Raw genomic sequence first — 115,343 nt, forward strand, 5'->3', positions numbered from 1 at the left:
TTAGGATAAAGATAAAAATTTAATTGATAAAAATAGCTTTATCCTTTCTTGATAACGTATTGGAGAAACAAGTGCTACACATGTTCTGTGTATCTTGTCATTTTTCAAAAAATGCTTTAGTAATGGTGCCACAATTAGTAAATTGCGCAAAATCTACGTGTATTATGACATATTTTGAGAAGCTGTCCGCTATCCGTAAACAGATGTCGGAGCAGCAAATAGATGCTTATATCATTCCTTCATCAGACCCACATATTAGTGAATATCTTCCGGATCGCTTCAAATGCATCGCTTTTGTTTCCGGTTTTACAGGTTCGGCAGGGACATTGGTTATCACCCAGGATTTTGCCGGTTTATGGACCGATTCGCGCTATTTTGTACAAGCCGACGAACAGTTAAAAAGCAGTGGATTTGAGTTGGTAAAGCTGAAAACACAGGGTACTGCCGAATATATTGAGTGGCTTGCGGAACGTTTAGAACCGGGGAATACCGTTGCATTTGATGGAAAGCTTGCCTCGGTTTATATCGCTGAACAACTTATTAATCGACTGCAGCCACGCAAAATTTTGATCAATGGAACCGTTGACCTGTTAGATAAAATTTGGCAAGACCGACCCGAGCTGCCTAAAGAAAGAGCATACATTCTTGAAAAAGAGCTTGTTGGTGCAACTATTACGGAGAAAATATCGAAAGTAAGAGCGGCCATGCAAAAGTTTAATGCCAGTTACCACTTGGTTTCATCTTTAGATGATATAGCTTGGATTTTTAATTTGCGGGGAAGTGATGTCAAATGTAATCCGGTGGTTTTAGGTTTCGCCCTTTTGGAACCTATAAAAACAACTTTATTTATCGATCGTAGCAAGTTAGACCAAAGCGATAAGACAAGGCTCGAAGAACAAGGTGTGGCGGTTGCCGAATATGATACACTGGAAGAGGCGCTTAGTCAATTGCCTGCCGGTGAAACTGTTTTATTGGATCCCAAACGGACATGTTATGCCGTATATACGCAGATTCCGCAATATGAACGTATTATCGAAGCGCTAAATCCCAGCACAAAACTAAAGGCATCTAAGAATGATATTGAAGCTGAACATACAAGGCAGACGATGGTTAAAGATGGCATTGCCCTTACCAAATTTTTCAGGTGGCTTGAAGGGAGAATTGGGAAAGAAGAACTTACTGAGATTAATATTGCTGAGAAATTGCTGACATTTCGCAAAGAACAAGAAGGCTTTGTAAATGAGAGCTTTGACACCATCGCTGGTTACAAAGAACACGGTGCGCTCCCCCACTATAAAGCGACGGACGAGAGTAATGCTTCCTTAAAAGGAGAAGGACTGTTACTCATTGACTCGGGCGGACAATATACAACAGGAACGACCGATATTACACGGGTGATCTCGTTAGGAGCTACAACAGATGCTGAACGTATGGACTACACATTGGTGCTGAAAGCAATGATTGAAGGGAGTACTGCCATTTTTCCAAAAGGAAGCAAAGGGTATCAAATAGATGCTATTACTAGAAAGCCCCTTTGGGATAGACTGAGAAATTATGGCCATGGTACCGGACATGGCGTTGGTTTTTTCTAAACGTTCATGAAGGACCACATGTGTTCAATACGGCCAATATAGATATTGCCATTGAGGAAGGAATGATTACTTCCATAGAACCTGGTTTATACCGTGAGGGTCGTTATGGTATACGAATCGAAAATTTAGTCTTAAGTATCCGCGATCAGGAAACTGAATTTGGTGAATTTATGGCTTTTGAGACGTTGACATTGTGCTATATTGATACGGGTTTGGTTGATAAAACGCTGTTGGATCAAAAGCACGTCGATTGGTTAAACCAATATAATAACATGGTTTATGAACGCTTATCTCCCCATTTAGATGAAGAACATCGGCAATGGTTAGCCCATAAAACACAAATCATTTAAATATGCCACATACTGCGCCTGTTAAACAAGATACGCCCGCCAGAGCCTTTGAACGTTTACTGGAAGTTTTAAATACATTGCGTTTAGAGTGCCCTTGGGACAGAAAACAGACCATGGAATCGTTAAGGCACTTAACGATCGAAGAAACCTACGAATTAGCGGACGCTATTTTGGATAAAGACCTGCCGGAGATAAAGAAGGAATTGGGCGATCTGATGATGCACCTGGTGTTTTATGCCCGTATTGCTGAAGAAACGAATGATTTTGATATTGTAGATGTCCTTAACAGTGTATGCGACAAACTTATCAATAGACACCCACATATTTATGGAGATATTGAAGTAACAGATGAAGAAGATGTAAAACGTAATTGGGAACAGCTGAAGTTAAAAGAGGGAAACCGATCGGTTTTAGCAGGAGTTCCGAAAAGTCTGCCGGCTTTGGTGAAAGCCTATCGAATTCAAGATAAAGCCAGAGGCGTTGGCTTCGACTGGGAGGACAAAAGTCAGGTATGGGAAAAAGTGGAGGAAGAATTAGCGGAATTTAAAAGTGAACTGGATATCACGAAAAGTGAAGCGGTCGATTTAGAGAAGGCGGAACAGGAATTTGGTGATCTTTTGTTTTCGTTGATCAATTATGCTCGGTTTTTAGGTATTAATCCGGAAAATGCATTGGAAAAAACGAATAAAAAATTTATACAACGCTTTAGCCATCTCGAAAAAAGGGCACAGGAGGATGGAAAAAGTTTAAAAGATATGTCTTTGGCAGAAATGGATGTCTACTGGAACGAGGCAAAACAACAATAGGTGTCTATTTAAATCTAATGGCCTTAATAGGTGTGATTCGGCTTACTAAACCGGATGGAACTAAAAGGGCCAATAAACACAATAATGTTGTGCCGATATTGAGTAGCATAATTTCTTGAATACCAATGTCGATGGGGACATATGAAATATAGTAATCCTTTTCATCCAATTTAAACCAGTGCGTATAGTACTGTAAAACACATAGACCGATACCCAATATATTTCCAAGTAAAAGTCCCAGACCAATAAGACGAAGTGCATTATAGAGAAATACTTTTCGAATAGATAGGTTGGTAAGTCCTAGTGCTTTCAATATCCCGATCATATTTGTTCGTTCGAGAATGAGAATTAGCAAGGCAGATATCATATTAATACTGGCCACTAAAATCATCAGGATAAGGATAATTTGCGAATTAATATCAAGTAACGCAAGCCAATCAAAAATTTCAGGAAATTGAGAGACTACAGTGACCGATAGTAGCTGAATGGGTAAAGCATCCAATATTCGCTGATTTATTTCTTCTACTTTTCCGAAATGGCTTGTCATGATTTCATAACCGCCCACTTCGTTATCCGACCATTTATTTAGTCGTCTTATGAGTGATAGGTCGCCAATTACATAGGTTTTATCAATTTCCTCAACACCTAAGTTATAAATACCCACGATTGTGAACTTCCTTTTTCGCAACGGTTCTTGAACAAAGTACATGAGAAAGTCATCTCCGAGTTTAAGTTTAAGCCTATTAGCAGTATAACGCGAAATAAGTATTTGTTGTTGCGCAGGTATGCTATCCGTAAAATTGATTACGTTTCCTTCAACCAGTATCTTGCGCAACTTTTCCTGATTATAGGCGCTGTCAATCCCTTTCAGCACAACGCCTTCTATTTCGTCTTCAGCATTAATAATTCCCGGCTTAGTAGCAAACGCATTAAGCTCTTTAACACCGGCTATTTTTTTAATTAGTAGCAGGCTGTCGGTTCGTATGCTAAAGGGTGAGCTTTCGTATGAATTGTTCAAGTTGTGTTTATAAATAGTAATATCGCCATTAAAGCCTCTTTCTTTTTCGATTATACTTCCTTTGAAGCCCTTTAAAATGGCAATAGCTAGTATCATTACGGCTAGTCCCAGCATGATACCCGCTATTGCTACTCTCACGATTAGCCTAGAGTACTTGCGTGCACCGCTTTTGGAAATCCTATTTGCTAAGTATAAGGGAAAATTCAAGTCTGACTATATATTTTGTACCTTAGCAAAGGTAAAGATTGAAGTGTTTTTAAAGAAACGTAAACAGAAAAATAATGCGAATTATATTTATGGGCACTCCTGAATTTGCAGTTGCTTCTTTGTCAGCGCTGTTGGAGGCAGGAGAAAATGTGGTAGCTGTCGTTACGGTAGCGGATAAACCGGCAGGAAGGGGACAAAAGGTACAAGAATCAGCAGTTAAAAAATTTGCTTTATCAAGAGGTATTCCTGTTTTACAGCCCGATAAATTAAAAGACCCCGATTTTATCAATGCTTTAGCCGCTTATCAGGCGGACTTACAAGTGGTGGTAGCTTTTAGAATGTTACCGGAAGTTGTCTGGAATATGCCTCCTAAGGGAACGGTAAACCTGCATGCCTCTCTCCTTCCTCAATATCGGGGTGCGGCACCAATAAATCATGCAGTGATGAACGGAGAGCGAGAAACAGGCGTCACTACTTTTCTTTTACAACATGAGATAGATACAGGTAATATTTTATTGAGTGAACGCGTGTCCATTGAAGCGGATGACACTGCCGGCGACATACACGATAAATTAATGTATGTGGGAGCTGAATTATTGGTTAAAACGGTGCAACTTATTAAGGAGGACAAACATCACGAAATACCACAAGCAAGTATTGCCGATGAACAGAAATTAAAGCATGCTCCAAAGATTTTTAAAGATGACTGTAAAATACAATGGGAAAGGCCGGTTGAGGAGGTGTATAATTTTATTAGGGGACTGAGTCCCTACCCTGCTGCTTTTACGGTATTTCAGGGTAAAACTTTAAAGATTTTCGCTTGTCGTCCATTGAAGGGACCCGTACCACCGGAAAAGGAACCTGGCAGCATCGTGACCGACGGTAAGCATTACTTACGATTTACCACACGAGATGGTTACTTAGATGTACTCCAACTTCAATTAGAGGGAAAGAAAAAGATGTCCGTCGAAGAATTTTTAAGAGGCGCGCGATTTGAGTGATTATCTCGGAATTTTATAGAGAGCAGTAATGACTAAAATTACGCTGCTCTCTAAATTCATGACCGTTACTCTTCATTTAAATCGGAGGCAAGTTGCCATTTCCCCAATTTTTCTTGTAAACTTTTGGATAGATGGTTGAAGTACCTTTTCTTTTTGTATCCCATCACCCAATAAATACCATGTATTGCATTCGTTAAGAACATTTCGTCGGCCTCATGCAGTATCTCAGGGCTTATTTGTGCCTCAACCACTTCGATGCCGTACTCATTAGCCATTTCGATGACAACTTTACGCATAACACCTGCGATACAACCTTCGCTTAAAGCCGGTGTATATAATGTTTTGTTATACCAAACGAAGATGTTAGAACTCAGCGATTCGCAGAGAAACCCGTCATTATTTAGGATAAGAATATCATCACAACCTAAGCGTTTTCGCTCTATACCGGCCAATATATAAATAAGTGCATTATTGCTCTTCAGATGAGAGAGGCTGTTAATCGACTTTTTATGCTCTCGATAGACATCGATGATTACCCCTGTTTTATTTAGCCGATATCCATCATGATCAAGCGGATTTGCTTCCAAAAGATAATTTGCTTTGTTCGTTTCAGGGCTGTAGAGACCTGCTCCTGCCCGGTAGACGTTTAACCGAATTCTAGCATCTGCCCCCAGTTTATTTTTTCTAACCAGCTCTGCCGCCTTTTCACGGATAAAATAGGTGTCAAATTTTGCAAAACCTTCTAAATGGAGAAGTTCCATACTGGCTTGAAGTCGCTCAACATGGTACTGAAGAAAACGAATATCGCCATCTGTCCAACGCATGGTTTCAAAAATTCCGTCTCCATATCTTAAACTTCTATTGCTACTTTGTATAGCGGGCTGATTTTCCAGCATCAAACTTCCGTTATGATTTATATATCTATCGTTCATTGTTTAATTTAACGAAAAAAAGGGAAAAAATTCTGTAAAAAATTACTTGCTTCGTTCGTACTGCACGTAGGATTTCCATTTATCTAAGCATATGGCGAAGTCATCCGGTAAATCACTTTCAAAGTGCATGAGTTCTTTACTTTTAGGATGTGTAAACCCTAAGCTTTTTGCATGTAGGGCTTGACGGGGTAAGATGGAGAAGCAGTTGTCTACAAATTGTTTGTACTTAGTAAAAACAGTTCCTTTTAAAATTTTATCACCGCCATAAAGTGTATCATTAAATAAGGGGTGGCCAATGGACTGCATATGCGCCCGGATCTGATGTGTTCTGCCGGTTTCCAGTTGGCACTCGATGAGTGTGACATAGCCTAGACGCTCAAGAACCCTATAATGCGTGACGGACCACTTACCTTTATCTTCATTTTCGTAAACCGACATTACACGACGATCTTTAAGGCTTCGGCCAATATATCCGGAAACTGTACCGTTCTCTTGAAGGTCGCCCCAAACTAATGCTAAATACTTACGCTGAATGGTATGGTCAAAAAATTGCTTGGCGAGATTTGTGATCGTCCACTCGTTTTTAGCAATGACCAATAAACCGCTGGTGTCTTTGTCTATCCGGTGCACCAGCCCCGGTCGGCCATCGTTACCTGGTAGCTGAGGTAATTGATTAAAGTGATAAACCAACGCATTCACCAGTGTCCCTGTGTAATTATTGTAACCTGGATGAACCACCATCCCCGCTGGTTTATTTACGATTAGCAGATCATCATCTTCATATCGAATATCTAAGGGAATATTTTCCGGGTAAATTTCAGTATCTCTTGGCGGATGAGGTAATACAACTGTTATTAGATCGCCAGGTTTTACTTTGTAACTGGATTTAACCGGTCTATTATTAACCAAGACATTCTCTGCTTCAATGGCATTTTGCACCCTGTTTCTAGAAGCATTTTCAACACGGTGCATAAGGAACTTGTCTATGCGCAACAGCGTTTGGCCCTTATCGACCACTATCCGTAAATGTTCAAATAAATCCTGTTCGCCGTTATCTTCTATGTCGAATGCTTCTACTTCTTCTGCCATGGTGCAAAAGTAAATATTATTTAGTTTTCATAAGTAGTCTGATAAAAATAAGCTTTCCGTTCAGACTTTTTCTTTTACTTTAAGGAAATTTCTTTGCATTTTAGCGGTTGTATCCAACAGGCATTAAACGAATAGAACATTCATGTCATATCTTAATAGCAATATCCGGTTAGCCATCGTGGATGACCACCAGATCGTTATCGAGGGTCTTAAAACGCTCTTGACAAATCATAGCGAGATTGAAGTTGTCGACTGCTTTATAAGTGGCGCAGAGTTTATGGCGTTTTTAACCGGTCATGAAGTGGATGTTGTGCTGTTAGATGTCATGTTACCGGACGGTAGTGGTATCGATTGGTGTAAAGAGATCAAGATTAAAGCTCCAAATGTCTCTGTGTTAGCGCTGAGTAATCATGCCGAACGAAGTTTTGTTATGAAGATGCTGCAAAATGGAGCAAGTGGTTATTTGTTGAAAAATGTATCGGTTGACGACCTCGTTCATGCGATTAAGGCGGCCTATAAAGGTGAAATCGCTTTTAGCAGGGAAGTAAATGAAATTATTGCCAAACCCACTCTAAATGAACTTAAAGGCCCTCCGCAGCTTACGAAAAGGGAGAAACAGATTCTGTCTATGATCGCTGAAGGAAAGACAACGGCTAATATGGCTGAAACACTCTTTCTTAGCCCTTTAACCGTGGAAACACATAGGCGGAATTTGCTGCAAAAATTCGAAGTAAAAAATGTGGCAGAGTTGATCAAAGAGGCGCTTCAGCAAAGATTATTATAAAAAAATGTTCTTTTTTTTGAGAAAAAGTCTAACTTTGGGCTCCCAATAAGAAAAGTATAACGACTCCGTAGCTCAGTTGGTAGAGCAACTGACTCTTAATCAGTGGGTCGAGAGTTCGAATCTCTCCGGGGTCACCACAGGGGAAGCCATTTTTCTAGAAAAAATGGCTTTTTCTGTTTATAAGGGCAGATTAGATTGTAATGCTTCTAATTTGGACTGCAAAGCCACGGTATTAAGTAAATGCTTTTCCCCGTATTTATCGTTTAATGGAACGAAAGGCGCGGACGATGGTATCACTGATGTTTTGGGCAATCTGTCCGTTGGTGTCGAAGCGGGGGTTGAAGATGGTGATATCAAAACCTATGATTCTTCCGGTGCATAAAAGTTGGTTAATAAAATATTCTGACTGCTCAAAATCAAGTCCGCCGGGCAAATGATATTCTACTGCAGGGTTTAGCTCATCGGCTAGTACATCCGTATCAAAATGCATCCAATAGCCATCTAGGGAGGAGTCAAGGTTTGTTATTACAGCAGCTGCAACTTGTTCTATCCCCTCTTTTTCTATGTTTTCCAGATCATAGCGAGTGATGGTGGTATCGCGAATATCCTGCGAGCCATATTTTTTTGTCTCTTCCCAATCCCGCTGACCGATATGAATCACGTGGCCATCCTCTACATAGGGTTTTATGTTGTTAATGTTGGTGAGTATGTCCGGTCCGCGACCGGTAACAATTGCTAGATCCATATCGGCCACTTCGCCGGTCACCGACTTTTCGGGTTCGTAGAAGTCTGCATGCGCATCGATAAAGATCAGCCCATATTTACCGCGGACTTTGAGGCCAGACATGATACCTAGAAGAATGCTGCAATCACCGCCCAATATCAGCGGGAAGCGGCCTTTGTCAAGCAGTAAATCAACGGCTTTTCCGAGTTTGATAGAGAAATTGCGAATTGATACTGGATTAAGACAACGAGTGTCAGGATCTCTTTTGTCGCTGTACTGCGCATTGAGGGTAGCAAGGTGTAGTACAGGATGTTCTTGCTGTAGCTGCCAGCCGAGGCCAGCTTTCAACAGGGCGGCTGGCAAATCTTGCACGCCATTTGTACGGAGCCCTAATATAGAAGGTGCCGCTAGGATCTGTATGTCGAGGTTTTGTGTGCCCATATACGGGATATTATGTGCAAAATTTGTTCCAGATCATCTCACAGATCAAGGTCTATTTTTCAATGTCTTTTGGTGTGGTTTTTTAATAAAGAGAAGCTTTTGTGGAAATAACAAAAAATAAATGCCATAAATCTATACTAAAAGAAATAGCCCCTCTGGGAAAGGGGCTATTCTGCTAACCAATTATAAACCTATATTAAACTGAGGGGCAATATGACAAACAAAATGATATTTTTTTATTTTATATCGTTTTGTTGATGCAAATATAGTAAAAAAATCAATTATCAAAATATTTTTTTGTAATTTTTTTATTTTTTGTTGTGAATATTCGTTTGTTTTTTGTCTTTTATTTTTTCATAATAGATTTTTATCGTATTTTTTTTAGATGTTTTTTATTTAAAAATTGCTATAATATTATTTTATGATGTTTTAATGTTTTGATATTTTTTTATTGGCGTTTTTTTTATACCAATATTTAAAATATAACATTTTAAAATATTTTAAGTCATAAACTAATAAATAGGAAGTTTACTGTATTATATGCTTCCTTTTTTTTCTTTGTTTTTGTGTATTTATTTCAATTTTTATAAAATATTATGATATATTCATGTCTATATTGATATTTTTATGGTTTTTTGATTGATTTTTCTGTTAATTTTTGTGATTAATTCCTGTTTTTGTTTTGTTTTGTATGGTTTGGTTAAAAGGATCTTGTTTTAATGAGAAGAAATACAAAAAAGGCCCTCAGACAAATCTTTTTCATTCAAGGAGCGTTAGCGTGAATTTATAAACAATTTGATGGCACAAACGTTGAACTTAAGCTAGAAAGAAAAATAAACATGAAAGCAATTTCGATTACTGAATATGGTGCACCAAACGTTCTAAAACTACATGATAAGCCTGATCCATTAATAAAACCCGATGAAGTACTTATTAAGGTGGCGGCAGCCGGGGTAAATCGACCGGATATATTTCAGCGCAAGGGGAAGTACTCAGCTCCTGAAGGCGTTGCAAGTGATATACCGGGCTTAGAAATTGCAGGCGTTATTGAACAAATAGGTGCCGAGGTAGCTCAATGGCAGATTGGAGATCATGTATGTGCATTGATTGCCGGAGGTGGTTATGCGGAGAAAGCGGTTGCCAATGCAGGTCATTGTTTGCCCATCCCTACAGGTTTGAGTTTTGTTGAAGCTGCGAGCCTTCCGGAAACCATTTATACGGTGTGGGATAATGTTTTTCGCCGCGGAGCACTGAAAAAAAACGAACATTTTCTTGTGCATGGTGGTTCGAGTGGTATCGGTATTACGGCGATTCAACTTGCAAAAAGCATTGGGGCGAAAGTGTACGCCACCGCTGGTTCGGAGGAGAAATGTAAAGCCTGTCTTGACCTGGGGGCTGACGTTTGTATCAATTACCGGATTTACGAATTTGAAAAGGTTTTTGCAAAGGAAAAAATAGATGTTATATTAGATATGGTAGGTGGATCCTATTTCAGGAAGAATATCAGTATTTTGAACCATGATGGGCGCTTAGTATATATCAATGCCATGAATGGTTCCTTGGTTGAGCTGGATATCATGGAAATTATGCATAAAAGAATCAGCGTTACCGGTAGTACTTTACGTAGTAGAGATAAACATTTTAAGGCTATGTTGACGGCGGACATACTAAACAATGTTTGGCCGCTGATGCATTCCGGTTTTTTCAGACCGCTGATTCATGCTGTATTTCCATTGGCGGAAGCTTGGAGAGCTCATGATTTAATGGAAGAAGGAAGGCATATAGGAAAAATAGTATTGAGAATAGATTGATTTTTTTCTGATTGAAATACAGTATTTTGCAGATAAATATCGTTAAAAGATAGAATTTGTCTTGCATTATAATGGTAAAGATTATACCTTTGCAGCTCTTTCAAAGAAACCTGGTAGGTTTCGAATAAAGGAAGATTCCGTAGCTCAGCTGGTAGAGCAATACACTTTTAATGTATGGGTCCTGGGTTCGAGTCCCAGCGGGATCACAAAGCCTCAACAAAAGTTGGGGCTTTTGTCGTTAAGCGGGAGTTCGAACGCCGAAGGCCTCTTGAGCGAATTAATGTCCGGAATGTGGGCTAAACAAAAGCTTGACCGGCTTGGCTCCATTACACGTTTACATGATTAAAAAATAACAAACTGATACTTAGTGAATAATTGAAAAATGCTATTTTTTTGTTTTAAAATTTGGCGTGTATGGATAAAAAACATACCTTTGCACCCGTTAACAGTTCAGAAATAAAATAAAATTCTGAAAAATAAGAGTTAATGATATTTAATTTTAGTGAGAAATTAAATATGAATAGGATTCCGTAGCTCAGCTGGTAGAGCAATACACTTTTAATGTATGGGTCCTGGGTTCGAGTCCCAGCGGGATCACCAAGCCTCAACGAAAGTTGGGGCTTTTGTCATTAAGCTGGGGCTCGAACAGAGGGGTTGAGTGGGTTCGAAGGAAGCACCTATTCTAATAAACCCTTTTCCCCGCTACCCAGGTTTGCTGCACTTTGGTATTTCTTATTTCGTTTAAGGGAATCTGCATGATGTCTTTCTCTAGCTGGATAAAATCTGCTTGCTTTCCCTTCTCTATACTTCCTTTTTTCTCATCCTGAAAACAAGCATAGGCTGCCCATCGCGTTAAGCCTTTCAATGCTTCTTCTCTTGTCAGGGCATTTTCGATTTGGAATCCACCGACGGGTTTACCGTTTTTATCGGTCCGTGCTACTGCGGCATGGAATTGATACAGCGGATTGATGTCTTCTACGGGGAAATCACTTCCCAAAGCTAAACTACCTGCGGCTTGTAATAACTGTTTATACGCGTAAGCATATTGTATTCTATCGTTTCCTAATCGGTCTTTTGCCCAATGCATATCCGAGGTAGCGTGGCTTGGTTGCACGGAAGGGATAAGATTAGCAGTTGTAAACAGTCGATAATCATTGGGTTGAACAATTTGAGCGTGTTCAATGCGCCAACGCTTTTTATTATTCTCGCTTAAATATTTATTGAAAGTGTGAAGAATAAAGCGATTGGTCGAATCCCCTATAGCGTGCACATTAACTTGGAAATTACTTTGTGCCAATTCACGGATTATAGTATCCAACGTAGTAGGTTTTAGAAGTAAAAAACCTTGCTCTGTTGAAGCATCGCTATACGGTTGCAATAAGCAAGCCCCTCTAGACCCCAACGCGCCATCTGCCACAATTTTAAAGGAACGAACCGTCAACTGCCCTCGATCATACACACCTGCTTTTACTAGCTCTTTAAAGGTGCCTGTATTGAGCATTGCCATTGCGTACTCCCCTATCTTTAATTTGTTTTGTTTATACAGTTTTTTTAGTAAATCGATTTCTTCAATTGACAAGCCAGCGTCGGCCAGGCTTGTTAATCCAACGGAGAAACAGGCCCTCTCCGCTTCCAATAAGAATTCCGTTAATCGCAATTCAGAAGGTGGTGGTATTTTCTGTTGCACTAAATCCATTGCGTTGTCAATAAGAATACCTGTTGGGGTATTTCCCGCTTTTACAATTAAACCGCCTGTGGGTTGCCCATGAAGCGGAATATGCGCTAATTGGAGAGCTGCGTCATTGGCTAAGGCCGCATGACCGTCAATTCTGCTTAAATAAACCGGGATCTTCGGGAAAGCGGCATTCAACTCCTTATTATTAGGGAAACTTTTGTCGCTCCATAGATTTTGGTCCCAACCATGTCCTAAAATCCAAGCGTCATTTGGAAATTTTGCCTGAAAGTTCTTTACCCTTTCAATTACTTCTTTCATGGAACTTGCACCAACCAGGTTGACCTGATGTAGTCCGCGAGCCAAAGCAAAGAAATGGCAATGAGCATCGTAAAGTCCAGGATAAACAGGATGATTTTTCGCATCGACCATATGCTCGCTCTCGTATTTGTCCAAAATGGATTCATTTGAACCGATATCCAGAAATTTTCCATTTTTTACTGCAAAAGCTTGCTGGAGCGAAAAGGTGCTATCTACTGTATAAACAGTAGCATGGTGAAGAATGAGGTCAACCCGTTCTTTTTCCTTGCAACCTATAAAAAGAGATAAGCAAGATAAGCTTAATAGCAAAGAGATAAGCGTTTTCATAATCTGAAAAAAGTGTATATAAATATAAGACTTCCGGCGATTATCGCGCGGAAGTCTTATACAGCCTCCATAAAAGGAGCTTATGGTAGTTTTAAAGAATAAATAAACTAATGAAGGAGCTCTTTTACCGCTCTTTCCAACTGTGGATCCTCGCCTTTTAGAAAAGCCTCGTAAGGTAAGGGAACCCGAATGTCCGGTTCAACCTGAAGATTTTCGGTAGGGCGATTTTCCTTTCCGATCGTAGCAATCATAGGTATCCCAAATATCAATGTTGGATCAATTTGAGTTTCCCACCAGACGGCTGTTCCTGTACCCGGAACGGGCATGCCGATCAATTTACCTAAACCATTTTGTTTATAGATATAAGGAAAGATAAAAGCATCGCTATAATTTCCCTCGCTCATTACAACAGCACTCGGTTTGTTCCAGCGACTTCTCGGTTCGCCACCTTTTAAGGTATTCCCCTGTGGGGCAAATTTCAGGTATTCTTTGCCGCTTAAAAACGTATTGAGGTCGTCATGTAGCCATCCTCCACCATTAAAACGCGTATCAACTATAAGTGCATCCTTATCTAAGTTCTCTCCCATGACGCGGTCATAAACCTCCCTAAAGCTTGCGTCATTCATACCTTCAACATGTACATAACCAATCTTTCTGTTACTTATTTTGTTAACATACGCTTTTCGTCCGTTAACCCAGCGTTTATACATAAGTGGAATTTCATCAGCTGTGCTTATTGGTTTAATCGTTTCGTTGAATACACCACCTGCTCCATTCTTACCGCGAATGCTTACATATTGGCCAACTTTACGATTTAAGAACTTTGCCCAGTCGACGTTATCATCAATGGTGTTGCCATCTATTTCCAGTATAATCGTTCCTTTTTCAATTTTCGACTTGGCGTTGGCTACCGGACCACCCGGGATTACGTCTGCCACTTTCAACCCTTTACCGGTATAGGTTTCATCATAGAGTAAACCTAAAGATGCCGTAATATCCGGATTGGTATATCGAGGAGAAAAGCGCCCTCCCGTGTGGGATGCGTTAAGTTCTCCTAATAATTCGCTTAAAAGTTCCTGGAAATCAAAATTGTTATTTATATGCGGTAAAAATCTAGCATAGGTTTGATAATAGCCATCCCAATCGATTCCATGCAAATTAGGGTCATAAAACTTCTTTTTCACTTGCAGCCAAGCATGATTGAAGATGTACTCACGTTCGGCAGCGGCATTCAGTTCAAGCTCTCCTTTACTGTTGAGTGGTGTAATCTTGCCGCTTGCGGCATCAACTTTTACCAGTGCGCCACGATTTACTACGAATAAGGTTTTTTCATCCTTGCTCATTTCAATGCCGCTAGGGGAACCTGATAATTTAGCCAAAATTTTTGTTTGATTTGTCCTCGGTTCTGTTAACCACAAATCGTAGCCCTTTTCAAAAGATGCCAGATAGAATAATTTACTTCCATCTTTGGTTAATGCGTAATCACTGATGGATGAGCTGTTGATGGTTAACCTAACTTCTCGATCACGTAAATTATCAAAATTTATCTTTAGCGTTTTTTCCTCCTCTTTTTCACCCTTTTCATTTTTTTTCTTTTTGGACGTATTTTGATCATTGTTTTTTGTCGCCTCGTCTTTTTTTGCCTTTTCTTCCTTTTCTTTCAACAGGTCGAATTCATCTTTAGTTAACTTAAATCGATCGTAATCTTCTTGATTAAAGAAAACACCAAAAACGTCTAGTTCGCGACTGCCCTGTAGGGCTAAGGATTTTCTTCCATAGCGACTGCTTAGCCAGGTGAGCATTTTTCCTTCCATCTGCCAACGCGCCCCCTCTTCACCAAAACCAGTAAGAAGCGGATGTCTTATTTCAGCAGTTCCATCCGCTTTTATCAAGGCTACATTAGAATTAAAAAAGTATCCTCTTTGATCATCGACCAATAACCACTTGCTGTCCGGACTCCATTCGAAGCCCCAGTCGCCATCGGCATAAGAGTGGTTGTGTCCCTTCGGGAGCAACTCGACCGTTTTTTTAGTATTGATATTATATACCTTCAATACGTTTCTTTCTTCGATATAAGCCACAGACTTACCGTCAGGTGAGAACTTAGGAGCAAAATTGTCTGTTTTTCCGGTAATAAGAGGCTCTTCTTTCAAAACGGTTGCATTAAAGAAATAGGATTCTTCTTGATTGAGAATGGCGCTTTGATAAATACCCCAACCATTTCTGCCTCGTTCAGCGGCGTAGATTAACGTTTTTCCATCCGGCGACCATTTTACCATTCGTTCTTGATCGGCCGTATTAGTAATTCGTTTTGTAAAGTCGCCTTCAACACTTGTAACAAATAGCTCTCCTCTACTCACATAAGCGATTTGTTTACCGTCAGGACTTAACTCAAACTGACTAATTTGCCCGTTTAATGGCACATTGCTCGCTAAAGCATTTCCATTATCAACTGCGATGACTACGGTTAGCTTTTTTGGTTCACCCCCTTCCTTTAGTGTATAGATAGAGCCGTCCTGTGTAAAGGCTAGCGTATTGTCATTTGAAATACTCAAATGGCGAACCGGGTTTTTTGTGAAATGTGTTAGTTGTTGATCCGCAATACGTAATCGAATTCCCTTCTTATAGAGATTTAGGGTTCCATCCTTCTCATTTAGATAATAAACAAATTGTCCGTCATGGCTGAAAACCGGTTCGCGGTGTTCGATTTCCTCATTAGTTAAGGCCTCGTATGTATTGGTTTTTAAATTATATAGCCATATATCACGCGTTACGGAAGAATTGTGATGTTTTCTCCAAGGGTCTTCGTAACCCTTTCTGTCTTGGAAAACCAATAAGCTGCCATCTTGATTAAAGTGGGCATTTTCGATGCCGGCAGCACTCACAAGTAGCGGTCGGCCCCCATTGATAGCCACCCGGTATAGATTTTGAAACAGTCGCAAGCTTGGAAAACGCGTACTTTCGGCGGGTGCTTGCCTGGCACTTCCAAATATCACCTCCTTATTATCGATACTAAAGTCGTATGGGTAATCATTTGCGCTATTATAGGTAAGTCGTGTTGACTTTCCGCCGCTTGCCGGCATTACATAGATGTCGAAATTACCATTTCGGTCATTTGCGAAAGCTATAAACTGACCATCACGACTCCATACGGGCATCATACTGTGTGAGCTTCCGACTGTAAGGGCGGTGGCTGCTCCCCCACTGGCGCTTACACGGTATAAATTACCTTGATATCCAAAAACAATAGTTTTGCCGTCCGGTGATATGGCTGGATACCGGAGCCATAAAGCCTCTGATTGGGCCTGGCTTTGATATGAATAGCTCAGGAAAAAAAATACGGCTAATAGAAATTTTAGATTGATTAAACGTTTCTTCATGTGATTTTTTATTGATTAATAATATCACAAACTTAGAGAAAATTGTCAAAACATCGAACGGGAAAAACGCAACTTTGTAACGTTTTTGATGTAAAATTAAAGCATACCCATAAACAATTTAGTTTTGTACGAGAGGCTTATAATTTGATTGGTAGCATATTTGTCGAACAAGACCCGTAATCGAGTCTTCATTTCGGGTGTTCTTTTATGGCCTTCATTAGGCATATAGGAGTAAGAAAGTGTTCTGCCCAATAACTGTTCGAATGTCAGGTAAGTATCGTATATAAATAGATGTTCTTCCATGCTATTAGGCAGAAAGAAATTTTTAAGGTTATTTCCTCGTGTTTCTCTATTCTTAACCTCTTTATAATCTATTGAAAACTCCAAAATGAATTCTTCATATTCTTTTTCAAAAGTCGTTTCTGCGCTACGGATATTCCATATAATTGCTGCTTTTCCCTGATTTTTTAATATTCGCTCAAATTCTCTTTTTGCTTTCATCGCGTCGAACCAATGAAATGATTGCGCACAGATTATGAGATCAATACTATGGTCTGCCAGACCGGTTTCTTCGGCGGTTGCGTCCTTTATTACACAATTTTTTAACTCTTTGTAAAGTTTGGATCGCTTTTTCGCGCATTTCATCATTAGGTTCAATCGCAATGATGCTACAAGGCCATTTTACTAGTTCTTCTGTTAAGATGCCGGTTCCTGCCCCCAACTCAGCAATAACACTTTGTTCATTTAGGGAATTATGTTTATATATGAAATCCAGAAGACCTTGCGGATAACCTGGACGATATTTATCATAGTTATCGGCTCGAAAGTTAAAACGGTCAATATTCCGATGCGCTTGAGTCATATGATTTTGATCTAGGTTCCTAATATACTGAAAATAAAACAAAAATGGCTTCCCCACCACAGGGGGGAAGCCATTTTTGTTTTATTCGGTGTCGTCTATTAATATACTTTAATCATATAGATATATTCCTGTACCTTTTTGATCTGTTCCGTGCGGCTCAAATTGGCGAGGGTGTTCTTTTTATTTAATGTTAGCTTTTTCTCCAGACTATCCTCGGGAATTGACGCCAACGCTTCCAAAACATAGTTCGATTTGATGGCAAAAGCGGCTCCATCAGTCTCCGTTTGTTTACTGTTAATAACGCCGATTATATTGCCCCGATTATCCAATACAGGTCCCCCGCTGTTACCTGGGTTAACGGGAATGGAAACCTGATAAGCAATGGTATCGCCACTATATCCCGTATTACTGCTTAAATAACCCCTTCCGTATACTGCTTCTTCTCTCGGAAAACCAATCGTATAAACGTCCTCTCCTATATCAGCTGCGTTTTGTTTAAAAGTATAGGGTAAATTCCCTACTTCTTTAAAGTCTTTGTCTATAATTTCCAGCACTGCAATATCGTATGTGGGATCCGTATATATGACCTTTGCTTTGTATGAGTTGCCTGTATAATTCTGCAAGTAAACAGAATCAGCATCTTTAATTACGTGATACGTTGTCATAACGTAGCCATTGGAAGAAAGAGCAAAACCGGTGGCTCCATAATGACTGGGAGTACCGGCGTCGTTCTTGCCTTTGTTAATATCCTTAATCAGTGCATTTTGGGCTTTAACATTTTGTCGAATGCTATTCATATCGCGTCGCAAAGCAATATATTGGGATGTGTTGTCTTTTGAATAAAAGCCGGTAAGCCATAAGGTAGTGAAAACAGCAAGAAGTGCAACCGACGCGGCCACAAGGGAATTGATCTTATATTTATCCCATAAGCGTATAATGAGTGGCTTTTTTGGAACCACTTCTTCTATATTAATTGTTTCATGAATGGCCTCGAGCTTATGTCGTAAATCGGTCCTAGCTCCGTAACTCTTCATGTTTCCAATAAATATTTCGTGCTCGTCAAATTTTCTACGAGCTTCAGGATCATTCACAAGATGGTCTTCGAATACCTTTTTTCCAGGGCATTCATTTCACCTCTTAAGTAGGCTTCCGACTGGTCTAGAAAATCTCGTTCACTTTTCATTGTTGTAAAATGTTAACCAAAATAAAGTTTCTTTAAACGTTGCAGACATTTATATTTTTGATTCTTTGCATTATCCGTATTCGTGTAACCAAACTTTTCACAGATATCTTGCATTGTTAAATTTCGTATATAAAAATCTTCTATTATTGTTTTGCAGGGCTCGCCCAGCTTTTTCAAGGCATCTTCCATCATGGAAAATTGCCGGTCTCGTTCTTTATGTGTGTCGATGTCGTCTTCTACAAGAATCTTTTCTTCAAAATCGTCGATGCGGGTATAAATCCCTTTTTTTGTTAGCTTTTTAAGCCAAAGATTTCTGCAGACAGAATACAAAACGTTTTGAGTTTGCTATTAAGTGCAAAGTCGCCGCCACAGAGTTTATCATATAAAATAATAATGCTTTCTTGGAATATGTCCTTTGCGTCGTCAATATCACCACCGTTATTGATAATCAATCGAGCAATCATCGGGAAATTAGCCTTATATAAACTATCCAAAATGTTGGTGTCCCCTTCTAAAACCCCTGCAAGTATTTCGTTATCGTCAGATGGTGTATGTTTTCTTTCTTTACTCACTAGTTAATACGTTAAAATGCAAATAGTAACCCACCCATTCGTGTTTTTTTTAGCACGTTTTGAAATTAAAAACGGTGCTTAAATAAGGTCTGTCTTTTTTATAACTGTTCCCCCGACGATTTTATTATCGCCTGTTTGTTTCAGTTGCAAAGAGGCAAAAGTACAGAAACTAGGGAAATAAAAGTAAACAGTAAATGAAGTTTGATCAGTCAGCAAATTCTATTTGTATTTTTCTAAAATATCTCCATCTTTGCAGCCGCAAAAAAGAACGAAAATTTTTTTAAAAATTTTAATTGGTTGACCTTTCAACATATGCGGTATAAAGAGGTAAATAAACAATTTTTATTTAATCAGAAAAGAAAATTAACAATGAAAAATTTATTCAAATTCGGTTTTTTAGGTTTAGCTTTAACTTTAACTGTTGCTGCTTGTAACTCAAACTCTGGCGAAGGATCTGCTACTGAAGAAACAACTGATACTACTACTGTTGTTACTCCTAGCGAGCCAGATACAACTGTTATCACTACAGATACTACTGTAACTGCTGATACTACAGTTAAAGAAGCTCAGTAATTAAAACTGAAATAGTAAAAAGCGTTTCCGTTCATGAGCGGAAACGCTTTTTTTTTGTAAAATGGTACGGGTCCCCTCCGTGGCATTGTTTCTAAAATTGATCTCATTCTCTGATGGGAGAAAATGGACAAATGCAATATTTTTTTAACTTTGCGCTTTTAACCCGACATATTTCATTGACATGAGTTTATCTCCACTTACAGCAGTTTCACCGATAGATGGTCGTTATCACAGTGCAACAAAAGATTTAGCTTCTTTTTTTTCGGAGGCCGCTTTAATAAAATATCGTGTATTTGTAGAAATTGAATATTTTATCGCACTTGCTGAAACCGGTATATCCCAATTAAGTGCTTTACCGAATAAAGCGGCTCTGCGGACCATATATGAGGACTTTTCTGAGAACGACGCACAACGTATTAAGGATCTGGAGAAGACAACTAATCACGATGTGAAAGCCGTTGAGTATTTCATCAAAGAAAAGTTTGAGGCAATCGGGTTGACAGATTCGAAAGAATTTATTCATTTTGGATTGACGTCACAGGACATTAACAACACAGCCATTCCCTATTCCTGGAAGGAAGCCTTAAACAAAGTATATTATCCGGGTATTCACGTACTTATCAGCGAACTTGACGCTATGGCCAAGCAATGGAAAGCCATACCTATGCTGGCAAAGACACATGGGCAGCCCGCTTCGCCGACTCGTTTAGGTAAAGAGCTAGCCGTATTTGTTGAACGATTAGAGGGACAGCTAAATCAACTTAAGGCGATTCCCTTCTCAGCTAAATTTGGGGGGGCTACCGGAAATTTCAATGCACATCATATCGCTTATCCAGACATTGACTGGGTTGCCTTTGGTAATCACCTGGTAAACGATATTTTAGGTCTCCATAGGTCGCAAAAAACAACCCAAATTGAACATTATGATAACTTTGCGGCACATTGTGACGCTTTAAAGCGGGTAAACAATATTTTAATTGATTTGTGTAGAGATATCTGGACTTACATTTCCATGGATTACTTTAAACAGCAGATTATTGCCGGACAGATCGGATCTTCCGCTATGCCACATAAAGTCAATCCTATAGATTTCGAAAATGCAGAAGGTAACTTAGGTCTAGCCAACGCCTTGTTTGAGCATTTAGCTGCTAAGCTGCCTATTTCCAGGTTGCAGCGCGATTTAACAGATTCGACTGTGTTGAGAAACATAGGTGTTCCTTTTGGCCATACACTCATTGCCTTCAAGTCCATTATGCGAGGACTCAAAAAACTCATATTGAACGAAGACGCGCTTCGGGCCGATCTGGAAAAAAATTGGGCTGTTGTAGCGGAGGCTATACAAACAATATTGAGAAGAGAAGGATACCCCAAGCCCTATGAAGCATTGAAGGATTTAACGCGGACAAACGAAGCAATTAATCAGGAATCAATAGCCGCTTTTATCAATAATCTGAATATCGCTGATCCGCTTAAAGAGGAGCTCAAGGCCATTACACCCTGGAACTATACCGGGGTTTAGGGAGAGGTATCGCATCGCTATATTAACTATGACGTGCAGTTGACTTCTTGTCCGTTATATTTTTGTTAGCTTTGTGTAATTAATATAAATAAAAATGGCCACGATCAACGTATATACAGAGAGTACCCCCAATCCGGCAACTATGAAGTTTCTGGTAAATAAGTTGTTGTATAATGGGAGTTTAGATTTTCCTGATAAGGAGAAAGCCCAAAGTTCTCCCTTCGCACGGGAGCTCTTTAAATTTAATTTTGTTAATGGTGTTTTCTTTGCCAGTAATTTTGTCACTATTACAAAATCCGGAGATAGTGAATGGGAAGACATCCTGCCCATATTGAAAGATTTCGTAAAGGGCGCGGTAGAATCTGAATTGCTAATACATGAGGTAGAGCGTGATGAGAATGTGGCTTTCGAAGGCAGTGAAACTGAAAAGAAAATTCAGCAAGTATTACACGATTATGTCCGTCCTGCTGTTGAACAAGATGGTGGTGCTATTGCTTATAAATCTTTTGATGAAGGCGTGGTAACAGTTGAATTACGCGGTTCATGTAGCGGGTGCCCATCTTCAACAATTACGCTAAAAGCAGGTATAGAAGGGTTGTTAAAGCGAATGGTTCCTGAGGTTCAAGAGGTTGTGGCGGAAGCTATGTAATATAATAATAAATAGAAATTCAAGAGAAGAGCCCGGTAGAAACCGGGCTCTTCTTATTTAAAGTGCATTTTTACTGCGGATAGTACGAGGTTAGTAATATCAAAATTGCCTGCAATAACAGATCTTTTATCCAGCATCTCTTGACTTCCCTCAAAATCATAAGCGATACCACCCGCTTCTTTAACCAACAATACGCCGGCAGCCATATCGTAGTCATTCAGATTATATTCAAAGAAGCAATCGAATCTTCCTGCGGCAGCGTAAGCCAAGTCCAGGGCGGCTGAACCGATTCTCCTAATGCCACGGCATTGCTGCATTAAATGTTTAAGTAGATTGATGTATTGATTTTGATACTCAAATTTATAAAAAGGAAAACCGGTAGCGAGCAATGAGTCGGATAAAGTCGTCGATGCAGAGACTTTTATCCGGCGATCGTTCAAAAATGCGCCTCCTTGTTCAAAGGCATAATAACATTCTTTGCTGGTCACTTCATAAACAACCCCTATAATAGGTTGACGATTACGAGCAAGCGCAATGCTAACACAATAGGCGGGAATATCATGAATGAAATTGGTAGTTCCGTCAAGTGGGTCTATGATCCAATTATAGACGTCGCCCTTCTTCACGATCGTTTTTTCTTCAGAGATAAAGCCTGCTTCCGGTAATAAGTCTTTGAGCCGTTCTACAATAATAAATTCAGCGCCTTTATCTACATATGAAACCAAGTCGTGAAGGCCCTTTTGCTCTATTTTACTTTTATCAAAGCTTAACCGTTCCTGCCTGATAAAGTTAGCCGCTTCGATCGCTATGGATCGTACTTGTTGCGTGAGTTGAGATAAATTAAGCATATTTTTGCGTAATGGAATAAGCAGTTTTTTGTGCTCTTGACCGGGTGTAAAAAACGCCGATAAGTCCGACCAGGACCATGGCGAGGGAAATCAATTCAGCTTGCGTAAATGATATTCCTAAAAGGTGATATTTTGCATTTACCCTGATTAGTTCTATCGAAAAACGTTCGACACCATTTAACATAAGATAAATAGAAAAGAGCATTCCGGCAGTATGTATTTTTTGCCTTAAAAACCAAAGTAAGGCAAAAAGGATAAGACACATCAAAAATTCGTAAAAAGATGTGGGAAACACGGCAACCGGTAGCTCATGGCAAAATTTACCTTCACAGCCTACAATAGGCACACCTTCGTTAATCACGTTATGAGGAAATTTAAATGCCCAAGCCCAATCGGGAATCCATTGAAGGTTCGATGGTTTAGTAGCTAAATTCTCAATGCCCCAATCGCCATCCCCTGATAACTGACAACCTAAACGACCAACGGCGTAACCTAACATCATGCCGGGAGCACCCACATCAAGCATATGTAATGGATGTATGCCCTGTTTTTTGGTGTAATAAATAACTGCTGCACCACCGAACAGGATACCACCATAAAAAGTAAGTCCGCTAAAAGATAAGAGACTTTCTACCGGATTATGTATAAAATCGTCCCAATACTCTAAGTTATGGAAAAGCTTCGCCCCCAGTAGGCCCCAAATGGCTGCCCAAACTAAAATTTTGCTCATCAGTTCATAGGGATGTATCTGTTGTATTTCTATTTTATCTTCTGCAAGCTCTTGCTTCTTCTTATCTTTATAGAGCCAATAGCCAAATAGAATACCCAGCAGCACACCACCTGTTAAGGAACCTTTAGTGGATAGTAAGAAAGCTTGAGGGTTATCAACTAAATCGGCATAGTTGAAAATAGCATGTATTAGCTTATAACCAATGATGAACCCGACCAATGCGTTCATCAGTATCTCAACCGTATGTGCGGGTTCTCCTACCCTTACCTCCTGCTTAACAGGCATAATTAATCCCCGTTGTTCTTTACGTATAAGCTCAACCTTAAAAATGTAGTATGCAGACAGAAAGGCAAAGCCAACAAATAAGCCAAATGTCTGAATTGGCAATGGAATATATATCCCGAAAAGATATGCGATCAGATGAGATAAGGTAGGAAACATAAAGCTAAAGATAATTTTTTTATGCAAAAAACGAAAAAGATTTGCGAGCGCCTACCCTTCTTATAAACTATATGTCGATTGCTTTGTTGTTTACTATATCAAAACGAAGACGGATGAAGGTACTAGGTATTATACTTATAATTGTGGGAGCTGTGATGTTGATCTGGACAGGTTTCAGTTATACAAAAAAGGAAAAAGTAGTAGATGCAGGTCCCGTAGAAATCAATGCTGATAAGGAAAAGCAAGTTAACTGGCCACCTTACTTAGGTGCCATTCTAATTGGTGGGGGAATTATTGCGTTAGTTAGTCAAGCGAACAAGGGTACAAAATAAGAAAGGAGCACTCTAGTTAGCCCCTCTCTTGTTAAATGATTTATTAAACCCTGGTTATCTGTCTTTCATCGCAACGAAATTACGTTTTGGATGTCCTGTATATACTTGACGTGGGCGCCCAATTGGTTCTTTGTTTGTACGCATTTCTTTCCATTGCGCTATCCAACCGGGCAAGCGGCCAAGGGCAAATAACACCGTAAACATATCCGTAGGGAAGCCAAGTGCCCGGTAAATAATACCGGAATAAAAATCTACATTCGGATATAACTTACGATCCACAAAATAGGGGTCACTTAGCGCGGTTTCTTCCAGTTTTTTCGCAATATTTAATACGGGATCCTGTACTCCTAAACTGTCCAGAATATCATCACATGCCTTTTTTATTATTTTAGCGCGCGGGTCAAAGTTCTTATATACACGATGGCCAAATCCCATTAGGCGGAACGGATCGTTTTTATCTTTTGCTTTAGCCAGCCATTTTTCCGAATCACCGCCATCTTCTTTTATTCGCTCCAGCATTTCTATTACGGCCTGATTAGCCCCGCCATGAAGCGGCCCCCAAAGCGCGGAAATACCGGCAGAGATGGAAGTGAAAAGGTTGGCATTTGAAGATCCAACGATTCTAACGGTTGATGTTGAACAATTTTGTTCATGATCAGCGTGTAGAATGAGTAGTTTATTCATTGCTGAGGTAACAATTGGATCAATTTCGACTTCTTCCGTCAATTGACCAAAAGTCATGTTCAGGTAATTGCTTACATAGTCTAACTTATTTTTTGGGTATATGACCGGGTGTCCCAAGGACTTTTTATAAATCCATGAAACAATGGTTGGAAACTTAGCAAGTAGTTTAATGATGGTAAGATTGTCTTCCTCCTCGGAGGCATCCGGGTTTAGCGATTCCGGATAAAATGCTGAAAGAGCTCCTACCAAGGCCGACAGCTGTCCCATCGGATGGGATTTGGTAGGAAAACCTTCGAAAAATTTCTTCATATCTTCATGGATAAGCGTGTGTCGGCTTACTTTATTCTGAAAATCAGTAAACTCAGCTTGGGTTGGCAATTCTCCATATATCAACAGGTATGCCACTTCCAGAAAGGTTGATTTTTCAGCTAATTCCTCTATGGGATAGCCTCTATAACGAAGTATACCTTCTTCGCCATCTAAATATGTGATAGCACTTGTTGTTGCACCGGTGTTTTTAAAACCCGGATCAAGCGTTATAAATCCTGTCTCTGCTCTAATTTTCGAAATATCTATTGCTTTCTCGTTTTCTGTACCTGTAATGATTGGTAACTCTACCTGCTTATCTCCAATATTTAAAGAAACTTTTTCTGACATAATGATTCTATGGTTTGTAACAAAACTAAAAAAAAATGGCTTAAAACATAGGGAAACCTATAAATATTTCAATTTATTTACGATAAATTAATTTGCGATGACACGATTTTATTCCCGATTCTACTTAATTTCCTGTGTGACAGTTCCACAGGTTAACATTTCTTCACCAAAGTAAGGGTTTTTTATCTCCGGACTGGTAGAAAGCCAATCTCCGCCCGCTTTATTGTTGTACATCGGGCAATGAATTACATAAATTTTGCCCGCACTTAAAGAAGGACGTTGATACATGTCGATCAGATCTTTGCTTATTGCCGAAAATGCCGAACGCTGTAAGGCTAAATCTGTTGAATTGGCAAGCTCCTGTGCCAAGATGGCTGTATTTTCACAACCGTGAATTCCTTTAAGGCTTTCTGAAAGTCTGTTGGACGCTTCGCCTGCCAATTTAGGGTCTGAGGCAACCAGTGCATCCTTTACCTTTATATAAGCGGCAAAGACTTGCGACAAGGTGTCGTTTTCTATCACGATACCTTGTTCACTCACGCGTGTTGTATCGGCATCCTGCCTCTTATTGTTAGAGCCGCTATGACAACTAATAAACAATATGGCCAATGCCGTATAAAACAACGAACTTATTCCTTTTCTTCGTTTCATATGATCAATTTAAAGTCGAAACTTTCTTATGCTGTTAACATAATAGGCAAGTTTCGGTTTCACTAAAAACAATTTGTACCAATGAAGAAGTCAAATATAAACATTTTGTACCCGACTCGTAGATCCGTTATTTCAATAATGTTTTGTTTTTTACGAAATTTTCGTAGATTTACCAAATAAACATAGAGTTATGCAGAAACTAAGTGCACAAGAAGAGGAAGCCATGCTGTTGATTTGGAAAAACGGAGGCGGCTTTGTAAAAGAATTATTGGATAGTATGCCCGATCCTAAAATTCCCTATACAACATTGGCATCTACACTGAAGAACCTTGAACGAAAAAGCTTTGTTAGATCGGTAAAATATGCCAATGCCTATCGATATGAACCGACTGTTACGGAAGAGGAATACAAGCGTGGGTTTATGAACGGATTTGTAAGCGAGTATTTTCGAAATTCTTATAAAGAACTTGTATCCTTTTTCGCGAAAGAAGAGAAAATCAGTGCGCGGGAATTGAAAGAGATTATTAAAATGATTGATGAACAAGATAAGGATTAGCTATGCCTGAATGGATCGATTATTTATTAAAGGTTAATTTATCAATTGCCTTATTTTACGGAGGTTACTACCTGTTCTTACGGAAGCTAACTTTTTACCTTCTGAATAGATGTTATTTTATCATGGGACTCCTGTTTTCTGCCTTGTATCCGCTCGTTGATCTTTCTATGTTTTTTGCTAAAGAAAATTCTGCAGGAAGGAGTGAAATGCAAATAATGACTTGGGACGATCTCCTGTCTATCATACCGCCCAAAGTAGATTTATGGAATATTATTACCTTGTTATTTTCGTCTGTAGTTGCTTTGCTAACCTTGAGGTTCCTTCTCCGATTGTTTAGTTTATCGAAGATTCATCAAAAATCAACGGTCGCCATTTTTGAAAGCTGTCGGTATCGTCAAGTATGGATAGACATCCCTCCCTTTTCTTTTTGGAAATCCATTTATCTAAATAAATCGCTTCACACAGAACGTGATTTAAGAGAAATCCTGAAGCATGAAATAGAGCATGTAAAACAGTTGCATACCATTGATGTGCTACTTGTAGAGATCGCTAGCCTATGCTGCTGGTTTAATCCAATTATTTGGTTGACCCGTTCGGCCATAAAAGAAAATTTAGAATTTTTAACAGACCATAAAGTTCTCCAAAGCGGCGTAGACAAGAAAAAATACCAATATAGTCTTGTTAATCTTAACAGTCGAACTATTTCTCCGGAGCTTAGCAATCATTTCAATTTTAACGCCTTAAAACGAAGAATTGCGATGATGAACAAAAAGAAATCTTCACAACTGCATCTCAGCAAGTATGTGTTTATTGTACCTGCAATTACTATTTCAGCGATGGTGTTTACGATCAGCAAAGCTTATCAAGAAGATGGTAAGTTGATTAATGCCGGTTTATCACATGTCACACCGAACGCGGGCAATAAACATGAAAAAGAAGAAACGTTAGGTACGGCAATTCAAGAAAAAGATCGCCCCAAGGAGCTTCCCAAAGTAGCATTCCAAAATGGAAGGAAAAAAGCAAAAATGCTGACTATCAGATCAAAAAACCAAGTGCAACCTTTGTTGGTGCTTGATGGTGTCGTCTTGAAAGAAGGCGAAGATATTAATGCAATCAATCCAAATGACATAGCAAGTATTAACGTCCTAAAAGATCGCGCGGCGACAGCTATGTATGGTAGCATGGGCAAAAATGGAGTTATATTGATCACAACGAAATACAAGTAAGCTATATTGGATGCGATTACACGAAGAAAATATGTTAAAGGCCGTCTGTTGACCTTGGTGATTTCCTGAATTAAGGTTACTAGCAAAATATAAATATGAAATTATGAAGCACCTCAAATTATGGTATGTAGGAGTCGTATGTTTTTTCTTCATAGTGAAAGTGAACGCACAGGAAACAGAACCAGTGTTGGCACGGGCACGTTATCAGTTTATTCATGTGAACGATACTGCTAATAGGGATCATCCGAAAGAAGAAGAGATGGTACTTTATGCCGGCATTAACCGGTCTTTCTTTACGTCAAACGCAGAAGAGGAAATCAACAGACAAATGGAAGAGCAGGTTGCCAACCCCTCTTTTGACGGTAATATCAACTTGGTGAGCAAAGGGAGTTCTACCAATGAATCGTTCTATTTTGTGTCCAATACCCGGGCACTGAAAAGAATATATCGGCTGATGCAAAACCAGTATATTTTAGATGAACCTTATCCCCAATTAGATTGGAAAATTAATGACGATACCCTAACAATTGGAGGATATAATTGTCAGAAAGCTACCGTATCATTTAAAGGTCGAACCTATACCGCTTGGTTTTCGCCGGAATTACCTTTTTCTTTTGGTCCTTGGAAGTTGCATGGTTTACCTGGATTAATTCTTGATGTGGCTGATAGCAAAAAGGAAGTGGTATTCCATTTTGTTGGGTTTGAGAAATTGGACCATGTAAATTTACAGATAGGAACAACAACCGATTATATTGAAATAAATCAAGAGGCGTTAGATCGTTTATTAAAAGTATTTAAAGAAAACAGGCAGACGTTTATGGATGTGCAGGGACAAGGAGGGCGCTCCAATGCAGCGAATGTAATCAGCGGATTACCTAAAAAGAGGATGCATTTAGTTCAATAGATCCCGGTAAAATTAAATCCATCAATGTGAACAAAAATGCAGGAGGAGTTTCTAACACTGACAATAATCCGATCGAATTAACAAAATAAATGAGTGACTCGGGCTGTCCAGTTCTTTTTCATGGTTTCGAAGATATATCCATGGGAAGTAAGCTTAACTACCTTTCTTTTATTGATTTTTCCTTTTTTGTTATTTGCCCAGAAACAAGCGGTTCAGGGCCGGTTGCAAACAAAAGATGGGAAGGATGTCGCTTACGCCAATGTTGTTATTAAAAATAGGGATAACCGTGTTGTCAGTTTTAAAATAAGTGATGCTCAAGGGAATTTCATGATTGCCTTGCCTGATACCGCAAATAACAATCATTTGGTCTTAGAAATACGCCATCTTGGTTATAAGCAGGTTCGTTTATCGTTAAATGGGCAAGATTTTTATAAGATTATATTAGAAGAGCAAACAATCGATCTTTCTCAGGTAGAAGTAAAAAGCAAACCCTCGATTCGGCGTCGAGGCGATACCCTGAGCTATCAGGTGAGCAATTTTGCGAAAGGCGAGGATCGTTCTATCGGAGAAGTCTTAAAGCGCCTACCTGGTATAGAAGTCGCGGACAACGGCGAAATCAAGTACAACGGAAAAAGTATTTCCAGTCTGTACATCGACGGAGATGACCTTCTTGCCGACCGTTACGTTATCGGATCAAAAACGATCCCCCATGGTATGGTGAAGAATGTTGAAGTTATGCAGAATCATCAACCCATTAAAATACTCCAGAATAAAGTATCGAGTGATCAGGTAGCACTGAATTTGGTAATTAAAGAGGACGTTAAGCTCAAAATGACGGGACAGGCCAAGCTTGGTCTTGGTTTACCGCACCAATACGATAGTGAAATAAACGGCATCTTATTTAATAAGAAATATAAGATGCTTAATGTGATGAAAGGAAATAATATCGGAGAGGATCTATCATTGGATTTTACGGCTTTTAATCGATCTGTTATATTATCCACGATAGGAAATGAGCGTCCGGATGCCCTATTATCCACAGGTACAGTCGGAACTCCGAATTTACCAAAGCCGCGTTACTATTTAAATGAGTCAGTGGCCGTTAATGCCAATAACCTGCTGAATCTTAGAAATGGATTACAGCTTAAGTCAACTATTAATATATTGGTGGATCGGAATCAACTGAATTATAATGGTTTGAGCGATACTTATTTAGGTGAAGATACTATTCATTACAGTGAGCGACAAGCTTTGTTTCGACATCCTTTTCTGGCCGACTTTACTTTAAGTGCAGAAGCCAATAAAAAAAGCCATTATTTTAAGAATGAACTACGTTTTTCTTATTCGGGCGATCGCGCCGACGCGAATATGTTCAATAATGGTGCTGCCTTAAACCTACGTTTAACAAGCAAAGTCCGAGATCTTTCGAATCGTTTGGAATATATTCCTGAATTGCATAATAGAAACGTAATTCAGCTTACTTGGTACGTCAATTACTCCAATCTACCTCAACAGTTGTTCTTACAACCGGGTGTAAATGCGCCGATATTAAACGATAGTGTTGCTTATCAGTCGACCACTCAATCTGTACAAACACCAACCTGGTTTAACCGTCTATCATTAAGTTATGGTTTAGTAAAAAATAAAGTCAAGCAGCATTATAGGCTAGGTGTTTTGAATGAGTTACAGCATTTGGAATCGGTATTGCGGCTGAATCAGGATGACGGTCGAACACTCGCTTTTGCCGGGAGTAAAGACAATGACTTGCAATGGAGCCGACATAGGCTCTATGCGGAAGCTAACTACGAATATAAAGCACGAAGATGGGAAACTTCGCTCGCTCTTCCACTTGCCGGTCAACGGATTGGATACAAAGACCCCTACTTTATGCTTGTGCGTAATCAATATCAATTATTGTTTAACCCTGCTTTGCGATTAAAGTGGATGGTCAACCAGGAAGATTACCTTTCTACCAATTACACTTATTCGAATCACATGGGTAACATAGGCGGTATCTACCGTGGAGCGATTCTAACCAATTACCGAACTATACAGGTCAATAATGCCGGTCTGCAGGAGCGGAGTAGCCACAACGTGGGATTGCAATATAATTTCCAAAGGAGTATTGCGATGCTCTTTATGAATGCAGGCTTAAATTGGAACAAATCAATAGCCAATACGATTGCGTCTAATGTGGTAAATCAAAATATATCCCAAACCGTACTACTGCCGCTTGAAAACAATGTAAGTACACTGAATACGCATATAGAAATTAGTAAGTTTATCTTTGCTTTAGGGTCTGCGGCGAAAATTCGGGCTTCTTGGAGCACTACACGCTATAATCAAATAATAAACAATGAGCTATTTCCCTATAATAACCGAACTTTTTCCTTAAGTCCGAATTTTGAAGCTCGTTTATGGAGCTGGGTCTCTTTTAATTATCGGGCGACAAGAACGTGGTTGAGCAGCAAAGTAATAACGAATGGAATCACGTCTGTTTTGCCCGAACAATATATGCAATACGATGATCAGCACGTGCAATTCGTGTTCTATATTGGTAAAAATCTGTTTGTTAATATAGCAGGCCGTTATCAATCCATCAAGCAAAATAATAGGCTAACCTATTTTTTCATGGATGCCAATTTTCGTTTAAAGCTTGTTAAACTGAAGTCGGATCTTGAATTAAATCTGACAAATCTGGCTAATGTGAGGGGTTATGAAAGCTATCATATAAATGCCAATAATATCTGGTACAGTCTTTACGACTTAAGGGGGAGAATGGCAGTTTTCAAATATTCGTTTAATTTCTAGTAGTGTCCGACATCAGTCGATATTATAACCTGATTTCCAAGAAATAAGGACGGAATTGCTATGGGAGCCCATAACTACTTTTGGTTTCTACCGACCTATTTCTTTACTTTGTTATTCGGCTGTTGGAAACAGTAAACGCGTTTACTGTTAATAAATTAATAAAATCCATGTCATCGTAAATCTAAAGATATGAGCAAATTAAAAAGCGAGTCGGGAACGATTACAAGCGTTATAAATGGCAAGATCGCTACCATAAGCTTTTACCATCCTAATCATAACGCACTCCCCTCTTCCCTTCTTAACCAGTTGGCCCAATCGATTGATAAGTTCGGAAAAAACGAGTCCATTCATGTCATCGTGTTAAAAAGCGAAGGAGAAAAGACATTTTGTGCCGGCGCCAATTTCGATGAGCTATTGACCATTAAAAGCGAAGAAGAAGGAAAGCTTTTCTTTTCCGGTTTTGCCAAGGTAATTAATGCTATCCGTTTAGCTCGACAACCGGTTATTGGTCGGATTCAAGGAAAAGCGATAGGAGGAGCAGTTGGTTTAGCCGCTGCATGCGATTATTGTTTTGCTACGAAAGATGCTTCTGTAAAACTGAGTGAGCTATCGATCGGGATAGGCCCCTTTGTTATAGCGCCTGCAGTACAGCGGAAGGTCGGACTAAGTGCATTTACCGAATTAGCTTTTAATCCATTAAGCTTTAAGAGCGCGTACTGGGCCGCTGAACGAGGATTGTACCAATCCGTATTAGACGATATAGAAGCATTAGATAGCACAGTGGAAAATTTTTGCAAGCAATTAGCTGATTATTCATTCATAGCGCTTTGCGAAATAAAAAAATACCTTTGGAATGAAACCAAACATTGGGATTCATTGTTGCTATCTCAAGCCGAAATAAGCGGCAAACTAATTGTAGACACACAAACAAAAGAAGCCATAAATAAAATTAAGTTTGACAATAAAGCCCGCTAAATGCGTTGTGGTAGGGCTTATTACCAATTGTAAAATCAATATCATATTTCGGTACTTATTTTTAGTGTAATATCGAGGTAACAAATAATTAGTACTTTTGCTCCCGAATAAACGTTCGATTGAATTGGAAAATACGTCAGAGAAGAAGCAGGTTATATTAGATAACATGCTTGAATTGATTGAAGAGCACGGCTTGCTCGGGGTTCCGATGAGTATGTTGTCAAAAAAAGCGGGAGTTGCGGCAGGTACGATTTATCATTACTTTGACTCGAAGGATGCGATTATTCTGGAATTATTTGATTATGTAAGAGATAGCATCTCGCATGAAATTTTTAGGATAAAAGATCGCTCAATGGATAATTACAGTGAACGATTTAAAAGTATATGGATCAATTTGTTTCAATATTTTGTGAAATATCCAAAGGTGCTGTCGTTTATGGAGCAATTTTATTCCAGTCCTTTTCAACGCATTGTGCAGTCGACGGAAAGTCAGTTCTATGAGGATAATTTCTCTAGTTTTTTTACGAGCGGAATGGAAGCCGGCTTCTTAAAAAAATATGGAATTCATATTGTGAGTTCGGTATTTATGGGAGGATTAATAATCGCCGCTAAGAAGCAGAATAACGGTTACCACAATTTTACAGAGAGTGAATTAAAGGCCATGGCTTCCATCATGTGGGACGGTCTTAAAATATAGTTAATTACCTATAGATAGTTTATAAATAACATATGAAGTATACCTATTTAAGTTTATTGGTTTTGTTGCTTACGGGTTTTAGCGCCAAGGCACAAGATACCGCGCAAGTTAATAATAGCATTTCGCAAAATGCCACTTTGCAGGAGTGTATTGATTTTGCTTTGAAGAATCAGGCAAGCGTTCAGCAGGCCTTGATCGACGAAGAAATTGGCAAGAGAGATATAGCATCTGCATTATCCGGCTGGTTTCCACAAATAAGCGCTAACGCTTCTTATAATTATAATGTTAAAATTCCGACAAACGTAATCGGAGATCAGGTAATTCAATTTGGCCAGAAACATACTTCCGCGGTAGTACTTCAGGCAGATCAGAAGATTCTGGATCCATCGTTGTTACAGGCATCCAAAGCTGCTCGGTATGTGAAGTTACAGAATGCACAAAATACCGAAAACAGTCGGATTAACATTACAGTGGCTGTTAGTAAGGCTTTTTATGATGTATTGACCAGTGAAGAACAGATAAAAATTATTGATGAGAATATAGCGAGAACGAAAAAGCAGTTAGCGGATGCGAATGCTCGTTATGAGACCGGGCTTGTTGATAAAACGGACTATAAGAGAGCACAAATTACTTTGAGCAATACCGAAGCAGAAAGAAAGCGTACGGTGGAAATGCTTAAGTATAAATATGCCTATTTAAAAGAGCTGATTGGCGTTGACGTTAACCAACCTTTGGATTTATCGTACGATGGAAAGACGATGGAAAACGAAATGTTGGTTGACACCACCCAACTTCTGCAATTTGAAAGACGCATTGAATTTCAACAATTGCTAACTCAGCAGCGTTTGCAACAAATCAATACCCAATATAATAAATGGACTTTTTTGCCTAATTTATCAGCTTTTTACAATTATGCTTGGGACTGGCGCACCAACAACGGGTTATCTAGCCTTTATGATGTTGATTATCCGCGTTCGGTACTTGGTGTAACACTTTCTTTTCCTATTTTTCAAGGGACAAAACGTATACAGGAAATCAGGAAATCAAAGTTACAGGAAAAGCGTATCGATTGGGATATTACTAATTTGAGAAATCAAATCAATACACAGCATCAGCAAGCATTGGCTACTTATAAGGCAAATTTAAATGACTGGAAGACAGCCAAGGAAAACGTGGAACTTTCAAAGGAAGTTTATAATACCATCAAACTGCAATATGATGAGGGAATTAAAACTTACTTAGATTTAATGACCGCTGAAACAGACCTACGTACAACACAAATAAATTATTTAAATGCCTTATACGCCGTTCTATCGGGTAAATTAGATGTACAACAGGCCCTTGGTAATATCTCTTATAAATAGCAATAAATCGAAATAACATGAATAGAAATTTAATACATTTTTTAGCCGTTTTATCTGGAAGTTTGGTATTATCTTCCTGTGGCAATAAGAATCAGCAAGGCCAACAACGACCTGGTGCCGGTGGACCTGTTCCAGTGGCTATAGCCTCCGTTCCTGAGGAAATTGTGAAAGGAATCAATAATTTCCCGGGAACTGTAGTAGCACTTAACCAAACCGAATTGCGAGCGGAAGTGAATGGTTATATTACAGCGATATTGGTACCGGATGGTGCAACTGTAACGAAGGGACAAAAATTATATGAGATTGATCGTACACGTTATCAAGCGGCCCAGGAACAAGCAAAAGCAAACTTAGCGATTGCAGAAGCTAATTTAAATAAGGTAAATAGAGACGTGGAGCGTTATAAGCGATTGGCTGAACAAGATGCGATTGCCAAGCAGACATTGGATTATGCAATGACCGATTTAAATAATGCACAAGCACAGGTTATGTCTGCTAGAGCAGCATTAACTTCAGCAAGCACAGATTTAGAGCGTTCCGTTATTCGGGCCCCTTTCAATGGAACGATTGGTATTTCTCAGGTACGTACTGGAGCCTTGGTATCCGCAGGTACAACACTTATTAACACCATTTCGTCCACCAACCCAATTGCTGTAGATTTCGCTGTTAATGAAAGGGATATCAAACAGTTTGTGGACTTACAGAGCAATAGCGCTGCATCCCTGAAAGATTCGGTTATTACGCTCCAGTTATCAGGAAATAACACTTATGAAAAACCGGGAAGAGTGACCGCTATTGATCGGGCTGTTGATCCGTCGACAGGAACTATTACAGTAAGGGCAACTTTTGACAATCCAAGTAATGTTTTGAGAGCAGGAATGAATGCTAATGTGTTGGTAGCAGCAAATTCAACTACAAAGATGCCAATTATTCCGTATCAGGCTGTGATTGAGCAACTCGGCGAGTTTAAAGTTTATGTAGTAACGGATAGCAGTACCGTTATACAACAACCTGTGAAATTGGGACAAAAAATCGCTGACAAGGTAGTGATCAATGAGGGGCTGCAGGCGGGTCAGCAAATCGTTGTGGAAGGAACACAAAATCTTCAACCTGGAGCGAAAGTAGTAGATCAAAGCAAAATGGAAGCACAAGCTCCGCAAGGTCAGGGACAAGGTTCAAGTAAGAAATAGTTTATAATAAGCGAAACATGATATCTGAAGTATTTATAAAAAGGCCGGTAACCGCAATTGTCATCTCTGTATTAATAGTTCTTATAGGAGCAATTGCGATTACTACGCTTCCTATTAGCCAGTATCCGGATGTGGCGCCTCCTACCGTTACCGTTACAGGTACTTATACAGGGGCTGATGCGGCCACGGTAGAGCAAACTGTAACGACACCAATTGAGAGTCAAATTAACGGTACGCCGGGCATGACCTATTTGCAATCAAATAGTACGTCAGACGGTCGTTCATCTATCACTGTAACATTTGACGTAGGTACCGATATAGATATAGCGACACTGGATGTCCAAAACCGGGTTGGTATTGCCGAGCCGGCTCTCCCCGAAGCTGTTAGGCGTCTGGGAATTATTACCCGGAAAGCTAATAACGATATATTGATGGTTGCAGGTTTGGTGTCTCCAAAAGGAACACATGATGAAAAATTCCTGTCAAACTACATTCAAATCTATGTAAAAGACGCACTTTTACGTGTAGCTGGTGTTGGTGATGTGCAAGCGTTTGGTCAACCGTTCAGTATGCGCGTTTGGTTGGACGCCGATAAATTGTCGCGATTAAGCTTAACACCCGCAGACGTCAGCGCCGCTATCCAAGAGCAGAATCTACGGATACCGGGTGGTAGTGTCGGAGCGAAACCGCAATCGTCTTCTCAAGCTTTCGAATTTAACGTGATTCTTGACGGCGATTTGATTACACCGGAGCAGTTCGAAAATATCATCGTTAAAACCAATGCGGATGGGTCTTTAGTTTATCTACGAGACGTGGCCCGTATTGAATTGGGCGAGTTTGCTTATAGTACATCCTCGAAGGTGAATGGGCAGGTTGCATCCATGATGATGATTAATCAAATGCCTGGTGGTAATGCAGTAGAAACTGCAGAGGGTATTCAACAGGCATTGGAAACTCTTAAGAAATCATTCCCCGATGACGTGGATTATGTGATTTCTTATGAAACGATCTCAATGGTAAAAGCATCCATTAGCTCCGTGATTCATACACTGGTAGAAGCATTGGTGCTCGTAACCATCGTGGTATTTGTTTTCCTTCAAAGCTGGCGAGCTACTCTGATTCCGGTGTTAGCAATTCCGGTATCTATTGTTGGTACATTTATTTTCTTCATTCTTTTAGGTTTTTCGGTGAACACGTTAACAATGTTGGCGTTTGTATTGGCGATCGGTATTGTGGTGGATGACGCGATTGTGGTGGTGGAGGCTGTGCAACATTATATCGACAATGAACACCTTTCGGCTAAAGAGGCTACCCAGAAAGCGATGAAGGATATTACTGCACCTGTTATTGCGATCGCTTTGATATTGGCAGCGGTGTTTGTGCCGGTGGGCTTTATACCGGGCATGGTGGGTAAATTGTATCAACAGTTTGCGATCACTATTGCCGTTTCGGTTTTATTGTCTGCTTTTATCGCCCTTTCCCTTACACCTGCCTTATGCTCATTAATGTTAAAGCCAATGAAATTGGATAAGGATTCGAAAGGATTGGATCGCATATTCTATTTGTTCAACTCTTGGTTCCATCGTGTTACACAAAAGTACTCAAGGGGCGTGCAATGGTGCATCAAGAAGACGCCGTTAGTGATGATTTTACTTATTTGTATCTTTGTGGGGACCTACGGCTTATTTACAGCCAAGCCGAGCGGTTTTATACCGCAAGAGGATGCCGGTGTTTTCTTTATGGGGATTTCCCTACCCGAAGGCGCTTCTGCAGCTCGAACAAACGAATACTTGGACGAAATTACCAAGTATATACAAAAGGAGGTTCCTGAGGTACAAAATATCACTGCGATCTCCGGTATCAATATCCTTAACCGGGCTTTTAAATCGAGTGCGGCGACTTGTTTTGTACAGTTGAAGCCATGGGAGGAACGCCATCGTTCTGTTACCGAAATAACAGGACAGTTGATGGGAAAATATATGGCCAATACCAAAGGTAGCTTAATAGCCGTTGCTCCCCCTCCTATCCCAGGTTTGGGTACTACGGGCGGTTTTACTATGGAGATTGAAGAACAGCAAGCAGGCGATATCAAAGCCTTTGAGGGTGTTGTCGGTAAATTCTTGATGGCGGCTAACCAACGCCCCGAAATAGCCATGGCCTATTCGCTATTTAATACCAAAACACCCAACTATCGTGTAGAAGTAAATAGAGAGCAAGCAAAGAAGATGGGGGTTCCGATTAATTCAGTTTACGGAACTATATCGGCTTATTTCGGTAGTAGCTATATTAACGACTTTGTATTGTATGGACGTACGTTCCGTGTTGTAACCCAAGCCGATACGAACTTCAGAAAACATATCGAAGATATCAATAATCTGTATGTGAAAAACACGAAAGGGACGTCGGTTCCGCTCGGGACCTTGGTAGATTATAAAGTTGTTGAGAATCCGTCAATTATCAATCACTTTAACATCTTTCGTGCTATAGAGGTCAGTGGTAATGCAGCACCTGGCTACAGTAGTGGTGACGCTTTGAATGCATTAAAAGAAGTTGCTGCTCAAACGCTCCCTACGGGTTACACCTACAGCTTTGCAGGTTTAAGTTTGCAGGAACTTGAGTCGGGAAATAAGACAGTCATGATATTTGCGCTTTGTATTATTTTCGTTTTCCTGTTACTGGCGGCACTTTATGAAAGCTGGTCGGTTCCGTTTTCTATCTTGATGTCGGTGCCTGTTGGAGTGTTCGGAGCGATTCTTGCGCTTACCTTCCTCCCCAAGCTGGATAATAATATCTATGCTCAAATTGGTTTGGTCACCTTGATTGGTTTAGCGGCGAAGAACGCTATCTTAATTGTGGAATTTGCCAAAGAAAGGGTCGATATGGGAATGGAACTAATTGCCGCAACCATTGATGCTGTCAAGTTAAGGTTACGCCCGATTGTGATGACGTCTATGGCTTTTATATTAGGTATTATACCATTGATGTTATCGAGCGGCGCAGGTGCCGTATCACGCCAAACTATCGGTTGGACCGTATTTGGCGGAATGTTGGCAGCCACGCTATTAGCCATCTTCTTTGTGCCGGTATTGTTTGTTTTGATTACGCGTTTGGCTTACGGAAAAAAGAAGTTGGCCGAATTACAAGCTAACTATAACCCAGACGATCACAAAGACATGCTTCACTCCGAAGATTAAAAATCGGTCTCCTAAAGAAAAGGGCCTCATTTTACATGAGGCCCTTTTCTTTTTTAATAGTTGCATCTACTTTACGCGCGTCCATGTTTCTGTTCGACCTAATAGGCTTAAACCAACAAAACCGCGAATATCGAGCTTGTCACCTTTTAAGGTCATTTTACAACTATATGTTTTGCCCGATTTTGGATCATATATCGTCCCCCCATCGTATAAACCGTTCTCTTTAGCGGTAAAGCCTTCCAATATTTGGCTTCCTTGTATGGTTCTCGATCTTTTTGTCTCGTCCGGATTCTTTTTATCTTTTTTAGGCTGGCCGTTTTCATCATTGGGTTGCTTTAGCCAATATAGGGTTCCGTAGTATTTTTCTCCCTTTTTTGTTATCTCGATCCTTCCTTCACCGCTTGGGTTTTGCCACTTTCCTAATATTCCATTGTGATTTTGGGCAAAGACACTACTTACCAGTAGCATGAATACCGCAAATAATGTTAGATTTTTCATGATTTAGCATTTTAGTCTAGGATAAATATAGTAATATTCTACATAAATTATGCATGCATAGTAATCATCTCTTTACGGATTAACTGTATAGTCTCCTATTTGTTTTCCATCCTTAAAAAAATAATACTTTGTGAAAGAGTTTCTTACGAAATTTAGTGAATTTGATGATAAGAAAAATTTTTTGAACCAAATACAAGTACTATATTTGCAGCCACGCCCAGGTGGCGAAATTGGTAAACGTTGCGGTCTCAGAAGCCGTTGAGCTCGGCTCTTGAGGGTTCGAGTCCCTCCCTGGGCACAAATGATCGTAGTTTGATTATGCGGAAGTGGCGAAATTGGTAGACGCACCATCTTGAGGGGGTGGCGCCCTAAGGGCGTGGCAGTTCGAATCTGCTCTTCCGCACAGCTCTTATAGTACGCTTGCTTTCGCAAGGGCTTTACATTAAGAAGGCGCGCCGAGTTAACTTGAGCGTGCCTTTTTAACGTAAAGACTTAGGCACCGCGTGCTATGCTACATGGGGCTGGTTGAGAAGTTAGCTTTTTTTGTTATACTCCTTAAAAACACGTTCGTATACTTCCAAAAACCAAAAAGTGAAAGCGTCCGGGCTTGACTTAATCATTTGTTCAAGATTTTGATAAGCGATCCATTGGTAATCCATAACTTCTTCCCTATTTGGTATAATTTCTCCACTAAACTCACCTACATAAACATGATCGAATTCGTGTTCAACTAAGCCATTGTGAAAAGACGTTTTATATAAAAGGAAAAGAGGGGTCTCAGTGTCGTTTGAAATCCCATCTCCTCTTGTAATCTGTTTTGAGCGGCGATAAGTGTATCTTCATTTGGTAAAGGATGGCTACAGCAAGTATTTGTCCATAAGCCCCCGCTATGATATTTATTCAAAGCCCTTCTTTGTAAAAGCAGTTCGCCTGCGGTATTAAAAACAAAAATGCTAAAGGCTCGATGTAATAAACCCTTTTGATGCGCTTCCAGCTTTTCCATTTTACCGACTGCTTCATCCTGCTCATTAACTAATATAACTTCTTTCATTGGCCCTGTATCTAAGTTTAACGCATTAAAAATTAACAAAAAAAGGTTTCAAAAGTTCTTTATAAGCGTTGGAGTATATACCCCTTTCTTTATATATTGTAAAGATCGTATCTTCATTGGGTTGCATTCGCTCCCCCTTTCTTAGACATATAATTTGTCTGAAGGCGTCTTCGCTTTCAAATGACTTTATATGGATTGCTTTAGCAGGATGAAAATCTGTTAACTTATCCGCATATTCCCGGACACTAGTGCTGATGACTGGTGGGAGGACAAGTTGTAACTGTCCGCCATCATTGAGCCAACTCCAAGCTTTTTGTATCAATTCGCGATAAAAGGATGCATCTGTGTGTCTAGCAATGGACTTTCGCTTATCAGGATTTTGAAGTGCGTTCAAAAAAAGGGTGGATTACTAACAATCAAGTCGTATAACGCTGGTGGGGCAAACTCTTGAAAAAGCGTACAATGCGCTCGAATTCGATTGAAAAAAATAGAATTCTTAAAGTTTTTATCCGATAACTGTGCTGCTAATTCATCTTTTTCAACGGCGTCAATTATAGCATGTGGAAACCGCTGTGCCATCATCATTGCTATCACTCCCGTACCTGATCCGATATCCAATATCCGGTTGGGTGACGGATGGTCAGCCAAGGCTCCTAACAATACGCCATCCGTATTTATTTTCATGGTAGCATTGGTTTGTTCTACATGAAATTGCTTGAATCTAAATAGGACGGGTGATTTGGTATCCATAAGGCATTATTATTTACTCCAGTAAAAAGTATTCTCCAACGGTACGACATAAAAAAGAGCAACCTGTTGAGGGTTGCTCTCTATTTTCGCGCTTACTAATTCTAGGTTGCCCAGGCCTTATCTCCCTTTTTATAAGGTAAATTACCATCGTAACGACCTGGTATTTTAACATATCTTAGGGCTTTGGTAGCTCCTAATTCAGAGGTAAAGAAACCCAGTAAGGTAAGTTGCTTAATCATGCTAAAGTAGTGGTTAGCATCCCCCTCTTTTTTGTTCTTCCCGTATTCTTTTGCTTCCTTATCAATTTCGGTCAGCAAGCTGGTGCGTTCTTCTTTAGATAATTCCTGGAATTTCTTACTGTATTTAGCTTTTGAAGCATCTTCCAGTTTTCCCAATCCTTCTAGAAATACTTTTTGATCTTCTTTGGTGTAGCAGTCGCGCACCATTACTGGTATAAATGCACCCACGCCCGCCTCTTTTGCACCCGGGCTGGATGTTTTAGGTAAAATGGTTTCGGCAATATCACCTAAATAGTCTATTTGATCCTCTTTGAATAAGCTTTCTACATCTTTCGATGCAGGGCGAGTACAGCCCTCAAGAAAGAGATTAGCACCGATTACAGTGCCTCCCATTATCCAAGCTACTCGGGTCAAGGCTTCTCTTCTATTCATATCTTTAGTTTATTTAACGGTTTTTATATTGTGTATTTTACATCCCAGCCTGAACGGTAGTTTCGTTTAACGAATTGATTCACTTCGTCAAAGTTCGTCACCTTCATCGCATTGTTATCCCAAACCAATTTAATGTTGCGGCCCGGATATTGATTATTGATGCGCAAGTCGGCACCTCTAATTGCTAAATTAGCCATTAGCAAAGCCTCGGTAAGTGGTCCGGCAATTTCAAAGGGTGAGCTCACCGGTTTCTTTCCGTACCCGGCGATACAAGACTCCACCCATTGCGCATAATGTCCTCCCTCTTGACCGACAACGCGATCGTACTTCTTTGGTACATTGACAGTTGCTGTTTTTGACGTTGGAAGAAGACGTGCATTTTTTCCGTAAGTGTCGGCTAGAATTTTTCCTTTGGTACCGATCAATAGAATTCCGTTTCCACCATCGCCATAAATCTCATTAGGTTCCAGCTCCTCGGGTCTTTCCGGTTGAATACCCCCGTCCATCCAATGTAATGTTACGGGCCCGTTGGTTCTAGTGCCTTTCGGGAAGGTAAGCGTAGCATGACTTGAAGGAGGACAACTCTCAGGGAAATACCCTCGTTTAAATTCATCTACATATACGGTACCTACACTTGCCTGAACATCTTGTACATAACTAAGACCCAATACGCTGAATGGTAGCTCTAGTAAGTGACAGCCCATGTCTCCCAATGCACCGGTTCCGTAATCCCACCATCCACGCCAGTTAAATGGAACCAATTTATCCACATAATCCTTTTGAGGTGCGGTGCCTAACCAAAGATCCCAATTTAATTCTTTAGGAATTTCAGCCTTTTGTGTAGGCCACTGAATTCCAGAAGGCCATACCGGTCTGTCTGTCCAGCAGTATACCGTATGCACATCACCGATAATTCCGGCCTCATACCATTCGCGGGCTTGCCTTGGGCCGTCATTTGAGGCTCCTTGATTACCCATTTGAGTTACTACCTTATATTTCTTTGCAGCATCGGTTAATACGCGCGCTTCCCAAACATCATGAGTTAACGGTTTTTGAACATATACGTGTTTTCCCAACTGCATGGCTGCGAGTGCCTGAATAGCATGATTATGATCGGGAGTTGATACAGAAACAGCGTCTATATGCTTATGCTCTTTGTCAAGCATTTCCCTATAATCTTTGTAGTATTTTGCCTTCGGGAATTTTTTTACAGACCCTGCAGCTCTTCTATCATCTACGTCACATAAAAAGGCGATATCCGCTTTTCCGCTCTCAAAAAAAGCATTGATATCACTTGATCCTTTACCACCTACACCAATACCTGCAACCTGTAGTTTATCGCTTGGCGCAATAAAACCGGATCCTCCTAAAACGTGTCTAGGAACAATCATAAATCCAGCCGCTGCTAAAGCACCGGCTTTTATAAAGCTCCTTCTGGATTCATTTGTTTGTGATTTGTTATTTTTATTAGTATCAGACATGATTAAATAAATTGGTTGTTAAATATTTCCCTTTTTCAACTCCTTCACAGCAAAGTCAGCGGCACGTGCAGTTAAAGCCATATACGTAAGCGAAGGATTCACGCAAGCCGCAGAGGTCATACAAGCACCATCTGTTACAAAAACGTTAGGAGCATCCCATACTTGATTATTTCCGTTCAATACGGAAGTTTTAGGATCTCTACCCATGCGTGCTGTTCCCATTTCATGGATTCCCTGACCGAAACCATACTCGCGATCGTAGGTAAAGACATCCTTTACACCAACGGCTTCCAGCATTGCTTTTGCCTCTTCGGCCATGTCCTTACGCATTTTTAGTTCATTCTCTTTAATTTCTACGTCGAACGCCAGTACAGGAAGACCCCACTTATCTTTTTTCTCCTTATCCAACGTGATTTTGTTTTCATGATAAGGTAATATTTCACCGAATCCACCGAAACCAATTGTCCATGATCCAGGTTCACATAATTCATCTTTGAAGTCAGCACCAATATTCATTTCAGCGACATTCCTACTCCACCCTTGTCTACTGGCACCACCTTGATAGCCAAATCCTCGTAAGTAATCTCTCTTATCACCATCGACGTTTTGGAAGCGAGGGATGTATAAACCATTTGCTCTGCGCCCAAAATAATATTTATCTTCGAAGCCTTCGACTCTTCCACTAGCTCCAACACCTAAATGGTGGTCCATCACATTATGTCCCAATTCACCGCTGCTGCTTCCAAGCCCGCCTTCCCAAACATCTGTTGCTGAGTTCATTAATACCCAAGCAGAATTTAGTGCGGACGCATTTACAAAGATGATCTTAGCAAAATATTCGTATGTCTGATTGTTCTGCGCATCCAGCACCTCTACACCTTTGGCCTTTTTAGTATCTTTATCATAGATGATTTTAGTTACAATTGACCAAGGTCTAACCGTTAAATTACCTGTTTTTACAGCGGCTGGTAACGTTGCGGACTGCGTGCTGAAATAAGCGCCAAAATTACATCCTAACCAACATTTATTCTGGTATTGGCAATTTACGCGTCCATTGTGCGGAACCGTGATATTCGCTGTACGACCAATAATAAAATGTCTTTTTCCACCAAAATGCTGTTTAATCCGTGCGGCAACATCCTTTTCTACCACGTTCATTTCCATCGGCGGCATAAAGTCACCATCAGGCAACACGGCCAATCCATCCCGATTTCCACTGATACCCGCAAATTTTTCGGCATAGCTATACCACGGCGCAATATCCTTATATCTTATTGGCCAGTCGACCGCTATTCCATCTTTCAAATTCGCTTCGAAATCAAGATCGCTCCAACGATAGCTTTGGCGGCCCCACATTAATGAGCGTCCACCTACGTGATAACCCCTATACCAGTCGAATCGTTTTATCTCAACGTACGGGCTTTCTTTTTCGTTTACCCAATAATTTAAATTCGTTTCGTTGAGGGGATAATCCCTCTTCAATACCGGATAATCTTCAATCATTTTTTGCGTTCTGCCACCGCGGTGAGGGAAATCCCAAGGGTTCTTATTGGGGCTTTCGTAATCCTTTATGTGTTCGATGTTCCTGCCGCGCTCCAACATAATTGTTTTGAGCCCTTTCTCTGTTAATTCTTTGGCTGCCCAGCCTCCGCTGATACCTGATCCGATTACTATCGCATCATATACATTATCTGCCATAATTGATTTAGTTTATTTGTCGTTTTAGTATTCGTTAGTAATGTGCTATTTCTTTGCCTGGTAAGTCCATGTTTATTTTAATAAGTTATTCACTGATTGCATGGATCTCTTTCTTTTCTTTAAAGAAAAGTGCAAATAATACAAATATTATAGCGGCTATCGATGCCGGTACGATCCAGACATGTTGCCATAAATTATCCACCGCTGCTGCTTTATAATGTTCTGTGACAAAGCCTGCCACCCAAAAACCGATAAGCATTCCCACTCCATAGGTTGCTAATGTAACCAGTCCTTGAGCGGATGATTTATACTTTTCGCCTGCGCGAGCATCGGTATAAATTTGACCGGAAACAAAGAAAAAGTCGTAACATATTCCATGAAGTGCAATACCGATAATAAGCATGAACGAAAGTTCATTAGCGTTGCCATATGCAAATAAAGCATACCTTATCGCCCACGCCAGCATTCCGAACAAAATGGTTTTTTTAAATCCAAAACGGCTAAAAAAAAACTGGAAGAAGCAGTAGGAAGAATGCTTCCGATATCTGGCCAATAGCCATTTTACCGGTTGGATTTGGTAAACCAATATCTGATAGGAATGGATTCGCATTCTGGTAATAGAAGGCCAGGGGAATACAAATAAGAATAGCCGAAATAAAAAATATCAGAAAGTCTTTTTTGTTGAGGAGTTTTAGTGCGTCTAAACCTAAAATCTCCGAGATACTGCTTTTTTCACCTGCTTCGCGTGCAACCGGAGGAGTTTTAGGAAGGATAAAACTATATAGCCCCAAAACTAAAGACGCTATTCCGGCCATTAAAAAGGTGTTTTTCAAGGCGCCTGCTTTTAAATTATCACCCGAGTCCCAATGGAATACATAGCTGATAACTAGGCCTGCAATGATCCAACCAATTGTACCCCAAACACGAATAGAAGAGAATTCTTTTTCAGGATTTTGCATTTGGCGGAACGAAACGGAGTTTACCAACGCCAAGGTAGGCATATAGCCGATCATATACGCCAGTACGTAGGGATAAAATACACTGACATCAGGGGCACTATACATTTGGTACATCAAAAAGGCACCGATTAAATGAAGTACACCGAGAATCCGTTCAGCATTAAAGTAGCGGTCGGCAATTAAACCAATAATAAAAGGTGCAATGATGGCACCAAAAGATTGTGTGGAAAAGACATTGGCGCTTTCCAGTCCAGATGCATTTAAGTTAATATTTAGAAATGTTCCTAAGGTCACGAACCATGCTCCCCAGATAAAAAATTCCAGAAACATCATGAATGACAATTTTGCACGAGTAATAGTGTTCATAAGGTGGGTTAGTATAAGATTCTGGTTGCGTTAATAAAATATTTAATTCTTATCATTTAAATTGTTGGTTTTAAACAGTCTCTGTTAGCTTTACTGGTTATTTTATTTAACACCTTCCCTACTTTATGGTAGAAATGTTTCAGCTAAAATTTACTAAATGTAGTCGAATTTTTAAAAAAACCAAAATGCTTGTAAAATTTATTTGAACTTTATTGAAACGACAAAAGCGTTGGATTTATTGTTAATAATGAAGGTTTTAGCAGAACTTGTTGATAATCAGCTTGTACAAAATACACTAAGGGGGTGTTTCTACACTGCGGATTTTTTATTAACAATTTGGTTATATAAAGTGGCTGGCAATAAAAAAACCTGAGGCAGGTAGGAGCGCCTCAGGCTCAGTTATTTATTTGCTAAATCGTTTTTTATTATTGTCTGCTATTGTAATTCGGAGCCTCCTTTGTGATCGTTATATCATGTGGATGACTTTCGCGCATACTGGCAGCACTTATTTTTACAAATTTTGCACCTTGTAGCTGTTCGATGGTTGCAGCGCCGCAGTAGTGCATGCCGGCTCGTAACCCACCGATATATTGATAAACAATCTCTGCAAGGGTGCCTTTATAAGGAACCCGACCGACAATTCCTTCGGGAACCAGTTTAGTGACCACATCTGTTTCGTCTTGAAAATATCTATCCTTTGAGCCTTTTGCCATCGCATCGACTGATCCCATTCCTCTATACGACTTAAATTTTCGGCCTTCATAGATAATGGTTTCTCCCGGAGACTCTTCTACCCCGGCAAATAAGGATCCGGCCATGATGGTGCTTGCTCCTGCAGCAATTGCCTTTACGATGTCGCCCGTTTGCTTGATTCCGCCGTCTGCTATTACCGGGATGTTCCGTCCTCTAAGTGCTTTGGCACATTCAAAAACTGCATATAGTTGAGGTACACCAACGCCCGCAACAATACGCGTGGTACAGATAGACCCCGGGCCAATGCCAACTTTGACGGCATCGGCGCCTGCATCAGCTAAAGCGATCGCTGCTTCAGCCGTGGCTATGTTGCCTGCTATTACTTGTAGATCGGGATATAATTTTTTGACACTTTTTACCATATCTATCACTCCTTTGGAGTGACCATGGGCGGTGTCTACGGTAATCACATCTACACCGGCTTTAACAAGTTCGGCTACGCGTTCCAAATTATCTGCCGCAACACCAACGGCTGCGCCGACAAGTAGGCGGCCATGCTCATCCTTCGCGGCGTTTGGATAATGTTTAAATTTCTGAATATCCTTGAAGGTAATCAGGCCGACAAGCTTCCCTTCGCCATCCACCACCGGTAATTTTTCTATTTTATAGTTTTGGAGTATCTCTTCCGCTTTAACAAGGTTAGTACCTATGGGGGCTACTACTAGATTGTCTTTGGTCATTAACTCGCTAATGGGTCTTTCCATATCTTTTTGGAAACGTAGATCGCGATTTGTAACAATCCCGACCAATTTTTTCTCGCCATCAACGACCGGTATCCCTCCTATTTTATTATCTTTCATGATGGTAAAAGCATCTTTAACAAGCGCTGCTTCATTCAAAGTTACCGGATCTTGGATCATTCCGCTTTCCGATCGCTTTACTTTACGCACCTCATGAGCTTGTGCCTCCTTGGTCATATTCTTATGTAATATACCGATACCGCCTGCTTGGGCAAGAGCGATTGCTAGTTCTGCCTCAGTAACCGTATCCATGGCCGCAGAAATCAAAGGAATATTTAGTCTGATCTTTTTCGTTAGCTGCGTACTTGTATCCACATCACGGGGCAATACTTCGGAGTAAGCAGGAATTAATAATACATCGTCGTAGGTGAGACCTTCAGCTACAAATTTTTCTGGATCTAATTGCATGGCAAATATGTATAGGGGTTACTATTTGCCAGGCAAAAGTACGATTTTTTTCAAATCTATACGTATAATGTCGGTCTTTTTGTAAATACAAAGTAATTTTGTGCTGAACTGGAAGTTTCGGAGATCCATTACTATTGCGTATTGCTAAAATCCAACGCTATATTTACCGATATATTCCTTACCTTTGCCCCCTTTAAATTTCGCTGTTAACGATGAGCAACTTGCAAATAGAGATAAATAAACGAAGAATCTTTGGGATCATTAGTCACCCGGATGCTGGTAAAACGACGTTGACTGAAAAACTATTGTTGTTTGGAGGAGCTATACAGAAAGCTGGCACGGTCAAAAGAAATAAAGCGGAGAAAACAGCAACCTCTGACTTTATGGAAATTGAAAAACAACGGGGTATCTCGGTTGCCACCTCAGTGATGGGGTTTAATTACAAAGACCGAAAAATAAATATACTGGACACGCCCGGTCATAAAGACTTTGCAGAAGATACCTACCGAACGCTCACTGCGGTTGATTCGGTCATTTTGGTGATTGATTGTGTTAAAGGAGTTGAAGAACAAACACGGAAGCTAATGAGTGTTTGTAGAATGCGGCATATCCCTGTAATGGTTTTTATCAATAAAATGGATCGTGAAGGCAAGGACCCTTTCGACCTATTGGAAGAAATCGAAAAGGAGCTAAACATTTCTACCCGCCCACTTAGTTGGCCCATTGGAATTGGTAGTACCTTTGCGGGTGTTTATCATCTTTACAAAAAACAGCTAAAATTGTTCAGCGCTGAAAATAAAATGAATATCGCTGACGACTTTATCGAAGTTGAAGATCTGTCGAGTATTGAACTTGAGCGACAACTGGGGGATAAAGCCGCGAGAAAATTACGCGATGAGGTTGAGTTAGTAGAAGGCGTGTATGAACCTTTTGATTTGACGCTTTATCGATCAGGTTATTTGGCTCCTGTCTTTTTCGGAAGTGCAATCAATAACTTCGGTATTGAAGAGTTATTGGACACGTTTGTAGAAATAGCACCGGAGCCGCAAGCGCGAGAGACAGATAAAAGGACCGTGCAGCCCAACGAAGAAAAATTTACAGGCTTTGTGTTTAAAATACATGCCAATTTAGACCCAAACCATCGGGATCGTATTGCTTTTTGTCGCGTATGCTCCGGAAAATTCGAACGTAATAAATTTTATCAACATATCCGATCCAATAAAAAATTAAAATTTGCGTCCCCTACAAGCTTTATGGCCGATGCCAAGAGTTTGGTTGAAGAAGCTTGGCCCGGTGACGTAATCGGATTATATGATGCTGGTAACTTTAAAATTGGCGATACATTGACTGAGGGCGAAACGTTAAAGTATTTGGGTATTCCAAGCTTTTCTCCGGAAATTTTTAAAGAGCTGGAAAACATGGACCCGATGAAAACGAAGCAATTGGAAAAAGGAATTACGCAGCTTGTGGATGAGGGTGTGGCGCAGCTTTTTACGCAAAATCTGGGAAGCAGAAAGTTTGTTGGTACGGTGGGTGAGCTTCAGTTTGAAGTGATTAAATTTCGCTTACTTCATGAGTATGGTGCGTCATGTAATTTTAGGGCAATCAGTTTCACAAAAGCAAGTTGGATAACATCCAATGATCAAAATCAGATGGAAAAGCTCATGCGGTCTCAGGCCAATCGTATTGCTTTTGATAAGGAAAATAGACCCGTGTACCTTTCAAACTCCAAGTGGGATATTGATTCAACAATGCGTGAGTATCCCGATGTTGTGTTTCATGAAACCAGTGAGTGGTAAGTTAAGCTTGATTCAGCTAATTAACGTAGCGTTGGATAGCTTAAAAACTGCAAGTTGCCGTTGCCCTTTACAGTAAGGGTATCGGTATGGGAATTGCCGTCTTTGCTCTTCAGTTGGAGGGCGATTTTGTTTTCTCCTAATTTTAGTGGAACCCTGGTGTAAAGTATTTGGTTCGGGAGGGATTGCCAATTTCGTGTGTCAGCTTTTTCAGAAAGTAGACTGTATAATTGAACGCCGAAACCTAATCCTTCCAGTAATGCATTGTCTTTTCCGTTTTTTCCGGAACCTTTTGCGCTTTCCTTTAATGCGTACTCGGCACCTTTTTTTATGGCTAAACGGGTAAGTGTTTTTCCCATTTCTTTGCCAAAACGTTGTTTTAATGTTTCTACAGCTAATGCGTTGATATCTTCCGCTTTTTCAAAATAAAAATGGTTACTGTCAACGTTAATCGAAGCGTCCGTAAAATAAGCTGGTTTTGAGACATATTTAGGAAAGGCCACCCGCACACTATGTACATCGTTCAAACTGGTACTGTTATTACGGTACACATCATGATCAATTGGAATAAGAATCGTTCCCGCTGCATTGGTAAATACAAAATCACCATTACTTCCTTTAACCAAAGAAAACACTAAATCCTCTTGTTGCTTAATGGGTGCCAAGCCGTTTTCCCAGAATAAGACGAGTTCTCCTCCCGCACCTGCTTGGTAATGTTTGTAAGGCATATTGAAAATTTTCTCAAAACGTTGAAGCTCCGATTCGAAACCATTAAGGTAGGCCATTCGCATTACATCATATTTTAAACCGGTTGGGATGGGGGTATCGTAATAGATCGTGTCCTTTTGTTTAAGATACACTTCTACCGCATTTCGATAAGCGATAAAGGCATTATTAACATCCCGGTCACGTTCATAAATAAGCCCCTGTAACATAAGGGAGAAAGCGTCCTGAGAATATCTATTGGCCTTATCGTTGTATTTATCTGCTTGCGCCTGCGTTTGTAAACTAATGCGTCTGGCCTCTACAATGGCTTCCTCAGTATTATTCAGGTATATATAATTGAGTGCCTTGTAATAATGAATCATAAACTTTTCAAAGTCTTCGCCCTTATAGTTTTGCGTCATTGGATTTACCAGTGTTCCAACTATCGCATCTCGGGTGTTCCCTAAACCGATTTCCAGCAACCTGTCTGCTTCGTTAAAATAACGGTTACTAGCCTCATAATTGCCATTTAATTGACTAACACGGCCAAGTTCCATTAAGTACAGCAATTTGTTACGGGGTTTCTTTAATAAAGAGTTCCTTTCGAGATCTTTTTCTGCTGCCAGGTAATCACCTTCTGCGATTTTTTTGTAGTATGATGCGACTCGCTCGTTATAACTTGCACAGCCATAAACAAATACCATCAAAAATAAACCCATTAATGATATTGGTATTTGTTTAGAATATTTCTTCATACTGCAACGATGATTCAACTACTAGTTTTTAACGTATTTAGCAATTTTTTTATCTCCAATCCAGACAACTTCATTTGTTTGGATGTCGGTCAATTCCAAATCTACCTGATAATAAACAACTTTTTGCCTTTTATGTGAATCGACTATAGAGTTGATCGAGCCTTGAAGTATATAGTCAGCACCATTTTCCAATCCAAACTTCTTCATGGTAGAAAGCGAAGCGTTTTCCTGCTGATCGGCCTTTTCTGCTCTTAGCTCTTCGCGCTTCTTCCCTCCCTGAACTAAGCGTACCCGTTGTGTTTGTATAAAAGCTCTTTCTACATCTTTTACAAAGGTTTCAGCATCAATATGCTCATGGCTTTTATTTTGCATCATACCTACAATTACTACTGGTTTTTTCCCGGCATGCTTTTCTAGATGATCAGCTAACCAATCCGCTCCAAGAATCGTTTTTGTCATTTCGTCAGCTACCATCCTCGAATCCGTATTATTCCAATTTCCGCTGATATCTATGGTTTCTTCGGGACTTACACGAGTGACTTGGCGTGCACAGGAAAATATAGTGAAAGAAGCAGCCGTTATAGCGGCGGAAAATAAAAAGTGCTTAAGTTTCATTTTAATTTTTTATTTTTTAAGTTAAAAGTGTTAATACCAAAAGCCTCTGGTGTTGAATCCTAAACCCACATATGGCGACCAACCCCAATTGTTATAGCCGTAATAACCAAATCCAATGGAAGGATAATACCAATCATTATAGTAGGGATTGGCCATTCGCTCTAAATGCCTTCTTTCTCGTCGTAAGGCTCTTCGCTCTTCTCTTGCCTGGTACCAATCATACGCCTTGTAAGTTTGTTGAATGGTCGCTCCCTGGTAACGAAGTAACGAATCACTTAGCCTCGCATAGCGTTGAAGACTTCTATTGAAGTTTGGGTTTTGATCTGCCGATTCTATTTCCTGAGCGTTTGCTACTGCAAATGACAAGAATGTCATGCAAAGTAGCTGAAATATACCCTTCTTGTTCATAACAAAGAAAATTTAATGTAAGCAAAGCTATTAAATTAAGATAGATGTTTATTAATAAACTTTTACTTACGAGCAATAATTTTGTGTTTCTGCTAATTTTGACAATATTTAAACACAAAGGATTAATCCACCTCTGATTTTTCACCCCAAAGTACTTGCTATCGCAGTGATACGATCGATTAATTCCCCAAAAAAGCCATATGGGCGGGGATATCACCTGTTTCAAAAGACCTTAATAATCTACCTGTTGCGTTGAACTCATACAATGTTCCTGGACTAACATAGTTTTTTGCATCCGTTAGATAAACGTTTTTAGTATTAGCATCAACGGCGATGCCATACGGGATGGTGATGCGGCCGGCTATGTCAGTATCTATATAAGGAAAACCGTTATTCAAGTCGTTAATCAAAAATGAATTAAAAAGAATCGTGTTCTTTTGTGCGTCGCTATCCCATTCGGTAGCATAGGTATATATTTTTTCGTCGTCAATCCAAAAATTACTTACGGGTTTATCCAATTGTTCTATTATACGATCCGTGTAGGGATCGATGAAAAAAAGATTAGAATGCTTGCCTTTATAATCTCCCCTGGACGTTACGTAGATTTTGCCGTGTTGATCTACTTTTACTTGTTGTAGGTTTATGGCAACATCAATTCTCTTTAGCTCTTTGAAGGTTGGCAGATCAATAACGGACAACGTTCGCTCATAGGTATTCGGATTGTATCCGCCTGAATTGGCGACATAAAGCTTGTTGTTAGAAACAGCAAGCCCTTCCGGTTGCCGACCTACTGAAACTTCTCTCAAAATGTTTAGCGACATGGTATCGATTTCAACTACCGTTCCGTTCGGAGAATTAGGGCTTAAGGATATGGATGCGTTATAAGAGCTGACATAGACTTTCCCCTGTGCGGCTGTTATATAGCGGCAGTTAATAAGATCAATCGACTTAATACGTTTGGCAGTAAACGCATCTAGCACTTCTATTTTATTGGATGCGTTTACAGCTATGTATAGTTTGCCTCCGTACAGTTGTATATCATTACCGACATCGCCCAAACCCAAGACAACGGATGGATTAGCTCGCTGATATACATTTCTCTCATAGGTTCCGGTAGTGAAATCATAAAAGTCGAGAGACGCTTTGTTCATCGACATATTACCCTCGTTCAGTAAATATAGGCCCCTACTAAAACGAAAGGTTTCCTCTGCTGAAGGGATTGTATCCTTTCTGCAAGTACTCAAAAGCCCAAAACCGAGTATCGCAATGAAAATATAAAATATTGTAACTGTATTGCGCATGCTTAATATTTAAATGATATTCTTATACGGAAATTTCTTCCCGGCATAGGGAAATTTTTAACAACCTCGTAGGGTTGATTGAGAAAGTTATTCATTTCCAGCATCAAATTCAGCTTTACCTTTCCTGTAAAGGTAAGATCCTCTTTTCCGATTGAAATGTCATGTGTGTACCAAGGTTGCAAGTAATTGTCTGCACGATTAGCTGCCTGACTGTACCGCTCACCGGTATAAAGAAAGCTATAATTTAAACGAAAGCTTCGATAGTCCATTTGTACTATTAATGAACCGCTATGCTTCGGGATATACGGAATCTGCTGTCCGCGATTAAAGGCTTGGTGATTTTCCTGATTTTCTGTCATATCCAATGCCTCTTCGAACGTATAATTCAATCCCATGGTAATATTGGCCTTTTTAAAGGGCTGATAAACCACTTTTGCCAGGACATCGACACCCTTTGTTTCTACGCGATCTAAGTTATACATTATCCAACGGAATTGATTATTGGCCGGGGAGGCAATTATTTTGTCGTTAATCGTGTTATAGTATACATCTGCCTGTATACTGAAATATTTCAGTGCCTTTGCCAAAGACTTCCCATAAGTTGCACCTACATTGAATTGGTTGGCATTTTCGGGCCTCAATGAAGTGTTTCCAATATCAGTATAATATAGGTCATTGAAGGTAGGCATTCGGAAAATGTTCTTATAAAACGCCCTTATTCGGAAATCCTGATAAGTAAAGGGCTGCCAGGATATAGAAAAAGTGGGGCTCAGCCTGCGTTTAACTCCTGCGCCCGCATCATGTTTTGCATGATCTTGTACCAAGGTTGCCAACAAACTCGATTGAAAGGTAACCCGATCTACTTTATATTGCGACGCTAATGCTAAGAGCGTAGTATATCGCGTAGGATAGGCAAAATCGTCTAAGTTCGCGTTTAATTTATTCCATTGCCAGTCCGCACTTAATGACAGGCCCCATTGTCGGGTCACTTTATATTGATTAGCGAACGATAAAAAGATTTCCTGTTGCCTGAAATTATTCTCCAGCGGTCCTTCGATCTTAATGATATTGGGGTTTAAATAATACGTATAATCATTTGCGTATTTAGCATTTACCAAAAACGAATACCGGTTGAGTTCTTTTCGATAGGAACTTTGAAAAAAAATATTGCGATCTTTTTGACGCTGTCCTTTCTCCGGACTTGTGGGTTTTAATCGATTGGCAATAATTGCGTCGGGAAGTCCCCTATCAGATGAATAGATGTATACATGACTACGCCAATCACCGGATAACCATTTTCCATTGATGATTGATTCTGCTCTAAAAGCTTTGATATCGGCGTTTTCTCGGTAAGCCACGGTATCATAGTTTGGGTCTTGCAATCGGAATTTATATTTTCCGCTCGCCTGAGTATATTCGGTGCTGATAGTAGCATTTAAATTTTCGTTGATTTTTCTTTCAACTAATAAAGAAGGATTGATTAGGTCAAAAGAGCCATGCTTTAAACCTGCGGTTAGATTATAATCTTTGCCTTCTTTAAATTGAGGTGTTTTACTTTGTAAATACATATAAGAAGCCGAGGCAAAACTTTTGGCCGGTTGTAGTAAAGCTTGGCGGTCGCCATTGTAAAGGCTAATTTGTTCTATGTTTTCAAGCGAATATTTTCCGAGGTCAACTTGTCCGTTTTGCATATTGCCTACAGCAATACCATCTAAGAGTACTTGTGTATGACTGGACCCCATGCTTCTGACATTGATAGTTTTTAGTCCCCCCACTCCTCCATAGTCCTTTAGCTGGACTCCGGAAAGGAAGCGTGTGGCATCTGCTACCGATAAACTATTTAATCCTTTCAGTTCGTTAGAAGTTAAAATCTGGACAGGAACCGCCGATTGAATGGTGAGGTTGTTTTTTGTGCCATAAATGGAAACGGTGTCCATTTTGTTTGTTTGCGCACTTACATTTCGCGTAAGAAAAAGCGTAAAAAGGACAAGCCAAAAAGAAGGGTATAGTGAATAATTATTCAAGTGTTATCAAGGAATATTAAGATCTTCTACAGCCGTTATTTCAGTGGATAGCTCCCCTAGCCTTCCAAGATCTGCCAAAATACCGGTTTGTATCTTGATAAAATTAATAGAAGGAAGATTTACCTTTACCCCTTTTTCGTCTATTGCATCGGCGATGTCTATCTCATCTCCATTATACCTATTGTCTGCATAGCCATAAACAAATGGCGCGCTCGTAATAAAGTCGGGGTTTGTTTGATCAATATTAGTGCTAGGGAGTAAAGAGCCCTGCAATGAATAGGAGTCCTGATCAATCCAACTCGGGAAATAGAGTTGGCGATGTGTATTATTCCTTTTTATTTTTCCTTCATTTCCTGAGCTATCTTTCCACAGAATATCGGAAGTATCTGTAGCAGGCTTAAAATAAGTAACCATATAATCACGCACGTATCCAGGTTTCCCAAATTCACTTCCTTGGATTTCATACCAAGTATCATCCGGAATCCCATTACCGTTTTCGTCTCTCATGAGCCAGACAACTCCCGGTTCTGCAAAGTTGTCCATGGAATTACCATAAACGGCGATATCTGCTTTATCAGGTACGTTAATCACCGGGTGGTCGAACCCCAGAACAATGTATCCCCCAAAAGCGCCCAAAGAAACGATTCCTTGATTGCCTCTCAGAATGCTTCGCGCGCCGTTTTCATTATCTAATGATTGACTGATAAATTGTCCGGGTGCCGGTTGGTAGTCAAAGAGTTCTGTTACATATTTGATCGGCCCAGTATCAGTTGGTTCGGTATCGCTCTTTGAGCAGGCCTGTGTTAAGCATGCGGTACAAAGGCCGAAAAAAAGAGTTCTTTTACGTATAACGATTCGTTTTAACATAGCTTGATCCGTTAAGGCAGTAAAAGAAGCGGCAGAATAACTCCTTGTTTATAAGTATAATACAGGGTAAAGTTTAATCTGATGCTTCAATCCACGAAAGCCTAGATTTTTTATTATTCGGCAGGTATTCTGACTTGTTCTCAATTGTTTCGCCTTCCCATACATCCTGTACAGTGGCCAATGAAACATAGTTTAATGAACTTACAGCTGCGGGACAGTTTTGGATTTGCACCAAATTCCCTTTTTCATTTCAATCTAATCTAGATTGAAAACCAAATAACAGGACAAACTTAGATAAAATGCACGACATTGCGAATAGCTACGATGACTAATCAGTATTTTGATAGCTAATCTTAAGCTATTCTCTTATTTGCCCATCGCCCCTAACTATCCACTTGTAAGAGGTCAGTTCCTCCAAGCCCATGGGGCCTCTCGCGTGCAACTTTTGGGTGCTGATACCTATTTCAGCACCTAGACCGAACTGAGCACCGTCTGTAAATGCGGTAGAAACATTTGCATATACCGCGGCAGCATCCACGGTATGTAAAAATCGAGCGATTGTTTCAGGGTTTTCAGCGATAATGGCTTCGCTATGTTTAGAGCTGTATTGCGCTATATGTGTAAGTGCATCGTCAATGTCTTTTACCACTTTTATGGCCAGTTTAAGCGAAAGGAATTCGGTTCCGAAATGGCTTTCTTCCGCTTGACGAAGTAAATGTTGAGGGTAATGACTTTCAAGCTGTCTGTAACTTTCTTCGTCGGCGAAGAGCTCAACTTCTTTATGTGATAAAGGCTCCGTTAGTAAAGCTAAATCAGCTAATCGTTCTTTATGTACAAGCAGGCAGTCAAGCGAATTACAAACACTGACACGGCGAGTTTTGGCATTATGAATAATAGCTTTTCCTTTTTCCACGTCCGCAGATACATCAAAATAAGTGTGGACAATGCCTGCGCCTGTCTCAATAACGGGGATCTTACTCGCGGTACGCACATAGTTTATTAACTGCTGGCTACCACGAGGAATAAGTACGTCTACATAACCCACAGCTTGTAGTAAAGCCTCTGTTGCTTCGCGTTCGGCAGGCAATAAAGTTACGACCTTTGGCGATACATTGTGCCTCTCAAGCACAGTTTGTATGATTTTAACAATAGCCGTATTAGAAAATGCTGCGTCGCTGCCCCCTTTTAATAGCGTCACATTGCCTGTTTTAAAGCAGAGAGCGAATACATCAAGCGTTACATTTGGACGAGCTTCGTAAATGACGCTTATAACACCCAGTGGAACCCTTACTTTTTCAATATGAAGCTTATTAGGAAGCGTGCGACTTTCAAGGATGCCCCCAATTGGATTTTTAAGATGAGCAACATGCTCTATATCGGATGCGATTGCTGATATTCGGTGTTCACTTAACAGCAATCGGTCATATTTCGGATCATCAGTCGGCATCCTATTAAGGTCCTTCTGGTTTTCTTCCAATAAAAAAGAAGTCTTATTTCTAATCTCATTCGCAAGATCAGTCAGTATTAGGTCGATCGTTTCATTTGATAGACGTAGCATTTCTTGTTGTGCGTTTTTCGCATGCTGAAAGTATTGCAAGTAATTCATTTTTTGTCTTGCCTTTATGGGTTACCGCTAAAATGGGTACCTGATAAAAATTAAACTAATAAACAGAGTACAGGTAATCGTAATGAACAAGTGGTTTTTGATTTTTTACACCCATCCGTTCGCGCGCTTTGTCGGCACCATATTGAGCAATTCCCCAGCCAATAGTTTGCTGGTGTTCGTCGAGTATCTTGATAACATCACCTTTCTTGAATTCACCGGATACAGCAGTTATGCCAATAGGCAAAAGGCTGCTAACTTTACCGGAAGTCAGTACCTCTTTGGCGCCGGTGTTCAGTTGAACCGTACCCGATGCGGCGCCTTCCGCATGTGCAATCCATTTCTTCCGTTCGGATTTGTGTTTTTCCGGTAAAAAATGTGTATGCACCAAATCTTCAAATAATAGATCTTTTAACACATTGTCGCGTTTGCCGTTTGCAATATGTACCGCAATTCCCAGTTTTGCAACTTTACCCGCAATAGAGGCTTTTGTAATCATGCCACCTCTCCCAAAAGTAGACTTCTCGGCTTTGATAATAGCGGAAAAATTATATTCATTTTGTTTAACCTTTTCTATAATATGCGTATCGGGAAGTTTGGGGTCACCATTATATATTCCATCTATATTAGATAGTATAATCAGCGCATTTGCGTTTAACATAGATGCGATTAGGCCTGCTAATTCATCATTATCCGTAAACATCAGCTCCGTTACCGAAATCACATCGTTTTCATTAACGATGGGAATTACATCATTCTGTAATAGAGAATGGAAACAGTTTTTCATGTTTAAGTAATGTACCCGATCACGAAAATCTTCCTTTGTAACCAAAACTTGCGCGCATAGCATCTCGTGTTCGTTAAACAGTTGCGAGTAGGTGTTGATAAGTTTTACCTGTCCGATGGAAGATAATACCTGTCTTATAGCAACGGCATGTTTAGCTTCTTTTACCGAGGGAAGTAAGCTTCTGCCTGATGCAACAGCACCGGACGACACGACGATCAATTCAATACCCTTTTTCTTTAAATAGACTAATTGTTCGACGAGATGCTGAATACGGGAATAATCCGGTAACCCATTTTCTTTTGTTAGCACATTCGACCCTATCTTGACAATAATCCTCTTGTAGCTAAATGCCATTTTTTTAAGCTGAATTTTATTGGAACCAATAAGCGGCGCTTAGTGGTTTCCAAATTAACATCTTTTTATCGCAATAGGCAAAAAAATGACAATAAAATATTCAGAAGGCTTATCCTTTGTTATTATTTGAATTACACTGCCTTAATATTTGCCAGCTCTATACAAGGCTACGTTTTATTTATAACAAGCATCGGTACAACCGCATGAAAGGCTAAATCTTCTGCTAAGTCGGACAGAAACAACTTGTGAAAGAAGGACCTGTGTCTTTTTGTAAATAAGACTAAAATGGAAGGTTTCATGCGCACCAGCTGATCTCTTAGGTTTTTTAACAGCGTATGAACCGGATTCGTTTTCTCAAAATGGAACGTAATGCCATAGTTGTATTTTTTTCAACTTCCTGTTGATTATACTTGTCCGGTATAAGAGCCAGATCCGGAACAAAATGTAGTACTTCAATAGGGGTTTTAAGTGCGGAAGAAAAATTAACAACCCTTTCAATCTCCGCATCAAAATCTTGCAGATCTGATGCATATACGATCTTGGTAAAAGGTTGAATTGCATAGTCTAGCGGTACAACAATTACGGGGACATCAGATTTTGTTACCAAATTGCCGGTATTTGTTCCGAAAAGCCGGTCTATCTTGTCCGCTCCCTTCGTGCTCATGCATATATAATCGATACCCGAAGTTTTTGCGCAGTAATTTAACAAGGCACTGTCTGCTCTAACGCCTCTGATTACTTCTACAGAAAAGCGCTTTGGCTGGATTCCCATTTCGTTATATATACCTAAAACGAACTCCTCCAGTTTTACCTGATATGCTGACTGTTCCTTATCCTCAGTGAGAGAAGTTTGAACAACAGGATCTTCCTTGACAGCGAATACTTTGGCTAAATGATTCACATATATAAACTGTAAATGAATTTCAGCGTCCGTTTGATTTGCCAAATGTATGGCAAAATGAATACCGGCAAGGGAATTAATGGAAAAATCAGTTGGCACTAAAATTTTCATAATCTTTATTTTTTAAGTTAACTAAAGCAACTTTACGTTAAAGTTACCGCTAATTTTTCAATATTTTAATGACTTAGATCATTCCCTTTTTAAACACTTGTTGAAATCGATGCGATCGGATAAATATTTGCAAAGAATAATATCTTTGCAAATAATCTGAACATGCAAGCATTAGAATTGCTCTATGAAGAAACAGGGAGCCAATAGAAGAGAAAAAATAATGGAAGCTGCACTTCTGCTGTTTTCAGTTAAAGGCTATGCAGACACATCGACTAAATTGATTGCCAAAGAAGCCAATGTTTCAGAGGCGCTTATATTTAAACATTTTGAGAATAAAGATAAATTGTTATTCCACCTTATTAAATCGGGTTATCGCAGGGTACTAGTCCAGAATAAGGGAATGTTAACCTATCATGATCCCAAATCTTTTTGCGTTATATGATTGACCTTCCCAAAAAATTAGTAAGTGAAGAGCCACTTTTCTGGAAATTGCAAGAAAGGCTTTCTCATCATGAATTTTCGAAGCAACAGCATATATTATTTATGAAACCTGTTGATACGGTTGTTAATAAAGCGTTTACCGAGTTGGGAATGGAGAATCCCGCACTTGAAACGCAATTTCTTTTATTGTTGATTGATACACTGTGGAAAAAAGAAGCTACCGGGGATATGGAGAACATAGATGAAATTGCGAGACTGATAAAGATGAAGTATGGCTTGGAGTGAAACAATTGTTTTACCAAAAGGTGAGTGTTTACTTACTTAATTTTTAAATATTTTTTTGGTTTTACGTTTTAAACGTTACATTTGTTCAACTAATCAATTATAAAACTAAGAATTTTTACATAGAGCATCCGTGAGTTTTACAAAACCCTTGCAAAACTCACGTTTTTCTTTATCCTCGAGATGGCTCGCTCACGGGCGAAAAGTCTCTTACTTCTCCCGTGTTAAATAGTAAAAACGAATTGCTAAATATATTATTGTTTAACTAAACGTATTTTCCTTCATAACCACGATCGTCTGCCTGGTCTTTTTCTAATGCAAATGATTTTATTTGAGGTTTAATGGGGTTCAAATGAGTACCTTCTTGTTTCTCCTCTTCTTTGGTTTCTACATTTCCTACGGCTCGTACGGAATCTAAATGTTGAAAAAGCTCTTTCAGTGCTTTGCAAATGTTTCTTAAATATTTTTCATTCGTAGAACAGAGATCACTATCGGTGAGATCTCCAATGTCTTGAAAGTGAAGTGTCGTAATTTTTCCATTGCTAATAACGGCATGGAATTCGTTGGTATCCGGAAAATCCCATTTAAGCTGATGTATGGTAGTAGTTGTAATCTCCATGGTGATATGGGTTAATGGTTAATGAAATAGTGCATTTTAAATTTTCCCCAGATGGTTTTAATCACGTAATAGTTACCAATATGTATACCACTTTTCCGTATCTGAAGAAGAGTAGATCAGTCCATCCATAATATTTCGGCGTATTACACAATAAAATTGTTCTTTTTTTGTTATTCTAATACATTATTTAGATTTTAGTACACAAATTTTGATACATAACAGTAAATCGCCCAAACCCGACTATATGAAATTCAATAAGTATACCATTAAGATCCTGGTAGTTTTAATACTTGTTTTAGGATCAGGTATTGTATTCTTTTCTGGATTCGAAATAAATAGAACATCAGAAGAATCACCCACCAAAGCAGTAAATGCCCAAGAGAAGATTCCGGTTCCACTTCCAAAGCAATTCAATCTAGCCGTCGATTCCTTCGATGTTCATAATAATAAGGTTGAGAGAAATCAATTCCTGTCCAATATTCTATCGGCTTATCAGGTTGACCCTGTTACGATCAGCAAACTTGCTGATAAATCAAGAGCTATATTCAATGTACGTAAAATTTCAGCCGGAAATCCATATACGATCTTTACGTATAAAAATAACCCACAAAAAGCAGCCTACTTTATTTATCAACCGAATCCGATAGATTATATTGTATATGATCTCCGGGATACGTTAAATGTGTATGCTGGTAAGAAGGATGTTGCTGTCAGGTTGGAAACCGTGGCGAGTGATATCAATCATTCGCTTTATGAAGCGCTGCAGCGGAACGGTGCAGATCCACAACTAGCTATCAAGTTAGCGGAAATTTATGGATGGGCGATCGATTTTTATGCGATTGGTGAGAATGATTGGTTTAAAATCCAATATGAAAGGCGATATGTAGATGATCGGCCTGTAGATGCAGGTCATATTGTGTCTGCGGTGTTTTCACATAAAGGGAAAGAATTGTCGGCATTTTATTTTCAGACAGACAGTACAACTAAAGGAGAGTATTATGATGAAGAAGGTAATAGCGTAAGAAGGGCTTTTTTGAAAGCACCCCTGAAATTTAGCCGGATAACCTCGCGGTATACAAAGCGACGGTTGCACCCTGTACAGAAAATTTGGAAGGCGCATTTGGGAACCGATTATGCTGCTCCGAGAGGCACACCCATCATTGCTACCGGTAATGGCGTGGTTACCGAGTCGGCCTTCTCTAAATTCAATGGTAATTATGTGAAAATAAAACATAATGGAACTTACACTACGCAGTATTTACACATGAGCAAACGGGCGGTTCGTTCCGGTCAACGTGTTCAACAAGGTCAAGTTATCGGCTACGTGGGAAGCACGGGATTGGCTACCGGTCCACATGTCTGCTACCGTTTTTGGAAGAATGGAAAACAAGTGGATGCACTAAAGCAAAACTTTAGAGAAACCACGCCCCTTCCCTCTAAATTTCTATCGGCTTTCAAGGCTGTCGTAGCAAGAGAGCAAGAGGTTCTCGCTTCGCTCAACGTAGTTGCAGGAGATGCATTAGCGTCTTCCACTGAGCTAACTGATCGTGAGGAAAAAGCGCTGTAAAAATAAAAATCATTTTGTTTAGGTAAATCTTTTGCGAAAGTTTATAAACATTCATACCCATAATAAACAAACAGAAGGGGTTGTAAGTGTTATTAATCTTGGAGATAACTACAACCGATGTCTTGATTTCAATCCGTGTTCGATTGGTATCCATCCTTGGTTTGTGACCGATACCTCTTTTAAAGGTCAACTGGATGAGCTAGCAAACTATGCTGCACATGAAACGGTTTTCGCAATCGGTGAATGTGGTTTGGATAAACGGTGCGAGACTGAATGGCTTCTTCAGGAAAAGGCTTTCTTTGAACAAATAAAGCTTGCGAATCGGATTGATAAACCCCTACTAATTCATTGCGTAAAGGCTTTTGGCGAAGTTGTTCAGTGCCTGCAAAAAGTTAACAGCAAAGTGCCTGTCATTTTTCATGGTTTTAACAGGGGCATAACTGTTGCTCGTACTTTGATAGAGAAAGGATATTATTTGTCATTTGGCCGTTCTCTAATTAGAGATCAACATCTTGAATCGCTAAAAGCATGTCCGCTCACTCAACTCTTTCTGGAAACAGATGATGCCGAATTAGAAATAGAAACGGTTTACAACAAAGCATCGGTAGTGCTAGGTATGCCGGTAGAGGCATTGGCCGTACAACTTCACGAGAACTATGCCCGTGTTAAAAAGACAAAATTTAATATATAAAATACATGCAAGAAACAGCTTGGTTGTCGAGAACGGAAGTTCTGATAGGTAAGGAAAATTTGAATAAATTAATTAATAGCCATGTAATGGTACTGGGCTTAGGTGGTGTCGGTTCGTTTGCCGCCGAATTTTTATGTAGAGGAGGTGTAGGAGAAATGACCATAATCGACGGCGATGTGGTGGATCCGAGCAATAGAAATAGACAACTGCCCGCATTAGCAACAACGCATGGGCAATCAAAAGCGACATTAATGGCTGAACGCTTGTACGCCATTAACCCCGAATTGAAATTGCATGTCATCAACGATTTTATGAGCCCTGAACGCATCGAATCCCTAATTAATATGAATCCGGATTATGCGGTAGATGCTATAGATAGTATAACACCCAAACTTTCTTTTATTAGGCAAGCCTATGCAAAACGAATCCGTTTTGTCAGTTCAATGGGAGCCGGTGGTAAAGTAGATCCCACCAAATTGGAAGTGGTTGATATTTCACAGACTTACAATTGTCCATTGGCGCAACATATTCGTAAAAAACTTAAGAAACACAAAATTTACAAAGGGGTTAAAGTCGTTTTTTCTTCTGAGCTTCCTGATAAGAACTCACTGATCTATACAGATGGAAGTAACTATAAAAAATCTGCTTACGGCACGATGTCTTACATACCGGCAACATTTGGAGCGGCGGCTGCCTCAGCTGTTATAAGAGATTTAATAAAATAGTTTTTTTCTTATTTCTTTATAAGTAAAAAGGCCTCCAGGGAGATTGGAGGCCTTTGTTATTATTAAAAAAAGCGGCCGGATGGCCTAGACATAGGATTGCAAATATACTGAGAAAGTCTAGAAGTGTTTCATAATTCTATTGTTTTTTTCATATTTATAAAATATTGTCTTCTGATATGCCCTTTGTCGCCATTCTTTTTTAATTCTATTGATCTTTTGTTTAACAATATCTTAATAGTTAATAATTGTAGCTAATCCGGTAATCATTGCACAGTCCAACCATCCTTGGTTAGGCTCAGTTTAGCTTCATGCTTTTTTATTTGGCTATAGTCTTTTTTATCTAACTTTGAAAAGGGATTAACATTTATATACTTGGTTGTAAAGGTAACAAGGGCGGTTTTTTGTTGTTCGCTGACTTGTACCGACACAACCGAATCAAGTACCTCCTCTGCGATTTTTACCTTCTGGACAGAGCTTAACTGCCCTTTATCGGGAGGCAATAAGAGCTCACTTGCTTTGTCAGTAAAACGAATAATAGCCTTTTGATTCTCTCCTGTTTTATGATTGCGTTCTACCTGTACCAATCCATCTTTTTCCAAACCGGCATCTAACACTCGACGTCCGTCTTCGGCATCTTTCGTATAAATTTGATAGCTCTGAATCTGCGGATATTTTCTATGCTGCTCAATGAGCTTGTACGCCTCTTCCTTTGTTAACGATATTTTATTACAGGCGCATACTATAAGTGCTGCAGAAAATAAAAATAAGATTTTGAAAGTCTTCATTTTATATAGTTTTATCATGTAAAAATATAGGTTTTAACGATTTTTATAGATTATTTAGCCGATATTTTTTAATATCGGATTTTTGTCCGATATTGCTGCTTATGATAGCGGTACTAACAGGAGATATAATCAATTCAAGAAAGGCGAAATCTGCGAGAGAATGGAATGATCTGTTAAAGGAAAGTCTTTCCAAGGTGACTGAAAGTGATACAGACTGGGAAATCTTTAGAGGCGATAGTTTTCAGCTGGAACTATCAAATCCAGTAAATGCCTTGCATAGCGCTTTGTACTTAAAAGCGAGCTTAAAGACCGTAAAGGACTTAGACGCTCGAATATCAATAGGTGTTGGAGCGAAAAGCTTTACAGGAGAGCGTGTCACCGAATCATATGGTGATGCCTATCTTTTCTCGGGCGAACAATTTGAATTACTTAAAAAAAATAAACAAACTTTGGCCATTCGAACCGGGAACAATACTTTTAATGAAGATTTCAATTTGTTTTTCAGGCTTGCCCTTACCTTCATCGATAATTGGACACCAAATTCGGCTATGTTGGTACAAACGGTTTTTGATCATCCGAGCTTATCACAAAAGGAATTGGGTGAAATTTTGGGAATAAGCCAGTCGTCGGTAAGTGAACGGTTTAATCGTGCCTATCTTGCGGAAATTAGGGATCTCATTGAATTGTTTGAAAAAAGACTGAAATCAATTTAATAACTTAAAATGGAGCTGTTTTTAAGGTTGTTATTGGCCCACTTGATAGGCGACTTCTTTATACAAAGTGATAAAGGCGTAAAGTCAAAAGAACATAAGAAAGTAAAATCCCCTTACCTCTACTACCATTGTTTGCTTCATATCGGTTTGGCATGGTTGATGGCTTGGGATATCCAATTTTGGCCTTATGCTGTTTTCATTGGATTGACACATTATTTAATCGATTTGGCGAAACTATATTTTCAACAAAAGAAATGGCAGGTGGAGGCGCTAATTGTTGACCAGATCTTTCATGTTTCAATTATTGCTGCGGCCGTTATAATGGCTGAAAGTGTGGAGATACCCTCTTTGGACAAGCTGTTCGATGCGGAAAAACTGGTCCTATACTTTTGCCTGCTATTTCTCACAAAACCATGTTCAATACTTATTAAAACGGCTATTTCTAAATGGACACCTCAAGAGGACGGAAGGGTTGACAGTTCATTGCAGAATGCGGGGAAGTGGATTGGTTATTTGGAGCGATTATTGATTTTTGTCTTCATTATCGTAGGAAAGTTCGACGCGGTTGGTTTTTTATTGGCCGCTAAATCAATTTTCAGATTCGGCGACTTGAAGCAAGGTGATGACAGAAGACTGACTGAATATGTGTTAATAGGTACATTACTAAGCTTTGGTATTGCTGTCGTGATTGGCTTGTTTTATTACGGTTGGTTTGGATAAGAGGAACGTCTAGGCGTATTGCTTCATTATCATCCCGATTCTAGCGTTTCAAATCATTCCATTCAATGCGCGACGAAAATGCAACTTATAGACGTTCCCCCTGTTTTAATTTTTATAAGCCAATAATCTCAACGCATTAAGAACGACCACCAAGGTAGAGCCTTCATGAGCGAAAATAGCCGGGCCAATGGAGGCAAGCTCGAACATAGTTAGCGGAATGAGAAGCACGACTACTCCTAAGCTTATCCACAAATTCTGACGAATAATTGCTTTCGACTTACGGCTTAGGCCGATCGCAAAAGGCAGGTTTTCTAACTTGTCCGCCATCAAGGCTATATCTGCTGTCTCCAGTGCAACGTCCGAACCCGCCGCTCCCATTGCGATTCCAAGCGTACTTTTTACCATGGCGGGGGCATCGTTCACCCCGTCGCCCACCATGGCTACCTTGCCTTCTTTGTCTGTGAGTTGTTTAACGGCTCTTACCTTATCTTCAGGCATTAAATCACCGAACGCGTCTGTTAATCCGATCTCCTTTGCAATAGAATTTGCAACCTGTTGATTATCGCCCGTTAACATGATCATTCGTCGAATGCCAAGCTTTCGGAGCGCTGCGAGTGTTTCTTTTGCGCCTACTCGGGGTTTGTCCATTACAGAAATAATTCCGAGAAAATCTTTCCCTTTTTTAACTAACATCACCGTTTTTCCTTCTGCTTCTAATGTCTCCACTTGTTCTTTATAATCCTGTGGAAGATTCCCGTCGTCACTTGAGAAAAGAGCCTTATTCCCTATCAAAACTAAACTGTTGTCGATCGTACCTTTCACGCCTTTACCCGTAACACTTTCTATATCGATAGCCTCACTTATCCTATTAGGTTCAACGATTTCATTAATGCCGTTAACGATTGCCTGAGCTAAAGGGTGATCGCTTTGCTGTTCGACAGCTAGAACTGTGGAATAAAATTCTTGCTTATCAACTCCGTCGAATATGATTAGTTCAGCTAACTTTGGCTTGCCTTCTGTCAAAGTCCCTGTTTTATCGAAAGCTACGGCATCTAATATACCCAAATCTTCAAGTGGCCTACCTCCTTTGATCAAAACTCCTCCTTTAGCTGCACGGGCTACACCACTTAATACAGCACTCGGTGTAGAAATAGCTAAGGCGCATGGGCTCGCCGCTACCAGAACTGATATGGCCCGATAAAAACTTTCGTTGAATGTTTCATCAACAATTAAAAACGCGAAACATAGTAGGATCACTAATAAAAGAACGGCCGGAACAAAATATCGCTGAAATTTATCGGTCAATAATTGGGTAGGCGACTTTTGTTCTTCTACTTCATTAACCATATGTATTAATCGTGCAATGGTCGAATCTTTCGCCTCTTTTGTTACCTGGACCTCTAGCACTCGGTTTCCGTTGATAGTGCCCGCAAACACCCGGTTTTTTTGATCTATCTTCTTAACTTTGGAATAATCTCTCGTAGGGTCATCAATGGCCATTTTATCTACCGGAATACTTTCACCTGTAATTGGTGCCTGGTTAACAGTCCCCTCACCTCTTACGACAACCCCGTCTGCCGGAACTTTGCTATTCGGTTTTATACGTATAGTATCCCCTAATTGCAATTCTTCTATTTTGATCTCCACTTCCTTGCCTGCTTGCAGTAACAGGGCGGTCGGCGGGGCTAAATCCGTCAATGCTTGTATCGATTTACGTGCTTTACCGAGTGCATAGTGTTCTAAAGCATGACCAAGACTGAATAGAAAAAGTAACAGGCCGCCTTCTGACCATTTTCCTAATATAGCTGCTCCAACTGCTGCGGCAAACATGAGAAAATCAATCTCGAAAGCTCCTTTCGCTATGGTTTTGATTGCTTCTTTTAATGTGAAAAACCCGCCAAAAAAATAGGCCAAAATAGAGGCTGCCAATGCCATGAATGTTTCGTTGTTTATTGATAGTAAATAGCCGATGCCCAAAGCGAGCCCCGAAAGCAGCGCAAATACGAGCTCCATATTGGAAAAAAAACCGGTATTGTGCTGCTCTTTATGCTGTTCTTTCATAATAATAAAATTAATAAATAAAAAAATTAGATGCCCTTGTTCATAATCATTGTTAATGACCATGCTGATTGCCGCCGTCCATTTTGGCTTGAATGAATACCGCGCAGGATGTGGCGACTTTAACACTGTCAGGTAATACATCGATTGGGATAATTTCGGTGTAGCCGAGCGAGCTTGCACCCTTTTTTATTCGAATACGTTTGAAGAGATATTCTTTTTCTTTGTCTGTGTTGATCTTTTCTTCGTTAACGTAAAATATATAACTGTTACCCTCTTTCTGAGCAATTCCGTCATTAGCAATCGCGTTAACCGTGGTATTTCCGATGCTCAGTATCGCATTTACACCCATTCCGTCTATGAACCCATTCCGATTGCCTACTATTCGTGCATGCACGGCAACCGCTTTATTTTCTCCTTCGAAAGAACTTCCTACTTTATCGACAATTGCTTTGCCCTCTTTGTTGGGATTATTTGAAAGGCTGAATGTGATTTCCTGCCCTATTTTTACTTTCTCCAAATCTTTCTCATAAACATACAGATCGAGATCTACTTCCTCATTATTCACAATGCGTGCAATAATCATCCCTGCATCAGCACTGGCACCAAGCCCCATTTCAACACTGGCAACAGTGCCGGCCATTGGAGCTGTTACCGATAGGCTTTCTCTTATGTTTTCTACGCTTAGTTTCGGGGCATCTATGCCGGCCAAACTTAGCTGTTTCCGGATAGATGCGAGTCGGATTTGTTGTTGGGCAAGCTGCGCTTTTATGTTTTGGTAATTCTTTAATGCACCGGCATTTCCTCTCATGAGTTCCTCTTGTCTATTTAATTCGATCTTTGTAAGCTCGATGCTGTTTTTTAATGTCAGATACTCCTCTTGCAATACGATAATTTCCGGATTAAGCAGCGTAGCGATTAGTTGTCCTTTCTTTACAACAGAGCCGGGAGAAATATATAAGGATTGTATTTTACCTCCATATAACGACGATATGGAGGCTTTATCTTGATTGTGTACCCGAACAAAACCCACAGCTTGCAAGCCGTTTTTTAGATCCTTTTTTTCAATATAACCTAAGGTAGCATCGATGGCCTTGAGTTGATCTTCGCGAATACTGAGCAAGTCGAACGTTTTAGCCTCTTTTGCGGTGTTTTCTGCCGTTTCGGTGCGGAAAGAATTGGTTGATGCTTTATTTGAGCGATTTGACTGACAGGATAAATTCAACAGGATGGCACAAACGCATCCCCATAATTTTATTCTTTTCATTTTTTGTTTTTTTGAGCTATGCTGGTATGGTTATTTCCCGGTTAGATAATTTATAGTGGCTACCACCTGATTATACCGATTAAGTGTTTCAAGGTATTGGAGGTGGGTATTAAAAGCTTGTTCTATACTTTGTGTATAAGCTACGTAGTCAATCTCACCTTTTCTATATCCTAATCTCGAAGAGGCGATCAATTCGTCCGCTTCTTGCAGTCCACTATCTTCATAAAATATAAGGGCAGCCTGTAACGGTCGGTAATAACTTAATTGTTGCATAAAAGTCGTTTTTAAATTATTGAAGGTCTGCTCATATGCGTATTCAGCAGCTTTGGTTGCCAGTAGAGAAGCTTTTACTTTCGCTTTTTGTGCGGCTAAATTAAATAGAGGTACTGCGACCCCTAGAGAAACACCAGCTATTTTAGTTCTTTGTCCGTATGATTTGTTTATTCCTTCCGGATTCCATCCCTGAAGAATGAGTTGCTGTTGATAGCCAACAGTGATATCCGGTAAAAAAGCCGATTTCTGTACCTTGACCGATTCTTCCGCTACGCGGATTTGTTGATTAGCAAAAGATAGCAGCGGGTTATTTTTAAGTGCGACACTATCTGTTGTTGATAAAATACTTAATTTATAATCTTCTTGCTCTTTTATATCGTATGGTTCGGATACATTAAGCAAACGCATCAACTCCTGCAAAGCAGCTATTTTAGCAGCGCCTGCCTGTTGCTGTTGTAATTGAAGCTGTCGATAACGATTGGATGCAATCAGTAACTCGGTCTTCGAAGTTTCTCCTGTATTATAACGCAGTTCGGCGATTTTGAGAAATTCATTCAAGATGCTATCCTGTTTTGTCCGGAGCTTGAGTGATTGATTGGCATAAACGAGATTAGCAAAAGCGATACGCACGTCACGTATAAGGTCGTTCTTACTTACTGTTAGACTTGTTGCCGCTAATGTGGTTTGTTCTTCTAACAGTTGTCTTTTAGCACCGTATACCGTTGGGAAGCTGAATGTTTGACCAATACCTATGTTGTTGTCCGGACTGGCGCCTTCTAAAGGAGATTGCGCTGCCGAAATATCTATGTTGGCCGGATCAAAAGCGCTTTTTCCAAAGCTTTCTGTCTAAGCCGATTTACATCAGCTTCTTTAAGTCCAGGATTGTTTTTCAAGGCCATGTTTATGGCTTCGTCTAAGCTAATTCTGCCTTGGATCATGTCTTGTTGATTTTGAGCGGAAACGATAAGGGAAGGTTCGGTAAGCAGTACTAGCGCTAAGGAAATCATTCGGATCAAGCGTTTAGGACTCCTAAGTTTGAAAGAGTAGAAAAGAAAATAAAGTATCGGCAAAACAAATAAGGTAAGGAGTGTCGCGGTTACTAAACCTCCTATGACAACGGTGGCCAATGGCTTCTGAACTTCAGCTCCGGAACCGGAGGATATAGCCATAGGTAGAAACCCGAGGGACGCCGCTGTTGCTGTCATCAAAACAGGTCTCAGCCTGGTGAGTGATCCTTCAAGAATACGGCGTAGGATGTTTCCCTGTCCTGCTTTTTTCAACTGATTGAATGTACTAATCAATACGATACCATTCAATACGGCTACGCCGAACAAAGCAATAAAGCCGACGCCGGCTGAAATGCTAAATGGCATATCACGAAGCTTTAGAGCGATTATTCCACCGATAGCCGACATCGGGATGGCGGTAAATATTAATACGGATTCTTTCGTCGAGCGGAATGTAAAGAACAGTAAAACGAAAATTAGCAACAAAGCTAGGGGTACTGCGATGAGTAGTCTCGATTTTGCTTCTTGCAGATTCTCAAACTGACCTCCAAAGGTATAAAAGTAACCATCCGGTAATTTTACTTCTTCATCAATTTTATTTTTGATGTCGTCAACAACACTTTGGACGTCACGACCTACAATATTGAAACCGACTACTATACGTCTTTTTGCATCGTCGCGACTAATTTGCGCGGGGCCATCTTTAAACTCGATATTTGCCAGCTGAGAAAGTGCAACTTGTTCACCATTTGAAATCGGCACGAGCAAATTACGAACATCGTCAATATTGTTTTTAACAGTACTATCTAAGCGTAAAACTAAATCAAACCGCCTTTCATTTTCATAAATTACACCGGCAATTGCACCGGCGAAAGCCGTATTTAGTGCTGTGTTTAGTGCTTTGATGGTTGTACCGTAGTTTGCAAGTTGGTCATAATTATAGGTTACTGTAATTTGCGGTAATCCACTGATGGGCTCGGGTAATACACCGGAAGCTCCGCGAACGGTGGCGATTGAAGTTGTCACCTTATCAGCATAAGTCGCAAGCGAATCTAAGTTCTCGCCAAAAATTTTGATTGCCACATCTTGCCGAATACCCGTCATTAACTCGTTAAAGCGCATTTGTATGGGCTGATTGGCTTCGATATACACGCCTGGTAGTAAATTTAACGCCTTCTCCATATCGGTAGCAAGCTGCTCATAACTGCGGTCGCTTTTCCATTCTGATTGATTCTTTAGAATAACCATGAGATCGGTTGCTTCAGGTGGCATTGGATCGGTTGGGACTTCAGCAGAACCCGTTTTTCCAACCACCATTTTTACTTCATCGAAAGTTTTGAGAATTTTAGCGGCCTTCATCGACGTTTCGATACTCTGTGAAAGTGACGCACCTTGTGGAAGTACACACTGAAAAGCAAAGTCACCTTCTTTTAGTTGCGGAATGAATTCTGCTCCCATTCTTGAGAATAGGTATGCACTTCCTCCAAAAAGCAACAAGGTAAATGATAGAATCCAATAGGGTGCTCTTAATGCTTTTTTTAATAAAGGAGTATAAAACCGTTGTAATTTATACATTAAACGATCGGAAAAAGTCTTTTTTTGTATCGGTTTTTTAGAAAGAAAAAGCGCGCACATCATCGGGACATAGGTCATGGAAAGTATGAGAGCACCAATGATCGCAAAACTAACAGTCTGCGCCATTGGTTTGAACATTTTCCCCTCAATACCCGTTAATGCTAGAATAGGGATGTATACCATTAAAATAATGATTTCGCCAAAAGCAGCACTCGATCGGATTTTTACAGCTGAATCAAATACATGATCGTCCATTTCTTCTTGGTTTAATCTGAAGGCAGATTTTCGTAGGCCAAAGTGATGCATTGTCGCTTCTACGATAATAACTGCTCCGTCTACGATCAAGCCAAAATCGATCGCACCTAAACTCATCAGATTGGCACTGACACCGAAGATGTTCATCATTGAGAATGCAAAAAGCATGGAAAGTGGAATAGCAGATGCGACGATAAGGCCGGCACGAAGGTTACCCAGAAACAGGACAAGAACCAAAATAACGATCAAGGCACCTTCTATTAGGTTACTTTTGACGGTATCAATGGCGCGATTCACTAGATTTGTTCGGTCTAGATAAGGTTCGATTACAATATCTTTGGGAAGCGACTTTTGTATCGTCCGCATCTTTTCCTTAACCAGCTTTACGACCTCTGCACTATTAGAGCCCTTTAACATCATAACCACACCTCCCACTGCCTCCCTTTCTCCATTATAAGTTAAAGCGCCATATCGTATGGCTCCGCCAAATTGTGGACTGGAGACATCTTTAATTAAAATTGGAACACCCTTACTATCTTTTTTGATCACAATGTTTCCAATATCGGTTAAACTCCGCGCCAAGCCGAGTGAACGGATATAATAAGCATTGGGCTTTTTATCGATATATGCACCGCCTGTATTCTCATTATTGTTTTGTAAGGCGGTGAATACTTCGGCAATTGTAATGTTATGAGCCTGCAATCTATCCGGACGAACTGCAACTTCGTACTGCTTTAATATTCCGCCGAAGCTATTAACCTCGGCTACACCGGGAGTTCCATACAGTTGCCGCGCTACTATCCAATCTTGCATTGTTCGAAGATCAGTAGGTGAATATCGTTTTTCAGCACCTGGTCGGGGATGGATGATATATTGGTAAATTTCCCCTAAACCAGTAGTGATAGGTCCCAATTTCGGTTCGCCGATACCTGGTGGAATTTGGCTTTGAGCTTCTTTTATACGCTCGGCAATCTGTTGCCTTGCCCAATAAATATCTACTTTCTCTTTGAATACTACCGTAATCACTGAAAGACCGAAACGACTAATACTTCTTATTTCGATCATCTGCGGAATGGTGGCAACGGATAGCTCAATTGGAAAAGTAACTAATCGTTCGATTTCCTGAGCTGCCAGACTGGGAGCACTGGTAATTATTTGCACCTGATTATTGGTAATGTCAGGTAACGCATCAATAGGAAGTTTAGTTGCAGACCATACCCCCCAAACAATGAGTGCAAAGGTAAATATACCTACAATCAGCTTGTTTTTTATACAAAAAAAAATGATTTTATTCAACATAAGTTACACGTAATGTATAGCATACCGTAACGGTATCTATACAAATTATTCCAATATGACTAACGATTGTTCACGGGCGGATTATAAGACTTTCCCGTGAATGACATTTTTATGGAAGGTGTAATCTGTTATGCGTCAATAGCAAAAAAGGTAATTATTGAAGAATTACCATCACTAAACACATAGTTTCTAAGTATTACACAACATCCTGTTAAAGACTAATGTGCTTTTTGGAGGCTGCCAGATACTTGATACCTGTTCATTTGAGAAGTAAACTGTTAAAGGGATTGCCGGACAAGTTTGTAAGGGTATATACGGTAACCAATCATTCGTTGCCGGAAGAATTTTAAAGTTATGTAGGGAATAACCACAACTTTCATTATGGTGATGATCACAGGGGAAATTTGTGTCTTCTTCATCATCTGAAGCATCATGCTTTTCAACTCCCTGACTGTGCTCTTTCAGAAATTCTAAAAGTGATATTTTTCCATGATCTTCTAAATGATGAGCGTAGTGTGCAGGAAACGAGGTCACAAATAGCAAAGCATCTTGTGGAATTATCATCCAAATAAAGAAATAGATAACACTTATTTTCTTTAATATTGCCATCGCTATTGATCAACTACGAACAAAGCTATTAAAAATTATTGAAAATGAATAGGATCCTTTTCCGTATTGTTCGAGCGGGATACCTAACTAAGCGATGACAAACACATGTATATAAAGCAATTACAATATATACTGGCGGGCCTAGTATTCGCAGTTTTATGGTCGTCTGCGTCCATAGCTACGAAATGGGGATTACAGGTTTCACAACCTTTTGTTCTAGCGATTACTCGATTTTGTCTGGCCGGCGGCATTATGATTTTTATTTCTCATATTATGCTGAAACATCGTTTACCTCATGGGAATGAATGGAAACAGCTGTTTGCCTACGGTATTCTCAATATTGGCGTTTATTTGGGATTGTATGTCCTTGCTATGCAGCACGTGTCCGCAGGTCTTGGATCACTTTTTCCCGCAACAAGTCCAGCTTTTGTGAGTGTGATTTCCGCGTTGGTTTATAAACAACGAATCACCGCCAAAATATTGTTCAGCTTAAGCTTGTGCCTCATCGGTATTGTTGTTGCCGCCTATCCTTTATTAATGAAGAGCTATGCGTCCCCTATCGGTTTGTTTTTGCTTCTACTGAGCATGTTATCTTACTCGTTGGGGTCTATTTACTTCGCTAAGAAGAACTGGCAGAAACTAAATATACTTACTATAAATGGTTGGCAAACGATATTAGGCGGTTTACTGCTTGTACCCTTCATGCTCTTCTATTACGATCGGTCCCTAAATACTTATAATATAACATTTTGGAGCGCGGTGAGCTGGTTAGCATTTGTTGTTTCGATTGGTGCTGTTCAAATTTGGCTTTACTTGATTAGGCAAGATGCCGTTAAAGCCTCTTTTTGGCTCTTTTTGTGCCCAATATCCGGTTTTTTTATTGCCTGGTTGCTTGCCAACGAACCAATTGATGCATATACCGGCCTAGGTGTAATGTTGGTGATAGCGGGGCTAGCCCTTGTGTTAAAAAGAAAATAGATCGGATAAACCAATCCGTACATGCCATACGATCATTTGTTACTTTAAAAGAAATAAAATGGATAAAACCATTGTTATTAAATAACTTAATTATTATGTTTGTTTAGGTATTAAACTTATTGTTATGGGAAAATTTGTTATTAAAACAGCTAAAAACGGCCAATTTTATTTTAATTTAAAAGCAGATAATGGTCAGGTGATTTTATCAAGCGAACAGTATACAACCAAATCAGCTTGTAATAATGGTATATCGTCCGTGAAAGAAAACGCAAAGTTAGATGAGCGGTACGATAGCAAAGAATCTAGCAATGGAAAATTCTTTTTCAACTTGAAGGCAAAAAACGGACAAATTATTGGTACCAGCGAGATGTATGAAACGAGTTCCGGTCGTGATAATGGTATCAGTTCCGTTAAGAAAAATGCACCTGACGCCACAACCATAGAAGAATAAAGAAATAGAATGGTAGCTAACTTAAGTTGGCGGCACCAAAAGTTGTATAGGATCCGATTCTACGGAAAATGTACAACTTTTTTTATTTTATGCGATGTTTAACCTTGCTATATATTGCTGTCGACCAATTTATTACTAGTCAATTTCATCGATGATAGGCGATGTAAACAGACTGTGTTGACTGGCAGTGAACAAGTCTCTCCACATACGATTAATCTCTTCGGTGGGGCTAGCTGCTTTCATACCACAATAGGGATATAGTTTGGCTACCCATTGCTGCGCGGTCTTTACCAACAAACGAGTATGTTTACTGATTTGTTCGAGTAGAGCTAAGTCGATAGCATTCGTTGTATTCAATTGCATCCAGGATTTTTCAACTAATTCATAAAGTTCGCGTTGTAAGTTATTCATTTCCAGTTTGGCATTTGACAAATATTGATCGGGTAACTTCATTTTCCCATGGTAATTATCCCGTACGTCACTGTACTTTTCATCAAAGATTTCGTGGCATAAATCGAGAAACCTACAGGTCATACCGAGGGTGTTAACGCATAATGTAGCTTCTGCGAACTGTTGAAACGGATAACGATAAATCGGAGCCTTTAATATTGCACCTTGGGGGTCTATTTTGAAAGCCCTCCTCTTTTCTACTTTTAGATTATTTACCTCAAAACTATGACTCGCTGTTGCTTTCAAGCCCATGGCATTCCAGTCGTGCAAAATGGTGACTTCATCCTGTAAAAAGAAAAAGGATTTTATTACCGGTTTCTTTGCCGCATCCAGTAACGGTTCTCCATTTTGGTAAATTTCACAATTTGCCGTGAAAACAGTATTATGTGCAGCCCCGGTGGCATATTGCCATTTACCGGATACTAAATAACCCTCTTCCATTATTTCAGCATGGCCACCTACTCGTCCGCTGCCACCGAAACACACTTTTTTGTTGCTGAATAAGGGGTGTGCGATGTCCTGATTTAAAAAGCCGACAAACATGTTGGCTCCGCTGCAGAGCGTCACCGTCCAGCCTAGGCTTCCATCTATTTCGGCCAACAACCGTTCTATTTGAAGGGCTTCTGTTAGGGAGAGGTCCAGCCCGCCGTAAGCTTTGGGTACAAAGAGATTAAAAAGCTTATTTTCGTATATAACTGCTAATTGTTTAGTTGTTAAACTACCTTGTAATTCGGCTTCTAAGCTTTCTTGACGCAATTCTGCAGCTATTTTTTTTAATTCTTGAAGAAGTTTCATTGATTTATCATTTATACATTAAGCTGTCGGTAAATCTTCTTTTTCCATGCGAAATAACCAAAAATGGCGACAATGAAAAGTATCAACGTTAATATCGCATAAAGCAAAAGATCTTTATGAATATAAAGCGGGATCGCAAAAGCGTTGCTTATATTCAGTAGCAACCAATTTTCAATTTTTCTTTTTGCCAATAACCACATCCCGGCCCAAGCCGTTACACTTACCCAAGTATCCCACAGTGGGACGGTAGAATCCGAGAAATGGATGAGAATCTTATATAGAAAAGGCGTTCCCAGCAAAAGAAAACCAGCAACGACCAGCCAATCACTTGTTGAGCAGGTCGTAATGGGCACCTTTTCACTACTTCCTTTTCTAAGCCAGTAATACCATCCATATATGCTCATTACGAGGTAGTAGGCATTTAGTAAAATTTCCGCATATAGGCCCGCTTCGTACAAAACAAACATCGTAATGAGAATACTGATAATGCCGCAGGGATACAGAGCTACTTTGTTGTACCGTGCCAGTAACACCTCCGCTATTCCGAAAAGGACTCCAAACCATTGTATCAGTGGTGTTTGTATTAACTGTTCTTTAAAGATAGTTAGCCATTCTGCCATGTCACGCATTTTAACGAGCTATTTGCCTATTAATTTTACAAGAGCTGCGAAGTTAAGCTTAATTTGTGCCAAATTTGAAATATTCATCGTTTCTTCTGCAGCGGGAAATAATCTCAATTTTCACCAAATACAGCACAACGAAAACAATTATGCTAAGCTATTGTTAAGTGATGGATTTATTAAAGATTCATTTATTCACATGTTAAATTCCCCTTCTCCGGAAAAAAGACCTTATTCTTTTGAGTTGGCTTCAAGCTTATTGTCATTAGTACTCATCATTGCAGTTCTCTACTTTTTACAAAGCGTGCTTGTCCCTCTCATGTTTTCTATTCTAATTGCTATTTCGCTTTATCCCGTAACCAGGTTCCTCGAAAGGTTCAATGTTCATAGAGCACTTTCAGCAATTCTTTCTGTTATATTAGCGATATTAGTTATAGCCGGACTCATCTGGTTTATTGTACATCAGGTAATCGTGATTGGCCATAACGGAACAGATCTTCAAAGTAAATTCTTGACCATATTTAATACCATCCAACAATGGATAACTGTTAAATTCGGTGTTGAGCCGGGGGAGCTGACCGCAAAGGTAAAGGAGTTGTCTAATCGGGCTTTATCGAACGCAGGCACCTATCTTTCAGCTGCTTTTGGCTCTGTGGGCGGTATTTTAGCAGGTCTTGTGATTGTGCCACTTTTTTCTTTTTTCCTTCTTTATTACCGGGATTTTTTTCGCGAATTTTTCTTTCATGCCTTCCGCAGTACATCTCAAGATAAAGTTCACGAAACCCTTAATCGTATTTATAGTGTTGTTCAAAGCTATTTGCTTGGTTTGATTACGGTAATGGCTATTGTTGCCGTTTTGAATACGGTTGGATTACTGTTGATGGGAGTGGAATATGCTTGGTTCTTTGGCACCTTAGCATCTCTACTGATGTTACTGCCTTATATTGGTATTGCCATTGGGTCTATACTACCTGCAGTGTTTGCACTTGCCACGAAGGATAGTTATTGGTATGCCATTGGCGTTGTCGCTTGGTTTCAAGTTGTGCAATTCTTGGAAGGCAACGTTATTACACCGAATATTGTCGGTAGTAAAGTGAGTATTAATCCGCTAATGGCGGTAATTGCTATTTTGCTTGGGGGAATGTTGTTCGGACTAGCGGGTTTAATACTGGCACTGCCGTTAACGGCGGTTATTAAAGTTTTATTTGACGCTATTCCTTCCATGAAAGCTTTTGGTTTTCTAATAGGAGAACCCGAAAAATATCATTTGAAAAAGCATTCGACAATGGTATTACTAAAAAGATGGAAGTTAAAGGATAAATTAGATAAGGATAAATAACTTGTTCATCATGATCGACTGTCAGCGATTGCGCAATTTTTGACAATCGCTGATAATACATTTTATCCCTGATCTTCCAACAAAAGCTCAAGTTCTTTTCCTGCTATTAATAGCTCTTCCGTGATTTTTCTCGTGTACTGCTTAATTTCTTCTTTAAATGCCTTGACGGACGCTCCGGAGCGTATTTCTTCCAATCGCTTTTCCCATTGACCTGTTAGCTCCGCTTGTGCAATTAGTTTATCTTTCACTATGTCGTATACAGCAAGCCCGGTTTCCGATGGCAGTAAGTTCTTTTTCTTTCTTGTAATATAAGAACGCTTTATCAAGGTTTCGATGATTGATGCGCGCGTTGCCGGAGTCCCTAGCCCACTTCCTTTCATTGCATATCGCAATTCTTCGTCCTCAATTTCCTTACCTGCCGTTTCCATTGCTTTCAATAAGCTTGCCTCGGTATAAAGTGGTTTAGGCTTGGTTTGTTTTTCAGCGATGCTTTTTTCTATAATAGCCAAGCTTTCGCCTTCACTTACTTTCGGTATGGTGTTGTTCTCCGGTTGATCTTGATCATTCTCTTCCGGTTCATTGTATACGGCGCGCCAGCCCGCAGATCGAATTACGGTACCATTTGCGATGAATTTTGAACCTGATTCAATGGTAATCTTAGTGAGGTCCTTCACACAGACCTCATGAAAAGCCTCTAACATCCTTCCGATAATCATGTCATATAGTACCTGCTTATCAGGTGACAGGTTTCGTGCCGGTTCTCCCGTCGGTAAAATAGCATGGTGATCTGTCACTTTCTTGGCATTGACACTTCTTTTGTTGAGTTTGTTATTGGCCAAAACTATAGCTTGTTTCGAAAAAAAAGGATGCTGTTGTTGCTTTTCGATGAGTTGCGGAATGGTTTCAAAAACATCATCACCTATATATTGACTACCTGTACGAGGGTATGTTATTAATTTTTCCTCATATAGGCGTTGTAGAATTGCCAGCGTTTCATCAGCGGTGTATCCTTTCTTTTTGTTCGCTTCTTGCTGTAAGCTACTGAGGTCGTGCAGCAATGGAGGTTGCTCCTTTTTTGTTTTTGTTTCGACTTTGCTGATATCCCCCCCTGTAGCAAATCCATCTGCTACACTTTTGACGGCATTAAGAACTTCTTCTGCCTCTTCCCTTTTATAATAGTTTTTTTTGGAAACGGCTTTGAAGTTCTGCCCGTCCTTTTGCAAGGAAATGATGACCTGAAAATAAGTCTGAGGGATAAAGTTCTTGTTCTCCAGGTATCGAGCGCAAATCATTGCCAAGGTGGGAGTCTGCACCCGACCCAAGGATAACACGGTTTTAGATCCGGCTGATATACTCAGGGCTTGGGTCGCATTCATCCCTACGAGCCAATCAGATTCAGAGCGGCAATGAGCTGAATAAAACAAGGTATCATAATCCTTGCCGGGTTTAAGGTTCCTAAACCCATCTTTAATGGCTGCATCAGTCTGTGAGGAGATCCAAAGTCGCCTAAACGGCTTTTGACAATGGAGATAATGATAAATGTATCTAAAGATAAGCTCTCCTTCCCTACCGGCATCCGTTGCTACAATAATCTCCGTCGCTATATCAAAAAGAGCTTTTATGGTATTGAGCTGCTTGCGTACAGATGGATCCTCAATCATACCTTCGTTCGTTCTGATTTTTCGAACACTCAGCTTTAGTTTTTGCGGAAGCATCGGCAGATTTTTTACTTTCCATCCTATATATCCATATTCTTGCGGTGGGGCTAATTGCAGTAAATGACCAAAGGCCCAGGTGAAGGAGTATCCTTTGCCTTCTATATATCCGTCTCTTTTCGTCGTAGCTCCAAATACCTTTGCCAGATCACGTGCTACAGACGGCTTTTCTGTTATAATGATCTTCATTAAGATTGCTTTTGGAACCGCTAAATTAGGGTATCTACGCTTAAATTTCGTCTTTTTTTATTAGATGATTGATTGTCTTTTGTTTAGCAAATTGTATTTTAGTTTACTTTAAAAATAATATGGAAATCTTATCATACCTCTTTTTTGGAATAACGATTTCGATCGTGTTATTGTTTATCTGGTCAAAGAGGAAACGAGCCTGGAGAAAGGGGGCGCAGGAAGGCTTGACCGAAACTTATAGCGGGATATTAGAACAATACGTATCCTTTTATAGGGACCTTAATGACGCGGACCAAGAGCGCTTTCTTAACGAGATTACCATTTTTTAAGAGACGTGCACATTGAAGGTGTTGGTACAGAGGTGAATGAGTTGGACCGGGTCTTGATTGCCTCGAGCGCTGTTATCCCAATTTTTAATTTTCGCGGTTGGCGCTATAAAAACCTTAGTAACATTGTCTTATATCCTGATACGTTTAACAGTGACTTTCAATTTGTTGGTGCACGCCGAAACACGTTGGGTATGGTAGGCGAAGGTTTTATGAATGGCCAAATGATATTATCGAAAAGTGCCTTACATCACGGATTTTCGGAAAATAGCAATGGGAGTAATACAGCAATTCACGAGTTTGTTCATCTGATCGATAAGCGAGATGGAAGTGTCGACGGAATCCCTGAGCTTCTTTTGGCACGCCCCTACGTGATTCCCTGGATAAAAATGATGCATGCTGAAATGCATCGGATTAAAGCGGGTCGTTCCGATATTGATCCTTATGCGCTAACAAATGAAGCAGAATTTTTGGCTGTTGTATCGGAATATTTCTTCGAAAAGCCAACTAAATTCAGAGATCACCATCCCGAACTTTTCGATCTCCTGACAAAGATGTTTGGCAAAAAGCCTTGAAAAATGGACTTCGTTCCGTTCTATCCTGCATACGATTAACTCGTTTGCTTAGTGAGAAAGAAGTAGTGAACTGTTTCCTTATTTGTTGGTTAAAGCAGCTGCTAAAACGAAAAAGGATTTAGTATTAGATTTTCAGTCCTTTTTTGTTTGTTAAAATAAAGCCTTAAAAATTATTTAACTGTTTATTAATATGTGTTTTTGTTGTGAAAATATTAATAAATTATCTATTTTCACCAAATCCAAACAGAAGGCGATGATAAGTTGCCACAGCTTAATATCGACTGTTTTACAATCATTCAAACAAAAGAAATGAACTTTAACGATCAATTGAAATCTCTATTTGTACCGGAAAGCGAAATACCGGAAGAGTTTGCCATTCATGAAGAACTCCATCAGCGAGAATATCTCTGTGATGGGGAGATGCGTAGCTGGACAGGTCCTGTCAGCGAAGTGTACTCGCCCATATGTGTACCCGACGCGCAAGGAACTTTGCAGCGTAAATTTATTGGCACCTATCCTATTTGTACCGACAAGGAAGCCTTGGAAGCACTGGATGCCGCTGTAAACGCCTATGACAACGGTCGTGGCGAATGGCCTACTATGAGTATTGACAATCGGATTAAATGTCTACAAAAATTTGTTTTCAAAATGAACGAGCAACGCTCGTTGGTAGTTAAGCTGATTATGTGGGAGATTGGGAAATCTCATACGGACGCGGCGAAAGAATTTGACCGGACAGTTGATTATATAAACGCTACGATTGATGCACTAAAAGATATAGACCGTCAGTCATCCCGATTTGAGATCGAAGAAGGCGTCGTAGCACAGATAAGACGGTCGCCCATTGGTGTAGTTTTATGCATGGGGCCATTTAACTATCCATTAAATGAAACATTCACAACGCTGATCCCGGCGATTATTATGGGAAATACATTGCTTTTTAAACCACCGAAACACGGTACATTATTGCATTATCCTTTATTGAAGGCTTTTCAGGAGTCTTTTCCAAAGGGTGTAGTTAATACGATCTATGGACGAGGAGCAACGATTACACCGGGCCTGATGCAAACAGGCAAAATAAATGTGTTAGCTTTTATAGGTTCAAGTAAAGTAGCAAATGACCTTAAAAAACGCCATCCAAAGATTAATCGCTTGCGGGCTGTACTTAGCTTAGATGCCAAAAATGCGGCAATCGTTACTAAAAATGCCGATATTTCGCTTGCTGTTAATGAAACTGTATTGGGCGCTTTATCATTTAATGGACAGCGGTGCACCGCTATTAAGATCGTTTTTGTTCATAAGGACATTGTGGATGATTTTCTTATTAAGTTAGGGGAAGCCATTGCAAAATTGAAATTCGGTATGCCTTGGGTTCCGGGTGTTAGCTTAACCCCCTTACCGGAGCCAGGTAAACCGGAATATTTAAAAGAGTGCATCGATGATGCTCTCCTACACGGTGCAAAGGTCGTTAACGAAAATGGCGGAGCTAGTCTAGCTTCTTTTGTTTACCCCGCAGTGGTTTATCCTGTAAATGAAAAAATGAAATTGTATCGCGAAGAACAATTTGGCCCCGTTATTCCGGTAATTCCCTATGACTCGATTGAGGAGCCAATTAAATATCAGATTGATTCTCCCCACGGTATGCAGGTAAGTATTTTTAGTAATCATGCGCAGGAGATTGCATCGTTGATTGATCCATTCGTAAATCTCGTTAGCAGAGTGAACATCAATAGCCAGTGCCAAAGGGGACCTGACAAATTCCCCTTCACTGGTAGGAAAGATAGTGCAGAGGGCACCTTGTCTGTTGTAGACGCTTTGCGTTCCTTCTCTATTCGATCATTGGTAGCCACCAAAATGAATGACAAGAATAAAGAACTCATCAATGAAATTGTAAATCATCAAGATTCTAATTTCTTGAGTACTAATTTTATATTCTAAAAAAGAAGCAGTCTCCGGTTCTTGACGAAGACCCCTATCGGAGACTGCCTTTATGAATGTGTTTATTTCGGATTAACCAACCATTTTGCCAACTACTACCTTGATCATATTATTATAATCAAGATATTTGTTAGCAGTATTCATAATGGTTTCGGGTGTACTACTTTTTACAATCTGTAAGTGGCGATTATAGTATGTTAAATCCAATCCAACGAAGTGTACGTTTTTAAATTTATCTACATGAGAGAAAACGTTTTCCAGTGAGCCAAGAAAAGCACCATTCACGTAATTTTTTACTAAGTTTAGCTCTTCTATCGGTATTGGCTCATTTCGCAAACGATCGATTTCTTTTTCGATTTCTACCAGTGTTGCATTGGTTACCTCTACGCCAACTTCAGTTGCTATGGTAAAAAAAGCCCCATATTTTAAAGATGCGATGCCTGATCCGATGCCATACGTAAAACCTTTTTCTTCGCGAATATTGGACATCAATCGTGACCCGAAATAACCTCCTAAAATCGTGTTTAATAGCTGAAGTGAAGAAAAGTCAGGATGCTTTCGGTTGATGGTTTGGTAGCCTACTCGAATAGCTGATTGTAAGGCATCCGGTCGTTCAATAAGTATGAAATTTCCCTTTTGCGAGCCCTTGTCCACCATGCGCTGTTGCGTTTGATCAAGCGGGCGGGCATCCCATTGATCTCCGAAAATCTTTCTAACAGTTTGATGGACTTGGTTTGTCACTCTGCCCGATATAAATATCGTGCAATTACCTGCATTTATCTGGTGCTGATAGAGCTTCAAAATATCCGAACGCTCTAATCGATCATAGTCTTCTATTTCGGGGGAATATGCATATCGATTGCTGTCGAAAATAGTTTTGTTAAAAACTCTTCTTGCAACAAAGTCGTTTTTCTTTAATGATACAGAAAGATTTTGTTTGTTGTTACGAACATAAGTATTTAGCTCACTTTCGGGGAAAATACTTTCTGTTAGAACGCTTTTTACAATAGGCAATAACTTCTCTACGTGCTTATTTAGGGCATATAAAGTAAGAGAGGTATGATCAAAAGAATACTCCGGCTGCAAAAATGCGCCATAAAAATCTACTTTTTCCGCTATTTCCGCGCTCGCATATTGTTTAGTGCCCTCCAAAAACATACCGGCTAAGGCAATATTAAGTAATGGAAGGTGCAGATCTTCGGTATTCAGGTTTTGGAATACCCATTCTATTTTTACCAAATCCTGCTCCCCGGAGTTGAAAACAAAGAGATCTACTCCGTTTTGTAACACTTCGTGTTCGGGTTGCAAAAGCCTTACTTCTTCTACAACATTAAATTGGGGGGCAATGGTTCTGTCTATCATGCTAACTTGCTAAATAAAATAAAGTGGACGAATTTTCTAATTGAAATATTTGTTGTGCTGTCTTCTGTATATCCTCAGGGGATACATTTAGGTATTTTACAACTTCGTCGTTAAGCATATCTGCGTTGCCTAGCAATTCAAAATATGCCAGATTCATCGCCTTGTCAAGAATTGACATCTCTGCAAATACCATGGTCGATTCTATTTTATTCTTTACCTTTTCAAGTTCATATCCCAACACGGGCGTATTTTGTAAATCACGTAATTGTTCCCATACAGCGTTTTCGGCAAGCTCCATTGTGGTACTTGGCAAAGGTTTACCTTCTACTATAAATAAACCATTATCTAAACTGCCCAATAAATAAGCATTTATTTCACTGAAAAGCGATTGCTCTTTTACTAATCGACGGTACAATCGGGATGAATTACCTCTTGATAATATGTCTGAAATCAAATCGCAGGTATAATAGTCTTTTGAACGCCTATCGCTCATATGGAATGCCATATAGAGACTATTAACCGGTACATTGGCGGTAACTACCTCTCTTCGCGCCTCCAATTGCTTTGGCTCCGCCTCAAGATTGCGAATATATTTGGTACCGGAAGAAATGGAGCCGAACCACTTTTCGGCTAAATCTTTTACCACACTTACGTCCACGTCTCCTGCAATAACTAATATGGCATTTTGCGGCGTGTAATGTTTCTTAAAAAAATCCTTCACATCTTGTATTGATGCCAGTTCTATGTGGGAAATTTCCTTTCCGATGGTGGCCCATTTGTAGGGATGCTGTTTGTATGCCAACGGTCGTAACTTAAGCCATACATCTCCGTAAGGTTGGTTAAGGTAACGTTGCTTGAATTCTTCCGATACTACTTGTTTTTGCGTTTCCAGGCTTTTTTCGCTAAACGCCAAACTTAACATGCGGTCGCTCTCCAACCAGAAAGCAGTTTCCAGATTAATGGCAGGCAGCGTTATGTAATAATTTGTGATATCATTGCTGGTGAAGGCGTTACTTTCGCCACCAACTCGTTGCAGCGGCAAATCAAACTGAGGGATATTAACGGATCCACCGAACATCAAATGTTCAAAAAGATGAGCAAACCCCGTCTTATCGGGTTCCTCATCCCTTGCTCCTACATCGTAAAGTATATTGAGTACGGCCATTGGAGTCGACTTGTCTTCGTGTACCAATACCCTTAAGCCATTGTTTAACGTGAACCTTTCATATTTTACCATAGATTGTTGTTTTATTTTGGGTTAGCAAACCTACTATAATTTTTAGAATAAAAAACCTAACAATCTAATATTTGCCGGCTTTTCCGTTTAGTTTTGTATGGCAAAAATTACACAGCATGTTTCCTTTTAATTTTTTTAGTCCTATAGAGCGACTACGATACGAGCCTTTTTATAAAAAGAACTATACAGTAGATATCAAACGAGATGATCTGATCCATCCCTTTATCTCAGGCAACAAATGGAGAAAGTTAAAGTATCTGTTGCAAGATGCTCATAAAAACGGAAGGAATCATTTGGTAACATTTGGCGGAGCTTGGTCCAATCACCTCCTTGCAACCGCCGCTGCCGCTGCTTCATTCGGATTTAAATCTACCGGCTTTGTGCGAGGCGAGCCGGTAGACAACGCCAATCTGAAACTTTGTCAATTATTTGGTATGCAGCTTATATTTGTTGAAAGAGAGGCTTATAGAAATAAACAACATGTGTTTGATCACTACTTTGGACAGGACAAATATGCCTATTTCATCAACGAAGGAGGCGCTTCCTCTCTTGCTTTACTCGGTTGTGCGGAAATAATTGATGAGCTTCGCACAGATTATGATCATATCTTTTGCGCCTGTGGGACGGGTACGACTTTAGCTGGCTTAAGTATGGGATTAAAACAGCGTAACCAACAAACCAAATTACATGGTGTTTCTGTTCTCGCCGGTGGTGATTTTCTCTTAGAGGATATAAAAAAATTGTACGGTGAAGCAGACAACATTACAATACATACAAGCTATCACTTTGGTGGATACGCAAAAACAAAACCTCCATTAATGGATTTTACTAAGTCGTTTGTTAGCAGCACCGGTGTTTTAATAGAACCTGTGTATACTGCTAAAACCTTCTATGCATTGATGGATTTGATTGAAAACAATTACTTCCAAGAAGGTGCAAGAATTTTAGTTCTGCATACCGGTGGACTGATCGGTATTTTAGGTAAAATAGACGAGTTTTAGTGATATTTTGTTGAATTGGTATTTTTTTGTCATAAATAATAGGTTGAAATTGAAATATGAAATAATTATTCGGTATAAATTGCGTTTTTTGAAATTTTATCTTATGTTTGATAATAAACCAAATCAATAGCATTTTATGAACAGGATCTCCATTACTCCCGAAAATGCACAGGCCATTATTGGTAAACACGTACTTACTGATGGTTATGACTTAACATTGGATCTAAAGAAGAGCCAAGGCGTTATGATGTACGATTCAAAGCATGGCAGAGAAATTCTCGACTTCTTCACTTGCTTTGCTTCCGTACCACTGGGTTATAACCATCCTAAAATGTTAAATGATGGCGATTTCAAAGAAGATTTACTACTAGCAGCATTAACAAATCCATCTAATTCGGACATTTATACAATGCAGTACGCTAAATTTGTAGACACATTTGATCGTGTGGGGATTCCCTCTTATTTACCGCACGCTTTTTTTATTGCGGGAGGTGGTTTGGCCGTGGAGAACGCGCTGAAAACAGCAATGGATTGGAAAGTACAAAAAAATTTCCAAAAGGGATATATTAAAGAAAGAGGGTTTAAAGTTATACACTTTCAGAAAGCTTTTCATGGTCGTACAGGTTATACCCTTAGTTTGACCAATACACAACCGGAGAAAACGAAATGGTTTGCCAAATTTGACTGGCCCAGAGTGAGCGTTCCGTATATCGAATTTCCTTTTACTGACCAAGGATATGAAGATCTTCTTAAACGCGAAGAACAGTCGCTAGCTCAAATTAAGCAAGCTTTTGCCGACAATAGAGATGATATTTGCGCTATTATTATTGAACCTATACAATCTGAGGGTGGCGATAATCACGTAAGGAGAGAGTTCTTGGAACAGCTACGTATTTTAGCGAATGAAAATGATGCGCTTTTAATTTACGATGAGGTGCAGACCGGCGTAGGTTTAACAGGTAAATTTTGGTGCCACGAGCATTTTGGGGCGAAGGCGAGGCCTGATATTATCGCATTCGGGAAGAAAATGCAGGTCTGTGGCATTTTAGTAGGCGAAAAAATTGATGATATAAAAACAAATGTCTTTAAGGTTCCCTCACGGATTAATTCTACTTGGGGCGGAAATTTGGTTGACATGGTAAGAGCGACTAAAATTTTGCAAATCATTGAAGAAGACAAGCTCGTTTCGCAAGCCGCCGAACTCGGTGAATATTTACAGCAAAAGCTTTTGACCTTAGCAGACAAGTACACGATAATTAATAATGTTAGAGGTCGAGGATTACTAGCAGCTTTTGATTTTCCGAACAAAGAAAGTCGAAATCATTTTTTAAAGAAAAGCCTTGATAAAAATGTGTTATTGTTGGGATGTGGAGAGCGAAGCATTCGTTTTCGGCCAGCTTTGGTAATACAACGTGACGATATTGACAAGGGTGTTAGCATAATGGGCGAAGTTCTTCAGTCCTTGTAATAGGCTATTCGGGAATGCGGGTAATAAGTATCTTATCGATACGCATTCCATCCATGTCAACAACCTCAAGCTCAAAATTATTCCATCTAACTTTTTCAGTCAAGGTAGGGATATGGTCTAACAGTTTTAACAATAAACCTCCCAGCGTGGTGAAATTATTGGTTTCAGGGACATCAGACACCTTGAAATATTGAATAAATTCAAAGAGGGGCAACTGACCGTCAGCTAACCATGTATTTTCAGAACGCTGTATAATTTGATAATCGTTTGCTGTATCCGTCTTATCACTTATCAATTCATCTAATATATCATTGATAGAAATCAGTCCCTGAAGATCACCATATTCATCTAAAACGATTCCATAATGCTGCTGTGCGCTTCTTAATAGCTCCAAAACTCGATAGGCCGCGGTATATTCCGAAACAAACAGCGCTTTTCTGACATGGCGCTTCAGGTTCGGTGAAGAAGTGGAGGATTCTTGCAGAAAAAGTTCCCTAACCGAAACCAGTCCTAGTAAATTATCCAACGATCGTTCACATACCGGATAAACCGAATGAGGTCGACTTCGGATTTTTGATTTTATGGTCTCCCAATTATCGTTTATATCAATCCAAACAAGATCCATGCGATGAGTCATTAATTCGCCGGCCCTTCTATCTCCTAATGAAAAAACACGCCGGACAAGATCTTGTTCTATTGGTTGTATTTCCCCTCCCTCCGTACTATCTTTAATGATGGCATTTATTTCTTCTTCAGAGACGGCCTCATCATGATAGTCCTTTATTCCAAATAAGTTAAAAAAAAGATTGCTGGTTTTCGTCAAAATCCAGATAATAGGTAAAGAGATTCTGGAAAGTATGGTCATTGGCGCCGCGATAGTTGTCGCAATTGCCTCAGGATAATGCAAACCTATCCGTTTTGGAATGAGTTCACCGAATACAATAGTAAGATAGGTAATAAATAAAACGACTAAAAAGACTGCAACTGATTCCGCGTAAGGGGTGATTAACTCGATGCTTCTTAAATAGTTGGCCACGGTCAGCGTTAAACTTTTGCCGCTAAAAAGTCCGGTAAGAATACCAACAAGCGTAATACCTATTTGAACCGTTGATAAAAAGGTCGTTGGATTGTTGGCTAATTCGAGCGCTTTAGCTGCCCCCGTATCCCCTTTCTTTATTGAAGCTTCCAGCTTGAACTTTCTGGTTGAAACCAAGGCGAGCTCACTCATCGAAAAAAGGCCATTGATAAGAATGAGTGCAATGATGATTACAATTTCCATTATTCTATTAAATAAATCTAAAAGACGGGTTTATCTCTATCTTTATCTAACAAAATGGGCATCTATTGGTTTTTAGTACTTCTGAAGTTCTTATTCTATTTAAACGGCAATCTGTCTATTATACTTACTTTTATATTGTGTTGGTGAAAGGCCCGTGATACGTTTGAAGGTTGTCCGAAAGGACTTGGAATCACTATAGCCCACGTTATACATTACCTCATTTACGTTTTCATTGCTTGTCTCAAAACTTAACTTGGCGGCTTCAATTCTGACGCGTTGTATGTATTCTAAGATCGTGTTGCCGGTTGCCTTTTTAAAGCGTCGTTCAAAGTTCCTTCTTCCGGTGGCCAATTTATCCGCAAGATCTTCAACGGTAATGCGTTCGCGGAAATTCTCCTCAATAAGCTCCTGTGCACGCCGAACGGTTAAATCTTCATGATCTTTCTGTCTTTGAAAGATGATAAACTGAGATTGATTGTTTCTTTCGATATCAATTTCAAACATTTTCGATGATCGAATGGCCATTTCACGCCCGGCAAATTTCTCCACCAAATACAGGATGAGATTTAGCGACGAGTAGGCACCCCCACTTGTATAAATTCCCCTTTCGTCCGTAATAACCTTGTATGGCATCAGTTTCACGTGTGGGAACATACTACTGAATTCATTAGCCGATAACCAATGCGTTGTGCAGCTTCTACCGTTTAACAAGCCAGTAGAGGCCAAAAGAAAGGCACCGACACATAATGAGGCAATTTCGGCCCCAAGTTGATATTGCTTTTGAATCCAAGGCACAAATTCACGATTTACGGCTACAATATCTTTCATATTTCCGTGAATAGCAGGAATAACAATGAGGTCTGTTTTTTTTAGCTGATGAATCGTCGTGTCAGAACGTATGCTAAAGATTCTGCCCGATGAAACTACTTCGTCTGAAAGGCCCACTATCTGAATGTCGAAAAGAGCTTCCTTTCCGGTGCTTTGTAGCGCTTCATTAATTTTAGAGAACATTTTATAGGTGGCTTCCATGCTACTCAAGCTCGTTTCGCCTATTGGATTAAGTAAAGAGATATGTTTCATGGAACGAGGTTTAATGTTAAAATACCGCCTTAAACGCTTTAATTCAGATAACAAATTTAGCATAAAAGGGTGTCGCAAGCAACACCCTTTTATGACGCAATTTGCCTTGAATGACAACTGCTTTTAAATTTGGAGAATCGTTGTTCTATTTTTTCGGCGGGAGATCGAACGCGATTGCTTCGTGTTCGAAATGTCCTTTATGAGAGCCGTCGCAAAACGGTTTTTTTGATGACAGGCCGCAACGACAGATCGATACAACCGTGCGTCCATCCAAACCATATGGTGTACCGTTTTTGTCAACTATTTCAAATTCTCCTTCCACCCTTAGGGAGCCGTTTTCGTTGATTGTTAGTTTAGTTTTAGTCATGAGTTATAATTTGTGCAAAAGTATAAATATGTGGCAGCTCCTGTAAAAATAAACGCAATTCAGATTGATTCTTCGATTTTCTCTGACAGAAGGTATACATTTGTCAATTAAAGAGCCCTTATACTTATGAAAAGAAGCGCAGGTATTTTGCTTTATCGACTAAAAGACGGAAAGGTGGAGTTTTTCCTCGTTCACCCCGGTGGGCCATTTTTTGCGAAAAAAGATCAGGGCTTTTGGACGATCCCTAAAGGAGAGTTTGAAAATGCCGAACCTCCACTTTCCGCAGCAAAACGCGAATTTGAGGAAGAGACGGGGTGCTCCATTGAAGGCGAATTTATTGAGCTGGACCCTGTGATTCAAAAGGGCGGAAAGAAAGTCCTATGCTGGTTGTTGGAAGGGAATATGGACTTGGATAACATCCGAAGTAATACCTTTGAGATGATATGGCCTCCCAAATCGGGAAGAATACAACAGTTTCCCGAAATAGACAAGGCTGGATGGTTTTCCATAGACGAAGCAAAACGATTGATAAACGAAAAGCAAATTTCGTTCCTTGATCAGGCTTTTTCTCTCCTTAATGCTCGGATGAATAGTTGAATAATCACTTCGTCCTATTTGGATCAATCAAGAAGTTAATCTCAATAGGATTTGCTGGCTTTTCTTTAAGTTATGAAGAAATGTTATCAAGAGTGGTTCGACTTCATGAATAGGCAGCGATTTCACTTCATCGCTTGTAGTTTTGCGAAGATAGCTTTGCAAGCTGCCCGCTAAATAGGCGTCAATTAAGTCATTACAAACATATGAAGCTCTACATACGGCTCTTGTGTTTCCCAATTTTTTAGCAACGAAATCGAGACAGGCATTTAGGTTCTTTTTATAAGACTTCACCTGTTGCTCTTCAGTGCTTAGCTCAAGTAGGTACTTAAAAGCCCATAAGGTTGCATACCATGTTCTAAAATCCTTTGACGTAAAGTTCTGTCCGGTGTGCCTTTGGATATATTCATTTAAATCGCCGGAATCTAAGGAGCAGATTTCCTGATCGTCATTATAATATTGAAAAACCTCTTGGCCTGGAATTTCCATAACCTGACGAAGTCTCTTAGTCAAACTACGATTACTGAGTTTAATGTTGTGCTTTTTGCCCTTTTTTCCTGTAAAGTTAAAAGTAACAATTTGTCCTTCTATTTTTACATGTCGACTTCGTAAGGTCGTCAATCCATAACTGTTATTCTCCCGTCGATAGCGGTCGTTCCCGGCGCGCATAAGAGTGTTTTCCATGATGCTGAGTGCAATGGCAGAAACGCGGTCTTTACCAAGGTTTCGTTGTCTGCAATCAGCCGTAATCGCCTCTCTCAATGATGGTAGTACCTTTCCAAAGGCGAGGATACGATTAATTTTGTGTTTTTCTCTTGTTTCGTTCCATAGCGGGTGATATAAGTATTGCTTTCTCCCCTTATCGTCCAATCCGGTGGCCTGAAGGTGGCCATTATCGTAAGGACTTATCCAAACGTTTTTCCAAGCTGGCGGAATCACTAAACTTTTTATTCTTTTTATTAATTCTTTATCAACGATCGGCTTTTTATTGATGTCTAAATAGCAATATCCCTTCCCCTTTTTTACCCGAGTATAACCATCAGAACTATCATTACAATAGCGCAACTGCTGCTTGCTTACTTTTAACATAACTGTCCGAATTTAGAATAGTTAACATATATTACTAAGCTTTTGTGTGAATTAGGGAGCTGGATAATCGAATGTTTTTTACTAAAGTGTCAGACACTTCATTTTAGCACATGATGACGCAGAATAGGCTTAGCATGTTTTTTGGTACCACATTAGATTTATGCTAATGCGGAGGGCGCTCGCATAATATTTGGAACTTTTTTTTATGCGTATTTAACATGGAATCGAGCTTCTTTAATGTTTTCTTAACAAAAAATCAACAAAACCATCATTACCGATCGAAAAACAGTTGAAATGTTGCCGATTTGCATTAAAAACCAATGAACAAAATGAACAAAAGAAAAAAGTCCATCATTTACTAATTTGCATCACAAATAACAGATAGAAATGCTTTGTTATAATCTCACGCTATTCGAGGCAAACACAAAAGAATGATGATTGCATATTGTAATTTAAAGACACCTCTTCTATTTCTTTGTTCGCTTTTGAATTTATGCACATACAAAGCAAATTAATAAAACGAATGCTGATTTGGCCTTCGTAAGAACCTCACATAATAGTTCATCAAATTTATGAAACAGAACAATAAGCAGATTCCTTAAACGAAAAAAATCCAACCAACTATTTTTTATCGTTTACTACACTTATAATTATTAGCATCATGAAAACAGCAAAGTTGATTGGTATTACCCCTTTCGAGCTTCCTGATTTGGCTTTATTGAAGGCACTTAGTAAAACCCCTTTTGTACCGGTTCTCCATATCGGTAGAAATCACGATCAGATAGAAAAAATATACGATAATATAAAATCCTATAAGCCAAAGTCCATAGGTCTTTGTTTTCCTGACTCCCACATTCCATCAAAGGAACTTCCATCGTCTGTAGCCTATATTATTATGCCATTTTCTAACGAAATCTCAATGGAGGCTATTGACGTAGAAATTATTTTTCAAGTTTATTCTGTGGAAGAGGCAAGACTCGCCAAGGCCAGAGGTGCAAAAACAATTATTATTAAGGGAAATGAATCGGGAGGTCATGTTGCCTATGAAGCCACTTATATTCTATTCCAGCATGTGATCCAGGATTTTGATCTGCAAAGTCTATCAGTATGGGTACAAGGTGGTATAGGGATTCATTCTGCCGCAGCACTTATTGGATTAGGAGCGGACGGAATCGTAATGGATAATCAACTATCGTTATTCCCGGAATGTAAGGCACCGCAAGCGCTAAAAAATGTCATTGAAAAATTAAACGGTACCGAAACTAAATTAGTCGGTAACTTCCGCGTATTAAATCGCCCTAATGCACCGGAACTTCCCCAAGGTGCTACTTTCTCGGATTTACTTCCATACTTGAATGGAAACTATACACTGGAAGACTCTTATTTGCCTATGGGGCAAGATGTTATCTTGTCAAAAGGACTTGTTAGCAACTATAAAACAATCGATCACCTCGCATCCGGTTTACTTGAAGCTATCAATGGTCATATTAAGCAAGCCAAAACTGAGCATGTGTTAAGAGAAGATAATCCTTTAGCGGAGGAGCTTAAGATACGCTATCCAATAGCGCAGGGACCAATGACTCGAGTGAGTGATCTTCCAAGTTTTGCGGAAGCTGTATCTTTGGGAGGTGCACTGCCTTTTGTAGCACTTTCGTTAATGACGGGTGAAAAAGCAAAAGAATTGATTGTAAAAACGAAAAAAGTGCTTCAAGACCAAACCTGGGGTGTCGGAATCCTCGGTTTTGCGCCGCAAGAATTAAGGGAGGAACAGTCTCGCTACATTTTAGAGGCAAAGCCCCCTGTCCTACTCGTAGCCGGTGGTCGTCCGTCCCAAGCGATTCCTTTTGAAAAAGCCGGAATTAAAACCTTCTTGCACGTTCCTTCTCCTACCCTTCTTGACCTATTTATAAAAGAGGGTGCAAGAAAGTTCGTATTCGAAGGAAGAGAGTGTGGGGGGCACGTTGGTCCGTTATCGTCTCTGGTACTTTGGGAACTTCAAATTGAGCGTATTTTAAAAGAGGAACAGCTACCATCATTTGAACTATTTTTTGCCGGTGGAATACATGATAGTTTTTCAAGTGCCTTTGTATCCATCATGAGTGCTCCATTAGCTATCGGTGGTGCAAAAATTGGTGTGCTCATGGGGTCAGCTTATATTTACACAAAGGAGGCGGTTGATTCGGGTGCTATTCTGCCTGGTTTTCAGGAACAAGCGATAAAGCAGGCGGAAACCGTTCTGTTAGAAACTGCTCCCGGCCATGAAACCAGATGTTTGCAATCGCCTTTTACCTCCTACTTCGAAGAAGAAAAGCGGAGACTTGAAAAGGATGGTGTCGATAAAAAGCAGATATGGGAATCATTGGAGCAGTTAAACGTGGGGCGTTTGCGCATCGCTAGCAAAGGAATCGAACGGGTATCCGAGAATCTGATATATCTGAACGAGGATGTGCAATATCAAAAGGGTATGTACATGATCGGACAGGTAGCCGCTTTAAACAATAAGATCAGAACCATAGCTGATTTACACGAAGATGTCGCCAAAAACAATTATAAACATATTGAACATGCAGAGACCTTTACCTTAACAGAAACAACCAATCATGCGATCGATATAGCTATTATCGGAATGGCATGTATCTATCCGGGAGCACAGGATATTGACGCTTTTTGGCGGAATATACTAGATGCTAAAAATTGTATTACGGAGGTGCCTGATGAAAGATGGAATAAAGAGATTTATTATGATCCATTAGATACCAACGGCAGCAAATCTCCATCAAAATGGGGTGGATTTATACCGAAGATCGAATTTGACCCGCTTGAATTTGGAATTCCCCCGCAGTCGTTGGCCGCTATTGATCCAACACAGCTGTTGAGTCTGCTTGTTGCAAAGCGGGCACTTGAACATGCAGGTTATGCCGCGAAGGACGCTAATAAGGAGAATGTATCGGTTATCATAGGTGCGGAAGGTGGCAATGACTTGGCCAATAATTACAGTTTCAGAGCACTTTTCTCGCAATTTTTCGGCGAAATACCGAAGGAAGTTGATGAATCCTTACCAAAACTTACTGAGGACTCGTTTCCGGGGGTATTGGCAAATGTAATTGCCGGTCGAATTACCAATCGATTAGACCTTGGTGGCCGTAATTATACAGTGGATGCTGCATGTGCTTCTTCGCTGGCGGCTATTGACTTGGCATGTCAAGAGCTCATCCTCAACAAATCTGATATGGTGATTGCCGGAGCGGCGGATTTACATAATGGTATCAATGATTATCTGATGTTTGCCAGTACACATGCTCTTTCGAAAAAAGGTCGATGCGCAACCTTTGATGCGGAGGCTGATGGCATCGCTTTAGGCGAAGGTGTGGCAATGGTTGTGCTGAAAAGATTGGAAGATGCGCAACAGGACGGTGATCAAATTTTTGCCGTAATTAAAGGTGTAGGCGGCTCCAGCGATGGAAAGAGTCTTGGGTTAACAGCACCTCGACTTGCCGGACAAACGAAGGCATTGGAAAGAGCCTATTCGCAGGCGGGTTTATCCATATCATCTGTTGAACTCTTCGAGGCACATGGTACCGGCACGGTGGTTGGAGATCGCACTGAATTGAGTGCATTAACGCAGGCAATGGTTAAGAGCGGAGCCATCCCGCAACAAAGCCATCTTGGTTCAGTTAAAACCCAAATTGGGCATACAAAATGCGCGGCGGGTATGGCAGGCCTGATTAAAAGTGCGTTGAGTGTATATTACGGAATTAAACCGCCGACTATTAACTTAAAAGAACCTAATGGTTTTTACAACGAAAAAACAAGTCCGTTTGTATTTACCGACAAAGCTGGTTTATGGTCCAATCCACAACGAGTAGCCGGAGTTAGTGCTTTTGGTTTCGGCGGCACGAACTTTCATGCCGTTATTTCCAATCATGTAGATAACAAGAAAATACCGTTCTCTGTTACGAAGCAATGGCCCGCGGAGCTCTTTGTTTTCAGAGGAAATGATTACGAAGAGGCCAGTCTCCTACTCAAGAAAACAAAACGATTAATTGATCTGAACGACTCGGTAAAGTTACGTGATATTGCGTTCTCTCTTGCTACCTATAGCAATGCTCCGGTACAATTATCTATAATCGCTGATTCCATAGCAGATCTGCAATTCAAGATAGATTTGGTATTGTCCGGTACGCATGCGAAGGATACATACATAACAAAGGAGGTTAAGGGAAAAACGGCCTTCCTGTTTGCTGGTCAAGGAAGTCAGCGAATACACATGGCTAGAGAGCTATTGGTGAACTTTCCACGGATGAGATCACTTCTCAGTCGTTACCCGGCATACGAAAAAATACTTTTTCCTAGCAGTGCTTTCAGTGAAGAAAGTTTAAAGAAGCAAAAGGAAGCCATTAAAGATACGGGTATGGCGCAACCGCTTTTAGGAATAATAGATATAGCGATTGCTAACCTTTTGAGTGATCTTGGCGTCATCCCCGATATGCTGGCAGGCCATAGCTACGGAGAGCTTCCGGCACTCGCATTTGCAGGGGTGTTCAATGAGGGGGATCTCGTTGCTTTAAGTAAAGGGAGAGCCGAAGCTATCTTGGCCTCGACAGGTGACGACAAGGGGATTATGGTAGCCGTAAACGGTGATAAAGCGATGATCGATCAGTTGTTGTCTTCGAGAAAGAACATATATGCCGTCAATCATAATTCTCCACAGCAATGGGTTCTAGCAGGCGAATCCGCTGTGATGGAAAGCTTTATGCAGGTCTTAAAGGAACAAAAAATTTCCTACCGGCAACTGGAAGTAGCCTGTGCTTTTCATAGTCCGTTAATTGCAAAGGCGGAATCTCTTTACGCTGATTTATTGAACGGTTTTTCATTTAAACAGCCTAGCATTCCTGTTTGGTCAAATACAAGTGCTGCTTTATACCCAACGGAAAGTACCGAAATCAAGAACCGTTTGGCTTCTCATATTGTCAATCCTGTGCTTTTTTCAGACCAAATAGAAGAAATGTACGCGAATGGTGCCCGAATTTTTATTGAGGTTGGGCCAGGTAAGACGCTAACAAGTTTGACAAAGTCGATTTTAGGCAAGGAAGAGGTTGTTATACATACAGAGGAAAATGGAAAACACGGTATTTTCCAACTATTAGTGGCTTTAGCGCAATATATAGCTACAGGGAAAACCGTACAGATAGATGTTTTATTTGCAGATCGACAAGCAACTTGGTTAGATCTGGACAACCCGGAGAAACTCAAGAAAAGTTCCTCAATCTGGCTCGTGGATGGTCAGATGGCGATGCCTGCTCAAGGCAAACTACCCGCTTACAGTGCACTGCCTGTAACGAAGCCTATCATTAATTTTAAAGAACTGACCGTGCAAAACAACACAAAAAGTGATACTTTATCGGTACAAGGATCTGCTGAGCAGCTCACCTTGGAATATTTAGCAGGTATGAAGATGCTAATTCAAGCACAACGGGATGTCCTCCTCGCCTATCTAGGACAGCCTAGTACGAACAATTATATCCATACAAATCCTAATACGGTTCCGGTATCAATGCCTAGTCTCATTGAAAAGAGAGAACAATCTCCGGATCCTGTAGGTAAGAAAGCTAATGAAAACGAACTAATAACATCCGGTCCAAAAACGACAAAGCCTTTGTCTACGATTCTGATGGAGGTGGTAAGCGAAAAAACAGGTTATCCAAAGGATATGCTAGGAATGGATCTGGATCTGGAAGCAGATTTGAGTATTGATTCCATTAAGAGACTCGAAATTATTGGCGAGTTGCGTATACAGTTAAGTAACTTTCAGTTTAAAAATAAAAGCCAAGATGAAATGGTGGAACAATTGGCTTCCATCAAAACACTTAATGGTTTACTTGGGTGGTTTGACGCAAACATTATAAACGATGTTAATGAAACCTTAACAACGGAAATAACCCGGCAACAACCTGCGCTTCAGAAAGGTGATATCCAAGATATGATTCTAGGAATTGTAAGCGAGAAAACAGGATACCCAACGGAAATGCTCGGTCTTGATCTCGACTTGGAGGCTGATCTAAGTATAGATTCCATCAAAAGAATCGAAATAATCGGTGAACTCAAAGTTAAATTAGAGGCTATTATGCCTAGCGATGAGGAAAACCAAGAGCAAATGGAAAAGCTGTCTGCGTTTAAAACCTTAAATCATTTGATCGATTGGATAGCCGCCAAACTATTAGCTAACGGTGAATCTAAAAGCCTTGCAGATAAAGAAAAGCCGTTCGTTGACACCTTACTTGGAAATAACGAACTTAGTGATACATTGAAACGGATCAAGTTTGAATTGACAGATGTTCATGCTTTATTAAAACAGGAATATCCTAATACCTTGCAAGGTGCAAAAGTTGCCATTACACGCGATGGGAATCTCGGTTTTCTGATTAAAGAGAAGCTGGAAGAACGAGGCGCAATTGTCGATATTGTACCACAAGAAAAAGACCTGGCAGGCTATGACGGACTGGTAATTTTAGATATGGTCGCATCTAATCACCGATTAAATATTATCGATGCCGTCCGCATGGTAAAATCGTTGGATATGAACCGTGTTAAGTGGGTTTATGTGTTATCTGATCACGGTGCTCATGTTGATAAGAATGAAGATCCCAAATTTCTACGAAGTTATCAGGGATATACGGGTTTTATTAAAAGTCTAGATAAAGAATATGATCAGGCAAAATGTCGGGCCATTCATTTTATGAATGAAACAAAAGAAGATAAAATTCCTGACTTATTGATTGATGAAATGCTTTGCACGGATGAGCCATCAGTTATCTATTACAAAGATAATTTTAGACATGCAGTTAAAGAAACGAACGATCCTTTACAGACTGCAAACAGAAGTCCGTTTGTTATGGATAAGGATGCTGTTGTTCTTGTTTTAGGGGGTGCCCAAGGGATTACCGCCGCGTTAACTACACATTTAGCGAAGGAGTATCCTTGTAATTATGTGCTAGTAGGCCGGTCTTCATATCCGAGTGACGTGGACTCAAATCAGATTATCATGCAAAGCAAAGAGGAAATCAGAAAGAGCCTAATTGAGCAAGGGTATTCCAAGTCACCTGCGGAGATTGAACAAAGGACAATACAGTTGCATAAAACACAACAAATCCTAAGTAGCATGCAGGCTATTAGGGAACAAGGTGCAAATGTGAGTTATCATGCTGTTGACGTAAGAGATGAAGATGCGCTAGTGCTTCTGATACAGGAGCTCTATAAGAAATATGGCAGAATTGATGGCGTAATTCATGGAGCAGGTATTTTGGAAGATAAGTTGTTTGAAAATAAAACGGCTGATTCCTTCGAACGGGTCTTTAGTACGAAAGTGACCCCCTTACGCGTACTCGCTGAACAATTGAGAAATGATACGCAATTTATTGTGTTCTTTTCCAGCATAGCTTCTGTTTATGGAAATAGAGGCCAAACCGATTATGCAGCGGCAAACAGTGTGCTGGATCATTATGCAGAGGTGTTACGAAAGAAAATGAAAGGTCGAGTAATGGCAATCAATTGGGGACCATGGAAAGGTGCCGGGATGGTGTCCTCCAGTCTCGAGAAAGAATACGAACGCCGAGGCATATCTTTAATTCCCTTGGAAAGAGGAAAAGAAACATTTGCCAATGAAATAAAATATGGAAATGAGAGTCGGGTTTTAATTATGGCATAGTTACGCAGAAATGAATAAAAAAGATATTGCAATTATCGGGATGTCTGCTGTATTTCCGGGGGCTCCCGATATCAATTCGTATTGGAATAACATTTTAAAGAAAGTTGATGCTACGGGACCCATACCGTCAAGTAGAATTAACGAACGGTATTTTATTCCCGATGATGAATCCTACGATCGATTCTATTGCTCGCGTGGTGGCTTTATTGATGATTATGCGCATTTTGACCCCGTTACATTCGGTATTCTTCCACTTGCTGTAGAAGGGATGGAACCTGATCAATTACTCACGCTTCAGTTAGTTCATAGCGCTTTGGAAGATGCCGGTGTTTGGAAGAACAAATACAAACTTGATAGAACTTCTATTATCATAGGAAAAGGCAATTACGTGGGGCCTGGGGCGACGCGAGCGGTCGAAGTTGTACATGTAGCAGAGCAGCTGGTGAATCTTATACGGCACTTAATGCCGGATTTAAAAGAGGAGGAGATCAAGCGGATAAAAAAGGAGTTCCAGAAGAAAAAAGGGCGCTTCACTCCGGATACTACGATGGGCCTCATACCTAACCTGATTGCTTCATTAGTGGCTAATCGTTTTAACCTAGGAGGAGCCGCTTATACCGTTGACGCTGCCTGCGCAAGTTCTTTATTGGCTATAGACCATGCCGTGAACGAATTAGTAAACGATCGATCGGATATGGTCATTGCCGGAGGTGTTCATGTCGGCCAAAACGCCACATTTTGGAGTATTTTCCATCAATTGGGAGCGCTTTCCAAACGGCAGCAAAGTAGGCCGTTTGATAAGGACGCCGACGGATTAATAATTGGTGAAGGTTGTGGTTTCGTAGTCTTGAAAACGCTCGATAAAGCATTATTAGACGGTGATCGGATTTATTGTGTTATAAAAGGTGTCGGTATAAGCAGCGATGGTTCGGGAACGAGTGTCATGAGTCCCTCCACCAAAGGACAAGCGAGGGCAATCGAACAGGCTTGGCAACAAGCTGGTTTGTCTGTTAACGATATCGGTTACTTAGAGGCCCATGGTACCGCCACGGTTATTGGCGATCGTACTGAACTGGAAACGCTTAAATTGGTGTTTGGTTCGGCTAGTAGAGGGAATAAAGCAAAAATCGGAAGTGTAAAATCCATGATTGGACATGCGATGCCCGCGGCTGGCATTGCCGGTGTAATAAAAACGGCTCTAGCCCTGTATAATGACACGCTTCCCCCTACCTTGCACTGCGATTCACCTATTGAGGTTATGGCCGAAACTCGATTTGAACCGGTAAATGAACCGATAAACTGGTCTAACAGCGGTTTACCGCTAAGGGCCGGTGTAAATGCCTTCGGTTTTGGCGGCATCAATGCGCATGTTGTATTGGAAGCTTTTACAGTAAAAAATACGGTACATCAGGCCAAGCGAGTAGCAGAGGATGAAGTGCGAGTATTGGCACGAAAAAGTGTGGATGAATTAATATTAGCGCTAGAAAGTGGTAGCAATGATATAGGCGATGGTGATTTTCGCATAGCAGTTTTTAATCCAACGGTAGACCGGATTAAAAAGGCGATCAATATCGTGACTAAAAATAAGCCCTGGCGTAATAGACAGGATATATGGTATACAAATGCGCCGCTACTACGCGGAGAGAAGAAAATTGCTTTTCTATTCCCCGGTCTAGATGGCTTATCATCGGGCGAAACCGAAAGTGTTTCCAAATACTTTAAAATAGAGCAGGAGTTTCTACTTGAAGATTCTATGCATGAGACAAAAGTTTTTGTTTCTGCCTTGAATCAACTTCAAAATAGTAGAACGATTGATCTAGCGATGAAAAAACTCGGGGTTGTACCGGATATCAATGCAGGACATAGCATGGGCGAGTGGCTGGCGGCCATGTCAGCAGGTTTGGTTACAACGAGTTCTGTCAAACATCTAATAACAAAGCTTGATCCTCAATTGTTTGAAGTAAGCTATGCCAGGTTTATCGCAGTTGGTTGTAGTTATGAACGTATTAAGGGGATTTCAGAAAAAATTCCGTCCCTCTATTTAGCAAATGACAATTGCCCTCAGCAAGTAATACTCTGCGGTACGTACGAAGCAATTGAGCAGCTCATTACGGAATTGAAGGTACACCAAATTTTTCATCAGGTTTTACCATTTCAATCTGGTTTCCATAGTCCTTTTATTAAAGATAGAGTGCCTCAAATATTGGAAGGCATCGAAGAAATAGATTTTTTAAGGGTAAAGATTCCAGTTTGGTCTGCCACAAACCTGGCCCCTTACCCTGATACAGTGGAGGCGATAAGACAACTTAATGTTGAACATTTAATACAGCCGGTTAGATTCAGGGAGCTTATTGAAAAATTATACCATCAAGAACAAGTGCGTGTTTTTATCCAGATTGGAGCAGGCGGCATAACAGGCTTTGTTGATGATACCCTCAAAGGAAATCCATATAATGCTTTATCTGCTACTTCTCCCTATCGAGATGGTTTATCTCAGTTGCGAAGAATACTTGCCTCATTGTATGTCGACGGTAAAGAAGTCGACTTAGATTTTTTAGGTCTTCAAACAAAATCACAGAAGGCTGCATCTGTTAAGTTAAATCTTGGTTCACCGCTTGTAAGCACGTGGGATTTTCTGGTCCATTCATCGTTTACAAAGCCACCTAAAGATACCGGTTATGTGAGAACACAACGAACGGTAAAACATCCACTTGCGATGGCTGTGATGGACAATATGGAGGAAGCGATGGGTATGTATTCGGATCTGATCGAACTGATTGAAAACAAGGAGTTTTCGAATCCACTACCACAGCGTTTTAATAGGTTTGGAACCGAATCTCATGTGCCCGGGCATTTTGAAACACCGTTCAATATTTCGCTAGATCAGCATCCCTATCTTATAGACCATGCACTGGTAAAACAAAAGCCAGGTTGGCATTGTCCGGAAGATATGGATCCGGTAATTCCGATGACAATGATTTTGGAATTGCTAGGTGAAGCTGCTTTTAATCACGAAAGACAACGAAAGTTGAGCAGAATACAACAGATCCGGGTTTTCCAATGGATGAATGTGAGTAAGCCGTTCAGGGAAAAAGTAGTTGGTGAGAGGAAAAATGACTCTATGTGGAGCGTCCGTATTGATAAGTATGCCGAGGCGGAAGTTGTATTAGCTGAAAAATTGGAGAGCTCTTCTTTGCAACTGTTAACGGTGGGTAATTTATTGGATATACAAATTGATCCCGTAACCATTTATGATCGACACATGTTCCATGGGCCAGCTTATCAAGGTATAAAAGCTGTCAATTCTATTGGTGATAAGGGAATAAGGGGAATAATCGTTGGCAGTGGAGGAAAAGGCTCACTGCTAGATAATGCCGGGCAATTATTCGGCTTATGGTTGCAATTAACCTTAAAGGTGAATAAAGTTGCATTTCCTATCAAAATCGATGAAATTATATTTTATCAGGATTTCGCTGATCAGACAGGCGAATTCGAATGTACGTGTTCGCTAACGGACATCAATGATGAAACGGCTACCGCCAACTTTCTGCTTAAAAGAGACGGAAAGGTCTGGGCGGTGATTAATGGATGGCAGAATATACGGTTGGAGTTTGACGAACGCCTATGGCAAGTGTCTATGTCTCCTAAATTCAACCTATTGTCGGAGGAGATATATCCGGAGGTATTCAAATTTCACAAGGCTTACCAAAAAGTTATTTCGTGGGATTTTATTGCAAAACGTTACTTGCCACTAGCGGATCGTAACTTCCTAAACGGCTTAGCGCTTAACAAGAGAAAGAAATGGTTAGTTAGTCGTGTTGCCCTAAGAGATGCGATAAGATCATTACTCTTAAGAGAAACGAACACTGCCTATTACCCCATAGAATTTAGTATTGCTAAACTTGCTACCGGACAGCCCGTTATACAAGGGCCTTTAGCTGCAGATGTTCAGATCTCAATAGCACATAAAAATGATGAAGCCGTAGCCATTGCACGACTCGGTAAACCTGTTGGAATCGATATGGAAGAAATCAAGTCGAGAGGGGTGGGTTTTGAAGAAATCGCCCTGACGGCCAACGAACGACTTTTGTTAAAAGGAAAAGAAGATCGGGACGAGTGGATTACGCGCTTTTGGGTAGCAAAAGAGGCTTATGGGAAGTCAATTGGGAAGGGCTTGGCCGGCAATCCAAAGACTTATCAAGTAGGTGCAATTGAAGGGGATGAGCTGATTATTGAAAGTATAAAAGTTAAAACAATTAAGTACAACAATTATATCATAGGATGGACACTGTAGAAAATTACAACAAACTAAAAAGTGAGGAAATCTTTAGCTTATTGAAGCAGTTTATAACAGATATTATCGGTGAAGAATTTATTGAAGAAATGGACATCTCGATGGAAAGTTCTTTTACAAAAGATTTAGAGATGGATAGTATTGAGATCGTCTCTTTTTCGGAAAAAGTAAAAGCACATTTTGGAGAGGGTATCGATTTTACCGGTTGGCTCTCTGGTTTGGATTTGGATCAATTGATTGATTTAAAAATAAAGGACATCGTAAATTATATACTTTCTTCTCAAGTTTAATATTCCATTTAATCCGTAGGATGTCTGGAAGTCGCTACGCTGCCAGCGTCAGGGTTCTTTCATTACATGAACTAAACATGTCGGTCCACAAAGACGGCTTTTAGACATCCTCGGAATGGGCTCTTAACGTACAGAGAAATAGCGGGCTATATTCCCTTTTTTTGATAAGACCAGTTGCCAAACGTTATTATGACGGGCTTTAAACGAAGCTGCACTTACATTTAAATAATACAGCCACATCCTGTAAAAGAGATCGTCATAACTGTTTTTTATGCAATGCCAATAGTTTTTAAAATTTTCTTGCCAGGCATTCAGGGTCAACTCGTAATCAGGACCAAAGTTATGCCAATCTTCCAACGTGAAATAAGGTTCCATGGCAGCGGTTAATTGCCTTGGTGAAGGTATTAGTCCGTTTGGAAATATATACTTATGTATCCACGGATCAGTTGCTGTTGAAGCCTCGTTTCCACCAATACAATGAAGCAGAAAGAGACCGTTGGATTTTAAACAATTATGCACTGTTTGCATAAAGATGCGATAGTTTTTGTATCCGACATGCTCGAACATTCCAATGGAAACGATACGGTCAAATTTTTCATCCAAGTCGCGATAATCCTGCAATCTAAATTCAACGGGCAACTTATGGCACCATGTCTTGGCAAACTCAATCTGCTCCGCGGCAATGGAGATTCCTGTTACGGTAACACCATAATTTTCACTTGCAAACTTTGCAAAACCGCCCCAACCGCAACCTATATCCAAAACAGTTTGACCGGGGGATAAATCCAGTTTTTTACAAATAAGATCTAGTTTTCTTTCTTGGGCCTCCTCTAGAGTCTTGGCATCTTTCCAATAGGCACAAGAATACATCATCGTTTTTCCGAGCATATATTGATAAAGTTCGTTGCCAATGTTATAATGCTTTAAGGCTACATCTATCGATCTTTTCTTATTCTGTAAATTAAATAGCTTTGATTTCAGATAGTACCAGAATAGGGTTGGTTTTCTTTTAAATTTGTCACTTAAATTAGCTTGGATTAAACGATATAAGAGTTCCTCAATATCGTTTGAAACCCACCAGCCTTGCATAAATGACTCACCTAAACCGAGCGAACCTCGTTTTAGAACTTCTTTATAGAATCGACTGTCAACAACCTGTAAGTCGTGGGGTCTGGAACCGTTAATCTGTATATCACATGGTGCTAAAAAATCGTTCAGTAAATCTCTTAACATAGCGTTCAAGTTAAATTAGTTCAGTTAAGCAACTATGTTTTTAACAGTTAAAGGGGTAAGATGTTTATTATCGGGTGAAGTTCTCGAGAATAAAGCGCCGATTAATCTCAATATAAACCGGCATGAGATATGAAGTTGATCAACTAGAGTTTATATACGATTTGAGTATCTTTGCAAAACATGTTAATAAACAGGTCCTTTGTACTCGCTACATTAATGATGGCTACGTCCATGGCCGCAATTGATAGTAGCATTGTAAACGTTTCTTTGCCGGTAATGCGAAATGATTTCGGGGTTGATCTTAACCAAATTGAATGGGTAATCACCGCCTATATGATTTCGTTCTCGCTTTTTATACCCTTGACGAACTGGCTAAAGAAACGCTTTGGTTATTATTATTTGTTTCTTGGAAGTATTGTCATTTTTACCCTGGGTTCCTTATTGTGTAGTCTCTCGGTAAGTTTGGACATGCTAGTTATTTCCAGGATAATACAGGCTATAGGCGGCGGATCGCTATCCCCCACTTCGCTGGCAATTTTAAGCGAGACCTTTCCGAAAGAAGAACGCGGTACTGCAATTGGTTGGTGGGGAATGGGAAATGTGATGGGCCCCGCCTTGGGCCCAACACTTGGTGGAGTACTCACGCACTACTTGGGCTGGGAATCTATTTTTTATATTAACCTACCGATCGGGGCTTTAACGATCTTTTTTTCAATACGTTACTTAAGCTTTTTAAAGCGGCAAGTTGATAAGGAAAGTAGGTTTGATGTAAGGGGATTTATATTCTTTTCAATCTTTATTATCATTTTACAATACACGATATCGACGATCAGTAAGCAAGGCTTTTTATCTGTTTCATTTTTCGTTGGCCTCCTGATTACACTTTTGATGCTGTACTTCTTTGTACAGTCAGCAAAGAAGCCCCAATCACTGCTCGACCTGAATGTTTTTAGAATAAGGCAATTTAATGTTGCTGCTACGATAACGATTATTCGATCTTTGGCTCTTTATGGCGGCATGTTCTTTTTACCTTTTTTGCTTCAGGGACTGTTAGGTTATACCGAAATTGAATCCGGGTTGTTAATGCTGCCAAACGCATTAATTATGCTGGTGAGCAGGCCGTTATCGGGTAGATTAGCCGATAAAGGAATGATCCGAAATATATCAATTAGCGGTATTTTAATTGTATCTATTTCTTTCTTTATGCTGGCTAGAATTGATATCGGTGTTTCCGTATGGTTTATTTTGTTTACGATGGCGATAAGAGGACTCGGCATGAGCCTACTGGTAGCACCGGTTTCTACAGCACTTCTCAATGCTGTTAAACCAAATCAGACGCAAACTGCAACGGCGCTGAACAGTTTGTTCCTACAGGTAGGAGGCTCCATTGGAATAGCCGTAAGTGCAGTTATACATACATTTATATATGATCGTTATTTGGAAAACCAATACCCGGATCAAGTAGCGGAACATTTCGCCTTGCAAAATAGTTTTCTAATAACGGCCGTTATTATCCTGCTAGCTGTTTTGCCTGCGCTAAAACTGCCGCAAAAATCGAGTCTTATCTATATGCTTCGCAATAGAAATAGGGATAAAAAAGGAGATATAAGTGCTGAGGAAAAGGCTAATTTATTGAATAAGAAATAATTGTGTGTCGATTAATCGTTTTGATTTCAAAAAGAGAAATAGTTTCGTGAATTTTTACAAAAAAATTGCATTTCTAATACTTTTGCAATATCTTACACGTTATTAAGAACAAACCCTAATGTGTATAAATGAGTAAGAAAAAGAGCTTTAGCTGGTCGGAAAATTGTGAACCGCATAAACTTAGAACCAAAGAAATCATATCCAGTCATCCCGAAATTCGACATTTAATAGGTAGAAATCCGTATACCTTTTTAGTGATAGTCCTATGTGTAGGTATACAAATAGCCATGTCATGGATTTTGTATGATGAATCGTGGTGGTTTATCTTCCCATGTGCTTATTTAATTGGAGCTTTTGCATGTCATACTTTATTTATTTGTATTCATGAATGTTCACACAATTTGATCTTCAAAAATAGAGTGCTTAACACACTTTCAGGCATTTTTGCAAATTTACCCCTCGTATTCCCAAGTTCAGTATCCTTTCAGAAGTATCACTTGAAACACCATGCTTTTCAGGGCATCGAGGAATTGGATGCTGATATGCCCAGTGAATGGGAGGCAAAGCTGGTTAACAACTCTACGCTGGGAAAAGCACTATGGTTACTTTTATATCCTATTGTTCAAGCATCGCGCTTGGGACGGATGAGCAAAGAGATTAAGATGTTTGATAAATGGGTAGCGTTGAATTATCTCGTACAGTTCATCTTTATGGGTTTGATTTTTTATTTCTGGCAGTGGAAAGCAGTGGTTTATTTAGTCGCCAGCTTTTTTTTCTCGGTAGGGTTGCATCCACTTGGTGCTCGGTGGATTCAAGAGCATTTTTTAACCCATGATGAAGATCAGGAAACAAAAAGCTACTATGGGGTATTAAATGTTGTCAATTTAAATGTCGGCTATCATAATGAACACCATGACTTCCCATCAATTCCATGGAACAATTTGCCAAAAATTAAGAAAATTGCAGGTCCTTACTATGACTCCTTGGGCCATCACAGATCTTATACGCGTTTATTATTAAGGTTTATTTTTGATAGAAAATTGTCACTTTATTCGAGAATGGCACGTGATAACAGAGGGAAAACAAAGGCTACCCCAAGCAATAGCAAATCAGTTGTCAACGTAGAATAATCGGATTATAACGGTTACCTTAAGTAATAAACAGAAAGGCCGAAATAATTTCGGCCTTTCTGTTAGGTTTTAAAATCATTTACGCGTTAAGCCACTTCTTCGCGTTCAAATGTTCTTCCAAATAGCGAAAAAGTGTTGTTGGCGGCTTTAATGGCTAGGTTCTCCTCTCCTTCATTTTTAGCGTGCGCATTTAAAACAGTTACAAATATGCTCCATTTCTGTGGGGTTTCTGCTCCATAGCCTGAAAAGAAGGACAATCCCCTTGTTATGCCAAGCTTTTCAAGCATTTTAACAATGATACTTCCTCCCATAATTGAACCTTCTAACACATATAACGCACCTAAGGCTTCTTGAACCGTTGTTATAGTTGGAGCTTCTACTTCAGGTAGCTGATCTGTGCTTTCGCCTAAAGCTTCTATATCGGCTTTTATGTAGCCGGAATTTCTTCTTTCTTTATAATCCGGTAAAACAGCGTCTGTAATATAGGGCTTGATAGCCTCTTCTACCGCATTAAAATAGGCGTAGAAAAATTTTAGAAATTCAGCATAATCCTTATCACCGTTGATTGCTTTTAATTTTCTCACTACTACGCCTTCCAATTGTTGATGAGGTGCTTTTGTAGCTTCTTTTATTTTAGTACTTAACATATTTTGTTATTCGTTATTTGTTGTTAATATGACCGATAACCGATATCTAATTAAACGATCGACTGAAACAAAGATTGTAAAATTTGAAAATAAAGTCTGTATGCAATCCGCTTAATTTTGTATCAATTTCGTCGACGGTTGACCTACGGCTGCAAGTGAAAGAGGACGTTTTTCTTACCTAATTTATAACTATCTTAAGTAAGACGGAAGTAAACTCCGGTAAGTTTTTAATATCTTTAGGTAACATTAAATTAAATATGGCCAACTTTGCAATAACTTTTTGTGCGTTCGTTATAAACGCAAGCACTTTTACTGTAAACAGTACTGCTATTATTGCAGAAGTATTTGCATTTGTTGCAGCTTTACCTAAAGTTGTCATAAACTCACATAATTTTGTTGCAACCATTCGTAAGTTTCTTATAGCTGTAACCATGTTCATAGGAGCTCCATGGAACACTATAATAAAGTTGCGAACCTTTGCTATAAAAACAACTAAGTCTTTTGTAGCTTAACGAAAGTTAATTGCAAAAGCGAAGGTTTTTCTAACAAACGCAGCTACTTTTGTTGCAAATTAGATCGACTTTGTTGGAAAGCAATCGACTATTGCTGTAAACTTACACACCTTTATCTTAACTGTCGTTGTGTTTGCTTCAAGCTTGGGTAAATAAATCAGTTTAGCGACGGGCACCGCCTTAACCTAACCACGTTTACTTGTTTTCAAAGGAGTTCATGAGTTCATCGTTTCGCTCTTCGGTTTTGCGCATGTTTGGATTAAACCAAAGCGATAACAGCGAAATCGTTGAGTCAATATCACTTCAATTCCCCTTGCTTTTACCAGCCCATCTGTAAAGGCCTTATTAGCATGATGGCAACTGGCGCAATGTTTATTTCAGCTTGAATTGCTTTTTATATATAGGTATATAATTTCCCGATAGGCTCGTTTGAATTGTAGACGAATTTTCTTTGTTCATATCCTCGTGACCACTGCTTGTAAAAGATTTTCGATTTGAAAAGCTGCTCGAGTTGAAGCTACCTCCTATTACGGAAAGAGCGGTATGCAATCCTGGTTCATCTAGATTACCCAAGGAAGTATCGGTAGAAAAAGTTATTGTCACATCTGGTTGCATCCCTTCAAAATAATCATACCAACCCACGGCATTTTGCAAAATAAAACTGCTGAGATAAATGGTATAAGAACCAATATGAACACCAAAAAAGCCTACCGGTTTACCATATGTTTTTTGGCCAATAAGCTTAACATCAAAGTAAGGTTTTAAACTACTGATCAATAATTCACTGGCTGAGGCGGTATTACCGGAAATGATAAAATAAACATTGTTAATCGTTTCGAGATTGCCGGCTTTTTGAAACAGAATGGTATTGAAGCTTTTGCTATAGTTCACATCCGCCATGGTAGCTAAACGCCCTTTATAGCGCACTGCGTTACCATTGGCATCTCTATATAATTGATTTTTAAGGATGGTGGCCTTTCCATTTTGCATCAGGTCATTAAATTTCTCACTGTACATGACCTTTCCGGTTAAATTGGAAGGCACGATTAAATTAGCCAGGTATTCGGCAGTCTCAACATAACCACCCCCATTTGATCGAAGATCAATAATAAGGCCGGTAATCCCTATTTTAGCGAAGGAAGCGAAAATAGCATTCAATTGCTCTTTAATGGCAGTAAGAGCGGGAAAAGAGGCCAGGGAAAGATAGCCGATTTTTTTATTATCAGTTTCAACAACCTTATATAGAGGCATGAACTCCGAACCGGTGTTCGCTATAGTGGCCATTGTTGAGATGCCATTGTTTGGAGTTCCCTGTTCCAGGTATGAATATTTAGGACTGCCTGCATATACAGGCAACTCATAAGAATTGCCTGTTTGAGGGTTGACGTTCATCTGTGAAATATCGTATAACTCCGATTTATAAGCCCTTAATTCAGGACTGACAGCCTCGTAACGATTTCGAGGATCAAATTCAGTATAGCTGGGCAAAGTTTCACGCCATAAATACACTTGTTTTGCGTAAAGGAAAATAGAATCCAATGTAAACTCCACCGGTGTACCGGTTGTTGGCGAAACTACTTCGTCTGTTAATCCTAAATCCTCCTTTTTACAGGAAAAAAGAATTGTTACTAAAAACGGATAGCATAATATCTTGCTAATTAGACGCATGAATTGTTTCTTTTCTCTTTAGTAGCCATTCAATGATATTCATATACTATTACTCTGTCACCGTAAGAGTATTGTTTAAAGAAAGCGTATTAATCGTGTCCGAGAAATAAGGAGTGGACGCATAAATAAATCGCACCGAATGATAGGTGTTTAGTGGGAAATCAACCGGAATTCTTAACGTAATTTCATCGGATGAGACGTTTACTATTTCTACCGGTATATAAGTTCTGGAATTTTGATTATTCAAGAGCAGTTGGGTTACTTTATCTAGGTTTTTCCCCGCCAGCTTGTATTCTTCTCCTCTTTTCAATGTAATGGCTTCGTTTAAGGGTATGTTACTTGGCCGCGGATCTTCAATTACTTCAAAATCTCTTTCTACAGTAATGGTATACGGAGCACTTTCTAATCGAATAGACGTATAGGTGCCGACAGTCATTTCATCTGGAATAGCCCAAATATTTAGCGATGTACTATTGGAAATAGGTACTTCCACTTCTCGCCCATCTGCTGTGAGAAAAAAGACTTTCAGTTGCCCTTCCGTTGTATTGAAATAATCTCCGGCGAAACTAAGCTGATCACCAACTAATATGAAATTTTTATCGTTGTAACTTGTTATGCCACTGAAGTCCGTCACATAAGGTTTCGGTACATTAATGATTCGTTTTAGTTTATATACCTTGGCTGTTCCGTCTTCGGCAGTAACCGTAAAACTTGTACCGTCTATAAAAGCTATCGGCGTATTGGAGGCAGGTTGTACATTAGCTCGCTCCGATACTATCACCGTAGGCGTCACGGTTTCGGGAACAGCTTGCTCGGGTGGCCAATAAATAATGATTTCGTTATTGTCAACAGCTGCTTTTAGCACAGCGCCGTTGGCATCGATGATACTGAAATTGATAATCTCCGCATAGGGATAATCTATGTATTCCTTTTTGCACGAAGAAAATGCAATACATATTAAGCTAACAAGACACCAAGGCTTTACGAAATTTTTAAAAGGGTACATTTCTTTTTTACAGCTATATAATGGTTTCATGTAAATAATTGTAAGTCAATTTTTTTTTCATTCTATTCCTTATCTTTGCCTCAATAAATACCATGAACAATCCGGGCATTTATTAAAACTTGCAGGCTTAGCCTGCTAAATACTGCTGAAATAGGGTTTGCACGCGAATGTATGACCCTGTTTCAGTATTTTAAGAAGGGTGTTTTATTTCAATCTTTTAGTGGAGAAATCAACGTCCGTGTGGTAAGGGCCGGTTCCGGTACCTACAATGGAAGTTAACTGCACAACGAAGACCTCAGTTGCGGTGCTCAAATTGGTGTTATTAGCCACTACAGCATAACGATTAGCTACCGGTGTTATAGTCCTGGTGCTTGAGTTATAGTTATACCAGCCGATTACCGCGCCGTTGCTTCCTAATGTGGTAACGCTCCAATTGGTTGTACTTAAATTAGCCAATGTTATTGCCGATACGTTGCTTACACTAGGGAGATCTATGTAACCTAAATTATAGCCATTTGCCTCGGTGATATTGCCGTTAAAATTCTGGTTAAATACGACCTCGTTTCCACTGGTGCTAACGGCATTATCGAAAAGGCTATATCCTACATTTCCCCAGCCTGATGCCGAAGGCGTGGTAGCCGTGTTCGTAAAGCCACCCGTTGCAGTTCCTCCAACAGGAATAACCGCCGTTTCTTGTTCTAATGCCAAATTCGGCTCAGCTGTTTCTGATTTATTACAAGCAGTAAATGTTAAAGCTAAAAAGGCGAATGCTGCCATTGATTTTAAGATATTTTGTT

At 39.9% G+C, this 115,343-nt stretch carries 95 protein-coding genes, 5 tRNA genes, 1 pseudogene and 1 riboswitch (1 of these 102 only partly in view); of the genes and pseudogenes, 46 read left to right on the forward strand and 55 right to left on the reverse strand.

Features of this window, described 5'->3' with window-relative positions:
- Positions 1 to 164: 164 nt before the first annotated feature.
- The 3 genes from QT327_RS13480 to mazG are packed head-to-tail and all read left to right on the forward strand — an operon-like array spanning position 165 to position 2,748.
- Entirely contained in the window at positions 165 to 1,592 is a 1,428-nt protein-coding gene (locus tag QT327_RS13480; protein ID WP_289553064.1) for an aminopeptidase P family N-terminal domain-containing protein, read from the forward strand.
- A gap of 20 nt (positions 1,593 to 1,612) precedes the next feature.
- Entirely contained in the window at positions 1,613 to 1,942 is a 330-nt protein-coding gene (locus tag QT327_RS13485; protein WP_289553066.1) for a M24 family metallopeptidase C-terminal domain-containing protein, read from the forward strand.
- A gap of 2 nt (positions 1,943 to 1,944) precedes the next feature.
- Entirely contained in the window at positions 1,945 to 2,748 is an 804-nt protein-coding gene (gene mazG / locus QT327_RS13490; RefSeq protein ID WP_013666803.1) for a nucleoside triphosphate pyrophosphohydrolase, read from the forward strand.
- A gap of 4 nt (positions 2,749 to 2,752) precedes the next feature.
- Here the strand turns inward: mazG and QT327_RS13495 are convergent, their stop codons facing one another.
- Positions 2,753 to 3,973 (reverse strand): ABC transporter permease, encoded by a 1,221-nt coding sequence (locus QT327_RS13495; RefSeq protein ID WP_130857700.1) that lies wholly within the window; start codon positions 3,971 to 3,973, stop codon positions 2,753 to 2,755.
- 74 nt (positions 3,974 to 4,047) lie between these two features.
- Between QT327_RS13495 and fmt the strand changes: the two genes are divergently transcribed.
- Positions 4,048 to 4,974 (forward strand): methionyl-tRNA formyltransferase, encoded by a 927-nt coding sequence (gene fmt / locus QT327_RS13500; RefSeq protein WP_130857699.1) that lies wholly within the window; start codon positions 4,048 to 4,050, stop codon positions 4,972 to 4,974.
- A 65-nt stretch (positions 4,975 to 5,039) separates the two neighbouring features.
- On the opposite strand, the gene QT327_RS13505 is transcribed toward fmt, so the two are convergent.
- Both QT327_RS13505 and QT327_RS13510 read right to left on the reverse strand, forming a co-directional pair.
- Complete coding sequence (locus tag QT327_RS13505; protein ID WP_013666806.1) at positions 5,040 to 5,906, reverse strand: aminotransferase class IV; 867 nt, start codon at positions 5,904 to 5,906, stop codon at positions 5,040 to 5,042.
- Positions 5,907 to 5,948: 42 nt separating this feature from the next.
- A complete protein-coding gene (locus QT327_RS13510) occupies positions 5,949 to 6,995 on the reverse strand; it encodes an RluA family pseudouridine synthase (RefSeq protein ID WP_130857698.1) in 1,047 nt (348 codons plus the stop codon).
- A 142-nt stretch (positions 6,996 to 7,137) separates the two neighbouring features.
- Here QT327_RS13510 and QT327_RS13515 point away from each other — a divergent pair, with 142 nt between their 5' ends.
- The gene (locus QT327_RS13515; RefSeq protein ID WP_013666808.1) at positions 7,138 to 7,779 is read left to right on the forward strand and encodes a response regulator; all 642 of its coding nucleotides are present in this window, start codon (positions 7,138 to 7,140) and stop codon (positions 7,777 to 7,779) included.
- Between the two features lie 61 nt (positions 7,780 to 7,840).
- Positions 7,841 to 7,916 (forward strand) — tRNA-Lys (locus QT327_RS13520).
- 119 nt (positions 7,917 to 8,035) lie between these two features.
- On the opposite strand, the gene QT327_RS13525 is transcribed toward QT327_RS13520, so the two are convergent.
- Positions 8,036 to 8,944: an arginase family protein gene (locus QT327_RS13525; protein ID WP_130857697.1), complete on the reverse strand. Its 909-nt coding sequence runs from the start codon at positions 8,942 to 8,944 to the stop codon at positions 8,036 to 8,038.
- Positions 8,945 to 9,783: 839 nt separating this feature from the next.
- Here QT327_RS13525 and QT327_RS13530 point away from each other — a divergent pair.
- The 3 genes from QT327_RS13530 (at position 9,784) to QT327_RS13540 (ending at position 11,355) form a co-directional block, all read left to right on the forward strand.
- On the forward strand, positions 9,784 to 10,755 hold the full coding sequence (locus tag QT327_RS13530; protein WP_013666810.1) for an NAD(P)H-quinone oxidoreductase: 972 nt from the start codon (positions 9,784 to 9,786) through the stop codon (positions 10,753 to 10,755).
- A gap of 133 nt (positions 10,756 to 10,888) precedes the next feature.
- Positions 10,889 to 10,961 (forward strand) — tRNA-Lys (locus QT327_RS13535).
- 318 nt (positions 10,962 to 11,279) lie between these two features.
- Positions 11,280 to 11,355: transfer RNA gene (locus QT327_RS13540), tRNA-Lys, on the forward strand.
- Between the two features lie 82 nt (positions 11,356 to 11,437).
- On the opposite strand, the gene QT327_RS13545 is transcribed toward QT327_RS13540, so the two are convergent.
- The 7 genes from QT327_RS13545 to QT327_RS28250 form a co-directional block, all read right to left on the reverse strand.
- A complete protein-coding gene (locus QT327_RS13545) occupies positions 11,438 to 13,075 on the reverse strand; it encodes an amidohydrolase (RefSeq protein WP_130856031.1) in 1,638 nt (545 codons plus the stop codon).
- Between the two features lie 107 nt (positions 13,076 to 13,182).
- Positions 13,183 to 16,455 carry a S41 family peptidase gene (locus QT327_RS13550; protein WP_289553067.1) on the reverse strand — a complete coding sequence of 1,091 codons (3,273 nt, stop codon included), beginning with the start codon at positions 16,453 to 16,455 and terminating at the stop codon, positions 13,183 to 13,185.
- Between the two features lie 96 nt (positions 16,456 to 16,551).
- A complete protein-coding gene (locus QT327_RS13555; RefSeq protein ID WP_354004773.1) occupies positions 16,552 to 17,103 on the reverse strand; it encodes a methyltransferase domain-containing protein in 552 nt (183 codons plus the stop codon).
- Positions 17,003 to 17,317, reverse strand: a complete 315-nt coding sequence (locus tag QT327_RS13560; RefSeq protein WP_289553070.1) for a class I SAM-dependent methyltransferase — start codon at positions 17,315 to 17,317, stop codon at positions 17,003 to 17,005. Before QT327_RS13560 ends, QT327_RS13555 begins: the two co-directional genes overlap by 101 nt.
- Positions 17,318 to 17,415: 98 nt before the next feature.
- A complete protein-coding gene (locus QT327_RS13565; protein ID WP_289553071.1) occupies positions 17,416 to 18,408 on the reverse strand; it encodes a S1C family serine protease in 993 nt (330 codons plus the stop codon).
- A gap of 104 nt (positions 18,409 to 18,512) precedes the next feature.
- Positions 18,513 to 18,830 carry a sigma-70 family RNA polymerase sigma factor gene (locus QT327_RS28245; protein WP_354004774.1) on the reverse strand — a complete coding sequence of 106 codons (318 nt, stop codon included), beginning with the start codon at positions 18,828 to 18,830 and terminating at the stop codon, positions 18,513 to 18,515.
- Positions 18,791 to 19,072: an RNA polymerase sigma factor gene (locus tag QT327_RS28250; protein WP_354004775.1), complete on the reverse strand. Its 282-nt coding sequence runs from the start codon at positions 19,070 to 19,072 to the stop codon at positions 18,791 to 18,793. The genes QT327_RS28245 and QT327_RS28250 overlap by 40 nt, the downstream gene beginning before the upstream one ends.
- A gap of 312 nt (positions 19,073 to 19,384) precedes the next feature.
- Here QT327_RS28250 and QT327_RS13575 point away from each other — a divergent pair, with 312 nt between their 5' ends.
- From QT327_RS13575 to QT327_RS13585, 3 genes are all read left to right on the forward strand, one after another.
- Entirely contained in the window at positions 19,385 to 19,645 is a 261-nt protein-coding gene (locus QT327_RS13575; RefSeq protein WP_242627185.1) for a hypothetical protein, read from the forward strand.
- 181 nt (positions 19,646 to 19,826) lie between these two features.
- Entirely contained in the window at positions 19,827 to 21,164 is a 1,338-nt protein-coding gene (gene purB / locus QT327_RS13580) for an adenylosuccinate lyase (RefSeq protein WP_130856026.1), read from the forward strand.
- A gap of 94 nt (positions 21,165 to 21,258) precedes the next feature.
- Complete coding sequence (locus QT327_RS13585) at positions 21,259 to 21,813, forward strand: NifU family protein (RefSeq protein WP_289553072.1); 555 nt, start codon at positions 21,259 to 21,261, stop codon at positions 21,811 to 21,813.
- A gap of 53 nt (positions 21,814 to 21,866) precedes the next feature.
- Here the strand turns inward: QT327_RS13585 and QT327_RS13590 are convergent, their stop codons facing one another.
- Positions 21,867 to 22,661: an inositol monophosphatase family protein gene (locus QT327_RS13590; RefSeq protein ID WP_289553074.1), complete on the reverse strand. Its 795-nt coding sequence runs from the start codon at positions 22,659 to 22,661 to the stop codon at positions 21,867 to 21,869.
- Positions 22,654 to 23,832 (reverse strand): prolipoprotein diacylglyceryl transferase, encoded by a 1,179-nt coding sequence (locus QT327_RS13595; protein WP_289553075.1) that lies wholly within the window; start codon positions 23,830 to 23,832, stop codon positions 22,654 to 22,656. The genes QT327_RS13590 and QT327_RS13595 overlap by 8 nt, the downstream gene beginning before the upstream one ends.
- Positions 23,833 to 23,945: 113 nt before the next feature.
- Between QT327_RS13595 and QT327_RS13600 the strand changes: the two genes are divergently transcribed.
- The gene (locus QT327_RS13600; RefSeq protein WP_130856024.1) at positions 23,946 to 24,164 is read left to right on the forward strand and encodes a hypothetical protein; all 219 of its coding nucleotides are present in this window, start codon (positions 23,946 to 23,948) and stop codon (positions 24,162 to 24,164) included.
- Positions 24,165 to 24,218: 54 nt separating this feature from the next.
- Here QT327_RS13600 and QT327_RS13605 read toward each other — a convergent pair whose 3' ends face one another.
- Both QT327_RS13605 and QT327_RS13610 read right to left on the reverse strand, forming a co-directional pair.
- A complete protein-coding gene (locus tag QT327_RS13605) occupies positions 24,219 to 25,505 on the reverse strand; it encodes a citrate synthase (protein ID WP_130856023.1) in 1,287 nt (428 codons plus the stop codon).
- 120 nt (positions 25,506 to 25,625) lie between these two features.
- Complete coding sequence (locus tag QT327_RS13610) at positions 25,626 to 26,156, reverse strand: DUF3347 domain-containing protein (protein WP_289553076.1); 531 nt, start codon at positions 26,154 to 26,156, stop codon at positions 25,626 to 25,628.
- 190 nt (positions 26,157 to 26,346) lie between these two features.
- Here QT327_RS13610 and QT327_RS13615 point away from each other — a divergent pair, with 190 nt between their 5' ends.
- From QT327_RS13615 to QT327_RS13655, 9 genes are all read left to right on the forward strand, one after another.
- Positions 26,347 to 26,712: a BlaI/MecI/CopY family transcriptional regulator gene (locus QT327_RS13615; protein WP_013666883.1), complete on the forward strand. Its 366-nt coding sequence runs from the start codon at positions 26,347 to 26,349 to the stop codon at positions 26,710 to 26,712.
- A 2-nt stretch (positions 26,713 to 26,714) separates the two neighbouring features.
- Positions 26,715 to 27,938 (forward strand): M56 family metallopeptidase, encoded by a 1,224-nt coding sequence (locus QT327_RS13620; RefSeq protein WP_289553078.1) that lies wholly within the window; start codon positions 26,715 to 26,717, stop codon positions 27,936 to 27,938.
- 103 nt (positions 27,939 to 28,041) lie between these two features.
- Complete coding sequence (locus tag QT327_RS13625; RefSeq protein ID WP_289553080.1) at positions 28,042 to 28,842, forward strand: GLPGLI family protein; 801 nt, start codon at positions 28,042 to 28,044, stop codon at positions 28,840 to 28,842.
- 120 nt (positions 28,843 to 28,962) lie between these two features.
- Positions 28,963 to 31,653 (forward strand): TonB-dependent receptor, encoded by a 2,691-nt coding sequence (locus tag QT327_RS13630; protein WP_289553081.1) that lies wholly within the window; start codon positions 28,963 to 28,965, stop codon positions 31,651 to 31,653.
- Between the two features lie 189 nt (positions 31,654 to 31,842).
- A complete protein-coding gene (locus QT327_RS13635; protein ID WP_130856018.1) occupies positions 31,843 to 32,628 on the forward strand; it encodes an enoyl-CoA hydratase/isomerase family protein in 786 nt (261 codons plus the stop codon).
- 124 nt (positions 32,629 to 32,752) lie between these two features.
- A complete protein-coding gene (locus QT327_RS13640; RefSeq protein WP_049795052.1) occupies positions 32,753 to 33,325 on the forward strand; it encodes a TetR/AcrR family transcriptional regulator in 573 nt (190 codons plus the stop codon).
- A 32-nt stretch (positions 33,326 to 33,357) separates the two neighbouring features.
- On the forward strand, positions 33,358 to 34,689 hold the full coding sequence (locus tag QT327_RS13645; protein WP_013666889.1) for a TolC family protein: 1,332 nt from the start codon (positions 33,358 to 33,360) through the stop codon (positions 34,687 to 34,689).
- A gap of 17 nt (positions 34,690 to 34,706) precedes the next feature.
- Positions 34,707 to 35,879, forward strand: a complete 1,173-nt coding sequence (locus tag QT327_RS13650; protein ID WP_130856016.1) for an efflux RND transporter periplasmic adaptor subunit — start codon at positions 34,707 to 34,709, stop codon at positions 35,877 to 35,879.
- Positions 35,880 to 35,896: 17 nt separating this feature from the next.
- A complete protein-coding gene (locus QT327_RS13655) occupies positions 35,897 to 39,073 on the forward strand; it encodes an efflux RND transporter permease subunit (protein WP_013666891.1) in 3,177 nt (1,058 codons plus the stop codon).
- A gap of 66 nt (positions 39,074 to 39,139) precedes the next feature.
- Here QT327_RS13655 and QT327_RS13660 read toward each other — a convergent pair whose 3' ends face one another.
- Entirely contained in the window at positions 39,140 to 39,571 is a 432-nt protein-coding gene (locus tag QT327_RS13660; protein WP_130856015.1) for a DUF2147 domain-containing protein, read from the reverse strand.
- Between the two features lie 215 nt (positions 39,572 to 39,786).
- Here QT327_RS13660 and QT327_RS13665 point away from each other — a divergent pair.
- Both QT327_RS13665 and QT327_RS13670 read left to right on the forward strand, forming a co-directional pair.
- Positions 39,787 to 39,869 (forward strand) — tRNA-Leu (locus tag QT327_RS13665).
- Positions 39,870 to 39,891: 22 nt separating this feature from the next.
- Positions 39,892 to 39,974 (forward strand) — tRNA-Leu (locus tag QT327_RS13670).
- 327 nt (positions 39,975 to 40,301) lie between these two features.
- Here the strand turns inward: QT327_RS13670 and QT327_RS13680 are convergent.
- From QT327_RS13680 to guaB, 8 genes and pseudogenes are all read right to left on the reverse strand, one after another.
- A complete protein-coding gene (locus QT327_RS13680; protein WP_289553082.1) occupies positions 40,302 to 40,622 on the reverse strand; it encodes an isopentenyl-diphosphate Delta-isomerase in 321 nt (106 codons plus the stop codon).
- Positions 40,623 to 40,647: 25 nt separating this feature from the next.
- Positions 40,648 to 41,016 carry a hypothetical protein gene (locus QT327_RS13685; protein WP_289553083.1) on the reverse strand — a complete coding sequence of 123 codons (369 nt, stop codon included), beginning with the start codon at positions 41,014 to 41,016 and terminating at the stop codon, positions 40,648 to 40,650.
- A complete protein-coding gene (locus tag QT327_RS13690; RefSeq protein WP_289553084.1) occupies positions 41,013 to 41,372 on the reverse strand; it encodes a tRNA1(Val) (adenine(37)-N6)-methyltransferase in 360 nt (119 codons plus the stop codon). The genes QT327_RS13685 and QT327_RS13690 overlap by 4 nt, the downstream gene beginning before the upstream one ends.
- Positions 41,373 to 41,473: 101 nt before the next feature.
- On the reverse strand, positions 41,474 to 42,043 hold the full coding sequence (locus QT327_RS13695) for a gluconate 2-dehydrogenase subunit 3 family protein (protein ID WP_130856014.1): 570 nt from the start codon (positions 42,041 to 42,043) through the stop codon (positions 41,474 to 41,476).
- A gap of 23 nt (positions 42,044 to 42,066) precedes the next feature.
- A complete protein-coding gene (locus QT327_RS13700; RefSeq protein ID WP_013666896.1) occupies positions 42,067 to 43,524 on the reverse strand; it encodes a Gfo/Idh/MocA family protein in 1,458 nt (485 codons plus the stop codon).
- An 18-nt stretch (positions 43,525 to 43,542) separates the two neighbouring features.
- The gene (locus QT327_RS13705) at positions 43,543 to 45,222 is read right to left on the reverse strand and encodes a GMC oxidoreductase (protein ID WP_013666897.1); all 1,680 of its coding nucleotides are present in this window, start codon (positions 45,220 to 45,222) and stop codon (positions 43,543 to 43,545) included.
- A gap of 85 nt (positions 45,223 to 45,307) precedes the next feature.
- Positions 45,308 to 46,547: pseudogene (locus QT327_RS13710) on the reverse strand (nucleoside permease).
- A 425-nt stretch (positions 46,548 to 46,972) separates the two neighbouring features.
- Positions 46,973 to 48,448: an IMP dehydrogenase gene (gene guaB, locus QT327_RS13715; RefSeq protein WP_013666899.1), complete on the reverse strand. Its 1,476-nt coding sequence runs from the start codon at positions 48,446 to 48,448 to the stop codon at positions 46,973 to 46,975.
- A gap of 212 nt (positions 48,449 to 48,660) precedes the next feature.
- On the opposite strand from guaB, the gene QT327_RS13720 reads away from it, so the two are divergent.
- Positions 48,661 to 50,247: a peptide chain release factor 3 gene (locus tag QT327_RS13720; protein ID WP_130856013.1), complete on the forward strand. Its 1,587-nt coding sequence runs from the start codon at positions 48,661 to 48,663 to the stop codon at positions 50,245 to 50,247.
- A gap of 20 nt (positions 50,248 to 50,267) precedes the next feature.
- Here the strand turns inward: QT327_RS13720 and QT327_RS13725 are convergent, their stop codons facing one another.
- From QT327_RS13725 to QT327_RS13765, 9 genes are all read right to left on the reverse strand, one after another.
- Complete coding sequence (locus QT327_RS13725) at positions 50,268 to 51,704, reverse strand: COG3014 family protein (protein WP_041387532.1); 1,437 nt, start codon at positions 51,702 to 51,704, stop codon at positions 50,268 to 50,270.
- 21 nt (positions 51,705 to 51,725) lie between these two features.
- Positions 51,726 to 52,319, reverse strand: a complete 594-nt coding sequence (locus QT327_RS13730; protein ID WP_013666902.1) for a penicillin-binding protein activator LpoB — start codon at positions 52,317 to 52,319, stop codon at positions 51,726 to 51,728.
- Positions 52,320 to 52,349: 30 nt separating this feature from the next.
- On the reverse strand, positions 52,350 to 52,727 hold the full coding sequence (locus tag QT327_RS13735) for a hypothetical protein (RefSeq protein ID WP_130856012.1): 378 nt from the start codon (positions 52,725 to 52,727) through the stop codon (positions 52,350 to 52,352).
- A 179-nt stretch (positions 52,728 to 52,906) separates the two neighbouring features.
- Positions 52,907 to 54,028 carry a YncE family protein gene (locus QT327_RS13740; RefSeq protein ID WP_130856011.1) on the reverse strand — a complete coding sequence of 374 codons (1,122 nt, stop codon included), beginning with the start codon at positions 54,026 to 54,028 and terminating at the stop codon, positions 52,907 to 52,909.
- 2 nt (positions 54,029 to 54,030) lie between these two features.
- Entirely contained in the window at positions 54,031 to 56,052 is a 2,022-nt protein-coding gene (locus tag QT327_RS13745; protein ID WP_130856010.1) for a TonB-dependent receptor plug domain-containing protein, read from the reverse strand.
- A 6-nt stretch (positions 56,053 to 56,058) separates the two neighbouring features.
- A complete protein-coding gene (locus tag QT327_RS13750) occupies positions 56,059 to 56,919 on the reverse strand; it encodes a cell surface protein (RefSeq protein ID WP_130856009.1) in 861 nt (286 codons plus the stop codon).
- Positions 56,920 to 57,021: 102 nt separating this feature from the next.
- Positions 57,022 to 57,211, reverse strand: a riboswitch (cobalamin riboswitch).
- A gap of 66 nt (positions 57,212 to 57,277) precedes the next feature.
- Complete coding sequence (locus tag QT327_RS13755) at positions 57,278 to 58,525, reverse strand: glutamate-5-semialdehyde dehydrogenase (protein ID WP_130856008.1); 1,248 nt, start codon at positions 58,523 to 58,525, stop codon at positions 57,278 to 57,280.
- Positions 58,526 to 58,580: 55 nt separating this feature from the next.
- The gene (gene proB / locus QT327_RS13760; protein ID WP_130856007.1) at positions 58,581 to 59,663 is read right to left on the reverse strand and encodes a glutamate 5-kinase; all 1,083 of its coding nucleotides are present in this window, start codon (positions 59,661 to 59,663) and stop codon (positions 58,581 to 58,583) included.
- Between the two features lie 325 nt (positions 59,664 to 59,988).
- Positions 59,989 to 60,675, reverse strand: a complete 687-nt coding sequence (locus tag QT327_RS13765; protein ID WP_289553089.1) for a universal stress protein — start codon at positions 60,673 to 60,675, stop codon at positions 59,989 to 59,991.
- 184 nt (positions 60,676 to 60,859) lie between these two features.
- Here QT327_RS13765 and QT327_RS13770 point away from each other — a divergent pair, with 184 nt between their 5' ends.
- A complete protein-coding gene (locus QT327_RS13770) occupies positions 60,860 to 61,117 on the forward strand; it encodes a TetR/AcrR family transcriptional regulator (RefSeq protein ID WP_289553090.1) in 258 nt (85 codons plus the stop codon).
- Positions 61,114 to 61,401 carry a hypothetical protein gene (locus QT327_RS13775; protein ID WP_289553094.1) on the forward strand — a complete coding sequence of 96 codons (288 nt, stop codon included), beginning with the start codon at positions 61,114 to 61,116 and terminating at the stop codon, positions 61,399 to 61,401. The genes QT327_RS13770 and QT327_RS13775 overlap by 4 nt, the downstream gene beginning before the upstream one ends.
- Positions 61,402 to 61,663: 262 nt before the next feature.
- On the opposite strand, the gene QT327_RS13780 is transcribed toward QT327_RS13775, so the two are convergent.
- On the reverse strand, positions 61,664 to 62,017 hold the full coding sequence (locus QT327_RS13780) for a hypothetical protein (protein WP_130856005.1): 354 nt from the start codon (positions 62,015 to 62,017) through the stop codon (positions 61,664 to 61,666).
- A 244-nt stretch (positions 62,018 to 62,261) separates the two neighbouring features.
- On the opposite strand from QT327_RS13780, the gene QT327_RS13785 reads away from it, so the two are divergent.
- The 3 genes from QT327_RS13785 to QT327_RS13795 are packed head-to-tail and all read left to right on the forward strand — an operon-like array spanning position 62,262 to position 65,000.
- Positions 62,262 to 63,584 (forward strand): M23 family metallopeptidase, encoded by a 1,323-nt coding sequence (locus QT327_RS13785; protein WP_130856004.1) that lies wholly within the window; start codon positions 62,262 to 62,264, stop codon positions 63,582 to 63,584.
- Positions 63,585 to 63,615: 31 nt separating this feature from the next.
- Positions 63,616 to 64,275: a TatD family hydrolase gene (locus QT327_RS13790; RefSeq protein WP_130856003.1), complete on the forward strand. Its 660-nt coding sequence runs from the start codon at positions 63,616 to 63,618 to the stop codon at positions 64,273 to 64,275.
- A 5-nt stretch (positions 64,276 to 64,280) separates the two neighbouring features.
- Complete coding sequence (locus QT327_RS13795; RefSeq protein ID WP_013666914.1) at positions 64,281 to 65,000, forward strand: tRNA threonylcarbamoyladenosine dehydratase; 720 nt, start codon at positions 64,281 to 64,283, stop codon at positions 64,998 to 65,000.
- A gap of 263 nt (positions 65,001 to 65,263) precedes the next feature.
- Here QT327_RS13795 and QT327_RS13800 read toward each other — a convergent pair whose 3' ends face one another.
- Complete coding sequence (locus QT327_RS13800; RefSeq protein WP_130856002.1) at positions 65,264 to 65,785, reverse strand: hypothetical protein; 522 nt, start codon at positions 65,783 to 65,785, stop codon at positions 65,264 to 65,266.
- Positions 65,786 to 65,886: 101 nt separating this feature from the next.
- Here QT327_RS13800 and QT327_RS13805 point away from each other — a divergent pair, with 101 nt between their 5' ends.
- Together QT327_RS13805 and QT327_RS13810 are read left to right on the forward strand one after the other, a co-directional pair.
- Positions 65,887 to 66,498, forward strand: a complete 612-nt coding sequence (locus QT327_RS13805; RefSeq protein WP_130856001.1) for a MarR family transcriptional regulator — start codon at positions 65,887 to 65,889, stop codon at positions 66,496 to 66,498.
- Positions 66,499 to 66,507: 9 nt separating this feature from the next.
- Positions 66,508 to 67,218, forward strand: coding sequence for a DUF3307 domain-containing protein (locus tag QT327_RS13810; protein WP_130856000.1), 711 nt, complete (start codon positions 66,508 to 66,510; stop codon positions 67,216 to 67,218).
- A gap of 105 nt (positions 67,219 to 67,323) precedes the next feature.
- On the opposite strand, the gene QT327_RS13815 is transcribed toward QT327_RS13810, so the two are convergent.
- From QT327_RS13815 to QT327_RS13830, 5 genes are all read right to left on the reverse strand, one after another.
- Positions 67,324 to 69,279, reverse strand: coding sequence for a heavy metal translocating P-type ATPase (locus QT327_RS13815; protein ID WP_289553095.1), 1,956 nt, complete (start codon positions 69,277 to 69,279; stop codon positions 67,324 to 67,326).
- Positions 69,280 to 69,331: 52 nt separating this feature from the next.
- Positions 69,332 to 70,543, reverse strand: coding sequence for an efflux RND transporter periplasmic adaptor subunit (locus QT327_RS13820; RefSeq protein ID WP_130855999.1), 1,212 nt, complete (start codon positions 70,541 to 70,543; stop codon positions 69,332 to 69,334).
- Between the two features lie 30 nt (positions 70,544 to 70,573).
- A complete protein-coding gene (locus QT327_RS28255; RefSeq protein WP_502910534.1) occupies positions 70,574 to 71,446 on the reverse strand; it encodes a TolC family protein in 873 nt (290 codons plus the stop codon).
- A 173-nt stretch (positions 71,447 to 71,619) separates the two neighbouring features.
- On the reverse strand, positions 71,620 to 74,952 hold the full coding sequence (locus tag QT327_RS13825) for an efflux RND transporter permease subunit (RefSeq protein WP_354004776.1): 3,333 nt from the start codon (positions 74,950 to 74,952) through the stop codon (positions 71,620 to 71,622).
- A 189-nt stretch (positions 74,953 to 75,141) separates the two neighbouring features.
- A complete protein-coding gene (locus QT327_RS13830) occupies positions 75,142 to 75,561 on the reverse strand; it encodes a hypothetical protein (protein ID WP_165446962.1) in 420 nt (139 codons plus the stop codon).
- Positions 75,562 to 75,666: 105 nt separating this feature from the next.
- Between QT327_RS13830 and QT327_RS13835 the strand changes: the two genes are divergently transcribed.
- Both QT327_RS13835 and QT327_RS13840 read left to right on the forward strand, forming a co-directional pair.
- Positions 75,667 to 76,539, forward strand: coding sequence for a DMT family transporter (locus QT327_RS13835; RefSeq protein WP_130855996.1), 873 nt, complete (start codon positions 75,667 to 75,669; stop codon positions 76,537 to 76,539).
- 124 nt (positions 76,540 to 76,663) lie between these two features.
- Positions 76,664 to 76,990: a YegP family protein gene (locus QT327_RS13840; RefSeq protein ID WP_013666923.1), complete on the forward strand. Its 327-nt coding sequence runs from the start codon at positions 76,664 to 76,666 to the stop codon at positions 76,988 to 76,990.
- Positions 76,991 to 77,125: 135 nt separating this feature from the next.
- On the opposite strand, the gene QT327_RS13845 is transcribed toward QT327_RS13840, so the two are convergent.
- Together QT327_RS13845 and pnuC are read right to left on the reverse strand one after the other, a co-directional pair.
- Positions 77,126 to 78,235, reverse strand: coding sequence for an acyl-CoA dehydrogenase family protein (locus QT327_RS13845; protein WP_130855995.1), 1,110 nt, complete (start codon positions 78,233 to 78,235; stop codon positions 77,126 to 77,128).
- Positions 78,236 to 78,246: 11 nt separating this feature from the next.
- Positions 78,247 to 78,855: a nicotinamide riboside transporter PnuC gene (pnuC, locus tag QT327_RS13850; RefSeq protein ID WP_289553096.1), complete on the reverse strand. Its 609-nt coding sequence runs from the start codon at positions 78,853 to 78,855 to the stop codon at positions 78,247 to 78,249.
- On the opposite strand from pnuC, the gene QT327_RS13855 reads away from it, so the two are divergent.
- The gene (locus tag QT327_RS13855; RefSeq protein ID WP_083812311.1) at positions 78,854 to 80,194 is read left to right on the forward strand and encodes an AI-2E family transporter; all 1,341 of its coding nucleotides are present in this window, start codon (positions 78,854 to 78,856) and stop codon (positions 80,192 to 80,194) included. The genes pnuC and QT327_RS13855 overlap by 2 nt on opposite strands.
- Before the next feature lie 62 nt (positions 80,195 to 80,256).
- Here the strand turns inward: QT327_RS13855 and QT327_RS13860 are convergent, their stop codons facing one another.
- Positions 80,257 to 82,098 (reverse strand): DNA topoisomerase 3, encoded by a 1,842-nt coding sequence (locus QT327_RS13860; protein WP_130855994.1) that lies wholly within the window; start codon positions 82,096 to 82,098, stop codon positions 80,257 to 80,259.
- Positions 82,099 to 82,217: 119 nt separating this feature from the next.
- On the opposite strand from QT327_RS13860, the gene QT327_RS13865 reads away from it, so the two are divergent.
- The 3 genes from QT327_RS13865 to QT327_RS13875 all read left to right on the forward strand — a co-directional run bounded on the left by QT327_RS13865 (position 82,218) and on the right by QT327_RS13875 (position 84,937).
- The gene (locus QT327_RS13865; protein WP_289553098.1) at positions 82,218 to 82,427 is read left to right on the forward strand and encodes a hypothetical protein; all 210 of its coding nucleotides are present in this window, start codon (positions 82,218 to 82,220) and stop codon (positions 82,425 to 82,427) included.
- A 5-nt stretch (positions 82,428 to 82,432) separates the two neighbouring features.
- Positions 82,433 to 82,999, forward strand: coding sequence for a M90 family metallopeptidase (locus tag QT327_RS13870; RefSeq protein ID WP_289553099.1), 567 nt, complete (start codon positions 82,433 to 82,435; stop codon positions 82,997 to 82,999).
- A gap of 309 nt (positions 83,000 to 83,308) precedes the next feature.
- On the forward strand, positions 83,309 to 84,937 hold the full coding sequence (locus QT327_RS13875; protein ID WP_130855992.1) for an NADP-dependent glyceraldehyde-3-phosphate dehydrogenase: 1,629 nt from the start codon (positions 83,309 to 83,311) through the stop codon (positions 84,935 to 84,937).
- Between the two features lie 72 nt (positions 84,938 to 85,009).
- On the opposite strand, the gene QT327_RS13880 is transcribed toward QT327_RS13875, so the two are convergent.
- Both QT327_RS13880 and QT327_RS13885 read right to left on the reverse strand, forming a co-directional pair.
- Positions 85,010 to 86,299 carry a M16 family metallopeptidase gene (locus QT327_RS13880; RefSeq protein ID WP_130855991.1) on the reverse strand — a complete coding sequence of 430 codons (1,290 nt, stop codon included), beginning with the start codon at positions 86,297 to 86,299 and terminating at the stop codon, positions 85,010 to 85,012.
- 1 nt (position 86,300) lies between these two features.
- A complete protein-coding gene (locus tag QT327_RS13885) occupies positions 86,301 to 87,536 on the reverse strand; it encodes a M16 family metallopeptidase (protein WP_130855990.1) in 1,236 nt (411 codons plus the stop codon).
- A gap of 116 nt (positions 87,537 to 87,652) precedes the next feature.
- Here QT327_RS13885 and QT327_RS13890 point away from each other — a divergent pair, with 116 nt between their 5' ends.
- Both QT327_RS13890 and lat read left to right on the forward strand, forming a co-directional pair.
- On the forward strand, positions 87,653 to 88,537 hold the full coding sequence (locus QT327_RS13890; RefSeq protein WP_289553100.1) for a 1-aminocyclopropane-1-carboxylate deaminase/D-cysteine desulfhydrase: 885 nt from the start codon (positions 87,653 to 87,655) through the stop codon (positions 88,535 to 88,537).
- Between the two features lie 136 nt (positions 88,538 to 88,673).
- Positions 88,674 to 90,005, forward strand: a complete 1,332-nt coding sequence (gene lat, locus QT327_RS13895; protein WP_013666933.1) for an L-lysine 6-transaminase — start codon at positions 88,674 to 88,676, stop codon at positions 90,003 to 90,005.
- Between the two features lie 4 nt (positions 90,006 to 90,009).
- Here the strand turns inward: lat and QT327_RS13900 are convergent, their stop codons facing one another.
- The 3 genes from QT327_RS13900 to QT327_RS13910 all read right to left on the reverse strand — a co-directional run bounded on the left by QT327_RS13900 (position 90,010) and on the right by QT327_RS13910 (position 92,731).
- Entirely contained in the window at positions 90,010 to 91,284 is a 1,275-nt protein-coding gene (locus QT327_RS13900) for a hemolysin family protein (protein WP_289553101.1), read from the reverse strand.
- 99 nt (positions 91,285 to 91,383) lie between these two features.
- Entirely contained in the window at positions 91,384 to 92,364 is a 981-nt protein-coding gene (locus tag QT327_RS13905) for a GlxA family transcriptional regulator (RefSeq protein WP_289553103.1), read from the reverse strand.
- Between the two features lie 145 nt (positions 92,365 to 92,509).
- On the reverse strand, positions 92,510 to 92,731 hold the full coding sequence (locus QT327_RS13910; RefSeq protein WP_013666936.1) for a CDGSH iron-sulfur domain-containing protein: 222 nt from the start codon (positions 92,729 to 92,731) through the stop codon (positions 92,510 to 92,512).
- A 126-nt stretch (positions 92,732 to 92,857) separates the two neighbouring features.
- Here QT327_RS13910 and QT327_RS13915 point away from each other — a divergent pair, with 126 nt between their 5' ends.
- Positions 92,858 to 93,328 (forward strand): NUDIX hydrolase, encoded by a 471-nt coding sequence (locus QT327_RS13915; RefSeq protein WP_289553104.1) that lies wholly within the window; start codon positions 92,858 to 92,860, stop codon positions 93,326 to 93,328.
- Positions 93,329 to 93,355: 27 nt separating this feature from the next.
- Here QT327_RS13915 and QT327_RS13920 read toward each other — a convergent pair whose 3' ends face one another.
- Positions 93,356 to 94,414 carry a DNA topoisomerase IB gene (locus QT327_RS13920; protein ID WP_130855985.1) on the reverse strand — a complete coding sequence of 353 codons (1,059 nt, stop codon included), beginning with the start codon at positions 94,412 to 94,414 and terminating at the stop codon, positions 93,356 to 93,358.
- Between the two features lie 661 nt (positions 94,415 to 95,075).
- Here QT327_RS13920 and QT327_RS13925 point away from each other — a divergent pair.
- Genes QT327_RS13925 through QT327_RS13935 form a run of 3 tightly spaced genes read left to right on the forward strand, consistent with a single transcriptional unit; the run spans position 95,076 to position 106,703 of the window.
- Complete coding sequence (locus QT327_RS13925; RefSeq protein WP_289553105.1) at positions 95,076 to 102,119, forward strand: type I polyketide synthase; 7,044 nt, start codon at positions 95,076 to 95,078, stop codon at positions 102,117 to 102,119.
- A 10-nt stretch (positions 102,120 to 102,129) separates the two neighbouring features.
- On the forward strand, positions 102,130 to 106,413 hold the full coding sequence (locus tag QT327_RS13930) for a type I polyketide synthase (protein ID WP_289553106.1): 4,284 nt from the start codon (positions 102,130 to 102,132) through the stop codon (positions 106,411 to 106,413).
- Positions 106,401 to 106,703 (forward strand): acyl carrier protein, encoded by a 303-nt coding sequence (locus QT327_RS13935; RefSeq protein WP_013666941.1) that lies wholly within the window; start codon positions 106,401 to 106,403, stop codon positions 106,701 to 106,703. The genes QT327_RS13930 and QT327_RS13935 overlap by 13 nt, the downstream gene beginning before the upstream one ends.
- Before the next feature lie 123 nt (positions 106,704 to 106,826).
- Here the strand turns inward: QT327_RS13935 and cfa are convergent, their stop codons facing one another.
- Positions 106,827 to 107,936, reverse strand: coding sequence for a cyclopropane fatty acyl phospholipid synthase (gene cfa / locus QT327_RS13940; protein WP_289553107.1), 1,110 nt, complete (start codon positions 107,934 to 107,936; stop codon positions 106,827 to 106,829).
- A 180-nt stretch (positions 107,937 to 108,116) separates the two neighbouring features.
- Between cfa and QT327_RS13945 the strand changes: the two genes are divergently transcribed.
- The gene (locus tag QT327_RS13945; protein WP_289553108.1) at positions 108,117 to 109,583 is read left to right on the forward strand and encodes an MDR family MFS transporter; all 1,467 of its coding nucleotides are present in this window, start codon (positions 108,117 to 108,119) and stop codon (positions 109,581 to 109,583) included.
- Between the two features lie 128 nt (positions 109,584 to 109,711).
- Positions 109,712 to 110,713 (forward strand): fatty acid desaturase, encoded by a 1,002-nt coding sequence (locus tag QT327_RS13950; protein ID WP_130855980.1) that lies wholly within the window; start codon positions 109,712 to 109,714, stop codon positions 110,711 to 110,713.
- A gap of 86 nt (positions 110,714 to 110,799) precedes the next feature.
- Here the strand turns inward: QT327_RS13950 and QT327_RS13955 are convergent, their stop codons facing one another.
- From QT327_RS13955 to QT327_RS13975, 5 genes are all read right to left on the reverse strand, one after another.
- Positions 110,800 to 111,360, reverse strand: a complete 561-nt coding sequence (locus QT327_RS13955; protein WP_289553109.1) for a biliverdin-producing heme oxygenase — start codon at positions 111,358 to 111,360, stop codon at positions 110,800 to 110,802.
- A gap of 178 nt (positions 111,361 to 111,538) precedes the next feature.
- A complete protein-coding gene (locus tag QT327_RS13960) occupies positions 111,539 to 111,766 on the reverse strand; it encodes a hypothetical protein (protein WP_130855978.1) in 228 nt (75 codons plus the stop codon).
- A gap of 478 nt (positions 111,767 to 112,244) precedes the next feature.
- Positions 112,245 to 113,540 carry a S41 family peptidase gene (locus QT327_RS13965; protein ID WP_289553111.1) on the reverse strand — a complete coding sequence of 432 codons (1,296 nt, stop codon included), beginning with the start codon at positions 113,538 to 113,540 and terminating at the stop codon, positions 112,245 to 112,247.
- Between the two features lie 49 nt (positions 113,541 to 113,589).
- Entirely contained in the window at positions 113,590 to 114,576 is a 987-nt protein-coding gene (locus QT327_RS13970; protein WP_289553112.1) for an SGBP N-terminal domain-containing protein, read from the reverse strand.
- Between the two features lie 174 nt (positions 114,577 to 114,750).
- Positions 114,751 to 115,343 carry the 3' portion of a hypothetical protein gene (locus QT327_RS13975; RefSeq protein WP_013666949.1) on the reverse strand. Its footprint extends 4 nt past the window's final position, so the window shows 593 of its 597 coding nt (coding positions 5–597); the start codon falls outside the window, past its right edge; the stop codon is at positions 114,751 to 114,753.

Source organism: Olivibacter sp. 47, assembly GCF_030372825.1.
Classification (GTDB): domain Bacteria; phylum Bacteroidota; class Bacteroidia; order Sphingobacteriales; family Sphingobacteriaceae; genus Olivibacter; species Olivibacter oleidegradans.

Coding starts and splice junctions, on each gene's coding strand:
- QT327_RS13530 (WP_013666810.1), top strand. CDS start 9,784: ATGAAAGCAATTTCGATTACTGAATATGGTGCACCAAACGTTCTAAAA.
- QT327_RS13810 (WP_130856000.1), top strand. CDS start 66,508: ATGGAGCTGTTTTTAAGGTTGTTATTGGCCCACTTGATAGGCGACTTC.
- QT327_RS13805 (WP_130856001.1), top strand. CDS start 65,887: ATGATAGCGGTACTAACAGGAGATATAATCAATTCAAGAAAGGCGAAA.
- QT327_RS13510 (WP_130857698.1), bottom strand. CDS start 6,995: ATGGCAGAAGAAGTAGAAGCATTCGACATAGAAGATAACGGCGAACAG.
- QT327_RS13515 (WP_013666808.1), top strand. CDS start 7,138: ATGTCATATCTTAATAGCAATATCCGGTTAGCCATCGTGGATGACCAC.
- QT327_RS13725 (WP_041387532.1), bottom strand. CDS start 51,704: ATGAAGAAATATTCTAAACAAATACCAATATCATTAATGGGTTTATTT.
- QT327_RS13840 (WP_013666923.1), top strand. CDS start 76,664: ATGGGAAAATTTGTTATTAAAACAGCTAAAAACGGCCAATTTTATTTT.
- QT327_RS13930 (WP_289553106.1), top strand. CDS start 102,130: ATGAATAAAAAAGATATTGCAATTATCGGGATGTCTGCTGTATTTCCG.
- QT327_RS13625 (WP_289553080.1), top strand. CDS start 28,042: ATGAAGCACCTCAAATTATGGTATGTAGGAGTCGTATGTTTTTTCTTC.
- QT327_RS13750 (WP_130856009.1), bottom strand. CDS start 56,919: ATGTTAAAACGAATCGTTATACGTAAAAGAACTCTTTTTTTCGGCCTT.
- QT327_RS13730 (WP_013666902.1), bottom strand. CDS start 52,319: ATGAAACTTAAGCACTTTTTATTTTCCGCCGCTATAACGGCTGCTTCT.
- QT327_RS13960 (WP_130855978.1), bottom strand. CDS start 111,766: ATGGTTGCAACAAAATTATGTGAGTTTATGACAACTTTAGGTAAAGCT.
- QT327_RS13785 (WP_130856004.1), top strand. CDS start 62,262: ATGAAATTCAATAAGTATACCATTAAGATCCTGGTAGTTTTAATACTT.
- QT327_RS13620 (WP_289553078.1), top strand. CDS start 26,715: ATGCCTGAATGGATCGATTATTTATTAAAGGTTAATTTATCAATTGCC.
- QT327_RS13855 (WP_083812311.1), top strand. CDS start 78,854: ATGTCACGCATTTTAACGAGCTATTTGCCTATTAATTTTACAAGAGCT.
- QT327_RS13890 (WP_289553100.1), top strand. CDS start 87,653: ATGTTTCCTTTTAATTTTTTTAGTCCTATAGAGCGACTACGATACGAG.
- QT327_RS13945 (WP_289553108.1), top strand. CDS start 108,117: ATGTTAATAAACAGGTCCTTTGTACTCGCTACATTAATGATGGCTACG.
- QT327_RS13905 (WP_289553103.1), bottom strand. CDS start 92,364: ATGAAACATATCTCTTTACTTAATCCAATAGGCGAAACGAGCTTGAGT.
- QT327_RS13765 (WP_289553089.1), bottom strand. CDS start 60,675: ATGAAAATTTTAGTGCCAACTGATTTTTCCATTAATTCCCTTGCCGGT.
- pnuC (WP_289553096.1), bottom strand. CDS start 78,855: ATGGCAGAATGGCTAACTATCTTTAAAGAACAGTTAATACAAACACCA.
- QT327_RS13965 (WP_289553111.1), bottom strand. CDS start 113,540: ATGCGTCTAATTAGCAAGATATTATGCTATCCGTTTTTAGTAACAATT.
- QT327_RS13815 (WP_289553095.1), bottom strand. CDS start 69,279: ATGAAAGAACAGCATAAAGAGCAGCACAATACCGGTTTTTTTTCCAAT.
- cfa (WP_289553107.1), bottom strand. CDS start 107,936: ATGTTAAGAGATTTACTGAACGATTTTTTAGCACCATGTGATATACAG.
- QT327_RS13645 (WP_013666889.1), top strand. CDS start 33,358: ATGAAGTATACCTATTTAAGTTTATTGGTTTTGTTGCTTACGGGTTTT.
- QT327_RS13845 (WP_130855995.1), bottom strand. CDS start 78,235: ATGAAACTTCTTCAAGAATTAAAAAAAATAGCTGCAGAATTGCGTCAA.
- QT327_RS13680 (WP_289553082.1), bottom strand. CDS start 40,622: ATGAAAGAAGTTATATTAGTTAATGAGCAGGATGAAGCAGTCGGTAAA.
- QT327_RS13925 (WP_289553105.1), top strand. CDS start 95,076: ATGAAAACAGCAAAGTTGATTGGTATTACCCCTTTCGAGCTTCCTGAT.
- QT327_RS13920 (WP_130855985.1), bottom strand. CDS start 94,414: ATGTTAAAAGTAAGCAAGCAGCAGTTGCGCTATTGTAATGATAGTTCT.
- QT327_RS13700 (WP_013666896.1), bottom strand. CDS start 43,524: ATGTCTGATACTAATAAAAATAACAAATCACAAACAAATGAATCCAGA.
- QT327_RS13660 (WP_130856015.1), bottom strand. CDS start 39,571: ATGAAAAATCTAACATTATTTGCGGTATTCATGCTACTGGTAAGTAGT.
- QT327_RS13875 (WP_130855992.1), top strand. CDS start 83,309: ATGAACTTTAACGATCAATTGAAATCTCTATTTGTACCGGAAAGCGAA.
- QT327_RS13705 (WP_013666897.1), bottom strand. CDS start 45,222: ATGGCAGATAATGTATATGATGCGATAGTAATCGGATCAGGTATCAGC.
- QT327_RS13795 (WP_013666914.1), top strand. CDS start 64,281: ATGCAAGAAACAGCTTGGTTGTCGAGAACGGAAGTTCTGATAGGTAAG.
- QT327_RS13600 (WP_130856024.1), top strand. CDS start 23,946: ATGAAGGTACTAGGTATTATACTTATAATTGTGGGAGCTGTGATGTTG.
- lat (WP_013666933.1), top strand. CDS start 88,674: ATGAACAGGATCTCCATTACTCCCGAAAATGCACAGGCCATTATTGGT.
- QT327_RS13505 (WP_013666806.1), bottom strand. CDS start 5,906: ATGAACGATAGATATATAAATCATAACGGAAGTTTGATGCTGGAAAAT.
- QT327_RS13915 (WP_289553104.1), top strand. CDS start 92,858: ATGAAAAGAAGCGCAGGTATTTTGCTTTATCGACTAAAAGACGGAAAG.
- QT327_RS13575 (WP_242627185.1), top strand. CDS start 19,385: ATGCGGTATAAAGAGGTAAATAAACAATTTTTATTTAATCAGAAAAGA.
- QT327_RS13590 (WP_289553074.1), bottom strand. CDS start 22,661: ATGCTTAATTTATCTCAACTCACGCAACAAGTACGATCCATAGCGATC.
- QT327_RS13525 (WP_130857697.1), bottom strand. CDS start 8,944: ATGGGCACACAAAACCTCGACATACAGATCCTAGCGGCACCTTCTATA.
- QT327_RS13820 (WP_130855999.1), bottom strand. CDS start 70,543: ATGAAAAGAATAAAATTATGGGGATGCGTTTGTGCCATCCTGTTGAAT.
- QT327_RS13970 (WP_289553112.1), bottom strand. CDS start 114,576: ATGAAACCATTATATAGCTGTAAAAAAGAAATGTACCCTTTTAAAAAT.
- QT327_RS13615 (WP_013666883.1), top strand. CDS start 26,347: ATGCAGAAACTAAGTGCACAAGAAGAGGAAGCCATGCTGTTGATTTGG.
- QT327_RS13555 (WP_354004773.1), bottom strand. CDS start 17,103: ATGATGAAATGCGCGAAAAAGCGATCCAAACTTTACAAAGAGTTAAAA.
- QT327_RS13825 (WP_354004776.1), bottom strand. CDS start 74,952: ATGTTGAATAAAATCATTTTTTTTTGTATAAAAAACAAGCTGATTGTA.
- QT327_RS13735 (WP_130856012.1), bottom strand. CDS start 52,727: ATGAACAAGAAGGGTATATTTCAGCTACTTTGCATGACATTCTTGTCA.
- QT327_RS13950 (WP_130855980.1), top strand. CDS start 109,712: ATGAGTAAGAAAAAGAGCTTTAGCTGGTCGGAAAATTGTGAACCGCAT.
- QT327_RS13775 (WP_289553094.1), top strand. CDS start 61,114: ATGATTGACCTTCCCAAAAAATTAGTAAGTGAAGAGCCACTTTTCTGG.
- QT327_RS13585 (WP_289553072.1), top strand. CDS start 21,259: ATGGCCACGATCAACGTATATACAGAGAGTACCCCCAATCCGGCAACT.
- QT327_RS13830 (WP_165446962.1), bottom strand. CDS start 75,561: ATGGCAATATTAAAGAAAATAAGTGTTATCTATTTCTTTATTTGGATG.
- fmt (WP_130857699.1), top strand. CDS start 4,048: ATGCGAATTATATTTATGGGCACTCCTGAATTTGCAGTTGCTTCTTTG.
- QT327_RS13770 (WP_289553090.1), top strand. CDS start 60,860: ATGAAGAAACAGGGAGCCAATAGAAGAGAAAAAATAATGGAAGCTGCA.
- mazG (WP_013666803.1), top strand. CDS start 1,945: ATGCCACATACTGCGCCTGTTAAACAAGATACGCCCGCCAGAGCCTTT.
- QT327_RS13955 (WP_289553109.1), bottom strand. CDS start 111,360: ATGTTAAGTACTAAAATAAAAGAAGCTACAAAAGCACCTCATCAACAA.
- QT327_RS13635 (WP_130856018.1), top strand. CDS start 31,843: ATGAGCAAATTAAAAAGCGAGTCGGGAACGATTACAAGCGTTATAAAT.
- QT327_RS13595 (WP_289553075.1), bottom strand. CDS start 23,832: ATGTTTCCTACCTTATCTCATCTGATCGCATATCTTTTCGGGATATAT.
- QT327_RS13690 (WP_289553084.1), bottom strand. CDS start 41,372: ATGGATACCAAATCACCCGTCCTATTTAGATTCAAGCAATTTCATGTA.
- QT327_RS13560 (WP_289553070.1), bottom strand. CDS start 17,317: ATGACTCAAGCGCATCGGAATATTGACCGTTTTAACTTTCGAGCCGAT.
- QT327_RS13720 (WP_130856013.1), top strand. CDS start 48,661: ATGAGCAACTTGCAAATAGAGATAAATAAACGAAGAATCTTTGGGATC.
- QT327_RS13860 (WP_130855994.1), bottom strand. CDS start 82,098: ATGAAGATCATTATAACAGAAAAGCCGTCTGTAGCACGTGATCTGGCA.
- QT327_RS13910 (WP_013666936.1), bottom strand. CDS start 92,731: ATGACTAAAACTAAACTAACAATCAACGAAAACGGCTCCCTAAGGGTG.
- QT327_RS13935 (WP_013666941.1), top strand. CDS start 106,401: ATGGACACTGTAGAAAATTACAACAAACTAAAAAGTGAGGAAATCTTT.
- QT327_RS13480 (WP_289553064.1), top strand. CDS start 165: ATGACATATTTTGAGAAGCTGTCCGCTATCCGTAAACAGATGTCGGAG.
- QT327_RS13865 (WP_289553098.1), top strand. CDS start 82,218: ATGGAAATCTTATCATACCTCTTTTTTGGAATAACGATTTCGATCGTG.
- guaB (WP_013666899.1), bottom strand. CDS start 48,448: ATGCAATTAGATCCAGAAAAATTTGTAGCTGAAGGTCTCACCTACGAC.
- QT327_RS13880 (WP_130855991.1), bottom strand. CDS start 86,299: ATGATAGACAGAACCATTGCCCCCCAATTTAATGTTGTAGAAGAAGTA.
- proB (WP_130856007.1), bottom strand. CDS start 59,663: ATGGCATTTAGCTACAAGAGGATTATTGTCAAGATAGGGTCGAATGTG.
- QT327_RS13605 (WP_130856023.1), bottom strand. CDS start 25,505: ATGTCAGAAAAAGTTTCTTTAAATATTGGAGATAAGCAGGTAGAGTTA.
- QT327_RS13755 (WP_130856008.1), bottom strand. CDS start 58,525: ATGAATTACTTGCAATACTTTCAGCATGCGAAAAACGCACAACAAGAA.
- purB (WP_130856026.1), top strand. CDS start 19,827: ATGAGTTTATCTCCACTTACAGCAGTTTCACCGATAGATGGTCGTTAT.
- QT327_RS13655 (WP_013666891.1), top strand. CDS start 35,897: ATGATATCTGAAGTATTTATAAAAAGGCCGGTAACCGCAATTGTCATC.
- QT327_RS13630 (WP_289553081.1), top strand. CDS start 28,963: ATGGTTTCGAAGATATATCCATGGGAAGTAAGCTTAACTACCTTTCTT.
- QT327_RS13800 (WP_130856002.1), bottom strand. CDS start 65,785: ATGAAGACTTTCAAAATCTTATTTTTATTTTCTGCAGCACTTATAGTA.
- QT327_RS13900 (WP_289553101.1), bottom strand. CDS start 91,284: ATGGAAATTGTAATCATCATTGCACTCATTCTTATCAATGGCCTTTTT.
- QT327_RS13740 (WP_130856011.1), bottom strand. CDS start 54,028: ATGCGCAATACAGTTACAATATTTTATATTTTCATTGCGATACTCGGT.
- QT327_RS13835 (WP_130855996.1), top strand. CDS start 75,667: ATGTATATAAAGCAATTACAATATATACTGGCGGGCCTAGTATTCGCA.
- QT327_RS13885 (WP_130855990.1), bottom strand. CDS start 87,536: ATGGTAAAATATGAAAGGTTCACGTTAAACAATGGCTTAAGGGTATTG.
- QT327_RS13695 (WP_130856014.1), bottom strand. CDS start 42,043: ATGAATAGAAGAGAAGCCTTGACCCGAGTAGCTTGGATAATGGGAGGC.
- QT327_RS13550 (WP_289553067.1), bottom strand. CDS start 16,455: ATGAAGAAACGTTTAATCAATCTAAAATTTCTATTAGCCGTATTTTTT.
- QT327_RS13545 (WP_130856031.1), bottom strand. CDS start 13,075: ATGAAAACGCTTATCTCTTTGCTATTAAGCTTATCTTGCTTATCTCTT.
- QT327_RS13780 (WP_130856005.1), bottom strand. CDS start 62,017: ATGGAGATTACAACTACTACCATACATCAGCTTAAATGGGATTTTCCG.
- QT327_RS13610 (WP_289553076.1), bottom strand. CDS start 26,156: ATGAAACGAAGAAAAGGAATAAGTTCGTTGTTTTATACGGCATTGGCC.
- QT327_RS13650 (WP_130856016.1), top strand. CDS start 34,707: ATGAATAGAAATTTAATACATTTTTTAGCCGTTTTATCTGGAAGTTTG.